Below are 99,891 nucleotides of genomic sequence, written 5' to 3'. Positions count from 1 at the left end.
CCATCAGACTCGCTCGAAACCGTATTCAACCCGCACACATCATCGCATGGTCATTCTGGCGTAGAGCTCATCAGGCGGCCGCTCAGCGCGCGCACGTCAAAACAAAAAGGCAACTGTAATGCTAGGCAAGCCTGCTTCGGCGAACCAGTAGACCCCCCACCCCTCACTTCCCCGTAAACTTCGGCGCCCGTTTCTCTACAAAACTCGCCACGCCCTCCCGGAAATCGCTGCCCTTCAGCGCGATCTGCATTTCGCGGTTGGCGTCGATGGTGGCTTCCGCGAGCGTCTGGAACGGCACGTCGTAGAGCTGCCGCTTGATCACCGAAATCGCGCTGGGCGAGACAAAATCAGCGAGATCCCGCGCATAGGCATAGGTCTGCTCGCGCAACTGGTCCGGCGGATAGAGGCGGTTGACCAGCCCGATCCGCAGCGCCTCCTCGCTGGTGACCCGCCGCGCGGACATCAGCAAATCGAGCGCATTGGCGTGACCGACGATGCGCGGCAGCATCCAGCTGATGCCGTGCTCGGCGATCAGCCCGCGGCGCGCAAACGAGGTGGTGAAGACGGTATTGTCGGCGGCAAAACGCAGGTCGCAATAGAGCGCGTGGACGAGGCCGATGCCGGCGGTGGCGCCGTTCAGCATGCCGATCACGGGCTTCGGGATCGCCGGATAATAGGCATAGCGCGTCTGCCAGTCCGCCCGGCGGTTCATGTCGAACGGCGGCGTGTTCTCGCCACGCCTGATCTCGTTGGGATCGATGCCCTGCAAGGCTTCCATGTCGGCGCCGGCGCAGAACGCGCGACCCGCGCCGGTGAGCACGATGACGCGGACGCTGTCATCACCGGCCGCCGCCTCCATCGCGTGGCGCACGTCGCGCTCCATGGTCGCGGTCCACGCATTCATGCGGTCCGGCCGATTGAGCGTGATGGTCGCGATCTTGTCGCTTACCTCGTAGAGAATATGCTGATAGGTCATCGCGACCTCCCTGTCGTTTCTGTCATTGACGTTTCGCGCCCGAGCGAATTCGTCGCCGGTCATGTCGCCTCCCATTTGCCTGCTGCTATCCGCACGCGTCAGGCGGCGACACTATCACATCCAGGTATTTTGAAAGACGCCCACAGGTGCGGATGAAATTCCGCGCGGCGGCTATTCCGCCGCTTCCAGCACGATCGAGCGCGATGGGCGCGCGAGCCAGCCGGTGATGAAATTCTTCAACCACGCCCGTTCGATCACGTCGTGCACCGCGCGGCCTTCGAAGTGAAGGTGACGCGGTTGCGCGCCCGGCGACTCCATGCGGACGCATCCGCGCGTGGTCCAGCGATGCATCATGGCGTAGGTCACATCGGGATGAAACTGGAAGCCGAACGCATGACCGTGCTGATACGCCTGCACCGGAAAGTCGCCGCCTTCGGCGAGCAGCTTTGCGCCGCGAGGCAGTTGAAATCCTTCGCCGTGCCAGTGATAGACACGCTCCGGCCAGTCCGGGCACAGCGCATGTCCGGCCTCCGTCGGTCGGATCGGATAGTAGCCGATCTCGACCCGGCCTTCATGATGCGGTGCGACCTGCGCGCCTAATTGTTTGGCAAGCATCTGCGCACCCAGGCAGATGCCGAGAAACGGTCGCTGCTCGCGCAAGGGGATTTCGATCCAGTCGATCTCGCGTCGGACATAATCGTCGGAGTCGTTGGCGCTCATCGGGCCGCCGAAGATGACCGCGCCGGCATGCTGGTCCATCGTTTCCGGCAACGGATCGCCGAACCGCGGGCGTCGGATGTCGAGGGGGTGGCCGAGCGCTCGCAGCGCATTGCCGACCCGTCCCGGCGTCGAGGTCTCCTGGTGCAGAACGATCAGGACCGGCTTGAGGAGGGCCGGGTCAGCCGCACCCAACGTGGGTCTGCCCGGAAAGGGCAGCACGTTTTCGTCATTATTGTTCGACCGGAACGACATCGACGTTGCTCTGGCACCTCAAACCGAAACCATACCTAAGTGAGTCTTAATTTCGCGTGAGTTCACGCACACATCAAAAGGTGAAAGCAAACCGCGGGCCAAACGCGGCCTCCGCGCGCGTGCTCGGCACACGCGCGCTTTTGCCCGCAAAAACCCGGGATTTTCTCAGCGCTGACGGAGTTGAAAGCGGCCGACCGCTCCGAGGATAAAGGAGCGTGGAAACAACCGGAGCAGGAACGGCACGATCTTGATGCCCAGGCCAGGCAGCACTGCCCGTTTGTTCGCCATCAACCCGCTATAGGCCTGCTGTGCGACCGCAGCCGGCGAGACGTTGAGGATCGCCGAATCAAAGCCGGGCCTGAATCCGGCCCGCGCCTGAAATTCCGACGGCACCGGGCCGGGACACAACACGGTCACACGCACGCCATGCGGCGCCAACTCCGCGCGCATGGCCTCGGTGAACGACAGCACATAGGCCTTGGACGCGTAATAGACCGCCATTCCCGGCCCCGGCAGAAAGCCGGCGATCGAGCCGACATTGAGGAGGCCGCCGCGATGGCGGATCAGGTGATCGGAGAACCGCAGCGACAGGTCGGTGAGCGCGCGGACGTTGACGGCGATGATCTCGAGTTGATTGGACCGATCTCGCTGGATCGCTCGGCCGAACACGCCGAATCCAGCGTTGTTGACGATGTATTCGACCTCTACGCCGGAGGCAGTCAACGCCTCGGCAATCCTGTCGCCGCAATCGGGTTGCGCAAGGTCGCAAGGAATGACGATCGGCGCAGCGCCGCCCGCCGTCTTGATTTCACTCGCCAGCGCTTCCAGGCGCTCTGCGCGTCGTGCCACCAGCGCCACGCGATGACCCTTTGATGCAAAAACGCGCGCCAGCTCGGTACCTATGCCCGCCGATGCACCGGTTATCAGCGTCACACGCTCAGTCACGATCGAATGCTCTTGAAATCAATTGGAGGATATGCCGCCAGCATTGGAACGAGAGCATAGGCGCGCGGTGTGGCGCAAGCTACCCCTCAAACATGGCGCCATGCAGGCCCGCGTGCCGCGCGCTGAATTCTCTATGTTTTCAGGCTTGTCGCGCGTTAGCGCAGCCGATTGCGCCGCAGATTAAAGTTTCGTCATCTGCAATGACGCGTGGCTCGCGCCGCGTATCGTCACATCGCAGCGTCTTCGGCCTTCGGCGCGTCCGCAGAAGTGGCCGACCGCCGCCCCGCCACCTGATGCTTGAGATCGATCCGGTCGCGCGATGAAATACCGAGCAGATCAGCCGCGCGCCAGACGACGTTATCCTCGAACTCGCTGACCTGGCCGTCCGCGTATACCAGCTCCCACATCATCTCGATGATGCGGAGCCGGCCCTCCTCATTGACCGAACGCATGATGACGCTGGTGAAATGATAGAGATCGACCGCCTCGCCTTCGGCCCGCGTCGCCGACGCGATCAAATGATCCGCCGTACCGGGATCGAGCTTGAAGCGGCTCTCGATCAAACTGTGCAGTTTGCGCTTCTCGATCGCGCTCGGCTCGCCATCGAGCGAGACGACGTGAACCAGCAGCGCCGTCGCCGCCAGGAGATATCCGGTATCGTCGAACGACAGATCCGAATCCGCGCTGGGCGCAACGATGTCGGCAATGAATTGGCGCAGTCCGTCGAGCATCAATCTACCTGCAAAGTCGTGAAAGCCGTTCAGTGAATATGGGTCGAGGATTTGGCCGCCGCAATCCGCGCGATGCCTCCCTGACGGTGCAGGCAGATTAATTCGACGTCACGTTGAATGGACGGAAACATCTGCGCGAAATTCAGGCAGCGCCCACAACGCCACAGCGACCCGCCGAGCCTTCGCCTCCTGTTGCGTCGCCGCCCGCGGGAATGGGTTCAACGCGCGCCGCCTTGCCGCCCTCGAAGGTCACCGCCTGTCGGTTAGCGGCTGACTGCGCGATTCGCCGCAGGCAGCAGGGCCGATATCTAATTGCAAATCATTCGCATTTGCATTAGAGCTGAACTCGTTGTTTCAACAAGCGATTTCTCAAGAGGAAACGAACATGGCCTCCTTCCGCTTCGCGCTTGGCGCCGCCGTTGTGCTTGGAATTGCCTCGGGAGCCGCGCTTGCGGCGGGCGATATGTCGCGGCAGACGCCGATCGAGGTGACGGTCGATCTCGGCTCGCCCGGAAAACACGAATTCGCGCCGAAGCAACTGAAGTTTGAAACCGGCAAGCTCTACAAGCTGATCCTGCGCAACACGAGCAGCGATCCGCATTACTTCACCTCGCATGCGTTCTCGCAGATGGTGTTCACGCGCAAGGTGCAGGTGACGCAGCAGCAGAACGGCAAGGCCGTGACGCTCGCGGAATTCAAGGGCGCGATCCGCGAGATCGAGGTCTATCCGGGACAATCCGCCGAATGGTGGCTGGTGCCGGTCGCGGCCGGCCGTGCCACCGACCTGCGCTGCGACATCAAGACCAGCGACGGCAAGACGCACGCCGAGCTCGGCATGACCGGCGAGATCGTGATCGAATAGTGATCAGGGTATCTCATACACCACCATTTTGTCGGCGATACCGCGCAGCGCCGCTTCCTTCTGGATCGGCCTGATCGCCTCTTTTTCCAGAATGGTGGCGACCGCCGGCGAGTCGATCACAGGTCCCGTGATGTGAATCTCCTGCGACGTCGACAGGCTCTGCACCCTTGAAGCGATGTTGACGGTCTGACCGAAATAGTCCTGCCGCTCGTTCAGCATCACCGCCAGGCACGGACCTTCGTGGATGCCGATCTTGACGACCAGATCCTCCCTGCCACGCTCGACATTGAGCTGAGCCATCGCCGCGCGCATGCGCAGGCCCGCCACGATCGCATGTTCCGGCCGGATGAAGGTCGCCATCACGGCGTCGCCGATTGTCTTCACGACCGCGCCCTTCTCGGACGCAATGATTTCGAGCAGTGCATGGAAATGCGCCCGCACCAGATCGAAGGCGGCGAGATCGCCGACCCGCTCATAGAGCGCCGTGGAGCCCTTGAGATCGGTAAACAGGAACGTCAGCGAGGTGATCTTCAGGCGCTGATCGACGTTGAGATTGTCCGCCTTGAAGACGTCGCGAAAAGTCTGGTTCGACAGCATCCGCTTGGCGGTCAGGATTGGCTTGCGCTTGCCGAGCAGCTCATGAAGCGTGTCGTTGGCGATCCAGACCGCGGGCAGCACCCGGTGGTCGGTCTGATTTTCGAGTGACAGCCGTAACGGCCCGGGGCGCATCACGGTGGTGCCGGTCGGCGCGTGCAGCTTGTTGAAGACGATGGAAAACTGCTGGCGCTCGCGGGTCGGTTCGCCCTGGATATCCAGAAAATGCGCCGAATGCGTCACCGGCTCGAACACGATCACGAACTGATTGGGCAGTTGCAGCGACAGCACCGCCTTTTCGCCCGCCGGCAGTTCGATGGCTTCGAGCGAGACCTCGTCGATCAGCCGCGCAATCGATTCTTCGCTCAGGTCCATCCCCGAGCTCCAGAACATCTGACGGTTATACTCCCAGATCGACAACGTATTGGGATCATGCGCCGCGATCCGCCTGACGCGGGGACTGACGGTGAAGGAAACCTCCACGCGGTCGTCGACGGATGCCTCATAACCCTGAGCGCATAACGCGCAATTGTAGTCGTCGTGCCGAAGGGATTTCAGGGTGTTGTGCGCACCGAGCACGCCACCACAGCCGGGGCACAGCACATTCCAGCTGAGATCGAACAGCCCGAGCCGCGCCGAATGCAGGAAGGCCGAAATGACCTTTTCCTCGTCGAGCCCGTTCCGCGCGGAAAAATCCAAAAGGTTGATCCGGTTGAGATCGCGATCCTCGCCCTTCGCGATCAACTGCGAAATGGCATCCACGACCGCGGGATCGGCGGTCTGCCGCAGAACGGAGAACTGGGCCTGGGTATTGCTCATGGTGGAACCCTGGATGAAATTATCGCGGCGTGATCGCAAACATCGGCGAACGGTCAGGCTGCGTCGTCACCACGCCGATCGGCATCACCGGCTCCTCGTCGACCAGCGTAACGCGAAACGCGCCGATCATCTTCGCCAGCGCCAGCGTTGCCTCGACCAGCGCGAAATGCGCGCCGATGCAGACGCGTGCGCCGACGCCGAACGGCAGATAGGCGAAGCGATCGGGCGGCGTGCCGGTCATGAAACGGGACGGGATGAAGGCGTTCGGATCGCGCCAGAGCTTTTCGTGCCGGTGCAACAGCCACGGCGCGATCAGGATGACATCCTTCTTCTTGACCGGAAGCCCCGTGATCGTATCCGGCCCGCTGGCTGCACGCGCAATCAGGAATGCCGGCGGATAGAGCCGCATGGTCTCGTCGATCACCGCACGGGTGAATTTCAGCCGCTCGATATCGAGCGTGCCGCCGACGGCTGCCCCCTCGACCTCGTTGGCGACGTCCTGCTGGACGGCAGGATCGAGCGCCAGCAAATAGAGCGCCCAGAACAGCGCGGTGGCCGTGGTCTCATGGCCGGCGAGAATCATGGTCGCGATCTGATCGCCGAGCTGCGCATCGGTGAAGGCCTGGCCGGTTTCCGGATCGCGCGCGTCACCCATCAGGTCGAACAAATCGCGCGCCGGCGCGCCCTCGTTCTTGCCGGCGGCGCGGCGCTCGGCCATCAGCGTGCCGACGAAAGCCGTCCAGCGCTTGCGGAAGCGGGCGCGGGCGAAATCCTGCGGGCTCGGCCAGCCGAGCGGCAGCAGCAGATCGAGAAAATGCGGCCGCGCCAGCCGCTCGCCATACTCCATCACGAAGTCGCGCAACGCGGCGCCGTGCCGGTCCATCCCGAACGAGAACATCGTGCGCCCGGCGATTTCGAGCGCCATCCGCTGCATCGCCTCGCGCAGGTCGACGGGCGCGTTGCTGGCCGCGCTCAGCTTGGCGACCGTCTCGTCGGTCGCCGCCAGCATGTGCGGAATAAGCGTCGACACTGCGCGCGGCGTGAAGGCCGGCGCCAGCGTTCGGCGCTGATGCTTCCACGCGCGCCCTTCTGAAATCAAGAGACCTTCGCCGAGGATCGGACGCAACACGCGGATGCCGACCGGCGTCCTTGTATAGTTTTCGTAATTGTCGACCAGCACATGCTTGATCGCATCCGGCGCGTTGAGAATGAAACTGTTGCGCCCGACAAAGCGGCCCTGGACGATATCTTGCTCATAGGCGCGCTGGCCCCAGCTCCCGATCGGGCTGATGCGGATCGCCTTCATCCGCCCAAACGCCGTCATGTCGTCGGGGGCCCGTGGCGGGCTTGGCGGCACCAGCGGTGCGCGTGCGGCTGGCATGTCGTAGGCTTCGGCTATGCTCATGGGTGCCACTTTCGTATCCCGGATGAGCGCAGCGATATCCGGGATCCTGCCAAAGCCCCGCATATCGCTTCGCTCATGCGGGGCTACTGCCAAACCATGTCTTTCGATCCGGGCGCCATAAGGGCGCATCCATCCGAAATAGCTAGTAAGTCAGTTCGGCAATCGCAATGCGGTTTTCCGAGGCCGGCCAGGCCCGCGCCACGATTCGCTCTGTATTGAATATGGTCACCACCGGGCGTCCAACCTCCTCCGCCGGAAGCCGCAAGGTCGTGACCGAATCGGTCGGCACGCCGGATTTCACGTCCTTCGGCTCCTTGCCGTCGATCAGCACCACGTCACGCGGCAAGCCGAAGTAACCCCTCGGGCGCGACATCAGAACCACGGCACCCGCGCCGGCATCGGCCGGCCCGAGCGGGCGCGCGGCGCGCAGATGCAGGACGTCGGAGGAGCGCGGAAACGGCGAGCGATAGAGATGCGTCGTGGGAGAGCCGGCCGATGTCAGCACGATCTCGAGATACCAGCTCGGCTCGACCTGCGCCGGGCCCCAGCGGCCGTCGGCGCCGGTCTGCGACGAATGGATCGGCCCGGCGATGCGTTCGCCAGTCTCGGGAGAGACGCGATAGATTTCGACCGTCGCGCCGGATACCGGACGGTTGGTTTGAACGCCGCCCGGCGTGCCCGTCACCAGCCCGCTCAGTTTGACTTCCGCTTCCGGCACGATCTCGATGCGCGACGGCTCCCTCCCTGCGATGAATTTGTAGATCTCGCGAAACGCGCGCGGATGAAACGCGACCTCGCGATGGTCGAGCGCGCCGAGCACGAGATTGGTCGCGCCCTTCAGCGCAGGTCCGTCCGACGTTACGCCGGTCGGCGTACCCGGCTTGCCGACGAAGCGCCCATCGGCTTGCGCATATTTGTCGATGCCGTCGCTGCGCAAGGTGAGAAACGCCGTGCCCGGCGTCACCTTGCTCTCGCCCTCGTTCAGGCCGCGCAGGAACGGGCCGCGGCCATTGAACTCGCCGCCGAGCCCCTCGTCCCATTCATAGATGCCATGGTTGGGAACGCCGCACAGCACCGCGTGGCTGATGTCGGCGCCGCCGCCATTCTTGATATAATTGCGGATCGAATAGCCGCCCCGCGAATTACCGACGAGGGCGATGCGCGCCGCGCCGGTGCGACGCTGCAATTCCTTGACGGCTTCGCCGAGCTGCCGGCGCTGGTCTTCGGTCGAGGAGCGGTTTGCCTGCTCCACTTTGTCATCGGTGCGCGCCAGGGGATCGGTGAAATTGACCGCCCGCATCCGCTCGCGTGGCACGCCGTTCGATTCCATGCGCCATAATGTGGTGATCCAGAGTGCCGCATGGTCGCCATTGCCGTGCACGAACAGGACCGGCGGAACCTCCGGTACGGATGGCGCCGCCGGCGCCGTCTGGGCCCGCGCCCGCACACCCGGGAGCGGGAGACCGAATGAGCCAGCCAGTAAAGGCAGGGCTCCGGCACTCTTCAGGACCATCCGCCGCGACAGCTTCATTTCCAAACCTCCCGTTGCTTTTCAATATCTTAGCTGTGCGATAGCACCGTCGACAGCGGCTCAGCGACTGGACAGGCCAGGGTTTTCGCAGGCATCACTTTAAGTTCGAATGGAATCAAGCCGGTGACAGAAGGCCAACGGAACCTATCATGACCGACCAGCCGAAACGCCGCGGTTTTGCGACTGACGGCATCGCAGCGCCGCTGCGGCATGCCGTGTTCCGGCGCATCTGGCTCGCCAGCCTCGTTTCCAATCTGGGGATCTTGATCCAGGGCGTCGGCGCTGCCTGGGCGATGACGCAGATGACGTCGTCCGCCGACAAGGTCGCGCTGGTGCAGACCGCGCTGATGCTGCCGATCATGCTGATCTCGATGCCGGCCGGGGCCATCGCCGACATGCACGACCGGCGGATCGTCGCCATGGTCTCGCTCGGTATCGCGCTTGTCGGCGCAACCGTGCTGACCGTCATGGCATGGCTCGGCCTCGTCACGCCGAATATCCTGCTGGCGCTGTGCTTCGTGGTCGGCAGCGGCATGGCGCTGTTCGGGCCGGCCTGGCAAGCCTCGGTCAGCGAGCAGGTGCCGGCGGAAACGCTGCCGGCGGCGGTCGCGCTCAACGGCATCAGCTACAACATCGCGCGCAGTTTCGGGCCGGCGGTCGGCGGCATTGTGGTTGCGACGTCGGGCGCCGTTGCCGCGTTCGCCGTAAATGCCGTGCTGTATCTGCCGCTGATGGTGGTGCTGTTTCTGTGGAACCGCACCCATGAACCGTCGCGCCTGCCGCGCGAACGCCTCAACCGCGCCATCGTCTCGGGCGTGCGCTACATCGCCAACTCGCCGTCGATCCGCATCGTCCTGATCCGCACACTGGTCACCGGCATCATCGGCGGCTCGATCTCGGCGCTGATGCCGCTGGTCGCCCGCGACCTCCTGCATGGCGGCGCGCAAACCTACGGCATCATGTTGGGGGCGTTCGGCATGGGCGCGGTGTTCGGTGCGCTGAATATCGGCGAGGTGCGCCGGCGCATGAGCGGCGAGGCCGCGGTGCGCGCCTGTGCGATATCGCTGGCCGGTGCGATCGCTTCGGTTGCCCTGAGCACGAACGCCGTCCTGACGGCGATCGCCCTGGTGCTGGCCGGCGCGGTGTGGATGCTGGCGGTCGCGCTGTTCAACATCGGCGTGCAGCTTTCGGCGCCGCGCTGGGTCGCAGGCCGCTCGCTGGCGGCGTTCCAGGCCGCAATTGCAGGCGGCATTGCGATCGGAAGCTGGGGCTGGGGCAACCTCACCGACATCGCCGGCGTCGAGGTGGCGCTGCTGGCCTCCGCCGGTCTGATGCTGCTTTCGCCGCTGCTCGGGATCTGGCTGCGCATGCCGCCGGTCGGCGCACGCAATGAGCCGCCCGCCGAGGCGCTGGCCGATCCCGAAGTGCGGCTGTCGCTCACCGGACGCAGCGGACCATTGGTGGTCGAGATCGAGTATCGCGTCGCGCAGGACAACGCCCGCGCGTTTCACAATGTGATGCAGGAAGTGCAGCTCAGCCGCCAGCGCAACGGTGCCTATGGCTGGTCGATCGCGCGCGACATCGCCGACCCCGAATTGTGGACCGAGCGCTATCACTGCCCGACCTGGCTGGACTATCTGCGCCAGCGCAGCCGCGCCACCCAGTCCGAGCGCGCGCTGCACCAGCGCGCGATCGACTTTCATCTCGGGCCCGAACCGATCCGCGTCCGCCGCATGCTGGAGCGGCCGTTCGGCTCGGTACGCTGGAAGGAAGATACCCCCGACCGCGCCGCCAACGAGGTCCTGCCGGTGGTCGCGACGGCGGCAGGCAGCACCTGACCTGAACCCTTAAGAGCATGACGCGACGCGGCTATTGGGCGCAGAATGTCGCAGGAATAAATCAGCCCAACTTGATTCAGCGTACTGCCGACATCGCGCCTCCGATTTCCTGCGACTAAAGTGCAAGACGCCGATGCGCATCCGCCCCCGCCGAACGCGAACAGCGTCCTGCTTCGCGCCTGCGAAATGGCAACGTTGCCCTGCCACCCGAGCGATTCATAAGAAGCACGCGCACTTCCCGCTTGCCAAAACGCCGCGCAAGCCTTTGACTTGTCGTTGAGACAAACAAGCCTGCGGCGACAGCGGGCGACATCTCAACCGGGAGGAACTCATGAGCAAGCGTAGCGATACAAAAACGACGCGCCGCCGTTTCCTGACGGCAGCCGCCGCTGGCGGCGCGGTGATTGCGATGCCGCAGGTCAGCCGGGCGCAGACCGTGGCCCTGAAGATGCAGGGCTCGTGGGGCAAGGCCGACGTCTTCAACGAGATGGCCGAAGATTATGTGAAGCGCGTCAACGAGATGGCCGGGGGCCGGCTGCGCATCGACTATCTGGTCGGTGGCTCGGTCGTGCATCCGTTCCAGGTATTCGACGGCGTGCACGGCGGCCAGATCGACGCGGCGCACACGGTGACGGTCTACTGGTACGGCAAGCACAAGGCGGCTTCGCTGTTCGGCACAGGTCCGGTGTTCGGCTTCAACGCCAATGAAGGTCTTGGCTGGATCCATAACGGCGGCGGCAAGGAGCTGTTCGAAGAGCTCCAGACCCAGATCATGAAGGTCAACATCAAGAGCTTCTTTGCCATGCCGATGCCGACCCAGCCGCTCGGCTGGTTCAAGAAGCCGATCACCAGCGATGCCGATCTAAAAGGGCTCAAGTACCGCACGGTGGGTCTGGCCGCCGACCTGTTCCAGGCGATGGGCGCATCCGTCGCTCAGCTCCCGGGCGGCGAAATCGTTCCGGCCATGGAGCGCGGCGTGATCGATGGGTTCGAGTTCAACAATCCAACTTCGGACCGGCGCTTCGGCGCGCAGGACGTCGCCAAGAACTACATGATGGGCAGCCACCATCAGGCGACGGAATACTTCGAGATCATGTTCAACAAGACCAAGTTCAACGCCCTGCCCGCCGAGCACAAGGCCATTCTGCAATATGCAGCTGAGGCTGTGTCCTCCGCCAACGAATGGAAGGCGATGGACTATTACTCCAAGGACCTGCAGGAACTGATCAGCAAGGACAAGGTCAACGTTCAGCGGACGCCGAAATCGGTATTCGATGCGCAGATCAAGGCATGGGACGGCCTGATCACCCAGCTCGGTTCGGACCCGTTCATGAAGAAGGTGATGGACTCGCAGAAAGCATGGGTGCGCCGCGTGGTTTTCTACAACACGTACAACACGACGGACTACCGTGGCGCCTTCGAGCATCACTTCCCGGGCGTGATCAAGCTCTGATTGCTTTCGCTGCTTAACGCTGACGCAATATGAATGAAGGGCGGCGCAGTGGGAGCGCCGCCCGACCACGAACAGGGTGGGGGAAATCCGGATGTGCTACTCACAGCGAGTTCAGCTCGCATGAAAAAATTTCTCTTCTTCATTGATGAGCTCAGCACCTGGGTCGGCAAGGCGTTCGCCTGGCTGATTCTCGTCCTGACGCTGGGTGTCAGCTACGAGGTGTTCATGCGCTACGTGCTGCGTGCGCCGACCACCTGGGCTTTCGACATCAGCTACATCACCTACGGCGCGATGTTCCTGATGGCCGGCGCTTATACGCTCTCGCGCAATGGTCATGTGCGCGCCGACGTGGTCTACCGCCTCTGGTCGCCGCGCACCCAGGCGTCGATGGACCTCGTTCTCTACATCCTGTTCTTCCTGCCGGCGATCGCGGCGCTGATGTATTCGGGCTGGAATTATGCCGATATGTCGGTGCGCTTCCGCGAAGTCAGCATCTTCAGTCCGGCCGGCGTGCCGGTGTTCCCGCTGAAAGCGCTGATCCCGGCCACCGGTGTCCTTCTGCTTTTGCAAGGGGTGGCTGAAATCATCCGCTGCATGCTGTGCATCCGCACCGGCCGATGGCCGCAACGCCTGCACGACGTGGAGGAGACCGAGAGCCTCATCATTCGCGAGCATCAGCAGGCGGCGGCTGCGCAGCAGCAGGGCGAGAAGGGAGCAGGCGCATGACCGATCCACAACTCGGCATGCTGATGCTGGGCCTGTTCATCTTCATCATCATGCTCGGCTTCCCGATCGCCTTCACGCTGATGGCGATGGGCGTCGCGTTCGGCTACTATGCCTACTACACGGCAGGCCAGGACTTCTTCGAGAATCGTATTTTCACGCTTCTGGTGCAGAAGACGTTCGAGGTCACGTCCAGCGACGTGCTGGTCGCGGTTCCGCTGTTCCTGTTCATGGGCTATCTGGTCGAGCGCGCCAACATTCTCGACCGCCTGTTTTTCTCGCTGCAACTGTCGATGAAGAACGTGCCCGGCGCGCTGGCGGTAGCCACGCTGATCACCTGTGCGATGTTCGCGACCGCCACCGGCATCGTCGGCGCCGTTGTCACGCTGATGGGCCTGCTGGCTTTGCCGGCGATGCTGCGTGCCGGTTACGACACCAAGCTGTCGGCAGGCGTCGTCTGCGCCGGCGGTTGCCTCGGCATCCTGATTCCGCCGAGCATTCTGCTGATCGTCTATGCGGCGACCGCCGGCGTTTCGGCGGTCAAGCTTTATGCGGCCGCTTTCTTTCCGGGATTCCTGCTGGCCGGGCTCTACATCCTCTATGCGATGGCGCGCGCGATCATCAATCCCGCGCTCGCGCCGAAGCTGCCGCCCGAGCAGACCAACGTGCCGCTCTCCACGGTAATCTGGGCGCTCGCAACATCGTTCCTGCCGCTGGCGCTGCTGATCGTTTCGGTGCTCGGCGCGATCCTGTTTGGCCTTGCGACGCCGTCCGAAGCGGCCGCGGTAGGCGCCCTCATGAGCATCGTTCTGGCGGCTGCCTATCGTTCGCTCAACTACACGATGATGCGCGAGTCGGTTTATCTGACCGTGCGCGCCACCGCGATGGTCTGTTACCTGTTCATCGGGTCGTGGACGTTCTCCGCGGTGTTTGCCGTCCTTGGCGGACAGACGGTAGTCGAGCAGTTCTTCACCTCGATGAACCTGTCGCCGATCGGGTTCCTGCTGTTGACCCAGGTGATCATCTTCCTGCTCGGCTGGCCGTTGGAATGGACCGAGATCATCATCATCTTCGTGCCGATCTTCCTGCCGCTGCTTCCCCAGTACGGCATCGATCCGATCTTCTTCGGCATCCTGGTCGCCCTGAACACGCAGACGGCGTTCAATACGCCGCCGGTGGCGATGGCCGCGTTCTACCTGAAGGGCGTGGCGCCACCGGAGGTGAAACTCACCGACATCTTCTCCGGCGCGCTTCCCTTCGTTGGCCTGGTCTTCTTCACCATGGCGCTGGTCTACATCTTCCCGGGAATTGCGTTGTGGTTGCCCGCCTACCTCTATGGATCGCGGTGAGCAGGTTGGGCAAGACGCTGAAGGGGTGCGCATGAGCCTCCATGCGCTCAGCCTCACGGAAGCCGCCGCCGGAATCCGCGACGGCCGGCTCAGTTCGGTGGAGCTTGTCGGCGACTGCCTCAAGCGCATCGATGAGGTCGATCGCAATATCGACGCGTGGGCATTTCTCGACCGCGACCACGCGATGCTGCAAGCCGAGGTTGCCGACGATCGTCGCAAGCAGGGCAAAGCCATAGGACCGCTGCATGGCGTGCCGGTCGGCATCAAGGACATCTTCGACACCGGCGACATGCCGACGGAGTTCGGATCAAAACTGTGGGCCGGACGCACGCCGCGCCGCGATGCAGCGGCTGTGGCGCGGCTGCGGGCGGCAGGCGCCGTGATCCTCGGCAAGACGGTGACCACCGAGTACGCCTACTTCAATCCGGGCAAGACCCGAAATCCGCACAACCCGGATCACACGCCGGGCGGATCGTCTTCCGGTTCGGCTGCGGCCGTTGCGGCGCTGATGGTACCGGGCGCGATCGGCTCGCAGACCAACGGCTCGGTAATCCGCCCGGCCGCCTTCTGCGGAGTGGTCGGCTTCAAGCCGACACACGGCCTGATTCCGCGGAGCGGCGCGCTGCTGCTGTCGCGGGCGCTCGATCACGTCGGCGTATTTGCGCGCTCGGTCGACGATGCGGCGCTGCTTGCTGAGATGCTCGCCGGCTTCGATGAAGAGGATCCGGATACGCAGCCCCTAGCCCGTCCGCCCTTTGTCGAGGCGGCGGCAAGCGAGCCGCCATTGCCGCCGCGCTTCGCCTTCGTCCGTTCGCCGGCCTGGACGCATGCCGAGAAGGTGACCACGGAGGCATTTGCCGAACTGGTGGAAACGCTGGGCGAGCAAATTTCCGAGGTCGAGATCGGGCAGAGTTTCGACCGTGCCATCGACATGCACCGCACCGTCATGGAAGTGGACATGGCGCACAACCTGCATCGCGATTTCGAGCAGGGCGGCGATTCCCTGAGCAAGGTGCTGCGCGCATTGATCGAGCGTGGGCGCAAGGCTCTCGCCGTCGACTATACGCGGGCGCTGGCCGGCAGCGCGACGCTCAACGCGGCGCTCGACGGTGTGTTCGACGAATACGATGCGATTTTAACTCCGGCGGCGCCCGGCCCGGCGCCGCGCGGCCTCGACAGTACCGGAAACCCGGCGTTCTGCTCGATCTGGACTTATCTCGGCACGCCGGCGGTGACGCTGCCGCTGCTGCAGTCGGAAAGCGGCCTGCCCATCGGCGTGCAGCTGGTCGGACGCCGCGGCAACGATGCGCGGCTGTTGCGGACGGCCAACTGGCTTGTCAAAACACTCGGAAAACGCGGCGGCGCCGCGCCCGCGAAGACCAATGCGCGTCGCGCTAAAACAAGGAGCGGCAGATGACGAATTTCATCACCGGATTGATCGGCATTGCCGGCGTCTGCACGTTTCTCGGCATCATGCTCTGGTGGATCAAGGCGGTGCCGCTGATCATCATCTGCGCGCTGGTGATGGCGCTGCTGATCTACGATTTCTACCAGTCGCTGCGCGCCAACGGCAACGGGGCGGGATAAGTCGGGACGGCGGGTTCTACTGCCCGGCGCTCGTCAGCTTCTGCTGGCAGGCCTTGCTGATCTTCGACCGGTTCTGCTTCAGGCAGGCCAGAATGATCTGATCGCCAGCCTGCATCTGCGCCCGGCAATACCGCGAAACGTCGCGCGCGCACTCGTCATGCCCCTCTTTTTTTTGTGTCTGCGCCGACGCGCTGGAGGCCATCAGGATCAGGGGAATGACGAAAAGGATCTTGGTCATTTGCTATGCCTTTACACGAGAACGCAATCCGCGCGTTCTATAGCGTTTTCGAGCGAAAGCCAGCCCCGGACTTGATCCGGCTGGACACACGGTTCGCGTCAAGAAAACGTGTCAGAACGGGAATCCGGGCATCGGAATTCGGCCGGCAACGCATTTGTGAACGGCGAAATCGCGCAACCGTTCGTTTTGTGCCCCCCTGAAACGGAAAAAACGCCTGCGTCGCATCGACGCAAGCGTTTCCGAGCCGTCAGAGACCGCGAAGACCGTGCCGTCATTGCGCGGCGAGCTTGCCGGATTTCTGGGCAGCGAACTCGCGATCCATGACGCCGCGGCAGCCAGCGCTCAGGTCGGCGCGATGCTTGACCATGCAGGCCGTGATCTTCGGAATGTTGGGAATTTCCGAACTGCAGAGGCGGAACGCGTCGCCCGTGCACTGCTGCTGCGCTTCCGAACTGAAAGCGAAACTCGCGGTCGAGGAAACGGCGGCGAAAGAGGTGGTCAAGGCCAGCACTAAACTCACCTTGCGAACGGTATTGAAGAATACTGCGGTCATTTTCGGCTCCTGTTGGCCCGGCGAAGCGAGCCCGTTGTTGATGGCAGGAGCATGCGCCCGGGACCGCGGGCACGACTGTGACTGACGTCACTCAGGCATAAAGCCCTCATTTTCTTTGTCTAACCGGCGCGTGTTCGGGAGACGTTAAGACATTGTTGGCATTAATGCCCCGTTGCGTGTGTACCCCGAGTATCTGGAAAGAGTAGCGATGCGTAATGCGTTGGGCCTGATGCTGGCCAGTGTAGTGGCGGCGGTTCTGATCACCGGCGTTTGGTTCTGGACCTCCGCACCGCGCGCCGACGCGGCCGCACCTCAAACCGTCGCTGCCCGCAAGGCAGAGCCGCTGCCGGCGCCCGCCGCGGCCAGGCCCGCGCTGAAGGACGATGTCGAGATCACGGCTTCTCTCTCGAAGCCGGCCCCTGCCCCCGCGCCAGTTCCCGCAGCCCAGCCGGTGCGATCGGCTTGCGCCAATCCCGATGCGCTCGGCGTCAGCCGCACCGTCGTGATCGACACCACGGGCGGTCCCGGTTTCGGCTTCCTGCAATACAAGCAGTTCGACTTCCTTACCGACAAAGAGGTCGTGCTGACGTTCGACGACGGTCCGTGGCCGACCACGCCGGCGGTGCTCAAGGCGCTTTCGGATGAATGCACGAAAGCCCTGTTCTTCCCGGTCGGCAAGCACACCACCTATCATCCGGAGATTCTCAAACAGGTCGCGGCAGCCGGCCACACGATCGGCTCGCACACCTGGTCGCACGCCCATCTCGACAGCAAGAAGCTGACCGAAGCGCAGGTCAGGGAAGAAATCGAGAAGGGCTTTAGCGCCGTGAAGATGGCGCTGGGGACTGCGCCCGCGCCGTTCTTCCGCTTCCCGGGCCTCGCGCACACGCAAGGAGCCCTCGGCTATCTCGCCTCGCGCAACATCTCGATGTTTTCAGTTGATGTCGATTCTAACGACTTCAAATCGTCGGGTGCCGATCAGGTCATCCAGAACGTCATGACCAAGCTCGACAAGCAGGGCAAGGGCGTAATTCTGATGCACGATCTGCAGAAGAGCACGGCGCAGGCCTTGCCGGCGCTGCTGCGTCGCCTCAAAGCCGGCGGCTACAAGGTCGTGCAGATGAAGGCCAAGGAGCAACTCGAAACCCTGCCGGAATATGATGCGATGCTGGTGAAGGACCAGAAGGTGCCGGCGGTTGCCAGCCGCCCGATCAGCAGCGTGGTGCAGACGGTTTCGCAGTAAGGATTGGCGGAAGCCGGTCGACGGCTCCAGCCTTATGCAATGAAAAACGCGCCCTTCGGATTTGAACCCGAGAGGCGCGTTTTGCTTTGGCAATGTTACCAATAGATGCCGTGCCGGTGCAGTGCGCCGATGATGCGAGCCCGGATCCCGTAGCGCATGCGGTGCGATCCCGCTCTCCCCGACATGTACGCCGTTCTCCGGGCCACGGGCCTTCCGGGTCCGGCGCTCATGCGTCCGGCAGCGGGCCGATACGCCCTGGCCGCTCTGGCCGCCCTGGGCCTGGCCGTCTCGGTCCTGGCCGTCTCGGCGTTGGTCGTCTCAGCCTTGCTTTCGGGCTTGGGCTCGACGACCGCGGGCCGCTCGACATATTTCGGTGCTTCCGCAGCCTGCGGGGCTTCGGCGCTTTTCGATGCATCCGTAGCTTTGGCCGGCGCCGGAGCTGCCTTCGTCTCGACGCCTCCAAGCGACAAGCTTCGATCACCAGCCTGCGCGGCCGCGGAGGCCAAAACAAATCCTGCAATGAGAATGTATTTACGCATGTTTGTGTCTCCCCTTGAGGTCGAGGCGGAGACTACGGTGGGCTGACGGTTCTTGATGTGAGACAGGTCACGCACCGCTGCCGAAGCAGCGGAAGGTCGGCGGATATCAGGACCGCGCCTGATCGGCTCGCCGCAAAATTTCGATACCGTTGATATTGTTGACGGGAATATAGGGTTTGAGCAGCGCGGAAAGTTCGGGATCGGCAGCCACCCAATTGCCCCAGTCGCTGTTCTCATTGTCGATCACAACAACGTCCGGCGGCTGCTTCTTGAAATCCTCGACGATGCCGGCGCGCTCACGCGCTACGTAGCCTGCAAGCCGGGCCGCCATCTCCGAATCGATGGTGCCATCCATCTGGGCCCGGCGAACGATTTCCCGCACCCAAAACGCCTCCTGGCGCGACACCCATGTGCCCTCGAGCTCGCGCACCATCGGATGACCGATGACGGCCGCAGCGCTCAGCACCAGGATCTTCGGCCGCGGCCCTAATCGCGCCACCTGATCCTGGACTTGCCGCATGTCGACGCTGGCATTGAACCACAGGCATGCGTTGGCAAAGATCAGCGCGACGACGAACATCGCGCCCGCGCGAAGCCTTCGCGATCCGGCTCGCTCATCGTCCCCGGCCGAGATCGCCCAGCCTGCCGCGAGCAAACTGAGCGCGACCATGGGATAGGCGTGATAGTCCCAGCCCTTGCCCTGAACGAAAAACGAGACCGTAAAGCCGAGCGATCCGGCCATCATCACCAGCGACGCGGCGTCGGGTTTTCGGTGCCGGCCGTGCAGCGCCAGCACGACCATGATCGCCACGATCCACAGCGCGGTCGCAGAAGTCAGCAGTATGGCGAGCAGCGGCGCTTTCAGCAGCAGATAGACGTCGCGGACCAGGGGATAGATGAGCGTAAGATACTCCGGATAGAACACGACGATGCAGATGCCGTGGATCACGACCAGCGCCGCCGCAATCCAGTTCTCCGGCGCGAACAGAACCCGCCAGTCCCGCGCCTGGGCGGCAGCCGTCAGAATGCAGAAGCCGACCGCGAAGACGAAGTACGGCTTGAAGTTCATCGTTGCCGCGGCGCACAGGCCGGCGATCAGCATGGCTGATGGTGCAACGCGCTCGCGATTGGCGCGCAGAATGTAGACCGCAAGCGCCGGCAATAGCGCCACCAGCGCCAGATGCTCGCGCTGCCCGAAAACATACATCGGCAGAATGGCCAGCAGCGCGGCTGCCCATACGGCAGGTGCGCCAGCGACGGAATCGCGCAACGAGGAGATGCGCAGGATACGCCACGTCAGCGCCAGCGATGCCGCGACCAAAGCGAAGATCAGCGCATCAGCCACAACTTCCGGCCGCAGGTGGACCAGGCGCGCCAATGCAACGGCGAGAAAATAGACCGATCCCGCCATCGGCGGATTGGTCTCGAGGATGTCGACGTACAGCCGCTGGCCGTCGAGCATGCGTTCGCTGACGATCAGCCACCAACTGACATCGACGTTGAAGGGCAGCACCTGCCGCAGCAAGATCGCCGCCACGAACACGGCAGCGATGGCGAGCAGGGACGTCACGGTCCAGCTGCCCCGATGGGCGGCCTTGTCCCCGGGGAGGCTCAGGCCGACATCGAGCGACATGCTAAATCCTGCGGCAAATGTGCAGGCAAGCTAGAGGGGGCCGGTTAACAAGACATTTCAGTGGGTGAACATGCGCGCCAGGCGCTGGCAAAGCATCGCAAACAAAGGGTCATTGTAGAGTGTGTGCGCGTCTATCCGGATGGCCAGACCATCATTGCGGGCCTCACCCCAGGGGTTGGCTCTCTTCTGAAATCCTTGCACCCCATCGACCAGGGCGGCCCAATGCCCACTAATTTAGTGGCTAGAGCTAGCCAACGGTTCCGCAAGAGGTGCAGGCGTGCGCTTTCGCAGCACTTTTTTTCCTGGCACCTCAATCAGGTGATACGTGATCGATGCCGCTCCCACTGTTGCGAGGATGAAACCTGCCAGAAAAAAGGCGTTGCCGTAAGGCATCTGAATGTTGAACACGACCGATGCTAAATGCACTGCCAGTTGAAGCGGAAAGTGCATGAGATAGATGGAGTAGGAAATGGTGCCGAGATAGACCAGCGGGCGAAGTGTCAAAAACCATTTAACTACCCGGCCATAGATCGCACCGATGATCAGGGCGGGAAAGCACATGATCACGATCGCGAGGTTACCCAGCCAGTTCAGCTCACCTTTTGCGCAGTAGTAGAGAAATCCGGAAACGGCCGCGATGGCAAGTCCGTCAGCAAAGCCGCGCTTTAGGCCGATCTGCGACAGCCAGCGCGAATCCATCTTGCATAGCGCTACTCCGCAGCCGAAGCCGAAGATAGTCCGGAAGATGTCGTTGTCGATTCCAAGCACCACTGCTTTACTGATCAGACCATTTTTCAGGATTGCCGCAAGTGACACTGCGAACAGCCCAAACAATGCCACACGAGCAATCTTGCGCGGGAGAGCGATGGCCGCCAGGAACAGAACGTTGACGATGAATTCTGTCGAGATCGACCACGAGGGCCCGTTGAATGAAAATCCACTCTCAAGCCCCGTTCGATTTAGCAGGGCAAGATTCAGCGCGAAATGATAGTTGTCGTTGAAAACGTAGACAAACGGCGGTGAAGCCAGATGGTTGACCAGTATCCATTGCATGATAGCCACGGCGCATAGCGTCGCGACGTGCAACGGATACATTCGAGCAATCCGATCTCGAACATTGTTCGCGAGTGTTACGCTGCGTTGGTCGTTCCAATAGGCGCGGGCCAGCACGAAGCCGGACAGCACGAAAAAGAAGTCAACGAGAAGCATTCCGTATCGATAGAAGGGCGCCATGAGATACGGAATCGGAGAAGCGCCAAAATGGCCTGTGTAGTGCCATCCGATAACGCCGATCGCGGCAAGGGCTCGTAGACTATCCAACTCATGCAGGCGATTCGGTTCGCGGCTCCTGGAGACCCTTGGCTTGTCGTCGAGATGCTCAACCATCCCGGCTGGCCTCCAGTAAGTGAATCGGCCAGCTAGGCCGCGGGGCGTGCCATGTCGACTTGCAATAGTGGGCCGGCCTCCGCGCCGAAGCGCCGGCCGCCGCACTTCCAATGCGGCTCGCGCGCCCCCGAGACGCCATTGAAATTGCCGAATTCTCGAAGTGTTGCATCGGGCCCCGCGCATCCGCTGATACAGCGATTCGTCGCGGTGCCATAGCCGCCCTTCGAAAACAGTGCGTCCGGATCGGGGGGCGCGGTGCCAGGGACGGCAGCGAAAATCGATCAGGTAAATATCTCAATGTCTTAAATGGTGCCGCAAACAGGACTCGAACCTGTGACCCCGTCATTACGAATGACGTGCTCTACCAACTGAGCTATTGCGGCGGACCAAACGCAGCGTCCGGGCGTGACCCGGAAAACGCCCGCACCTGATATCGGGGACGGCCCCGATTGGCAAGAAAAACGCTGGCCACGGATCCCTAGTTGCCGCCCCAGCGTGACAAAAATCCCCGCCAGCCGCCCGCCTGGGCCTTGGGCGGGCCGATTTGTTCCGCGAATTCGTCCGCTGGGCCCTCGTCGTCGACCCCGGGATCGTCGGGCGCCCGGATGAGGGGAATGATCGCCGGGATGGGGGCTGGAACAGTCTTCGGAATGTCCTGCCGTGACCGGAACAAGGGGGCCGGCCGGCTTGGGGCCGATTCGGCCGGCGCGGGTGACGCAGCGGGCGCTGCGGCAGTGGCGGCTTCGGCGGGGGCCGCCTCGGCAGGGGTCGCCTCGGCGGCGGCAGCCGGCGGGGGCGCATTGTCCTGCTCGGCGGCCGGCGCAGGCGCTGAAGCAGCAGGCGCGGCAGGAGGTGCCGGGGCGACGGGCGACGGAGCCGGCTCCTCCGCGTCGACGTCCTTTGGCGGCTCAAGCACGACGGCCCGGCGCGGGGTCGCCAGCATGGCCTCCTCGAACGGCGAAGATTCGATCGCGCCGCCCTTGTCGGACGGCAGCGCCGCGACCGGTGTCTGCCACTGGAAAGCATCGAGCCTGCCGGTGACCGGCGAGACCGGCCGCCATCGATCGCTGACATAGCCGTCCGCGGTCCAGGCCGGATCGTGCAGCGCACGCACCGCGCGCAAGGTCCATGCACGCGCCCGGCCGCTGTCGCCATGTTCGGTGCGCTCGATCTCCGCCATCAACAGCGCGACGCGTTGCGTCGGCGCGGCGATGAAGGGCGCCAGCGCCTCGCGCGCTTTTGTAAATTCGGACGCGTCGATCGCGGCGCGCGCAATCGCCAGCGCGCCCTCGATGTGACCGGGCGCTTTCGCCGCGAGCGTCTCGACCCGCACCAGCCGCTGCCGCGCGGAATCGCCGAGCTTCACATGCGAATAGGCGTCCGCAAGATCGGGATGCGGCTGCGCCAGCCACGCGGTCTCGACCAGGCGCATAGAGCGCCGCACCTGATGCGCCTCGCTCTCGAACTTGCTCGCCAGCACCGCGGCCGGCACCAGCGTCGGCGCCAGCTTGACCGCCTCCATCACGCTGTCGCGCGCCAGATCGCGATCGACCTTTTCGAGTTCGAGCGCGCGCGCCGTCAGCAGCACGCCGCGCTGCCGGCGATAGGTCGCCTTGTCGATCAGTCCGGCCGATTGATTGTTGTCGAGGATTTTCAGCGCGCCGGCCCAGTCGCCCTTGGCGCAACAGAAGCCGAGCACCGCATGCGACGCCCATGACGAGGACGGCGACAGCTTTAGCGCTTCCTCGGCGACCATCACCGCCGCGACCGGATCGTCGGCGCGCTGCGCCTCGATGAACAGCCCACGCAGACCCAACAGCCGCGTGTCCTCGCGCTCGGCCATGGCGCGGAAGGCGCGCTGCGCGCCTTCGCGGTCGCCGTCGAGCTGCGCCGACTGCGCATGCAAGAGTAGCGACAGCGGATCGTGCGCCGCATGTTTCCGCGCCGCCTCGGCATGGACGCGGGCAGCGGAAGAATCGCCGTGGCCGATCGCCAGCAGCCCTTGCGTGATCGCATGCCGGCCGCGGGCCTGACGCCGCTCGCGCCGGCTGCGCCGCATACGCGCCGGCGCGCTCCACACACCACGCAGGATCGCCCACATCATCATCGCCGCAACGACGACGATGCCCAACGCCAGCACGAAGACCGGCAGCGTGGTCTGGGCGCGATAGCCGCCCCATGACAGCACGACATCGCCGGTCTGCTCGGCAATCCAGGCCGCGCCGGCCGCTCCCAGCGCGATCAACAACAGAAACAGAATGATCCGGACCATTGAAATCCTTACTGCGAAATCCTTATTGCGCCGGTTTGGCGAGCGCAGCCATGGCGTCGGTCGCAAACTGACGGGAGGCGGCCAGCGCGGCGTCGCGCGCGTCGGCCCGTTCAATCCAGGACTGCGCCGCGGCGCGATCGGCCGGCTCCAGCGTCTTCAATTCCCGTCGCGCCTCGTTGAAATCATTTCGCAACGCCGCCGCGGTGATCCGCGCCACCACGGCGCCGCGATCATTGCCGGCGGTATCGGTGCGTTCGATCTTGACCAGTTTGGCAGCGCCCGCCTGCAGGCGCTCCACAATGCCTGTACCGGTCGTCGTGGCATTGCTCTGTTGCGCGGCCGGCAACAGTTTTGGCACCAATGCCAACAGTTCGCTGCTCAGCCTGCCGGCATTTGGCACGCCCTTTTCCGCAAACTGATCGAGCGGCTTCAAGGCATCCGGATTGGGCGCCAGCGCCTTGGTCGCGGCGAGCGCAGCCGGATAGGGATCGCCGATCCGGACCAGCACATCGAGCAGCGCCGCCGACACCAGCCGGCGCAGCGGCATGTCGTCGGCAGGTTTGGCGTCGGCCTTGGTATCGGCAAGCTTGCTGCCTTGCTGCGCGAGCTCGGCGCCCTGCGTCCGCATCTGGCTTTCGATCTTCGCGATGCGTTGATCGATCCCGGAGAGATCGGGCGAGACGGTGCCGTCGCCGCGCGGGGCGGACTTCACATCGTTGATGGCGGACGCCAGCTTCTCGCCCTGTGCGCGCGTCGCGGCGAGTTCAGTGCGCAGCGCCGCGACGGTTTTTTCCAAGGCCTCGGCACGCGCGGCAGCGGCGGGATCGGCCACGGGCTTGCCCGCTTTCGACTCCAGGCCCGCGATGCGCGTGGTCAGACCGTCGATGGCGGCCGTGTTGATCTGCGCTGCCGACGGCGCTGACGCGGGCTGAATCGCAGGCCAACCCAGCATCCAGCCGACGCCAATCACCAGCGCCGCGGCGGCGGCGCCGGCCACCGGCGCAACGATCCAGGGCGAAACCGGTCGGGATGGCAGTTCCGCAACCGGAGGTTCTGCCGTTGAAGCCGCGGCGACCTCGGGCGTTGGCTCAGCCGCAGGCTCAGGCGGCGCTTCGCCGGAACCCTTGGTCTCGCTCGACACTTCGGTCGCCTCAAGGTCGATGGTCGGCGGCTCACGCTTCGGCCGACCCTCGCCGGACAGCGATCCAGTGTCTTCGGGCCTGTCATCGACCATCACGGCGGTTCCCTTGAATGGTTAGGTTCCGGAACTTAGCAGAATCGGGACGTCTTAGAGCATGATCCGGCAGTGGCGGCACCGGTTTTCCGATTAGACCATGCTCAGACTTAAAGATTAGGGCTCGACCGCGGTTGCAACGCCCGGCCCAGCGCCACGAACAGGGCATTTTCGTCGGGCGAAGCCGCCGCCGTGACCTGGGTCGCGCCGGCGTCCCGCAGGACCGCGGCGACGGCCGCTGAAATGCAGCATTGCGGCAGCGCCAATGCCGAGATTTCGACGCCGCCGGCGCGCGCCGCCTCCAGAAATGCCCGCGCGCTGCGCCGGGAGTAATGCAGCACGGCCTCGATCTCATGCGCCACGAAAGCGTCATATATGTCCCGTGGCAGGCTGGGCGCGGGCACCATCCGGTAGGTGGTCTGCGTCACCACCGTAAAACCGCTCTCGCCGAGGTCGCCGGCAAGGTCGCGCGCGAGATCGGCGCCGGCAAGGTACAGGATCCGGCTCGTTTTCTTCAGTTGCTTCGACTTCGCACGCGCCAGCACCAGATCGCGCAATGCGCCGGCATCGCCCTGTGACGCGATCACCTCGCCAAACCCGGCGTCGCGCGCCGCGGCCGCGGTGTTTTCGCCGACTGCGAACAAAGGCAGTTTCAGGAGCCGGCTTTCGGCCAGATGGGGCGCGATGGCACGCAGGGCGTTGGCGCTGGTGACGATGATGGCGCCATAATTTGCGTCCGCATCGTCCTGGAACGGCACCGGCTCGAACCGCAGCATCGGCGCGCGCAGGACATCGAACCCCCGCGCGCGCAGCGCCTTGGCCGTCGTCTCATCATCCGGATGCGGGCGCGTGACGAGAACGGCCATATTTCAGATCTCCGCCAACATGATTTCGGTGCACCAGCGCGATTGCACGCCGTCACCTCGTAATGCTACCGGGTTACGGAAGCGTTGTTTTTGGCGATAGCGCAAGGGTTCAAAGGGTTCAAATTGGACAACGACACGCCGATGCTGGTGCTGGGTATCGAGACGACCTGCGATGAAACCGCGGCCGCCGTGGTGGAACGCCAGCGCGACGGCAGCGGCAAGATTCTGTCCAATATCGTGCGCTCGCAGACCTCCGAGCATGCCCGTTTCGGCGGCGTAGTTCCGGAAATCGCGGCGCGCGCCCATGTCGACCTGCTTGACGGCATCGTTGGACAAGCGATGAAGGACGCCAACACCGGCTTTGCGCAATTGTCGGCGGTGGCTGCTGCCGCCGGGCCCGGCCTGATCGGCGGCGTGATCGTCGGCCTCACCACGGCCAAAGCGATCGCCATGGTGCACGATACGCCATTGGTTGCGGTCAATCATCTCGAAGCCCACGCGCTGACGCCGCGGCTCACCTGCGCGCTCGCCTTTCCCTATTGCCTGTTCCTGGCGTCCGGCGGGCACACCCAGATCGTCGCCGTGGTCGGCGTCGGCCAGTATGTCCGGCTCGGCACCACCGTCGACGACGCGATGGGCGAAGCCTTCGACAAGGTCGCAAAGATGCTGTCGCTGCCCTACCCCGGCGGACCGGAGGTCGAACGATCCGCGGCGAGCGGCGATGCCAAACGGTTCGCCTTTCCGCGGCCGATGCTCGGGCGGCCGGATGCGAATTTCTCGCTGTCGGGATTGAAGACGGCGGTTCGCAACGAAGCCAGCCGCTTGATGCCGCTGGAACCGCAGGACGTCAGCGACCTCTGCGCCAGTTTTCAGGCCGCGGTGCTGGAATCGACGGCGGACCGGCTGAGCGTCGGCCTGCGCCTGTTTCACGAACAGTTCGGCCCGCCGCGCGCGCTGGTCGCTGCCGGCGGCGTCGCCGCCAATCACGCCATCCGCGGCGCGTTGCAGGACGTTGCCGCAAAGGCGGAGACCACGCTGATCATTCCGCCGCCCGCGCTGTGCACTGACAATGGCGCGATGATCGCCTGGGCCGGCGCGGAACGGATGGCGCTGGGGCTAACCGATACGATGGACGCGCCGCCCCGCGCGCGCTGGCTGCTCGACGCCAACGCGACCGCGCCAGCCGGCTACACCAACACGCGCGCGGGATTTTGATATGGCGTCCTTTAATTCCGTCGCAGTGATCGGCGCCGGCGCATATGGCAGCGCGCTGGCCTGCGCCGCGGTGCGCGCCGGCCGTGACGTCGTGCTGTATGCGCGAAGCGTCGAAAACGCCGCGCAGATGCAGACGACGCGAAGGAATCCAAAGCTGCCCGGCGTGAGTCTTGATGTGGACATCGGCGTCACGGCTGACATCGTTGCCGCGGCGCGCGCGGACATCATCCTGCTGGCGACGCCCGCGCAGAATTTGCGCGAAGCCGCGACGACGCTTGCGCCGCATCTCGAACCTGCGACACCCGTCGTCGCCTGCGCCAAGGGCATCGAGCGCGGCACGCATCGCTTCATGACCGAGGTGATCGCTGACACCATCCCGGATGCCATCCCTGCGATCCTGTCGGGACCGAATTTCGCCGACGATTTGGCGCGAGGCCTTCCGACCGCCGTAACGCTGGCCGCAAGGGATGAAAGGCTGGCGAGCGACCTGGTGCAGGCGCTGGGCTCGGCCACGTTCCGGCCCTATCACACCACGGATGTCCGCGGCGTCGAGATCGGCGGCGCGGCCAAGAACGTGCTGGCGATCGCCGCCGGCATCGTCGTCGGCCGGCAACTCGGCGCCTCGGCGTTGGCGGCGCTCACCACGCGAGGTTTTAGCGAACTGGCAAGGCTTGGGCGGGCCTGCGGCGCGCGCAGCGAGACGCTCGCGGGTCTTTCCGGCCTCGGCGACCTGATCCTGAGCTGCTCGAGCCTGCAATCGCGCAACTTTGCGTTCGGCATCGCGCTCGGCCGCGGCGAACAGCCGAACCGCGACAAGCTCGCGGAAGGCGAATTCACCGCGCCGGTCCTGATCGAACTGGCCGCTTCGCAGAACGTCGATATGCCGGTATCAACTGCGGTCGCGGCGATCCTGAGCGGCAAGGTTACGATCGACGCGGCGATCGAAGGCCTGCTGACACGGCCGTTCAAGGCGGAGGAATAATGATGGCGTACTGGCTGGTGAAATCCGAACCTTCAACCTGGTCGTGGGACCAGCAGGTTGCAAAGGGAGCAAAAGGCGAAGCCTGGACCGGCGTGCGCAATTTCACCGCGCGCCAAAACCTCGTCGCCATGAAGAAAGGCGACAAGGCATTCTTCTATCATTCCAACGAGGGCAAGGAGATCGTCGGCATCGCTGAGGTGATCAAGGAGGCCTATCCCGATCCCTCCGACAAAACCGGAAAGTTCGTCTGCGTCGACATCAAGGCGGACAAGCCCTTGAAGACGCCGGTGACGATGGCCGCGATCAAGGCCGACAAGAAGCTCGCCGACATGGCGCTGGTGAAATATTCGCGGCTGTCGGTGCAGCCGGTGACGGCGGAAGAGTGGAAGATGGTCTGCAAGATGGGCGGGCTGTAGCTTCTTCTTCCTTTCTCCCCTTGTGGGAGAAGAAAGGTCAAGCGGCCGCTGCCGTTACCACCTGTGCCAGCAGCGCCTCGCGCTTGGCTTGCGTGCGATAACCCTTCATCGTCGCCGCGAAACGTTCGAGGATGCCGTCCTCGAACGCGGTGACGATGGTGTCGTGGACATAGCTCTTGCGGCAGATCGCGGGCGTGTTCGACAGCTCATCCGCGGCGGCGCGCACGGCTTCCAGCACCTGCTTCTTGCGGCCGCGCTCGCTTGCTGCCGGCGTAATCCGCGACAGCGATTCCAGCACCACGGCTGATGCCATCAGGGTGCGGAAGTCCTTCAGCGAAATCTTGATGCCGGCGATCTCGCGCAGGAACGCATTCACGGTGGTGGTCGAGACCGTGCGAACGGTGCCGGAATTGTCGCGATACTGGAACATGCGCTTGCCCGGCACGGTGCGCAGGATGCCGATGGCGCGCACCAGCTTGGCGGCGTCGCATTCCTTGCGCACGGCCTTGCCGCCCTTGGCCTTGAAGGTCAGGACGAAGCAGTCGTTTTCCAGCGCGACGTTGGACTTCAACATCGTGGTGGCGCCGCGGGTGCCGTTGAGGCGGGCATAGGATTCGTTGCCCGGCCGGATCGCGGTGCGGGCGATCAGTTCGATCACCGCCGAGAGCGCGAACTCGCGCGTCGGCTCGTCGCCGGACAGATAGGCCGAGACCTTGCGACGGATCTTCGGCAAAGCCGCCACCAGCCGCGCCAGGCGATGCGCCTTGCGCTGCTCGCGGACCTTTTCCCAATCGACATGGTAGCGGTACTGCAGCCGGCCGGCCGCATCGATGCCGACGGCCTGCAGATGTGAGCTCGGATCGGCCGAATAGCGCACGTCGCGATAGGCCGGCGGCACCGCCATCGAATGCAGGCGGCGGATGGTGCCGGCGTGACGGATCTGCGTGCCGTTGGCGCGATGGAATGAATAACCCTTGCCGCGCTTGACGCGGCGGATGGTCAGCCCGTTCTGGTCGCCGAGCCTGAGGCCAAGTTCCTCGGCCAGATCTGCGACGGAGGTTTTGACAACGATGTGCGGCTTTGCCGCGGGCGCTTTCAGCGTCGGCTTGGGCAGTTGCCCGAGCGCTTCGGCCAATGCAACGGCGGGATCGGCGGAAACGGGCCGCGTAGCCTCGAAACTCTGCTGATCCATCATGACCGTTATCGCCTTGCTCCACCTGTCTGCCGGCAATGCCCGTTGTTGTGACTTGGTTCCGGAGGGCCGTCCGGCCCCGGGGACGCCATTTAGGGGGTAATGAACCGCTTTGCGAGTCCCGATTCCGTCATTAACGGTTATTAGATACCGGTCATGGGTGCCATTCCGGCGATAACGTTGATTTTGGGCTCCCCCAAAACCTGAAAATGTCGGCGATCTTGATCAGGAACGAGGCCAATGGCCGCCCAGCCGACCAAGGTCGCAGACGTTTGCGCCTTGTCCGGGCATCGTCCCGCGACGCATAATCGTTGCAACAATCAGGACGGCTTGCGGCCCCCAGCATGTGCGGCGCCGCAACGAATGGGAGGGTAAAAATGTCCGAGAAAATTTACGACGTGTCCGCGGATTGGGCCAAGCGCGCCTTTATCGACGACGCCAAGTACCGCGAAATGTATGCCCGCTCGGTCTCGGACCCCAACGGATTCTGGGCCGAACAGGCCAAGCGCATCGACTGGATCAAGCCCTTCCACAAGGTCGAGAACGCCTCCTTCGCTCCCGGCAACATCTCGATCAAATGGTTCGAGGACGGCGTCCTGAACGCGGCCTGGAACTGCATCGACCGCCATCTCGACAAGCGCGGTCACCAGACCGCGATCATCTGGGAGGGCGACGACCCCTCGCAGTCCAAGCACATCACCTACCGCCAGCTGCACGACGAGGTCTGCAAGATGGCCAACATCCTGCGCACGCGGAACGTCAAGAAGGGCGATCGCGTCACGATCTACCTGCCGATGATCCCGGAAGCGGCCTATGCGATGCTGGCCTGCGCGCGGATCGGCGCGATTCATTCGGTAGTGTTCGCCGGCTTCTCTCCGGACAGCCTCGCCCAGCGCATTACCGACTGCCAGTCCAAGTTCATCATCACCGCCGACGAGGGACTGCGCGGCGGCAAGAAGGTGCCGCTGAAGGCCAATGTCGATGCCGCGATTGCGAAAGCCGGCGGCGTCGATTGGGTCGTCGTGGTCAAGCGCACCGGTGCTGCCGTCGACATGAGTCCTTCGCGCGATTTCTGGTACCACGAAGCAGCCGCGATGGTGACGACGGAATGCCCGGTCGAGCATATGCACGCGGAAGATCCGCTGTTCATCCTCTATACGTCGGGCTCCACCGGCCAGCCCAAGGGCGTGCTGCACACCACCGGCGGCTATCTCGTGTACGCCGCGATGACGCATCAATACGTGTTCGATTATCACGACGGCGACATCTACTGGTGCACCGCCGACGTCGGCTGGGTCACCGGCCACAGCTACATCGTCTACGGGCCGCTCGCCAACGGCGCGACCACGCTGATGTTCGAAGGCGTCCCGAACTATCCGGACAACTCGCGCTTCTGGAATGTCATCGATAAGCACAACGTCAACATCTTCTACACCGCGCCGACCGCGATCCGCGCGCTGATGCAGAGCGGCGACGGACCGGTGCAGAAGACCTCGCGGAAAAGCCTCAAGCTGCTCGGTACGGTCGGCGAGCCGATCAATCCGGAAGCCTGGGAATGGTATCACCGCGTGGTCGGCGACGGCCGCTGCCCGATCGTCGATACCTGGTGGCAGACCGAGACCGGTGGCATCCTGATCACGCCGCTGCCCGGCGCAACCAAACTCAAGCCGGGTTCGGCGACGCGGCCGTTCTTCGGCGTGGTGCCCGAAATGGTCGATGCCGACGGCAAGGTGCTGGACGGCGAAGCCACAGGCAATCTCTGCCTCATCAAGTCCTGGCCGGGAATGATGCGCACGGTCTATGGCGACCACGCCCGGTTCGAGCAGACCTATTTCTCGACGTACAAGGGCAAGTATTTCACCGGCGACGGCTGCCGCAGGGATGCAGACGGCTACTACTGGATCACCGGCCGCGTCGACGACGTCATCAACGTGTCAGGCCATCGCATGGGCACCGCCGAAGTCGAGAGCTCGCTCGTCGCACATGCAAAAGTGTCGGAAGCCGCCGTGGTCGGCTATCCTCACGACATCAAGGGCCAGGGCATCTATGCCTATGTGACGCTGATGGCCGGTACCGAACCGACCGAGGAGTTGCGGAAAGAGCTGGTCGCCTGGGTGCGCAAGGACATCGGCCCGATCGCTTCCCCCGACCAGATCCAGTTCGCGCCGGGCCTGCCGAAAACCCGCTCCGGCAAGATCATGCGCCGCATCCTGCGCAAGATCGCCGAGGACGAACCCTCCAGCCTCGGCGACACCTCGACGCTGGCCGATCCACACGTGGTCGAAGATCTCGTGCAGAACCGGCAGAACAAGAAGGGAGCGCCGGCGTAAGGCCGCCGCCGGCACAGGCTTCTCGCCCCGGGCCTCCGGGCGAGGGCCGGAAATCCGAAACGCAATCCGGGATGCAAATCCCGGACGTGGCGCCAATCCCGTCGCGCTCACGCGGTTGTTAGTGGCGAGCTCGCCTCAGGCGGCTTTTCGCTGCCATGTGCTGTTTTCAAATCATTTACTTTATTTCGAACATTTTCCTTGTTTCCCCCGTCGAAAACAGTTTTGCGGGCCGGCGTCGAAACCAGCCGGTCAATTCGCGCGACTAAACTAAAAATGCGTGGGCGAGACGGTGAGACGCCAAGGTTTAGGTCGAGGCGTGAGCCAAGATTTGAGCCAAGGCTTGAAAGGACATTTGAGGGCCCTGATTGGCCGGGCGGATTGGAGCTGGGCATGTTGATGAGAATTGCGGTGGCGCTGGCCGCCACCATTGGTATGAGCGTTGTGATGATGTCGTCAGCCGCGCAAGCGCGGCCGGAACTGGTCGGTATCAACGGCGACTACGCGCCGGGCACGATCGTGGTGAAGACCCATGAGCGGCGTCTCTATCTCGTTCTCGAATCCGGCCGCGCCATGCGCTATCCGGTCGGCGTCGGCAAGGCCGGCAAGCAGTGGGCGGGCACCACCCGGATCGACGGCAAGTACCTCAACCCGGCGTGGTCGCCACCGAGCGAAGTCAGGCGCGACAAGCCCGAGATGCCCGACGTCATTCCCGGCGGCTCGCCGCGCAACCCGATGGGCGTGGCAGCGATGACGCTGGCCGGCGGCGAATACGCCATTCACGGCACCAACGTGCCGGGTTCGGTCGGTGGCTTCGTGTCCTACGGTTGCATCCGCATGCTCAACGACGACATCTCCGACCTCTACCAACGCGTACCGATCGGAACGATGGTGACTGTCACGCGCTGATTGCTCACGGATCTGAATGCAAAGAGCCGCGCAGTTCGCGCGGCTCTTTTATTTCGCAAACGGTTGACTTGCGTTCGCGCACCAACTGTTGCGATGGCCACCATTGTAGCTGCGCGCATGGCCTGACGCGATCATCGCTGTCGAAAGGCTTGCGGTTCGCCTCGTCGCGACATCAGCCACGACACGGCCCGCGTATTTGTCAGGCCCGATATTGAAGATCGCGACATCGCCCTGCCCGAGCAGCGAGCGAAGAGCGCCGGTCGCAGCCTCCGCCATCTGCAACTCCTGCGCACAGGACGCCTTTAATTCAGGCGCGTCGATGCCGCGCAGACGCACCCGTGTGTTGAGATCGAGACCCGGCTCCAAGTGAACCCGCGCCTCGAACGTGTCTCCATCAATCGTGCGGATGACGTCGACGGCGCGACGCGTGTCCGCCCTTCCAGCCCGCTTCCACACCATCTCGGCATCGCGCGCCGCCTGGCTGTCGGCTGAGCTCGGCAACGACCGCCGCACCCAGTCCCGTACCGGCAGCATCGTCCCCGCCGCGACGCCGAGGACGAATAGCCACGGCAGGGCCGCCGAAAACCAGCGGCGCCAGGAACCCCGGCGCGTGGGCCGATATGCATTTATTCTCTCGTATGGGGACATATTCCCCGACTAAGGGCTGAGTCGGGCAATCCGGCAAGAGCCCATTGCGGTCCCTTGGACCTCAAAAATCCGACGCGATCCCTTTGTGCTCCCAATCGCCATAGCGGGTCGGTTCCGGGCCCTTCGGACCCTGAAACTCCTTCTGCTGCGGCATGGCGCTGGCCGCGGCGGCCTTGCGGCGGGCTTCGGCCTCGGCGAGCGCGCGCTCGGCGGCGGGCGTCAGCTTGTTGCGTTCCGCGGTTTGCGCGGGAAATGAGGGACTGTCGGTCATCGCAATTCTCCCTTAGCACAGGGATGGGCGCACAGATGACATCACATTCGCGAAATTGTCTGTGGCGATTCTTACATTTGGCATATTCGCATGCCAAACAGGCTTTCATTCCAATGGCATGAGCCAGAACCTTTCCGCTTTCCGAGACATTGCTGATTCATGCCACCTTCCCGATTCGCAGTACCTGCCGAAGTGCCCGGTCTCGCGGCACGCCGGATCGCAGCTGACATACTCGACGGCGTACTGCACAAGCATCGCACCCTCGACGACCAGCTCGACGGGGCCGGCGCGCATCCCGGCCTGAAGACGCTGGCCGATCGCGATCGTGCCCTGATGCGGCGGCTGGTGGCGACGATCCTGCGGCGGCTCGGCACGCTCGGCCATTTGCTTTCGCGCCTGCTCGATCGCGGCATCCCGACGGATGCGCCGCGCGCGCAAAGCGCGCTGCTGATCGGTGCTGCACAAATTCTCTGGATGGATGTGCCCGATCATGCCGCCGTCGATCTCTCGGTGCGGCTGGTGCAATCGGACCGACGCGCCGCGAAATATGCCGGCCTCGTCAACGCGGTGCTGCGCCGCTGCGCCCGCGAGGGGCAGCCGCTGATCGACGAAGTCAAGTCGCAGAACCTGGATATTCCGCCGTGGCTGCTGGCGCGCTGGATCGGCGCCTATGGCGAGACCACGGCGCGGCAGATGGCGCTCGCCATCGGCTATGAGCCGTCGCTCGACATCACCGTGAAATCAGACGCGGCGCAATGGGCGAGCCGCCTGCACGGCGAGACGTTGCCGACCGGCACCGTGCGCACCTTGCTGCAGGGTTCGGTGACCATGCTGCCCGGCTTCACCGAGGGGCAGTGGTGGGTGCAGGACGCCGCCGCCGCGCTGCCGGCCCGGTTGTTCGGCGACGTCGGCGGCAAGACCATTGTCGACCTCTGCGCCGCGCCCGGCGGTAAAACCGCGCAACTGGCGCAGGCCGGCGCGCGCGTCACCGCGGTCGACCGCTCGCCGGCGCGCATGGCGCGGCTGCGCGACAATCTGGCGCGGCTTTCGTTGCAGGCCGACGACGTCGTGACCGATGGTGCCGAGTGGCCCGGTGGCGGCAATGGCGGGTTCGACGGCGTGCTGGTGGACGCGCCCTGCACCTCCACCGGCACCATCCGGCGTCACCCCGACGTGGCCTGGCTGCGTCAGGAAGCCGACATTGCCGCATTGACGGCTTTGCAGAAGCGACTGCTGCAAAGGGCGGTCACCCTGCTCAAGCCGGGCGGAACGCTGGTCTATTGCACCTGTTCGCTGGAGCCGGAGGAAGGTGAACAGGCGATCGCGTCCCTTTTGGCCGCCGAATCCGGCGTGCGCCGGGCCCCGGTCGAGGCGAGCGAGGTCGCGGGGCTGAGCGAAATCGTGACCGCAAACGGCGATTTACGGACCCTGCCCTGCCATTTGCCCCATGCCGACCCCCGGCTCGGCGGGTTCGATGGATTTTACGCGGCGCGCCTGGTCAAATCCTGATTTTAAGCTGGAATTTCCTCGCCCTTCGGGGTGATTCGCCGGTTTTCAAGATGGTGTCATCCCGGCGTTTCCGGATTAAAAGGATTCGCCAGAATACCCCTCCCTCCCGAACCAAGGCACGGCGTGTCGGTCGCTCAACGCAGACGCATCTCGACGCTTATCATGAGCCGCTCGGCGCGGACCGTGATCGCGCGTGCGACCGGCGCTACGGTGGCGGTGTCGCGGCTGTGGCCCGGCCGCGCCGACCGGCTGACCATCGCGCCGCACGACCTGCGCACCGCCGACGCCACCCGCGCCGCCGAGATCTATGCCGGCCGCTTCGTGTTCGCCGGCAAGATCGTGACCTGCCATGGCCGCTCGATCTTCGATCTCGAACCGCCCTCGGAAGATTGGGAAGTGGCGCTACTCGGCTTCGGCTGGCTGCGCCATCTGCGCGCCGCCGATACCGCGCTGACCCGCGCCAATGCCCGCTCGCTGGTCGACGACTGGATCTCGAACCCGGGGCGCAAGCGGCCGCTCGAACGTCGCCCCGACGTGCTGGCACGCCGCGTGATCTCGCTGTTGTCGCAGGCGCCGCTGGTGCTCGGCGACACCGACGGAAAATTCTATCGCAAATATCTGCGCGGGCTGACCCGCGAGATTCGCTATTTGCGCTACGCGATGCTCGACATCGCCGACGGCGTGCCGCGGCTGCAGGTGCTGATCGCGCTGTGCTATGCCTCGCTGTGCCTGGCTAATCAGGCGCGTCACATCCGTTCCGCCACGCGACGGCTTTCCGACGAGTTGCAGCGGCAGATCCTGCCCGACGGCGGGCACATCTCGCGCAACCCCGGCGCGCTGGTCGAACTGCTCAGCGACTTGCTGCCGCTGCGGCAGACCTTTGCCGCCCGCAACATTGCGCCGCCGCCGGCACTTTTGAATGCGATCGACCGCATGATGCCGATGCTGCGCTTCTTCCGTCACGGCGACGGCAGCTTTGCGCTGTTCAACGGCATGAGCAACGCGCCCTCGGATCTGGTGGCCACCCTGCTCGCCTATGACGACACCCACGGCGTACCGATGGCGAACATGCCGTATACCGGCTTCCAGCGCCTCGATGCCGGCGCGACGACCGTCATCGTGGACACCGGCCCGCCGCCGGCGCCGAATGTCAGCCAGGAAGCGCATGCCGGTTGCCTCGCGTTCGAATTGTCTTCCGGACCGAGCCGCATCGTCGTCAATTGCGGCATGCCCTCGACCGGCCGCGATAATTGGCGCAGCTTTGCGCGCAGCACCGCGGCGCATTCGACCCTGACTTATCACGACACGTCCTCGTGCCAGTTCATCGAACTGTCGGCGATGAAGCGCCTGCTGCAGGGCGCGCCCGTCGTTAGCGGCCCGGCCAATGTGGAAAGCTACCGCGAGGCGAGGGCCGACGGCGATCTGCTGACCACGTCGCATGACGGGTATCTTGCAAAATTCGGCGTCGTGCACCGCCGCGTGCTGATGATCTCTCAGGACGGCGGCAGGCTCGACGGCGAGGACACCATCTCGCCGGCGCCGGGCGCGCGCATCAAGGGCGCCGAAACCGATTTTGCCCTGCGGTTTCATCTGCATCCCGCAGTGAAGGCAAGCCGCCTCAGCGATGCGCGCGGCGTCATGCTGGTATTGGCCAACCGCGACGTCTGGACCTTCGAGGCACTCGACGACAAGGTCGACCTCGAGGACAGCGTGTTTCTGGCCGGCAACGACGGCCCCCGCCGCACCGCCCAGATCGTGATCCGCCAGGATTCCCGCCATGCCTCCTCGGTCCGCTGGAGTTTTGTCCGCTCGGCGACGACGGCGGCCGGGGCGAACGCCCGCCGCAATGCGCGGCGCGAGCCGGAACTGCCGCTCTAAGGCTGCTGTCGGCCGCGAGATTTCCACACGTGGATTTGGTGGGTTTTTTGCCCGGTTTCACGACCGGCAAAACCGTGCTACCGGGCTGGCTTACAGCCCAGGAACCTCCTTATGACCGACCATCCGCGCCGTGTAACCCGCGCTTTGTTGTCCGTTTCCGACAAGACCGGCCTGATCGAATTTGCCAAGGCGCTGGCCGGCCATGGCGTCGAGCTCGTCTCCACGGGCGGCACCGCCAAGGCGATCGCGGCGGCCGGGCTCCCGGTCAAGGACGTCTCGGACCTCACCGGCTTCCCCGAAATGATGGACGGGCGGGTCAAGACCCTGCACCCCAAGGTGCATGGCGGCCTGCTCGCGATCCGAGACAACAAGGAACATGCCGATGCGATGAAGGCGCATGGCATCGCGCCGATCGACCTGCTGGTGGTCAACCTCTACCCGTTCGAGGAAACCGTCGACAAAGGCGCTGCTTTCGAAGACTGCATCGAGAACATCGATATCGGCGGTCCCGCGATGATCCGCGCGGCCGCGAAGAACCACGACGATGTCGCCGTCGTTGTCGAGGCGCAGGATTACCAGGCCGTGCTCGACGAACTCTCCGCCAACAAGGGCGCAACGACGCTTACGCTGCGCCGCCGCCTTGCCGCAAAAGCCTATGCGCGCACCGCCGCCTATGACGCCGCGATCTCGAACTGGTTCGCCCTTCAGCTCAAGAACGACGCGCCGGATTTCCGCGCGTTCGGCGGCCGGCTGATCCAGTCGTTGCGCTATGGCGAGAATCCGCACCAGACGGCCGCGTTCTATCGCACGCCCGACAAGCGGCCCGGCGTCGCCACCGCACGGCAATTGCAGGGCAAGGAACTGTCCTACAACAACATCAACGATACCGATGCAGCTTACGAATGCATCGGCGAGTTCGACCCGGCGCGCACCGCGGCCTGCGTCATCGTCAAGCACGCTAACCCTTGCGGCGTCGCCGAAGGTCCCGATCTGGTCAGCGCCTACCGCAAGGCGTTCGCCTGCGATACGCAGTCGCCCTATGGCGGCATCATCGCCGTCAATCGGACGCTCGACGCCGAAGCCGCGCGCGTCATCACGGAAATCCTGACCGAGGTGATCATCGCGCCTGATGCGACGGAAGAAGCCGTCGCGATCATCGCGAAGCGGAAGAACCTCCGGCTCCTCCTCGCCGGCAGCCTGCCCGATCCGCGAGCGATGGGCTTGACCGCGAAAACCGTCGCCGGCGGCCTGCTGGTGCAGAGCCGTGACAATGCTGTTGTCGATGACCTCACGCTGAAGACGGTGACCAAACGCGCGCCGACCGACGCCGAGCTGCGCGACCTCAAATTCGCGTTCCGCGTCGCCAAGCACGTCAAGTCCAACACCATCATCTATGCCAGGGATCTCGCCACCGTTGGCATCGGCGCCGGCCAGATGAGCCGGGTCGATTCCGCGCGCATCGCCGCCCGCAAGGCGCTTGATGCCGCGGCCGATGCAAAACTCGCCGAGCCGCTCACCAAGGGCTCGGTCGTCGCTTCCGATGCATTCTTCCCGTTCGCCGATGGCATGCTGGCCTGCATCGAAGCCGGCGCCACCGCCGTGATCCAGCCCGGCGGCTCGATCCGCGATGACGAAGTCATCAAGGCCGCCGACGAGCACGGCATCGCCATGGTGTTCACGGGCGTGCGGCATTTCAGGCATTGAGCTGCGGCGTCAATCCGGGGCGCGCGTAGCGCGAAGCAATCCACATCTCAGCATGCGGCGCTATGGATTGCTTCGCTTCGCTCGCAATGACGATGTACGACACGCGTAGCCCGGATGGAGCGCAGCGCAATCCGGGAATATCAGCCGCGAGCACCGGGTCCCGGATTTCGCGGAGCCTGTCATCGGGCGCGCGTTCGCGCGACCCGCTGGCTCCATCCGGGCTACGAATTCTCCCTCACTTGCGTCAGCAGCGCCAGCCCCGCCACGAAGAACACCACCAGCAGCGCCATGCCGGCCTTCTGGCTCGCGGTGACTGCCGTGATCACACCGATCAGCAGCGGGCCGATGAACGACGTCACCTTGCCGGTCAGCGCGAACAATCCGAAATACTGCGCGATGCGATCCTTTGGCGCGAGGCGGATCAGAAGCGTTCGCGACGCCGCCTGCAGCGGACCGCCGGCGGCGCCGATCAAGCATCCGAGCACGAGATATGCGCGCTCGGCGGCGCCGGAGAACAGCGCGCCGCCTGGCGCCGGTGGCGCGACCTTCACGAACAGGATCGAGTCCTTGTCGACCAGCAGGATCGCACCGAGCGCGAACAGAAGGATCAGCAGGCTGCCGGCAATGACGCGCTTGGGTCCGAGCTTGTCGTCGAGCTTGCCGCCGAGCCACGCCCCGAACGTGCCGGCGATGGCCAGCAGAATTCCAAAACTTCCAATCTGGATCGTATGCCAGCCAAAAGTGCCGGCGGCGTAGATGCCCCCGAACGCAAACAACGACACCAGTCCGTCAGTATAGATCATGTTGGCGAGCAAAAATGTCGCCACCGATTTCTGCTTCGGCAATTCGCCGAGCGTCCGCTTCAGCCCGCTCAGTCCTGCGCGCAACGCCTCGCGGATCGGAAGCTTTGCCGGGTAATCCGGCGTGAACAGGAACATCGGGGTCACGAAAATGACGAACCAGATGCCGGTCAAAGGACCGGTGATCCGATCGCCCTGGTGGCTGACCGGGTCGAGGCCGAACAGCGGCGCCAGGCCGAAAAGCGTGCGCCCCGTTTCGGGGTTCGCAGCCAGAAAGCCGAGCACCAGGATCAGGCTGAGGATGCCGCCGATATAGCCGGTGGCCCACCCGGTGCCGGACAATCGCCCGATTCGATCCGGCGGCACCAGCGTCGGCATCATCGCGTTGTTGAAGACGGTGGCGAATTCGACGCCGACGCTCGCGATCGCATAGGCGAGCAACAGCGCGGGGATGACACTGGGGTCGCCAGGCTTTCCGAACCACATCAGCGAGGCGCCGATCACCAGCAGCGAACCGAAGCCGGCGATCCACGGCTTGCGGCGTCCGCTGGCATCGGCAATCGCGCCCAGAACCGGCGACAACAGCGCGATCATCAGGCCGGCGGCCGCGGTGGCAAATCCCCACAGCGCCTGCCCCTGCGCCGGATCCGGCGCAACAAAACCCGCGAAATAAGGCGCAAATACAAAAGTGGTGATCAGCGTGAAATAAGGCTGCGCGGCCCAATCGAAGAATATCCAGCTGATGACGGCGGCGCGGCGCGGATATTCCCGCGGTATCTCGGCGCCGGCTGCCTCGGAAGCGATCACCGTCATGTGAGAAATTTCCTTCAAAAGTCTCGCGGGCCGTTTTGCCCGTTGAATACGAACCCATATAGCATGCGTCACCGGCGCTGGGGGCTGTTGCCAAGCGTCACACAGGCTCCAACTGCGGCGGATTTTCGATGGCGGTCTTTTCAATCCGGTGGCGCCGAGTAGCTGCCACATTCGTACTTGCGTTTGCCTTCGGGGCGACAGCCTTTGCCCAGGAACGCCGCTCTTACGCGCCCCCCGATCTCTCCACCGTTCGCGCCATCACGGTCGAGCATGGTCTGGTGGTGGCGCAGGAAAGGCTCGCCGCGCAAGTCGGCGCCGACATCCTCAAGCAGGGCGGCAACGCGGTCGATGCCGCGGTCGCCACCGGCTTTGCGCTTGCCGTCACCTATCCGCGCGCCGGAAACATCGGCGGCGGCGGCTTCATGGTGATTCATTCTGCCGGGCGCAACGAAGATGTCGCCATCGATTATCGCGAGACCGCACCGGCTGCGATCACGCGCGATATTTTTCTGGGACCGGACGGCAAACCCGATACCGACAAGTCGCGCAATTCCGCGCTTGGTATCGGTGTGCCCGGCACGGTAGCCGGGCTGGCAGTAGCGCTGGAGAAATACGGCTCCGGCCGTTTCACACTCGCGCAAATCCTCATACCCGCCATCGAACTGGCGCGCGACGGTTTTGTGGTCGCCGACGACATGGCCGACACGCTGTCAGACATGTACCGCCGAATGGGACGCTGGCCGAATTCAGCGAAGGCGTTCTCCCGCAGCGACGGCACGCGGCTGCAAGAGGGCGACCGGTTGATCCAGTCCGATCTCGCGGCAACGCTGTCTGCGATTGCCGAACAGGGGCCGCGGGGATTTTATGAGGGGCCGGTCGCCGAACGGCTGGCAAAGGCCGTCCGCGACGGCGGCGGCCTCATGACAGTGGACGATCTCAAATCCTATCAGGCTGTTATCCGCAGCCCGGTGCGCGGCAACTACCGTGGCTACGACGTCGTATCGATGCCGCTGCCCTCCTCCGGCGGCACGGTATTGCTGCAGTCGCTGAACATTCTCGAAGGGTTTCCGATGGCAGACATGAAGCAGGGCTCCGCGCCTTCGCTGCACGTCATGATCGAAGCCATGAAGCGCGCCTACGCCGATCGTGCGCGCTATCTCGGCGATCCAGCCTTCGTCAACGCGCCCGTTAATCTGCTGATCACCAAGGATTACGCGGCGAAGCAGCGCGCTGGCATCGACCTTGCGCGCGCAACGCCGGCGGCCGACGTGCTGGCAGTGAGCCCGCGCGAGGGCAGCAACACCACGCATTATTCGGTCGTCGATTCCAGCGGCAACGCGGTCAGCAATACCTACACGCTGAACTTTCCCTATGGTGTTGGCCTGGTCGCCGAGGGTACCGGCGTGCTGCTCAACAATGAGCTCGACGATTTCACCGCGGCACCCGGCGCATCGAACGCCTTTGGCCTGGTCGGTTTCGAAGCCAATCTGCCCGGCCCGGGAAAGCGGCCATTATCGTCGATGTCGCCGACCATCGTGCTGAAGGACGGCAAGCCGGTGCTGGTCACGGGCTCGCCGGGCGGCAGCCGTATCATATCGGCGGTGCTGCAGGTCGTGATCGACGTGCTCGACTACAAGATGGATGTCGCCGCCGCCGTGGCGGCCCCCCGGGTCCATCACCAATGGATGCCCGATGAGGTGCGTGTGGAACGCGGCTTTTCCGACGAGGTATTGGTCGAGTTGAGGGCGAAAGGCCACAAGGTGATCGAGCCTCTCGGCCAGACCTCGGTCAATTCGATCGCCGTCACACCGTACGGCCTGCTCGGCGCACCCGATCCGCGCACAAGGGGCGCGGCGGCGGTGGGACAATGAGGACGTGCACTTGTGAGGGACACGCCGTAGTATGCGTCCCCTCTCACAGGAGAGTTTCAGATGACATCCCTCAAAGGCAAGACGCTGTTCGTATCCGGCGCCAGCCGCGGCATTGGACTGGCCATTGCGTTGCGCGCAGCGCGTGACGGCGCCAATGTTGCTATTGCGGCGAAGACCGCGGAGCCGCATCCGAAACTGAAGGGCACCATCTACACCGCGGCGGAGGAAATTCGCGCCGCCGGCGGCAAGGCGCTGCCGGTGCTGTGCGATATCCGCGACGAGGCGCAGGTGATCGCGGCGATCGAGCAGACCGTCGCCGAATTCGGCGGCATCGATATCTGCGTCAATAACGCCAGCGCCATCAGCCTGACCAACTCGCAAGCAACCGACATGAAGCGGTTCGATCTGATGATGGGTATCAACACCCGCGGCACCTTCATGGTATCGAAATATTGCATCCCGCATCTGAAGAAGGCGGCCAATCCACACATCTTGATGCTGTCGCCGCCGCTCGACATGAAGGCAAAATGGTTCGAGCATTCCACCGCCTACACGATGGCGAAGTTCGGCATGAGCATGTGCGTGCTGGGGCTGTCAGGCGAATTGAAATCCGCAGGCGTCGCCGTCAACGCGCTGTGGCCGCGCACCACCATCGCGACCGCTGCGGTCGGCAACCTGCTCGGCGGCGAGGCCATGATGCGCGCCAGCCGCATGCCCGAGATCATGGGCGATGCCGCGCACGCCATTCTGACAAAACCGTCGCGGGAATTCACCGGGCAGTTCTGCATCGACGACAAGGTGCTGTATGCCTCCGGAGTCAGGGACTTCGAGCACTACCGTGTCGATCGCTCGGTGCCGCTGATGTCGGATTTCTTCGTGCCAGATGACGACGTGCCGCCACCCGGCGTCACCGTGCAGGCGCTGCCCTCGGTGGGTGCGGCGCAGACGTCGCGATAGCAACGAAAGCGGCCGCCGCGCAACGCCGGAGAACTGCGTGACTTCGTGGAAGTGGATCCTCGTCGCCACCGTCGCCGTCGTGTTGGCTGCGCTCACCGGGCTGGGCGTGCACTTCCGGCCCGACCGCACTGTTCGCCTCGCCACGGGCTCTGTCGCGCACGTGGTTTGCACGAAGGCCTTTGTTTCCGGCCTCGATCCACAGGCCGTATTCGCCGAAACGATGGATCGGCCGGGCTTCCGCCGCTTGCGTCATGTCATGAAGTAATCGCGGCGGTGCAGCCGTGATTCGATATTGCGGGCGATTGACGAGATCAGCCTTAGCCGGGCTCGATATGATAGTCGAAGTACAATGCTCCGCCAGTCGATCGCGTTTGAAACGCCGCCCACGGGCGCTTACTGGTTCCGTCAAGCGGCACCATCTTCGTAAAATCGGTATCGGTTTGAAAGACTCGGCCTGAACACTTGTCCAGCAGGGCCTCCCTGATCGATTTCAGCGGATGGTCCCAGCCCACAGTCGGCTGGGTGGCCCAAGCTCTCACAGCAGTTATCATGGCGGTAAACTCACTCGAGTGGTCGCCGCGTCCCAGCCAGCTCAAGTTTGGAGTGGCCGAAGATGCGTCTCCGCTCAGCGTCGCATTGTGACTTCCGTGATGACCGGTCTTGTAAAGTACCGTTCGGCTGAGAAGATCGCGTACCTCGACCGTTTCGTTGCCATCCTTGAATGACCCGTCGGCCCATGACGCCCAGTTTCCACGTTGTGCATCGGCCGCGAATAGCAGCACCTTGCCGCCCTTTCCAAGTTCGAACGCCAGGACAAGACTCGCATTGTTGGTGTCATTGCCCATAGCAAGGGCAAGGGTCTCCGCCGATTGCAGCCAGTCATGGTCAATCCTGCGAAAATCCGCATTTGCTGGAACTTCATCCTGCTCGGGAGTAAAATGGTCCGACGCCGTTCTTTTGAGACCGTAGTTCTTGTCGAACCAGGACTGCAACTCCAACTCTTTCGAAAGCTTGTCGATCGAAACCGCGTGGCGAGCTGAGAACGGTCCCGCTACGACGGAGCCGGGGGCCGCATTGACTGCAGCGCCGAACGACGCCAATGATGCAGCCATGTGTCGACCTTGCTGCGGAAAACCTTCACCATCATGAGGGTCGAGATCCTTGAGTGCGGTTTCGTCGTAGGGTGGTCCCAGCGCGAACACCCGCACCGATTCCGCCCCCGGCAATTTTATGATCTCTTTGTGAGGATAGAGGCACTTTACTTCGGATTGCGATAAATCGCGGAAAAGCTTCATCGCGTCCTTGTTGGTCCACGAGCCGGCCGCCGAGAAAGCATTTGTAATACCGGAGCCTGCGGGCTGCTCGCCGCCAACTGCCAGGGCGATGTGCTCGTTCATCTTAAGTGCGAGCGACGGGTTGGTCGCAGCAAGCCTGATGCTGGCGGCAACCAACGTCTTGAGGCGATCACCATAATTTTTTCGCAAACGTTTCGCCAGCTTGTCGTCTTCGCTTTCGGTCCACGCGAACCAGGTCTGGCCTATCGTAAAGCCGTCAAACCTCGACTTTGTGATCGCATTGACGTGGTCTTGATGCTCATGGGTAATAACCGCAACATCGATATGGCCACCAGTGACGGCCTTGATATCTGCGACAACTTTATCGGGCGTGGTGATATCGTTGATGAACTTGGGAGAGCCGGGCTTGTATCCGCAATCGATCAGCACAAAGATCGGTTTTTCTTTGCCGCTGAAGGCCAGCAAAAAGCAGTCGCCATGACCAATCCGGTACATTCTAATCGCCACGCCTCCTTTCGGCGGCATCAAGTTTACTTCCGGCCTGTTGCTTGTCGCTGTTTTCTTGGTTGACCGTTTCGGGGATTTTTTTCCAGCAGGCTTCTTCGATTGACGGGCCATGTTAGCCTCCGTGCCTGTGCAGGATGGCAAAAGGCTCTTTTGAACGCAGCACGCTCACCGCTGGCGAGTAGGCATTGTTGGGCTCCAGTCCTCCATCCACCAAAAACCGCCGTTGCCGTTCGAGTTCGTCATTATCCTTGATCGTTCCGGCTGTCCTGATGACCCGCCGGACGGTCATGCTCGCGGGATCAATCAGCAAAGTGCAGCCGGCCCGGTATCGGAAGTCGCCTTCCTCATCCTTGGGAATGCTGCGGCGACTATCCATTTCCTTTTGTTTTTGAGGATCGAAGTATCCGCGACGTCGCTGCGTTATCTCGACGACCAGGACATTTGCCGTCGCTCCCTTCGCGGTACGCCGAAGGGCAGTCCGGACCGAATGCACCTCCACCTGAACGGGCCCTTCGGATGCTTCGACGGGACGAAACACTGTGGCGGGAACAGGACCATCTCTATTATCAAGGATGATGCCGGCCGCCTTCGCAAAACTTTTGCCTTTGCCCTTGACCAGCCATGCCCACAGCACCCGGGCATTCTCGTCGATGCCCTGCCAAGTCTTGAAACGATCGCCGTCCAGATGCCAGGGCTTGAGGTGGACCTCGGGGGATCGGACCTTCCTCCTTCCAGGAGAGTCTGGCGCATCGGTCTCCTGGGGTTGTTCGAAGAGTGATTTCAATTCCGCGGGATCTATCGGGACATCCTCGTCCTGCATCGCTTCCTCGCCTGTCGGCCACATCAAGCTTTCAATTGACATGCTCCGCATACCGCGCGGATGGATTCCCCATTGCCGAAAGCTTTCCACGAACGCCAGCCGATACCCGAATTCGTCGTCTGGATTCAGGTCGTAGTCAGCCGTAATGATGCCCCGCAGATAATCGCCGAATGTGATGTCGACCGGTGGGCAGTAGTCGATTGCCCGGATGCACATCTGCAGTATGTACGATGCAATTCGGGCCGCCTCTTCGGCGAGGCGTTTCGCCAGATCCGGATGAATATCACCCTCGCGCAACACGCCGGTGCCTTCTGTCGCGATTCTGAAGAGATCCAGCGTGCGCGCCCGATAGACCTTCGAGAAGGCGCCGAATACTGCGGCCACGAGCACCGCTCCGCGATCGTGCGGTTCGGAGATTCTTTCCAGTGCGCTGGCATCGGGCGGTAGCGGCTCCCATTTGCCGGTTTTTTCATTCTTTCTGCCGAGCGCGTCACGCAACGCGCCCCCGCGACCTGCGGCGCGTCCGAATTGCTGGGCCAGTTGGGCGAGCATATTCTCATTGGCAAGATTGCCGCGGGTGCGGGATATCTGGTCGCGCAGCACTCCGGGATAAGCGAAATGCTGGAATAGTGCCACGATATCGGCAAATGCTTCGTGGAAGGCAAGCACGTCCACGTTGACGGGTTCGTTGAAGCGCGGGTGGACTCCGTCGAGCAACGCATGGGTCGTCTCATGCGCAATGATATCGTGCGAGAGGCACGTGAAGATCATGGTGCCCGGTGCGTTGAATTCGTCTTTGATCTCCACTGGAAAATAACCGAACAACAACGCTTTCTTCTCGGGACTGTAGTAGGCGTTCCGGTCGCGTAGCGCATGCGGATATATGCGCAGTCTCCGGACGAAGTATTCGTCGTAGCCGCCGTCTGGATAGCGCTTGCGGTGAGCGGACCAGAGGGCGACCCTGCCAAGCGCGCGCTCGAAATGTCCGATGGTGGTCATCGCAACTGCGTAGACCATCTGTTGATGAAATTGGGGATTAGACTCGGAGGGCGCTAAGCCATCCTGTGCAAGCAGCTTGGGATTACTGAGATCGACGGGCCGGTACAAAACTCCGCTGGCGTGATCAACGTCGATAACCTCGATGTACTCCCCGATCGGACCGCGCTGCAGTTCTTCCCACGGCACTTTGATCGTAATTTCCCCGATTCCGGCCATATCGTATTGGCTGGCCAGACCGGGATCGAATGAAAAAATTCTAATGCGTCTTGAAATTGGATCTGGAATGAAATTGGGCGCAGTCACTGGACCCCCCGCTATGTAGTTCCTTCGATTATGTCTTCAGACAGTCGCACCAGCCAGACGCGCTCTTCAACCGGTTGCGCGTCACACAACTTGGAATAGCATATCTCCAGTTCAAACAATTTGGCCAGCATTCTTCGCAAGCAGTTCTTGGGCCATAACGACGCAGAATTGGCGAACGCTTCGGGGAACGCGGCCCGTTTAGATGACCAACCCGGTTCAACCGTCGACGGTCATTGATCGCGCTCCTTCACCAGCGCGCCTCTGACGTAGCGCAATTCCAGGTGGTTACCGCCCGATCACATACGGCCCGCCCTTTTCCAGCGCGCGCGCATAGGCCGGCCGCGCGTGAATGCGTTCGAGAAACGCCATCGCCTTGGGGTGACCCACCTCCAGCCCGCCACGTGCCGCGGCGGCCTCCAGCGGAAAGCTCATCTGGATGTCGGCGCCGGTGAATTCATTGCCGGCGAACCATTCGCTTTTTGCCAATTCGCCTTCCCAGTAATCCATATGCTGCTTGAGCTGCGGATTGACCAGCGTGGTCAGCGCCGTGTTGGAGACCTTGCGCACCAGCGGCCGCAGCAAGGCCGGCGCGCGCTTCGGCATCAGCGTGAACAGAAGCTTCAGCAGCAGCGGCGACATCGCCGAGCCTTCGGCATAGTGCAGCCAATAGGTGTAGCGCAGCCGCTCCGGCGTGTTCGGCGGCGGGATCAGGCGGCCATTGCCATAGGCGCCGATGATGTATTCGCAGATCGCGCCGGACTCGGCGATGGTGTTGCCATTGTCGGTAATGACGGGCGATTTGCCGAGCGGATGAATGGCGCGCAGCTCCTTCGGCGCCCGCATGTCCGGCTGGCGCTGATAGCGGACGATCTCATAGGGAACGCCGAGCTCTTCGAGCAGCCACAGCACGCGCTGCGAGCGGGAATTGTTGAGATGATGAACCGTCAGCATGGCGTTCCCTTCAATTGGCCGCCGTTGGTGCCAGCCGGGGGACGGAAAGTCGAGACGGCCATTGGGGCGCGATATATTTACCCGGGCGATATTGACAGACAAAATTATCCGGGTAAATATAAGCTACAGAAAATCCAGAGTTACTCCAATGGCTGACAAGACCCGCCCCCATTTCACGGCCTTCATGGGCCCGCAACGCCTTGCGGCGGGCCCGCTCGCCGAGGTCGCCATTGCGGTCATGCAGGCGTCCCGCCGGCCCGCCGCGCCGCCGATTATCATATTCAGCGACGCGACCGGCTCCCCGATCGATCTCGATCTTCGCGGCACCGAACGCGAGATCATTGCCCGCCTGCCGCAACCCGCCGCGCCTGTGGATGTCGAAACCGAAGAGGCGGCGTCAGCGGAGCCGCGTGGGCGCGGACGGCCGAAGCTCGGCGTCGTCGCGCGCGAGGTGACGTTGTTGCCGCGCCATTGGGAGTGGCTCGGCACGCAGCCCGGCGGCGCGTCGGTGGCGTTGCGAAAGCTGGTGGAAGAAGCGCGCCGCGCCAATGGCGATGCGGATCGCGCCCGCGCGGCAAGGGATGCCGCCTATCGCTTCATGTCTGTCATGGCCGGCAATCTCGCAGGCTTCGAGGAAGCCTCGCGGGCGTTGTTCGCCGATGACCGGCGGCGATTCGTCGGTCTGGTCGCCGGCTGGCCCGACGATATCCGCGACCACGTCGTCAAGCTCGCCTTCAGCGATCGCGCCGAGCCATAGGCGCGACCGCCCTCTCGCCGAATTTCCAAAAGCCTTTCATCCACCACCGCTCCGGTGTGCGGCAACGATCCGTCACGTCTACAATGGGAATAAACGCCGTGCCGAAAACTCCCTCTCTCTGGAAGACATTCCTCGTCTTCCTCGCGCCCCTGATGCTGAGCAACGCGCTGCAATCGCTGTTCGGCACCGTGAGCAACGCATTGCTCGGCCAGATGATCGGGGTCGACGCGCTGGCGGCCGTCTCGGTGTGCTTTCCCGTGATGTTCTTCCTGTTCGCCTTCGTCATGGGCCTCAGCACGGGCGCGACCGTCCTGATCGGACAGGCCTGGGGCGCGGGCGAACGTGACACGGTGAAGGCGGTCGCCGGCGCGACGCTGGCGGTCGCCCTCCTCCTCGCCGCGTCAGTGGCGCTGTTCGGCGGCCTGTTCAGCCGGCAATTGATGGCCGCGCTCGCCACGCCGCCCGATATCCTCGACCTGGCCAGCACTTACGCACGCGTCATGCTGCTGACGATGCCGCTCGGCTTCGTCTTCCTGCTGACGACCGCGATGCTGCGGGGCGTCGGTGACACGCTGACGCCCCTGCTGGCGCTGGCCGTATCGACCGCGATCGGCCTGATTCTGACGCCACTCCTCATCCGCGGCTGGTTCGGATTTCCCGCCACCGGCGTGACGGCGCCGGCGTGGGCATCGGCTATTTCCACCGCGCTGACGCTGTTCGTGCTCGGCCTATATCTCCGTCACAAGAAGAGTCCGCTGGCGCCGGACGCCGAATTTCTGCGCAGGCTTCGGCTGGATGGCGCGCTGCTCGGTAAAATCCTCGGCATCGGCATCCCGAGCGCGGTCGGGATGGTGGTGATGGCGATCGCCGAGCTGGTGCTGCTCGGCCTCGTCAACGGCTTCGGTTCTGATGCCACCGCGGCCTATGGCGCCGTCAACCAGATCATGGGCTATGCGCAGTTCACCGCGATATCGATTTCGATATCGGTTTCGATCCTCGGCGCGCAGGCGATCGGCGGCGGCCACGCCGGCCGGCTGGACGCCATCGTCCGGACCGGCCTGCTCCTCAATCTCGTCCTGACCGGCGGCCTGGTGGCGTTGATCTATCTGTTTCCCCGTGCGGTGCTGGGCGTCTTCATTACCGACACAGCCGCGCTCGAACTCGCGAGAGGACTGCTCATCATCGCTTTGTGGAGTTCGGTGCCGTTCGGCATGGCGACCGTGTTCTCAGGCGCGATGCGCGCAGGCGGCGTGGCCTTGACCCCCATGCTGCTGTCGATCTTCGCCATCGTCGCCATCGAAATACCATCTGCCGTGATCCTTAGCCGGACCATCGGGCTGGAAGGGGTCTGGGCCGCCTATCCGATCGTGTTCTGCGCCATGTTCGTCCTGCAACTCGGCTATTACGCATTGGTCTGGCGTCGCCGTCCACTTCGGCGGCTAGTCTGAGCCACAGGCAGGTCGTGCGTTCCACAATATTACGCTCGTCATAATACTGTGGACGCACCGCCAGCCTTGCGCCACAATGCGCCAAAACATCCAAGGAGACTGCCGTGAGTTCAAATCCACAATTCCTGTTCGATTTCGGCAGCCCCAACGCCTTCCTCAGCCACGAAGCTATACCGGCGATCGAAAAGCGCGCGAACGTGAAGTTCGAATATGTGCCGATCCTGCTCGGCGGCATCTTCAAGGCCACCAACAACAAGTCGCCCGCCGAAACGCTCGCCGGCATCAAGAACAAGCGCGAATTCCACGCGCTGGAAACCGAGCGATTCCTGAAGCGGTTTGGGGTCAAGCCTTATGTCTGGAATCCATTTTTTCCAGTCAACACGCTGAACCTGATGCGTGCGGCGGTTGCGGCGCAGTTCGAGGGCGTGTTCGAGAAATATGTCGAGGCCGCCTTTCATCACATGTGGGTCGAGCCGAAGAAAATGGATGACCCTGAAGTGGCGGCCAAGGCGCTGGCCTCGTCCGGCCTCGATGCAGCAAAACTGCTGGCGCGCTCACAAGACGCCGACGTAAAGGCGAAGCTGATCGAGAACACCCAATCCGCCGTCGAGCGCGGTGCGTTCGGCTCGCCGACTTTCTTCGTCGGCAAGGAAATGTTTTTCGGCAAGGAGCAACTTCGCGAAGTCGAAGAGATGGTCTCGGGGAAATAGCCACCCGCCACAAGCCGTTCGGCGGGACATGGTAGGCAGGCGAATAGCGAGTGGCAAATAGCTGACAGTCAGTGGTAATGGTGGCCGGGAGTTTTCCGGCTCGTCATCCGCCAACCTCGCTATTGGGCTCCCGCCAAGACCAACAATAAGGCCGACAACAAAGCCAACAATAAAGGAAGTTGATCCATGCGTATTCTCGTGGTCGGCGCCGGCGCCATCGGCGGCTATTTCGGCGGTAGGCTGCTGCAGGCAGGCAATGACGTGACGTTCCTGGTGCGGCCGAAGCGCGCTTCCGAGCTCGCAAACGCAGGCCTCGTCATCAGGAGTCCCGCCGGCGACGTGACGCTCAAGAGCCCGCCGACGGTGCAGGCCGACAAGCTCGCCGAAAAATTCGACGTCGTGCTGCTGAGCTGCAAGGCGTTCGACCTGGAAGACGCGATCAAGTCGTTTGCCCCCGCCGTCGGGCCGAAAACGGCGATCATCCCGCTGCTCAACGGCATGCTGCACCTCAGCGTGCTGGACGAGAAATTCGGAGCCGACCGCGTGCTCGGCGGCCTCTGCGCGATCGCGGTGACGCTCAACGAGGCCCGCGAGGTGGTCCAGCTCGCGCCGATGCAGTCGCTCAATTTCGGCGAACGCGACGGCGCCATGTCGGAGCGGGTGCGCGCGATCGCGAAAGTGTTTGACAGCGGCAAGGTCGGCGCGGTGGCCAGCGAACACATCATGCAGGACATGTGGGAGAAGTGGGTTTTCCTCGCTTCGCTCGCCGCGTCGACCTGCCTGATGCGCACTTCGGTGGGCAACATCCTGGCGGTCGCCGGCGGCAAGGATTTTCTGCTCGGCATGCTCGACGAATGCAGCGCGATTGCAAAGGCGTCGGGCCACGCGCCGACCGGCCCATTCTTCCAGCGCACCAGCGGCTTGTTGACGACCGAAGGCTCGCCGATGACCGCCTCGATGTTCCGCGACATCACAGCAGGCCTGCCGGTCGAGGCCGACCACGTGATCGGCGATCTCGTTGCGCGCGCCGACGCCGCCAAGATCCCGGTGCCGAAGCTGCGCATCGCCTATACGCATCTCAAGGCGTATGAGAAGCAGCGGAGTTAGTTGGACCCGTAGTCCGGATGAAGCCAACGGGTCGCGCGAATGCGCGCCCGATGACAGGCTCCGCGTAATCCGGGGACATTCGTTCGCGCTGGGCGGGTTATCCCGGGTTGCGCTTCGCTCCACCCGGGCTACGTCGCACCGTCAGAGATGCGCGAGATAATGCGCGAGCGCTTCGATCTCTTCCTCGCTGAGGGGAAAGGCGACATCGGCCATCGCCGCCATGGCGCCGCCGGCCCGCACGCCCGATTTGTAGTCGCGCAGCGCCTTCACGAGATACTCCTCGCGCTGGCCGGCGACGCGGGCGACCGCCTTGGTGCCGGCGTAGCTATCCATGTGGCATGACGCGCAGCGCCGTCCGGCCGCCGCCTGCGCGCCCTTGCTTGAAAGGTCCGGGTTATCGTCGGGCTTGGGCGTCTTCGGCGGCGGAAGCGAGGCGTAATAGGCGCCGAGGTTGCGGATGTCCTCATTGTTGAGCTGCTCGACGATCGGCTGCATCTGTTCGTTCTTGCGGGTGCCGGCGCGGAAGAACACGAGCTGCCATTGGATGAAGAGATCGGGCTGGGCGGCGAGCGAGGGGGTGTTCTCCATCTGCGAAATGCCACCATCGCCGTGGCATCCGACGCACAGCTCGGCCTTCTCCTTGCCGGCCGCGATATCGGCGGCGCAGACAGGCGAACCGCAGGCGATTGCCGACGCCAGCACGATCCCGACCAGTGCATTTCGCATGCGAACTCCTCTGCCCACGCCCCAAACAACAGGGGCTGCGGCCACCCGTTCCCGGATAACCGCAGCCCCTGATCGTTGACGTCCTACTTCTTGTAGCTGATGCGATAGATCGCGCCGGCCCAGTCGTCGGCCACCAGGATCGAACCGTCCTTGGCGAGGATGATATCGTTAGGACGGCCGAGGTAACCCGTGTCGCCTTCAAGCCAGCCGGAAGCCAAGATCTCCGACTTGGCGTTCTTGCCATCGGCATCGACGATCACGCGCTTGATCCGGGCGCCCTGGTACTTGTATCGGTTCCAGGAGCCGTGCTCGGCGATCAGGATGTTGTTCTTGTACTCAGGCGGAAATTGATCGCCGGTATAGAACTTCATGCCGAGCGGCGCCACGTGCGCGCCGAGCTTGACCACGGGCGGCGTGAACTCCGAGCACTTGTGACCCATCGCGAATTTCGGGTCCGGCATATCGCCCTGATGGCAGTAGGGATAGCCGAAATGCTCGCCGATCTTCGAGATCATGTTGAGCTTGTCGCTCGGCATGTCGTCGCTGATCCAGTCGCGCGCATTCTCGGTGAACCAGTATCGCCCCGAGCGCGGATCGACGTCGCCGCCGACGCTGTTGCGGACGCCGAGCGCCCAGATCTCGGCATTGCCGGTCTTGGGATCGACGCGGCGGATCTGCGAGAGGCCGGTGGGCGGGATGCCGATGTTGAAGGGAGGTCCGAACGGCATGTAGAACCAGCCATCCTTGTCGACGGCGATGTATTTCCAACCATGCGCGACGTAGGACGGCATGTCGTCATACACCACCTTGCCGGCGCCGAGATTGTCGAGATTGGCTTCGGCGTTCTCGTATTTGATCAGCTTGTTGATCGCGACGACGTAGAGCGCGCCATCGAGAAAGGCGAGGCCGGTCGGCATGTTGAGGCCCTTGAGGACAGTCTTGACCTCTCTCTTTCCGCCATTGTCCTTGATCGCATAGACGTTGCCGAGGCTGAAGGAGCCGACGAACAGCGTGCCCTTGTCGCCCCAGGCCATCTGCCGCGCCTCCAGCACGTTGGAGGCATAGACTTCGATACTGAAGCCCTCCGGCAGCTTGATCTTCTTCATCATCGCCGCAAGTTCGGCGTCCGAGGCGCCGGTCGGCGGACCGGATGGTGGCGCCTGGCCCTTCTGCGCCTCGGTCTCGTCGCCGAGGAACCAGTCCGGCGGCGGGTTGGTCCAGAAATCCTTGGTGCCGGACTCGTATTTTTTCAGAGGCTTCTGCTGCGCGTTGGCCTGACTGGCCCCTGCGACAACGAGGATGGCTGCGAGCGCAAGAATAGATCGATTGAAGGCCGATTTCATCGCGTCACTCCCTGTGCAGCCTGGCGGCTGCGCCTGTTTTATTTTGAAAACGTTTGAGAGGCGAACTTGGTCTGGTGAGGAGAAACAGACCGCAAACCCGTAGCACATCCGCTGCGGGAGATACGCGGCTCCGTCAGACAAAAACAGACTGAAGGGAAAATTCCTCGTCCGGTTTGGTTCTGAGACGTTTTTGCGATGGACACGCTGCATCGCAATATTTGCGCAGAGCGAGCGCGCGTCGCGAATGAGACGCGCCCACTGCGTGGGCAAGCTTCCACAGATAAGGTGGATCCACCCAGGCCTGTTCCATTCGATGGGACAGACCCGTCACGCGCCCGCTATCTCGTTCGCTTTACGGTAAGGTATGCAGTGCCGCGATTGTTGCGGTAGAGCAGGTCATAGAGACCTGGAACACCGATCACGGCGTCGTTGACGAAGACGAACAGTTCTTGTTTGCGATTGGGCGCAATCGTGGGCGCGATATTGAACTGGATGATGTCGTCGTAAGGATCAGGCTCGTAGGAGCTCTCTTCGCCGCCGACATGCCCAAAACGCAGCACGATGCGGAACCAATCCTTGTATAATTCCCGCCGCAAAGGCAGAAACAGGGAGAGATATACACGCTCGTACCAGGCCGGCTGGTCTTTGGCGGAGAAGCCTCCGACCGGAGTGCCGATGCGGGTGACGCCATTGAACCATGGCTCACCCGGCTGGATGGTCACATAGTAGCGCGCGCGATGTTCGAGCAGGATGCCTGTTGCCTTGCACAGTTCCGACGTTTTGAATTCGACACGCTTGCTCTGGTTGATTTCAAGCACTGCGGGCTTTGAATCGGCATCGCCGTGAACGCAGGTGTATCCGGCCACGTCCAGTCCATCGTAGGCGAGATGATTCACCGCTGCAAATCCGAGATAGAAGAACACCACCGCGAAGAACGCCGGCGCGATTGTGCGCTTCAGATGGTCCTGGAAGCCGATGTAAAGCGGGCTGCTGCGGAGACCGTAGATCCAGTTGTCGGGCAGGCCTGACGGCGCTTCCGGCGTCTTTCGCCAGATCGAAGCCATCAGGTTTGACGTACGACCTGCAATTCGCGAGGACACATATAGCAAGCCGGAAACCAGGCCAGCCAGAACAAGGAACCAGCCCGGCGCGCGTGCATAGCCGTCGATCCACGTCGATGCAAAGCCTGGAAGAAATCCGCCGACAAAGCGCACAAAGTCCGACACCCAGCGAATCGGGCTTGTATATTCATCATAGCGTTGCGCGCCGCTCACCAGCGGAAACAGCACCAGCCACAACGTCGCGCCGACGGTGGCGAAATAGGCGATGCGGCGCTTCCAGACCTCGTTCCAAACATGCTCCTGCGCCAGCGCACGCTGCGCCGCAGCCGTGCTGGCTTCAAACGGTTCTGTGGCCGACGCGATCCTGAACTTGTCGGGCGATACGATCTCGCCGTCTTCCTTGACGACGCGATAATAGGGCGGAAGGCCAACCGGCGCGTAAGCATGCGCGTGGTTTTCGATGCGCCTGAAGACGCTTTCGTGAATTTTTGCGATTCCGACGCCGACCTCGTCGTCTTCCTGTTTCCTGGTCTCCGGATACAGGAATGGGACCAGTTTGCGCGGCCCGTAGCGGTAGTAGCCGCCGAGACCCTTGCGCGGGTCGTAGAGCCGTCCGTCCTTGTCCCGCTTGGAAATCGCGTTCTTGAACGTGTCGGGATCGGATATCATCAGATCAGGATTGGGCGGCTCGTTTGCATGATCCGATTTGAATTTGAGCCCGCATCGTCTGGCCTCGGTAATCATCCAGACGAAAGGGATGTAGGCGAGAGCATCGTCGGGATACCCGCCGCCGACATTGGTGTGCACGCCGGCAAACCAGACCTGGCTGATACGTTCGTCCTTGATGAAGCGCCGCCCGTCGACATCGGGCGCAGCGGCGTTGCCGTTGATGCCGGCGGTTTCGTCCCAAAGCTGCGGGTGGAACGTGGTCCGCTCCTCGTCGAGCGCCAGCGCCTGACAGGCGCGCATGACACGAGGGGAGAGACGGTTATTCGGCAGTTCAATCGGCCAGATATACTGATGAATGCCGCGGGTCATCTCGTCGACCGGCATGCCATAGGCGGCAACCGTGTCCCAGACGCCGACGAACCTGATCTTGACGTTCCTGCGAACCTCTTTCGGAGGATAATGTGGCCCGAACTTGTTGCGGATCCATTGATAGGGCGCTTCAAACTTCAGATGATGGTAGCGGTCCCTGCGATAGGCGCGGTAGGCCGCACTCGCCAGGCTGTGGAGTTCGGCTTCATTGTCGGCTTTGACGAGACCCTGGCTGTCGATCAACCCCATCACGATCCGGATCGTGAAGGCGCCGCGGCTGAATCCGAAACCGAACAGCTCGTCGTCGGCATCGCGATAGTTGCGGCAGGCGAATTTGTAGAGGGCGATGACGTTGCGCCGCAGGCCGAGACCGAACGCGCCGCCGAGGATCGCCATCGGCTTGAACGACGAGGTGCCGACGCCGTCGTCATAGAACGCGATCTGGTCGTTGCCGGAAAGATCCAGCGCCTCGAAGGTGCGCCAGACATTGGTTCGCCAGACTTTTGCTGAAGAATTGCCGGTGCCGTCGGACAGCAGAATGATTTTCCGGCCCATGAAATTGCCCCGCCGAGTGATGAAGAGACCCCACAACCTCTTGCCCGGGAGAATTACACGCGCCGCTCGAGCCAAGGGAGAGCTGAATCACAACGCGGCACCAAAAACGACCCGACCCAAAACGACAAGGCCGCCAAAAGGCGGCCTGTCGATGATCCGGTATGCCATAGAAGAAAATCTGGAGCGGGCGAAGGGGCTCGAACCCTCGACCCCGACCTTGGCAAGGTCGTGCTCTACCACTGAGCTACACCCGCATCCGAGATGGCGGCGATCACTCGCCGTCAACGGCAGACCTATGCCAAATGCGGACCGTGAATGCAACAGTCCGCGTGCGATCTGTTGGCGCGCGGATCATCCGATTTCATTAACAAATGGGAGCGAATCGGTCCGAAACAACGCCTAAACGGGGTTTGTCGGCCCGTAAGCCCATGCCGGGAACCCAAGGCCAGGCCACGGGCGCGATGCAGAGCGATTCGAGCCATTTTTTTTCCGAACGAGCCTCCCAACGCCGTCCAATCGTACCGCACGTCGCAATCGAAGGTATTTGGCTTGCCTCGACGGGGCGTCGATGTTCCGGCAGGGTTCCGACCCCCATGACGCGGCCGGCGCCTGCCGATTGAATTTTGTGACCAAGCCGCCATCTACCGGATGAGGAACTTCGCCCCTAGCCGTGCTAGAACGGGTCCGAAATTCCAAGACATCTTCTAACTCCAAGATTCTGACTCCAAGATTCTGACTCCAAGATTCTGACTCCAAGACATCTTCTCAAGACATCAGGCGAGGATACCGTGACGATAGTTGAGCAGGGCGGCGGCCCGGCGCCGCAGGCAGCACCCGATCTGATCAAGGAGACGACCACCCAGACCTTCGTGAAGGATGTCATCGAGGAATCGAAGCGTCAGCCGGTGCTGATTGACTTCTGGGCGCCCTGGTGCGGCCCGTGCCGTCAGCTCACGCCCGTTCTCGAAAAGGCAGTCCGCGCGGCCAAGGGCAAGGTCAAGCTGGTCAAGATGAATATCGACGAGCATCCGGCCATCCCCGGCCAGATGGGCATTCAGTCGATCCCGGCCGTGATCGCGTTCGTGGGCGGCCAGCCCGCCGACGGCTTCATGGGCGCGGTACCGGAGAGCCAGATCAACGCCTTCATCGACAAGCTCACCAAGGGCATGACGGCGCCGGGCGAGCCGAATATCGCAGAGATCCTGCAGGAAGCCGAGGCCGTGCTGGCGGAAGGCGACCCTGCCGCGGCAGCACAGATCTATGCCGAGATACTGGGTTTCGATGCCACCAATATCGCAGCCATGGCAGGGCTGGCAAAATGCTATGTGACGACGGGCGCCGTCGAACAGGCCAAGCAGACGTTAGCGATGGTGCCGGAATCGAAGCGCAACGACGCGGCCGTCAAGGCGGTGCAGGCCTCGATCGACCTCGCCGAGCAGGCCCAGTCGGTCGGTCCGGTGACCGAGCTCGAACAGAAGGTCGCCGCAAATCCGCTCGACCATCAGGCGAGATTCGACCTGGCGACCGCGCTCAACGCCCTCGGCAAGCGCACCGAGGCGACCAACCAGTTGCTGGAAATCGTCAGGCGCGATCGCAAGTGGAACGAGGACGGCGCGCGCAGGCAACTGGTGCAGTTCTTCGAGGCGTGGGGAGGCGCCGACGAAGCGACCGTCGAGGGACGAAAGCGGCTGTCGACGATTCTGTTCTCGTAGGACGTATTCCACCGAACCAACGAACTGACCGGGACTGCAAATGCCGATCAATGCCGAATACCGCGGACCCGGCGAGCTTCCCGAAATCATTCCGGTGTTTCCGTTGCCGGGCGCGCTGCTGCTGCCGCGCGGCCAGATGCCGCTCAATATTTTCGAGCCGCGCTATCTGGCGATGGTGGATGACGCGCTACGCGACGGTCACCGGCTGATCGGGATGATCCAGCCGGATAGTTCCCGCAGCAGGGACGAGGTAAGGCCGGAGCTGTTCCGGGTCGGCTGCGTCGGCCGCATCACGCAACTCGCCGAATCCGGTGACGGCCGCTACATTCTGGAACTGACCGGCGTCGCGCGCTTCAGGGTGGTCGAGGAAATCTCGGCACTGACCGCGTACCGGCAATGCAAGGTGGATTTCTTTCCCTACGCCGACGATTTCGTTGCACGCAAGGGCGAAGAAGCGGTCGACCGCACGGCCTTGCTCGACGTGCTGACCGATTTTCTCGAAGCCAACAATCTGAAGGTGGATTGGGAAGGCATCGAGAGCGCGCCGAACGAGGCGCTGGTCAACGCGCTCGCCATGATGTCGCCCTATGGCCCGGCGGAGAAGCAGGCGATGCTGGAGGCGCCCGACCTGAAAACCCGCGCCGAGATCCTGATCGCGGTGACCGAAATGGACCTCGCCAAGAAGCGCACCAGCGGCGACACCGGTCTGCAGTAGCCGCTAAGCCTCTGCCTGAGCAGTTTGGTTAGACGCCTTGCGATGGTCCAAGCACAGCTACCATCCGCTTGACGGCTCGTTCAGCGCGCCACGCTCCTGACAGGCCTACGCCGTCTGCCAGTTTGAGGGTGCGCGCGCAGCATTGTAAGAACTTTGGCGCCATCCATCGGTCTGCCAAGGTAATAGCCCTGCATTTCAGTGCACGCGTCCGCACGAAGGATTTCCAGCTGCTCCTTCGTTTCGACCCCTTCAGCCGTCGTCGTCCTGCCGAGACTGACAGCGAAGCGGACCACCGCGCGTGCGATCAGGCGTGATTCCTCTTTTGCATCCGACAATGCGCTGACGAAGCTTCGATCGACCTTGATTTTGTCGAACGGAAACTTCTGAAGAAGGCTTAGTGATGAATAGCCGGTACCAAAATCGTCCAGGGCTACTCGCACTCCCAGTCTATGCAGCTGATCGAGCGCAGCGAGCACCGCCTCGCTGTCATGCATGGTGACCGTCTCGGTGACCTCGAGTTCGAGTCTTTGTGGCGCAATTCCCGAATTCGCCAGAGCGCCCACGATGGTCGAGACCAGCTCCTTGCTTCTGAACTGAGCGGGCGACAGATTTACTGCGATCTTGAGGTCGGCGGGCCATTTTGCCGCCTCGGTACAGGCGGTCCTCAACACCCATTCCCCAATCGGCACGATCAGGCCTGTTTCTTCCGCCAGCGGAATAAATTCGGCCGGCATGATCAAACCGCGCTGCGGATGATGCCAGCGCAAGAGCGCCTCGAAGCCGCTAGGTTCGCCGCTCGCCGCGTTGATGATCGGCTGGTAGTGGAGTTCGAATTCACCCTTGGCAAGCGCTTCACGCATGTCGCGCTCCAGGTTGCGCCGCGCACGCATGAGTTGGTCCAGCTCGGGTTCGAAGAAGCGGAATGAGCCGCGTCCGCCGCTCTTGGCGGAATAGAGCGCGAGATCCGCGCTCTTCATGATCTCGTCGGGATTGGTTCCGTCGCGTGGCGCAATGGCAATGCCGATGCTGGTGCCGATGGTCACCTGATGGTCGCCAAGGTCGAAAGGCTCGCAAAGCGCGTGGCTGATTTTCTCGGCGAGGGCCGTGGCTTCGACGACAGGATTGGTCACGTAGTCGATAACGGCGAACTCGTCGCCGCCCAGCCGTGCAATCAGGGCCGTCTCGCGGACGCATTCGAGCAGCCGCGCGGCGACGGCTTGCAGCAGCTTGTCGCCAGTCGGATGACCGAGCGTGTCGTTGACTTCCTTGAAGCGATCGAGATCGAGCATCAACACGGCAAGGCCGGACCCGCCCTCGCGGGTGATTGCAAGGGCGTGATCCATGCGCACTCTCAGCCGCACTCGATTTGGCAGCTCTGTCAGCGCGTCATGCTGGGCCATATGGATGATCCTGGCTTCGGAGCGCCGCTGCTCGGTGACGTCGACGTGCGTTGCCACCCACCCGCCGCCTGGCATTGGTTGTCGGGTAACGCAAATCAGTCGGCCATCCGCAAGTTCGTCGACCCTGCTCGTGGTTGCGTCCGGCGGCAACGCATTCAATGTCGAGATCAACCGCTTCGCGGCGCTGTCGTTCGTTTCGCCCTTGAGGATGCCGCTCGCAATCCGGTGCTTGATGATTTCGTGATGCGGCGTTCCCGCCTTCAACAGTTCCGGCGACAGCTGGTACATTTTGGCATAGCGATCGTTGCATACGACAAGCTGCTTCTCTGCATCGAACATGCAGAGGCCCTCACCCATGTTGTTGATGGCCGTATCCAGTCGGAGTTTCTGTTCCTGCAATTCTCTTTGTGATGCTTCAACCTCCAGCCGGGCGAGCGACAACTGGCTGATGATTTCTTCGAATTTGCGCGTCCTGTTGGCAAGACGGCGATCAGCCAGCACGCCAACAAGGCTCATCCCGAGCACCGACAAGGCCACGCCGGCAATCATCAGCGCGAGGAAGGCGGGAGAAAGCGATAACGCGTCGGTCGCTCGCGTCGGGTCGGGAGCGATCTGCACCGCACCCATCGCCGTGAAATGATGCGAGACGATGGCCAGCGTGAGCAAGAGAGCAGCAGCAACCGTTCCCCCTCTGTTGTTGTATCGTGTTGCGATTGTCAGCGCCGCATAGCCGAAGAACATGCCGAGAGCGATGGATGCCAACACGAGATCCAGTGACCAACTCACGCGGCCGGGCACTTCGAGTGCCCACATGCCAAGATAGTGCATGCTCGCAATGCCCGCTCCGATAATCATGCCGCCGACCGGGGCGCGCCACCGGCCGGGATCGCTGGCGGCAAAGCCAAGTCCGCTGGAAGTCAAGATCATCGCCGCGGCGAGCGACGACGCCGTCAAGGCAATGCCGTACCCGGTTGAAACGCCAGGCTCATAAGCGAGCATGGCGATGAAATGTGTCGCCCAGATCCCGTATCCGATCGCCGCGCCGGCAATTGCGATCCAGATCAGGCGCGTCCTTGCTTGGGATGCGACGGCGCGATGAAAAATGGTGACGGCAACAATGCTTGCAACGAAGCAAACCAGACCAGCGAGCAAAACAAGCCGCCAATCGTGCTCACCCGTAAGGCACGTAAAAATACGGAACATGGCGTTGGTCCATCGTCATATCCGTCCACGGTTGTCTGGTTAGAACTTTCATCGCGTTAATTTCATGCAGTGCCCGGTTGCATGCCTACCGGGACGTAAAGGCCATTTGCGTAATGACTCCAAAGGCAAAGAGTGTTGCGCAGCGCGCCGGCAACACGACCCCCGTATTCGTACGGGAGCTTGGGGGCCATCCCCCCGTTCCGGAGAGCCGGCGAGTCCACGGAAAGATACCGGCAACCGACATTTGCGCCTCGGTGAGGCCGGGGGGCCGCGCCGGCTAATATCCCGCGACCGCCATCGCTACCACCGCGCTCAGCGCCATCCAGCCAAAATGTTTGCCGCGCGTCGCCCAGGCATTGGCGAACGCGGCGAAGCCGAACACGCAAGCGACCGTGACGATGATCCAGTGCCGCGCCGGCTCCGATTCCATCCAGGGCGCGGCGAGCAGCAGCACGCCGCCACCGATCCACGCCACGGTGCCGGCGTGCCAGACCAAGTGGATCAGCGTGCGCAGCCGCGCCGGCTCGATGGTCGCCCGCGCGAATACCTTGGTTTCGCCGAGCACGCTGTGGATCAGCGCCACCGCGATTGCGGCGAGGCCGGAACATTGCAGCAAGAGATCGCGCATCGGACCCTCCATACAGCACTGTATGGTTATGCCAGCATGCGCTGGTCCTTGTCAATACAGCAGTGTATGGTGCGGTATTGCGGGAACGACCATGAGCGATCAACTCTCGGCCAAGGACTGGCTCGATCAGGGCCTCAAGACGCTGGCGCAGAAGGGTTTCACGGCCCTGAAGGCGGAACCTCTGGCGAAGGCGATGGGGGTCTCGCGCGGCAGCTTTTACTGGCATTTCGCCGATATCAACGCGTTCCATGCCGCCGTCCTCGCGCATTGGCGCGAGGTGGCCGCCGAGCAGATCATCGCCAATGTCGAAGCCGCCGCGAAAGATGAAGACCCGCTGGCGGTGCTGCTGGGGCGGGTATTTAGCGAAAAGCTGACGCTGGAGAAGGCGGTCCGCACCTGGGCCAGCGTCGATCCCGCCGCGCGCGCCGCCGTCCAGGCGATTGACCGGCGGCGGCTGAGCTATGTCGAAAACCTTTTGTTGCAGTCCGGCTTGCCGGCGGAAGTGGCCCGCGCCCGCACCCAACTCCTCTATTGGGCGTTTCTCGGCTACGCGCTATCGGACCAGGCCTTGCCGAAGGCGCGGCAACAGGCCGTGCTCGACGAAATGTTGCAAATGGCCCAGCGCTAGAGCCTTTTGTTTTGACGCGCTTTCTTTACGCGAACCGGAATCCGCTTCGCTCGAAAACGCTATAGTCCGCACAGTTGCAGGCCCGGTCCGGTATGCTAAGGACCACCGCCTAGCCGGAGACAGCAAATGAACGCCACGCCCGAACGCCTCGACAGCACCGTCGATCCGAAGCTGCTTGAGATCCTGGTCTGCCCGGTCACCAAGGGTCCGCTCGAGTTCGATTCGACCCGGCAGGAACTGATCTCGCGCTCGGCCAAGCTCGCCTACCCGATCCGCGACGGCATCCCGATCATGCTGCCGGAAGAGGCGCGGAAGATCGATTGAGGGAAAGACGTCACGCGTAGCCCGGATGGAGCGTAGCGCAATCCGGGTCTTTCATCCCGCTTGCTCCCGGATTTCGCTTCGCTCCATCCGGGCTACGAGAAACTACAGCGCCTCGCCCTTCAGCAGCCGCGGCACTTCGCCCGACAGCCCCGCGGCCTGGCGGATGAACAGGCTCTTCAGCGGCGGCGCGCGATCGACGAGGCCAAGCCCGATATCACGTACGGTGCGCAGCAGCGTCGATTCGTTCGAGAACAGGAAGTTCAGCGAATTGGTGGCAATCCCCATCGCCATGGTGTCGAAGCGCCGCCAGCGCTGGTAGCGGTCGAGCACGTCGGCCTGCCCGGGATCGATGCCGAGCCGCGCCGCATCGACCACGACTTCGGCCAGCGCCGCGATGTCCTTCAGGCCCATGTTGAGGCCCTGCCCCGCGATCGGATGAATGACGTGCGCGGCGTCGCCGACCAGCGCCAGCCGCTCGGCAATGAATGAGCGCGCAACGAAATAGCCGAGCGGAAACGCGCGCGGCTTGTCGAGCGCCTTGATCTCGCCGAGGTGCAGCCCGAAGCGCTTCTCGAGTTCATCGTGGAATTCGGCTTCGCCGAGCGCGGTGATGCGTGCGGCCTCGGCGCGATCCTCGGTCCACACCAGCGACGAGCGCTTTCCAGTCAGCGGCAGGATCGCGAATGGCCCCGCCGGGAGAAAATGCTCTTCGGCGCGGCCGTGATGATCCCGCTCGTGGCCGACGGTGACGACGATGCCGGATTGATCGTAGTCCCAGCCATGGGTGGCGATGCCGGCGCGCTCGCGCAGTTTTGAGCGCGCGCCGTCTGCGGCAACCAGCAGGCTTGCTTCGATGATCTGGCCATCGGCAAGCGTCACGGTGACGCCATCGGAACGCGAATCGTAGCCAGAGACCGCCGTGGCGCGGAGATCGACGCCTTCAGCCTCGGCGCGGGCCACCAGCGCATCGATCAGCCGGCGGTTTTCGACCATGTGGGCGAAGGGTTCGCCGGGTTCGACATGGCCGGCAAAGGTCAGGAACACCGGACGGGTGGCATCCTCCAGTTTGGAATCGGTGACGACCATGTCGAGGATGGCTTGCGAATCGGCCGCCACCTGGTCCCAGACGCCGAGCGCCTCGAACAACCGCCGGCACGCGGCCACAATGGCGGTCGCTCGCGGATCGCGGCTCGGCCGCACCGCCAGGGCCGGATCGGCCACGATCACGGGAATATCCTTGCCAAGGCCCTGGCGGAACGCCAGCGCCAGCGCCAGCCCGACAAAGGCGCCGCCGCAGATGACAATACTTCGCTGTGCCGCCATGCGGTCCTTGCCCGGTTACTTCGTCAGACTACGCTTGCTACCTGATATTAGCTGGGCGAAACAGGGCCGAGAAACAAGGTACTTAAGCTGACCGTCATTCCGGGGCGCGCGCCGGCGCGAACCCGGAATCCAGAGGTTTTGGCACGAGATTCCGGGTTCGCCTCTTCGAGGCGCCGCCCCGGAATGACCCCGAAATTGAAAGCGCCACCATCATGTCCAAGGGCCTGATTGACCTGATTTCCATCCTCGATCTCGAACAGCTCGAGGTGAACCTGTTCCGAGGCAACAGCCCGAAGACGAGCTGGCAGCGGGTGTTCGGCGGCCAGGTGATCGGACAGGCGATGGTCGCGGCCTGCCGCACCGTCGAGGGCCGCCTGCCGCATTCGATCCATTGCTATTTCATCCTGCCCGGCGATCCACAGATCCCGATCATCTATCAGGTCGAACGCCTGCGCGACGGCAAGAGCTATTCGACCCGTCGCGTCACCGCGATCCAGCACGGCAACGCGATCTTCTCGATCATGGTGTCGTTCCATGCGGAAGAGGAAGGCGCGTTCAACCATCAGGAAAAGATGCCGGATGTCCCGCCGCCGGAAAAACTCACGGCGGAAGAAGTGTCGAAGCAGCCGATGTTCAAGGAGATGCCGGAATTCATCCGCCGCTATTACGAATCCGACCGGCCGATCGAACTGCGCCCGGTCGAGCTCGGCCGCTATTTCGGCCAGAAGATCGACGACGGGCGCATCCATGTATGGATTCGCACCGCAGCCAAGCTGCCCGACGATCCCGCGCTGCATTTGTGCGCGCTGGCCTATGCATCGGATTTCTCGCTGCTCGATGCGGTGATGGCGCGCTACGGCCGCACCCTGTTCGACAAGCGGATGATGCCGGCGAGCCTCGATCACGCGATGTGGTTTCACCGGCCGTTCCGCGCCGACGAATGGCTGCTCTACGCGCAGGACTCGCCGAGCGCGCAAGACGGCCGCGGATTGACCCGCGGCCTGATCTTCAAGCCCGACGGCACGCTGGTAGCATCGGTGGCCCAGGAAGGCTCGGTGCGCCAGCGCAAGTGAAGCTTACGCGGTCGCGCCGTGCTCCGCCAAAACAGTCTGTGACGCCAGCCACTGCGACATCCATCGATATACCCAAGGTATCGGGATGATGAAGAAGAAGCCGATCACAGCCACGATCGCGCGCCACAGAAACTCCAGCCCGCTGCCGATGAAGAGGACTTCACGCCGCGTGCCCTCGATGTTCCGACAAAACCATCGCAGCCAGGCGACGTAAACCCACGCCCAGCCGACGATCGTGATGACGGAGATCACGGCCAGAATGGACCATCCGATATAAGCCCACACCGAACCGGAGAAGCTGAGCCCGAGCGGCTGCCCATTGGACGAAAGGTTTGCGATAGACCATTTCAGGAAAAGCCAGTAGAGAACCAGCTGGCCGATGTTCACCAGATTGCCGAGCCACTCGATGCCGGTCAGGGCAACCCCGATAATGATGACGGCGGCTCCGAAATACCAGGGAACGATCGTCATCGGCTCGCCTGCGAAGCCGAGGTTCGGCCGTCCCGGCACTTGGACGCACGGAACGAACCATTTTGCGTACCACACCACGACCCATGGTCCCGGGATGATGAAGATGAGGCCGATCACGAGTACGAGGCTGCGCCAGACAAACTCCAGAATTCCGAAATCAATCGACAGCGGGCCCCCGCTATAGCTTCCGGCCATTTGTGGCGGGCCACCGGGCTGCGCGAAAGCGGGCGGGCCGGATCCGCCGGGTACCAGGCCGGGAATGTCTCCTGCCCGCTGCCAGCCCGACATCCCCTCGGTCCAGACCAACGTATCCGCGCTGACCGTGCCCCGGGTAATGAGGTCGCGAAGCTGGGCTTCCGGATAAGGGCCCTGTTGCTGGCCGCTGGATGCATAAAACCACGATCGGTTCGACATTATTATTTCCTTGAGCCGTGGAAATGGGGGAGCCGGCGGAGTGGCTGGCGGTGAAACCGTATTTTGGCGGACGATCCTACCGCCTGTACAGTGATTGACGTCACCAGCTGGAAATGTTTTCCCCTTCTACCTGCAACTTTTTTGTGCCATTTGCCCAGAAAGATGCCAGATTTGCGTCGGCAGCGAACCGTCGAGCGGTCAGTCTGCCGAGTGCTCAAGAAATATCCAGGGAAATAAAGGCCTGACCATGAAACTCGTCGTCGCGATCATCAAACCCTTCAAGCTTGACGAGGTGCGCCAGGCGCTGACGGCCATCGGCGTCCACGGCATGACGGTGACCGAGGTCAAGGGCTACGGCCGCCAGAAGGGCCACACCGAAATCTATCGCGGCGCCGAATATGTCGTGAACTTCCTGCCCAAGCTCCGAATCGAAATCGCGGTCGCCTCCGACGTCGCCGAAAAAGCGGTCGAGGTCATTACCGCGAACGCGCGTACCGGGCAGATCGGCGACGGCAAGATCTTTGTCACGCCGATCGACCACGCCTTACGCATCCGCACCGGCGAGACCGATAGCGACGCACTCTAAGGCTTCACTGAGTTAAAGGCGCGGTGGCAACGACGCCGATCGCGAGAAGCCAAGAAACGACAACAAAACGACAACAGGCCGGGGGAATTCCATGGGGGCACCATCGTATCGTGCAGCGGGGAATGCTGCGCTCATCGCGCTTGCGGCGAGCTCGCTCGCGACGCCGGCCCTGGCCGAGACGTCCACGATCAACGCCGCCGACACCGCGTGGATGATCGTTGCCACCGCGCTGGTATTGATGATGACGATACCGGGCCTGGCGCTGTTCTATTCCGGCATGGTGCGCAAGAAGAACGTGCTGGCGACAATGGCGCAGAGCCTCGCTGCCGTTGCGATCATCTCGATCCTCTGGGTGGCGTTCGGCTATTCGCTGGCCTTTGTCGGCGACGGTCCCTGGATCGGCACGCTCGACCGCTGGTTTTTGATCGGAATGACGATGGAGAGCGTCAACCCGGCGGCGAAGACGATACCGGAAGCGCTCTTCATGCTGTACCAGATGACGTTTGCGATCATCACGGTAGCGCTGGTGGCAGGCGCGGTGGCGGACCGGATGCGATTCTCGGCATATCTGCTTTTTTCCGTCGGCTGGTTCATGTTCGTCTATGTGCCGCTCGCGCACTGGGTGTGGGGTGGCGGATTCCTTGCCACCTGGGGCGTGCTGGATTTCGCCGGCGGCCTCGTCGTGCATCTTTCCGCCGGCATCGGCGGACTGGTTGCGGCGAAGGTGATGGGCCCGCGTCACGGCTATGGCAGCGAGAACCTCGCGCCGTTCGACCTGTCACTTGCCGTGATCGGCACCGGATTGTTGTGGGTCGGCTGGTTCGGCTTCAATGGCGGATCGGCGCTGGGCGCGAACTCGCGCGCGGTGATGGCGATCACCGCGACCCATCTGGCCGCCTGCGCCGGCGCGCTGACCTGGGCCGCGATCGAATGGGGGACACGGCGCAAACCGTCGGTGCTCGGCATGATATCGGGCGCCGTCGCGGGGCTTGGCACCATCACGCCGGCCTCCGGATTCGTTGCGCCGTGGCACGGCGTCCTGATCGGCGTCGTCGCGGGAACGCTCTGTTTCTGGGCCTGCACCTGGCTCAAGCAGCGCCTCAAATATGACGACTCGCTCGACGTGTTCGGCGTCCATGGCGTTGGCGGATTGACCGGCACATTGCTCGCCGGCGTGTTCGCGGTGAACGCGATCGGCGGCACCCCAGGTCTGATCGAGGGCAATGCGCAACAGGTCCTGATCCAGCTCTATGGGATCGCCGCGACGCTGGTGTGGTCCGGCGGCGTTACCTTTGTGCTGCTCAAGTTCGTTGGCGTGTTCGCCCCGCTGCGGGTGTCGATGCAGCAGGAGCTGGAAGGCCTCGATATCTCGCAGCACGGCGAAGCGCTGCAATAGATCCCCACCCCATTACCGTTTTCTTGCCCGGCCGCTGAGCAGGATTGTGATGCCTGCCAGATGCGCCCACGATTTAGGCAGGCCTGACTACGCTTTGAGCGCGACGGAATGGCGCAGGAACGTGCAATTCCCGCAGAGGGCGAAAAGGGCCGGATTCATAGTCTGTTAGGGAACGGTCCCGATCTGGCACGGCATTTGATTCTAAGGGTCATGGCTGTGCCCGCGTAGTGAACATCTCCGCGTGGTGAACCTCAGTCGAGAACGCCCGGTCGGTCTGAACCGGGCCCAAGCGGGGACAATACCCATGAAAATTGTTATGGCGATCATCAAGCCATTCAAGCTCGAAGAAGTCCGGGATGCCCTGACCGCCATCGGCGTTCATGGTCTCACGGTGACGGAAGTCAAAGGGTATGGCCGCCAGAAGGGCCATACGGAAATCTATCGCGGCGCCGAATATGCCGTGAGCTTCCTGCCCAAGATCAAGATCGAGGTCGCTGTCGCCTCGGATCAGGTCGACAAGACCATCGACGCCATCACCTCCGCTGCCAAGACCGGCCAGATCGGCGACGGCAAGATCTTCGTCATCAACCTCGACCATGCGGTGCGCATCCGCACGGGTGAGGCGGATGCTGCGGCCCTCTGATTTCGCGCTCAAACCTTACCACTCAGGAGTAAAACCAAATGACGTTTAAACGTCCCTATAGCGCGGGACTGGCGGCCCTCGCAGTCGGCCTGTTCGCCGCGACCGCGGCCTACGCCGAACCAACCGTCAACAAGGGCGACAACGCCTGGATGCTGACGTCGACAGTGCTGGTGCTGTTGATGACCATTCCCGGCCTGGCGCTGTTCTACGGCGGTCTCGTCCGTTCCAAGAACATGCTCTCGGTCCTGATGCAGGTGTTCTACACCGTCTGCATCGTCGTCCTGCTCTGGTCGCTCTACGGCTACAGCCTCGCCTTCACCGGCGGTTCCGACTTCATCGGCGGCTTCTCCAAGGCCTTCCTGATGGGCGTAACCCTGGAATCGAAGGCCGCAACCTTCAGCGTCGATGCCAACATCACCGAGCTCATCTATATCTGCTTCCAGATGACCTTCGCGGCGATCACGCCTGCCCTCATCGTCGGCGCCTTCGCCGAACGCATGAAGTTCGCGGCGGTTGCCTTGTTCGTTCCGCTCTGGGTGACCCTGATCTATCTGCCGATCGCGCATATGGTCTGGTACTGGCCCGGTCCGGATCTGATCACGGATGCAGCCAAGGCGCTCGCCGCGGCGGCTGACGGTGCGGCGAAGACCGCGGCGCAGGCCAAGCTCGACGAGATCAACGCCGATGCCGGCTGGATCTTCAAGAAGGGCGCAATCGACTTCGCCGGCGGCACCGTGGTGCATATCAACGCCGGTATCGCCGGCCTTGTTGGTGCGCTCCTGATCGGCAAGCGCGTCGGCTACGGCAAGGAGCTGATGGCTCCGCACTCGCTGACCATGACCATGATCGGCGCTTCGCTGCTCTGGGTCGGCTGGTTCGGCTTCAACGCCGGATCGAACCTCGAAGCCTCCGGCGGCGCCGCGCTCGCCATGACCAACTCCTTCGTTGCAACCGCAGCGGCGGCGATGGCCTGGATGTTCGCGGAATGGATCGTCAAGGGTCATCCCTCGGTGCTCGGCGCGTTGTCGGGCGCGGTGGCGGGCCTCGTGGCAGTTACGCCTGCGGCCGGCTATTCTGGTCCGATGGGCGCGATCGTGCTTGGTCTCGTGGTCGGCGTCGTCTGCCTGTTCTTCTGCACCGTGGTGAAGAACTCGCTCGGCTATGACGACTCTCTCGACGTGTTCGGCGTCCACTGCATCGGCGGCATCATCGGCGCGCTCGGCACCGGCATCCTGGTGAATCCGGCGCTCGGCGGCACCGGCGTCATGGACTACGCCGCCGGCAAGATCGCCGACTACGACTTCGTTGCGCAGATGACCTCGCAGCTCTGGGGCGTCTGCACCACGCTGGTGTGGTCGGGCATCGGTTCGGCGATCCTCTACAAGGTGGTCGATGTCATCGTCGGCCTGCGCGTCAACGTCGAAACCGAGCGTGAAGGCCTCGACGTCACCGAGCACACGGAGCGCGCTTACAACATGTAAGTTCTCCCGGGGTGCGATCCCCAAGGGGCAACGTAGTCGTTGCCCCGGGGTCGCATCCACAACTCCGGTTCGGGCACATACCCGGCAATGCCCTGACCGTTGAGGGGCTCCAGCGCAAGTTGGAGCCCCTTCTTTTTGGCGAAAAGGGTTTGCCAAACCGGGCGCGATCCGACGAAATGCCGGCAACAGCACAGGGAGAACGTCATGAAACTCGAAGGCGGATGCTATTGCGGTAAAGTGCGCTACGTGGCCGAGGGCGAGCCGATGATGAAGGCGCAGTGCCACTGCCGCGAATGTCAGTATATCACCGGCGGCTCGACCAACCTGTTCCTGGTGATGCCGGCCGCCGGCTTCAAATACACCGGGCAAGCCCCGAAGCAATTCACCCGCACCGACCTGGAACGCGCGGTGACGCGGGAATTCTGCGCCGAATGCGGCACCCACGTCGTGACGCGCCCGCCGGGCCGGCCCGCCGTAGTAGTCAAGGTCGGTACGCTCGACGATCCCAGCCTGTTCGGCGGCCCGCAGATCGCTATCTACACCGTCGACAAACAGCCCTACCACCACGTGCCCGAGGGCATGCCCGCCTTCGAGCGGATGCCGGCGCGGTAGCAACAGGAACCGCCACCTCCAGGAATTTGGCTGCGATGGCTTGCGCCGCGGTCGAGTCCTGGACCGCCGTGTGGCCCGCTTGGAGGATCGTCACTTGGCGATCCCCGATCGCTTTTGGCACCGTTTTTCAAGAAATATCGTCCAAGGGTGAAAAGGCCGTAAAATCGCTGCGGGCGCCGATGGTTAATCGCGTCTTAACCTCGCCGTATCTATGGTGGTTTGATGTGTTTCCGGTCGGAGGTTTGGTCCCTCGACCGCTATTGAAAGTGCTGGCGTTTCAGACATGGCGATGACTGCCTCTTCCGGCGTGGCGCAGGGCGCCGGCAGCGTACCTGCCGGTCAGGCCGAGCGTTCGCCCTTTCTGCGGACCACCGAGCTGCTGGCGCCGTACCAACCGGCCAAGCCGTTGATTACGCTGTCATTAGGCGAGCCGCAGCACCCGGTGCCGGATTTTGTCGGGCCGGTCCTGGCGAAGCACATTGCCGAGTTCGGCCGCTATCCCCTGGCCAAGGGCATCGAGCCGTTCCGGCGGGCAGCAGCCAATTGGCTTTCGACTCGGTTCCAGCTCCCCCGGCCGATCGATCCCGAGAGCGAAATTCTGGTGCTGAGCGGCAGCCGCGAGGGGCTGTTTTTCGCGGCGATCACCGCCGCCCGTTATGTTGGCCCGCGCAAGGGCAGGCCCGCGATCCTGATGCCCAACCCGTTTTATCCGGCCTATGGCGCGGGCGCCCGCGCCGCCGGTTGCGAACTGATTTACCTGCCGACCACTCTCGCCAACGGATTTTTGCCGGATCTCGACGCGCTCGACGAGGCGACGCTGGCCCGAACCGTGGCGATGTACATCGCCTCGCCCGCCAATCCGCAAGGTTCGGTCGCTTCGCGCGACTACTTCATCCGCTTGAAGAAACTCGCCGACCGCCATGGCTTCATGATCCTGAGCGACGAGTGCTATTCGGAAATCTACACAAGGCAGGCGCCGGGCAGCGCGCTGGAATGCGCCGGGCCCGATTTTGCCAACGTGGTTGCGTTCCAGTCGCTGTCGAAGCGCTCGAACCTGCCCGGCATGCGCGTCGGTTTTGCCGCCGGCGACCGCAAATTTCTCGCGGCCTTTCATGAATTGCGCAATGTCGCGGCACCCCAGGTGCCGGTGCCGCTGCAGCACGTCGCGGTCGCCGCCTATAGCGACGAAATGCACGTCGAAGAAAACCGCAGACTTTACCGCATCAAGTTCGATCTCGCCGACCAGATTCTCGGCAGCCGCTACGGCTATGTGCGGCCCGCCGGCGGCTTCTGCGTCTGGCTCGACGTCTCCGAGCGCGGCGGCGATGAAGCTGTGGCGGTCAAACTCTATCGGGATGCGGGCGTCCGCGTGATCCCGGGAAGTTATCTGTCGCGACCGCAGAACGACGGCTTCAATCCCGGCGCAGGCTACATCCGCCTCGCGCTGGTCTCAGACAGTGAATCAACGGCCGAGGCATTGCACCGGCTGGTCGAAATTCTGGATTAATCGCAGGGCCCCCATGAGCATGCCAGCGATCGAACGTGTCATTCCCCTGGTCGGCCATCTGCCGGTCTCGATCCGCGACGCCCTCGCGCGACGGCTGCGCGAGCTTGCAGGCCTCGGCCTGATCGGGCTGTCCGGCGTGGCGGCGGCGGCGTTGATGACGTGGTCGGTACAGGACCCGAGCCTGAGCCACGCGACGTCGCGTCCGATCCGCAACGTTCTCGGTTATCCCGGCGCGATCGGCGCCGATCTCCTGATGCAGATTCTCGGCCTCGGCGCGATCATGCTGATCCTCCCCGTCGCGGTGTGGGGCTGGCGCATGCTGACCCATCGCACCTTCGACCGCGAAGCGCTGCGCCTTGGATGCTGGATTCTCTGCACGGTGATCGCGGCGGGCTTTGCAAGCTGCTGGCCGCATGGCGGAACGTGGGCGCTGCCGACCGGCCTTGGCGGCGTCGTCGGCGATGCGCTGGTGCGGGCGCCGGCCGTGGTATTCGGTCCGGCCGGCTTCACCTATCGTCTCGTTCTCGGCATCATCCTGTTCGTGGCGATGTGCGCGGCCTTTCTGTTTGCCAGCGGCTGGGGCTCGCGTCCGAGAGATGAAGAGCTGACACCGATCGAGGACGATGACGCGCCCTTCGAGGAAGAAGGGGATCGCAGTTCGGTTTCGCTCGGATGGGTGTATCACGCGCTGATGAGCGCAAAGGCGCGGCTCGCTTGGCTGATGAGCGCGGCCTATCGATCGCTGGTGTCGAGTTCGCCGCCGCCTCGCACCGCCTCGTTCGAACGTCAGGAACCGAGCCTCAAAGGCCGCGCTGCACCGGCACTGGCCCCGCGGGAAGAGGAATTCGAGGACGAGGAAGAAGAGGAAGACGAGGACGAGGAAGTCCCGGCCGCTCGCGCTCCGCGCAAGAAGGCCGCGCCGCGCGCGGCGGCACGCAAATCCGACAAATTCGAACTGCCTTCGGTCTCGGTGCTGACGGCACCCAAGGCATCGGACCGGCAACCGCTCAGCAAGGCCGAGCTGGAGGCCAATTCGCGCGCGCTGGAAGGCGTGCTCGGCGATTTCGGCGTCCGCGGCGAGATCGTCAAGGCCAACCCCGGCCCGGTCGTGACGCTGTACGAGCTCGAACCGGCACCCGGCATCAAATCCTCGCGCGTGATCGGCCTTGCCGACGATATCGCCCGCTCGATGAGCGCGCTCTCGGCCCGCGTCGCCGTGGTCGCCGGCCGCAACGCCATCGGCATCGAACTGCCGAATATGCATCGCGAAAAGGTTTACCTGCGCGAATTGCTGACCACGAAGGACGAGTCGCACGCGAAACTTCCGCTCTGCCTCGGCAAGAATATCGGCGGCGAATCCATCATCATCGATCTGGCGCGCACGCCGCATATGCTGATCGCCGGCACCACCGGCTCCGGCAAATCGGTCGCGATCAACACCATGATCCTGAGCCTGGTCTACCGCTTGCGGCCGGATCAGTGCCGCCTGATCATGGTCGATCCAAAAATGCTCGAACTCTCCGTCTATGACGGCATCCCGCATCTGCTGACGCCGGTCGTGACCGACCCGAAGAAGGCGGTGGTGGCGCTGAAATGGGCCGTGCGCGAGATGGAAGAGCGCTACAAGAAAATGGCCAAGCTCGGCGTGCGCAACATCGACGGTTACAACCAGCGCCTCGTCGAAGCCAAGGGCAAGGGCGAAGAACTGACGCGCACGGTGCATACCGGCTTCGACAAGGAAACCGGCAAGGCGATCTACGAGGACGAAAAGCTCGACCTCGAACCGCTGCCCTATATCGTCATCATCGTCGACGAAATGGCCGACCTGATGATGGTGGCCGGCAAGGATATCGAAGGCGCGGTGCAACGTCTCGCCCAGATGGCGCGCGCCGCCGGCCTGCACGTGATCCTCGCAACCCAGCGTCCCTCGGTCGACGTCATCACCGGCACCATCAAGGCGAACTTCCCGACCCGTATCTCGTTTCAGGTCACCTCGAAAATCGACAGTCGCACCATCCTCGGCGAAATGGGCGCCGAGCAACTGCTCGGCCAGGGCGACATGCTCTATATGGCCGGCGGCGGACGCATCAGCCGCGTACACGGGCCATTCGTCTCCGACGAGGAAGTCGAGAAGGTCGTGCGTCATCTCAAGACGCAGGGCCAGCCGGAATATCTGGAGGCGGTCACCGCGGAAGAGCCGACCGACGAGGACGGCGCGGTGTTCGATTCCACCGGCATGGGCGGCGATGGCGGCGGCGACCTGTTCTCGCAGGCGGTTGCGATCGTCAAGCGCGACCGCAAGGCCTCGACCTCCTATATTCAGCGCCGGCTGCAGATCGGCTACAACCGCGCCGCGTCGTTGATGGAGCGGATGGAACTCGAAGGCATCGTCGGGCAGGCGAATCACGCCGGCAAACGCGAAATTCTGGTCGCGGAAGAAGAGGGCGGATTCTAGATACCGGCGCCAAACGGGGTTTCGGCGCAACGATTTTCACGGAAAAACGATACCTCCTTTGGTCGAAAGCACGATAAAATGGCCGGCAGCGGGGTGCCTCGTTGAATAGAGATCCGAAATACCTGATGACACAACAACCGACCCATCGCGGGCTGCGCTCCGGACTGGCCCTTTTGATCGCCATATCCATCGCAGGCTTCGCGACGCCTGCGCTCTCGCAGACCGTGCCGGTTCCGAAGCCCGCGCCGAAGGCCAAGGCCCGCGACGGCAGCGTGCAGATGAGTGCGCAGGAGAAGGGGCCGACGACCACCGGCGCCACCCAGACGCCGCCCAACCCGGTGATTCCCGACCCGAACCGCAATGTTCCGGCTAATATTTTTGCAACCTTCGACTCCAATCAGAAGGCGCAGGCTGCCCGGGTCAGTTCCTATCTCTCTTCGCTGCAGACGCTGGTCGGAAATTTCGTCCAGGTCGGCCCCGACGGCAGCAAGACCAAGGGCGATTTCTACATCCAGAAGCCGGGCAAGGTGCGTTTCGAGTACGACGCGCCCAGCCCGATCGCGATCATCGCCGACGGCTCGTCGCTGGCGGTGCGGGATACGAAGCTTGCGACCCAGGACATCTATCCGCTGTCGCAAACGCCGCTGCGCTTCCTGCTGTCGGACCGGATCGATCTGCTGAAGGACACCAACGTCGTCAACGTCACGGCCGATGACATCTACATCAGCGTCACCATCGAGGAGAAGCAGGCCCTGATCGGCACCAGCCGGCTGATGCTGATGGTCGGCGTCAAGGACGGCCAGCTCAAGCAATGGACGGTAACCGACCCGCAGGGTTACGACACCACGATTGCGGTCTACAATCTGGACTCGTCCAAGAAGGTCGATCCCGGCCTCTTCAAGATCGACTTCACCAACTACACTACACCCGCGAACTGAACGGCGCGCCTTCTCCATTTCCTTCCGTAAGGTGGGCAAAGCCACCGGGTCGCGCAAATGCGCGCCCGATGACAGGCTCCGCGTGCCCACCGGCAGGGTCACGGTTCGATAGATGGTGGGCACGGCGCAGATGCGCCTTTGCCGACCCTACGAAATTCCAGCTGTGGACAAGCAGGCGACGTCATCACGAACCGTGTTAAGACACGGCCCTCATGCGGTTTTCCCTGACAACGTGGAATATCAATTCGGTGCGCCTGCGCATCGACATCGTCGCCAAATTCCTCAAATCGGCGCGGCCGGACGTGTTGTGCCTGCAGGAAACAAAATGCATCGACGACGCTTTCCCGCTGAAGCGATTCAAGCGTCTCGGCTACGAGCATGTCGCGCTGAACGGGCAGAAGGGCTATCACGGCGTCGCCATCGTCTCGAAACTGCCGTTCGAAACCACCGATATCCGAACCTTCTGCGACAACATCGATTCGCGTCACATCTCGGTGGCGTTCGGCGAGAAGGCGCAGCTCGCAAAGCCGCTGGTGCTGCATAATTTCTACGTGCCGGCCGGCGGCGACATTCCCGATCCCGCGCTCAATCCGAAGTTCGATCACAAGCTGAAATTTCTCGACGAGATGAAGGCGTGCGAACCGCTGCATCCGCGCGGCGACGACCGGCATATCCTGGTCGGCGACCTCAATGTCGCGCCCCATGAGAACGACGTGTGGTCGCACAAGCAGCTTTTGAAGGTCGTCTCGCACACGCCGATCGAATGCGAGAAGCTCTTGGCCGCGCAGGCCCATGGCGAATGGTTCGATGTCGCGCGCGAACGGATCCCGCTTTCGGAAAAGGTCTATACGTGGTGGAGCTACCGCGCCGCCGACTGGACGGTGGGCGACCGCGGCCGGCGGCTCGACCACATCTGGGTTTCGCGCGCGCTGAAAGACGGTGTCACCGATTTCAAGATTACGCGAGACGCCCGCAGCTGGGAGCGACCGTCCGACCACGTGCCGGTGACGGTGACGCTGGACGTGTAGCTTCGCCTTCCCTGCCTGGAGCGACCGATGCCCAGGCAGGGAAGGCGAAAACAACCCCATGCAAAGTAGAATGAGCACCGGCTCGCGGTACTCATGCCGCGCGCGTCCGGGACACGAGGCGGTCCGTCGTCGCGGCCCAACCTGATCTCATCCTGCGCTAAATACTCAGCTTGGCGCCGGCCATCAAAATATCGCTGGCGAGCTGGCTGGTGCGGGTGGCGAGCTCGTCGCGCAGGCGGCGCGCCGCGCCCGGATCGCTTTCGAGCACGCGTTGAAACAGGCTGCGCGCCACCCGGATGACCGAGGAATGATCAAGCGCGACCGCACTCGACGGCCGCTTCATCGCGACGATGAGCGCCAACTCGCCGATCAGGGCACCGGGGCCCGCAACGACTTCGGCGCCGCCGTCCTCGACGCGGATCGCGCCGCGTTGAACGATGTAGCCCGCATCCGCCTCGTCGCCGGCGTTGAACAAATAATCGCCGGGCGAGAAATCGCGCTGCTCCGAGCCGATCGCCAGCATGCGCAAGGCCGCCGTTCCCAACAGGCGCAATGTCGGGACCCGCTCGAGCAGGGCTACATCATCTTCGATCGACATGGACCTGTGACCGGGATGCGCGAAAATTACGAAACGTAGCTGCGAATCGTATCACGGCACCAGCTTGTAGCCACCGGCTTCCGTCACCAGGATTTCCGGATTGGCAGCATCCTTCTCGATCTTCTGCCTGAGACGGTAGATGTGGGTTTCCAGCGTGTGCGTGGTGACGCCCGAATTGTAGCCCCAGACTTCCTGCAGCAACGTCTCGCGCGAAACCGGCAACTGGCCGGCGCGATACAGGAAACGCAGGATCGCGGTTTCCTTCTCGGTCAGTCGAACTTTTCTGGCATTGGCGGCGGTCAGCATCTTGGAGCCGGGCCGAAAGCTGTAGGGACCGACGGAAAACACCGCGTCCTCGCTGGCCTCGTGCTGGCGGAGCTGCGCCCTGATCCGGGCAAGCAGGACCGCGAACCGGAACGGCTTTGCGACGTAATCATTGGCGCCGGATTCGAGCCCCAGGATGGTGTCTGAGTCAGTGTCGTGGCCGGTCAGCATGATGATCGGCGCCTTGAAGCCCCCCTTGCGGAGGCTGCGCACGACTTCCCGCCCATCGGTATCCGGCAAGCCGACATCCATCAGCACCAGATCGGGGGAATTGGCCTTGGCGGCGCTGGCGCCCTTGGCGCCGGTGTCGACCGCGGAAGCTTCGAACTCCTCGTGCAGCGATAGTTGCTCGACCAGTGTGTCGCGCAGATCGGTGTCGTCATCCACGATCAGGATCTTGCGGGCATTGGGCATAGGATACGATCCTCTTGAGGGCAGGCGGCGGACACAAGTGGAAGCGTCTCAAGCCGGGTCTTGGTCGGTGACAACCTGATTCGCAGGCAAACTTCACAAGCAAGCCGGGTCATCAGGGTACTGATTCGTATTGAGGTAAGGAATTGTTACAGATTCTCAAGCCGGGCCGCAGTCTACCCCAAATTTGAGCCGCGTTTGGATGAATGTCCTGTAATGGCGTCCATAGGACAATTGTGGCCGGACAGGCAACCCCAAGATTCGGGCATCGGCATGGAAAGCAACGCTATTACAATCACTTATAAGACAGTCGCGCGTGATCGGCCGCTGACGGCAATCAGGGTCCACCGGGCGGCCGGCGATCCGCGCCGGGGCTGGCTGACGGCCGACGGTTGGACTGTGCCGGTGGCACTTGGCCGCGGCGGCATCCTCGCCAACAAACGGGAGGGCGACGGCGGCACCCCGAAGGGCACGTACCGCCCGCTGCAATTGTGGTGGCGCGCCGACCGCCATCCTCGGCCGCGGACCTATCTTCCGGTGCGGCCGATCCGGCCCGAAGACGCCTGGTGCGAGGACCCGCAGGACCGCCGTTACAATCAGCCGATCCGTCTGGTCCGCGACCAGCCCGGCGACCGGCTGACGCGCGAGGACCACCTCTACGATTTCATCGTCGAAATCGATCACAACGCCGGCCCACGGATAGCCGGCCGCGGCAGCGCCGTGTTCCTGCATCTGGCACGCCCCAATTTCTCGCCGACGGCCGGGTGCGTTTCGATGACGAAATCCGCCATGCTGCGGCTGTTGCGGCGGATGGGACCGCAGACCAAGATCATGATCGGCTGATGGGGAATCAAAACAATGCTCGATAAGAACGCGATAGCAGCCGCATCAAAGACGCTGCATGACCACTGGCGCGCCGGCACCAAATTTGCCGGCCTCGACGAAAAGCTGCGGCCACGCGACCGCATCGAAGGCTATGCAATCCAGGCGGGAATCGAGCAATATTCATCCGATAGTTTGTTCGGCTGGAAGATCGCTGCCACCAGCGAGGCCGGACAAAAGCACATCAACGTCGACGGCCCGATGGCCGGGCGTATCCTGGCCGAGACGGTGATATCAGATGGCGGAACGGCTTCGATGGCGGGCAACGAAATGCGCGTCGCCGAACCCGAATTCGCCTTTCGCATGCGCGTGGATCTGCCGACGCGTCCCACGCCCTATACCGTGCAGCAGGTGCTCGACGCGGTCGACACGCTGCATCCCGCTATCGAGATTCCGGATTCGCGGTTTGCCGATTTCGTCAGCGCCGGTGCCGCACAGATCATTGCCGACAACGCCTGCGCGCATCTGTTCGTGCTCGGCCCGCCGGCAGTTGCGGACTGGCGCTCGCTCGATCTTGTCGAGGAACGGCCGGTCATCACGATGCGCGGCCAGCAATTCACCGGTCACGGCAAGAATGTGCTCGGCGATCCCAGGATTGCACTGACCTGGCTCGCCAATGAACTGCGCCAGCTTGGCGTGACGTTGAAGGCCGGCCGTGTCGTCACGACCGGCACCTGCCACCCACCGCTGCCGATACAGTCGGGCGATTTTTGCGCGGTTGATTTCGGCGCGCTCGGAAAGGTGTCGGTGGGGTTCAAGTAGACACCGCTGTCGTCCCTGCGAACGCAGGGACCCATACGCCGCGGCCTCTCGATTTATAACGGCTGGTCGACGGCCTCGCGCAATAACAAACGCCTGTGGTTATGGGTCCCTGCGTTCGCAGGGACGACGAGTTACCGCGTCCCGAAAATCGCCGACCCCACGCGCACATGCGTGGCACCGAGCTGGATCGCTACCGCGAAATCGGCGCTCATGCCCATCGACAGATTTTTCAGCCCGTTGCGCGCGGCGATCTTGGCCGTCAACGCGAAATGCGGCGCCGGCGCTTCGTCGACCGGCGGGATGCACATCAAGCCGGAGATCACCAGGCCGTATTTGTCGCGACAGTTCGCGATGAAGGCATCCGCCTCGCCCGGCGCGACGCCGGCCTTTTGCGGCTCTTCACCAGTGTTCACTTGAATGAACAATTCCGGCCGCTTGTTCTGGGAATTAATTTCCTTGGCTAACGCTTCGCAAATACTGGGACGGTCGATCGAATGGATGGCGTCGAACAGCGCCACCGCCTCCTTCGCCTTGTTGGATTGCAACGGCCCGATCAGATGCAGCGCAATTCCGGGACAGGCCGACACCAGCGCCGGCCATTTCGCCTTGGCTTCCTGCACGCGATTTTCGCCGAACACGCGCTGCCCGGCATCGATGACACGCGAAATCGCTGTTGCTTCAAATGTCTTCGACACCGCGATCAGCGTCACCGACGCGCGCTCGCGGCGCGCTTCCTTGCACGCGCGCGCGATGTCCTGCTCCACCTGGGCCAGGCCGTTTGGTAAAGACTTGGTTAGCGGTGTCGCCATCTCTCTCGCTTCATGTCCTGATTTCGGCCGGAAATTTTACGGCATTTCCTCGAATTTTACCAAGTTCGGGAAAGGCTTTTTGAAACCTTCGCTTTACCCTCCGCTGTGGGGGGACAGGATGTCTGGCGTTACTTTCAACCGCAATCGGATCAAACTCAAGAAGCTTCTGGGAATCCGGGCGCGGCTTGCCATGCTGGCCTTGATGCTGGTGGCGCCCTTGATGCTGGAGCGCGTCCGCTCGCTCGAAGGCACCCGCGCCAAGCAGATCGCGATCGCTTCGGAAGAATACGCCAACATCACCCACCACAGCGCAGAGACCCAGCGCGAGGTGATCTCCTCCGTCGAGACGATGCTGAAATCCGCCGCCTATATCCGCGCCTCCAGCGGCATCGGGCGCAGTTGCGAAATCCTGCGTGCCAGCCTGCCCGCCAACCTGCCCTGGATCCGCAGCATCATGCTCGTGAGCAAGGACGGCGTGGTGCAGTGTTCCACCCTGAACATTCAGGTCGGCCTCAACATCGGCGATCGCGACTATTTCAGGAAGGCGCAGGAAACCCGCGATTTCGTCGTCAGCGACTACCTGTTCGGCAAGACCAACAACCGGCCGATCATGATGGCCGCCTATCCGGTCTCCGCGATCAACCCGGACGAAGATTCGGTAGCGGTCGCCGGCATCAATCTCGACTGGCTGTCGAAGATCATGGCCAACCTCGGCGGACGGCCGGGCATTTCATCTCTCCTGATCGATAGCACCGGCGTGGTGCTGGCGGCGCCACCGGACCAGGCCAGCATGATCGGCCGGCCGCTCGACAACGTGCCGCTGCTGTCGGCCATCACCTACAAGGCGCTCAGCTCCAACTCCGATACGGGCTCGCTTTCCTTCACCGCTAACGACGGCTCCAAGCGCGCCATCAGTTTCGCGCGCATTCCCGGGACGCAATCGCGCCTGATCGTCAGCGTCGACGAGGCCAAGGTCACGGCCGCGATCAATCGCGACATCCGCACCGCCTATCTTCAGTTGGGATTCGTCTGCCTGTTCGTGCTGCTCGGCGCGCTGATCGGGGCAGAGAAGCTCATCATCAATCCGATCGAAGTCATGACCGGAATGGCCAAGCGATTCGGCGAGGGCGATTCGTCGGCCCGCGTCTCGCGCAGCCGCCTGCCTGCGGAGTTCATGCCGCTCGCCCGCGCCTTCAATGCGATGGCCGCCCAACTCAGCCAGCGCGAGCGCGAACTGGTCGCCACCAACGACCGGCTCACCGTGATGGCCTCGATCGATATGCTGTCGGGTCTCGCCAACCGCCGCGGCTTCCAGAGCCGACTCGATTTCGAATGGCTGAAGGCGCAGCAGCATAACAGCGAGCTGTCGCTGTTGATGATCGATGTCGATCACTTCAAGCTTTACAACGACACCTATGGCCACCCCGAGGGCGACGCCTGCCTCACCCGGCTCGGCGAAGCGCTGGCCGGCATCGCCGCCGACACAATGGGCTTTGCCGGCCGCTATGGCGGCGAGGAATTCTGCCTGCTGCTGCCGAACACGAGCCCGCAGAAGGCGCTGGAGATCGGCGAAACCGTGCGCGCGACCATTCAGGGCCTCGGCCTGCCGCATATCACCTCCAGCCACTGCATCGTCACCGTCAGCGTCGGCGTGGCCGCGACGCTGCCGAGCGACGCCCAAACTCCCGGCGACCTGATCGAGGCGGCGGATGCCGCCCTCTACGCCGCCAAACACCGCGGCCGTAACACCGTGGTCGAGCACGGCTTTGCCAAGCTGGTGGATGAGGCCGGCTTGGCGATGACGGGGTGAGCGCCACCACCCTCACCCGTCGACCAAATGGCTGTTCCCACTGCCCCAACCCGTTGACCCCGCAGCCGCTTTTGTGGCCTAGTCCGCCGTCCTCTGGACGGACCCGAATCCACAAAAGCCCTGCGATTCCATGACCTCCGAACGTTACAACGCCCGTGATTCCGAGCCGCGCTGGCAACGCCAGTGGGACGAAAAGGCGATCTTCGCCTCGAAAAATGACGATCCGCGGCCGAAATACTATGTGCTCGAGATGTTCCCCTACCCGTCCGGGCGCATCCATATCGGGCATGTCCGCAATTATACGCTGGGCGACGTGCTGGCGCGGTTCATGCGCGCCAAGGGTTTTAACGTCTTGCACCCGATGGGCTGGGATGCGTTCGGGCTGCCGGCGGAGAACGCCGCGATCGAGCGCAAGGTCGCGCCAAAAGCCTGGACCTACGACAACATCGCCGCGATGAAGAAGCAGCTGCGGTCGATCGGGCTGTCGCTGGACTGGTCACGCGAATTCGCGACCTGCGATCCCGGCTATTACAAGCATCAGCAGAAGATGTTCCTGGACATGCTGCGCGCGGGGCTGGCCGAGCGCGAGAAACGCAAGCTCAACTGGGACCCGGTCGACATGACCGTGCTCGCCAACGAGCAGGTGATCGACGGCCGCGGCTGGCGCTCCGGCGCCGTCGTCGAGCAGCGCGAGATGAGCCAGTGGGTCTTCAAGATCACAAAGTACTCGCAGGAACTGCTGGACGCGCTGGACGGGCTGGATCGCTGGCCCGACAAGGTCCGGCTGATGCAGCGCAACTGGATCGGCCGCTCCGAGGGCCTGCTGCTGCGCTTCGCGCTCGATCAGGCCACGACGCCGGCGGGCGAGTCGGAGCTGAAGATTTTCACGACGCGGCCCGACACGCTGTTCGGCGCAAAATTCATGGCGATCGCGGCCGACCATCCGCTGGCGCAGGCCGCGGCTGCGAAGGACCCGAAACTGGCGGAGTTCATCGCCGAAGTAAAGCGCATCGGCACGGCGCAGGAAATCATCGATACCGCCGAGAAGCAGGGCTTTGACACCGGCATCCGCGCCGTTCACCCGTTCGATCCGAACTGGAAGCTGCCGGTTTACGTGGCGAACTTCGTGCTGATGGAATACGGCACGGGCGCGATCTTCGGCTGCCCGGGGCACGACCAGCGCGACCTCGATTTCGTCAACAAATATGCGCTGGGCGTGACGCCGGTGGTCTGCCCCGAGGGCCAGGATCCCAAGACGTTCGTCATCACGGACACCGCTTACGACGGTGAAGGCCGCATGATCAATTCCCGCTTCCTCGATGGCATGACCATCGAGCAGGCCAAGGAAGAGGTCGCAAAACGGCTGGAGAAGGAAATTCGCGGCAACGCGCCCGTTGGCGAGCGGCAGGTAAACTTCCGACTCCGCGACTGGGGCATTTCACGCCAGCGCTATTGGGGCTGCCCGATCCCGGTGATCCACTGCCCGAAATGCGACGTGGTGCCGGTGCCGGACGATCAGTTGCCGGTGGTGCTGCCGGAGGATGCGACCTTCGACAAGCCGGGCAACGCGCTCGACCATCACCCGACCTGGCGGCACGTCACCTGCCCGAAATGCGGCGGCAAAGCCCAGCGCGAAACCGACACCATGGACACCTTCGTGGATTCGTCCTGGTATTTTGCGCGCTTCACCGATCCCTGGAACGAGAAAGCGCCGACCACGCCTGATGTGGCGAACCGGATGATGCCGGTCGACCAGTATATCGGCGGCGTCGAGCACGCGATTCTGCACCTGCTCTACAGCCGCTTCTTCACCCGCGCGATGAAGGCGACCGGCCATATCGGCATGGACGAGCCGTTCGCGGGCATGTTCACGCAAGGCATGGTGGTGCATGAGACCTATCAGAAGGCCGATGGCTCCTACGTCACGCCGGCGGAAGTGAAGATCGAAGCCGGCGGCAATGGCAAGCGCGCCATCCTGCTGGAAACCGGCGAAGATATCTCGATCGGCGCGATCGAGAAGATGTCGAAGTCGAAAAAGAACACCGTCGACCCCGACGACATCATCGCGACCTACGGCGCCGACGTCGCGCGCTGGTTCATGCTGTCGGACTCGCCGCCCGACCGCGACGTGATCTGGAGCGACGAGCGCGTGCAGGGTGCCTCGCGCTTCGTGCAGCGGCTGTGGCGGCTGGTCAACGAATCGGCCGAGATCGCCAAAATGGCTCCGGCCGACCGACCAGCCTCGTTCGGCGCCGATGCGCTCGGCTTGCGCAAGGCGGCCCATGGTGCGCTGGACAGGGTGTCGTCCGGAATCGAGCGGCTGCATTTCAACGTCTGCCTCGCCCATATCCGTGAATTCACCAACGCGCTGGCCGAGGTGCTGGGTAAGGGCGGAACACCGTCGCCGGACACCGCCTGGGTGGTTCGGGAGGCCGCAATCATCCTGGTTCAACTTTTCGCGCCGATGATGCCGCATCTGGCCGAGGAATGCTGGCAGGTGCTGGGGCAGTCCGGGTTGATTTCGGAGGCCGATTGGCCCCAAATCGAACGCGATTTGCTGGTTGAAGACACCGTGACGCTGGTGGTCCAGGTCAACGGCAAGAAACGGGGTGATGTTACCGTGCCACGGGTCGCCCAAAATCCGGAAATTGAGGCTGCCGTTTTGTCGCTCGATGCGGTAAAACTCGCTCTCGGCGGCAAGGCCGTCCGCAAGGTAATCGTAGTTCCCATGAGGATCGTGAATGTCGTTGGCTAGGACCCGGATCGCCGTTCGGCTCATCGCCGTCGCCGCTCTGGCGGCGCTCACGGCCGGCTGTTTCCAGCCGATGTATGCCGAACGCAATGACGGCAAGCCCGGCTTGCGGGAAAAGCTGATGGGCGTGGAAGTCCCGCCGGTGGACAAGCCCAATGCCTCCCGCGAGGCCCGGATCCAGGTTGAGATCCGCAACGCGCTCGCGTTCAAGCTCTACGGCAACGCCACCGGCATGCCGCCGACCCATCGGCTGGTGCTGCGCTTTAACACCTCACGCTCCTCGCTGATGCTCGATCCCGCTACCGCGCTGCCGTCGAGCGAAAACTACGGCATCGATGCGCAGTACAATCTGATCGACCTCGCCACCAACAAGTCGGTCATGACGGGCACGACCTTCTCCCGCGTGTCCTATGACATTCCCGGCCAGCTGCAGCGCTTCGCCCGCCAGCGTGCCTTCCGCGACGCCGAGGATCGCGCCGCCAACGAGATCGCCGAAAACATCCAGACCCGGCTGGCGTCGTTCTTCTACGCCGGCACCTGATCCCGTTGGTCGCGCTCCGCGGAAAAGACATCGACGCTTTTCTCGCCCGGCCTGATGCCGGCCGCCCGATCATTCTGCTCTACGGCCCCGATGCCGGTCTGGTCCGCGAGCGTGCTGACGCGCTGATAGCCTCCGCCGTCGACGACCCCAATGATCCCTTCTCGCTGGTGCGGCTGGACGGCGACGAACTGTCGGCCGAACCCTCGCGGCTGGTCGACGAGGCCATGACGATCCCGATGTTCGGCGGCCGCCGGGCCATTCGTGTGCGCGCCGGCTCCCGCAGTTTTGCCAGCGGCGTCGATACGCTGGCCGATTCTCCGATAAAGGATTGCCGCATCGTGATCGAGGCCGGCGAGCTGCGGCCGGAATCGCCGCTGCGCAAAGCCTGCGAGCGCGCCAAGACCGCGGTCGCCATCGCCTGCTATCCCGACACCGAGCGCGACCTTGCAAGATTGATCGACGAGGAATTGCGCTCCTCCAATTTACGGATCGCCGCTGACGCGCGCGCCGTGCTGATGTCACTGCTCGGCGGCGACCGCCAGGCCTCGCGCAACGAGCTGCGCAAGCTGGCGCTCTATGCCCACGGCAAGGGCGAGATCGCGCTCGACGATGTCATGACCGTCGTCTCCGATGCGTCCGAGCTGAAGCTGGACCCGATTGTGGACGGCGCCTTTGCCGGCAAGCCGGACCTGGTCGAAAGCGAATTTGCCAAAGCGATGGTCGCCGGCACCTATCCCGGCGTGATCATCTCCGCCGCGCAGCGCCAGGCGGCGTGGCTGCACAAATCGGCGCTTGCGCTAGCCGAAGGCACGCCGGTCTCGACCTTGCTCGAAAGCGGTTATCCGCGCCTGCATTTCTCGCGCAAGGGCGCCGTCGAAATCGCGCTGCGCAATTTCAACGTGACGCGGCTGGCCGCCATCATCGATCAGCTCGGAACGGCCGCGCTCGACATGCGCAAGCAGGCATCGCTGGCGTCAGCGATCGCCCAGCGCACGCTGCTCTCGATTGCGGCGAATGCGAAGCGACGGGGGTGAGCTACTGGGCGATAAGCCGCGGCGTCGTCCCTGTGATTGTGTTGTCCAGGAAGCCGTCGAGGCAGTTCGCCTAATTTAATACCGCCGCGGCGTATGGGTCCCCCGATGTGCAAGTGCACATCTGAGGTCGCGCTTCGCTTGCCCGGGACGACCGAGATTTATCAAGCCCCCTTCGCCAGCCGGCGCATCACCTCGTCGAGCTGTTCGAGGTTGCGATAGCTGATCTGGACGGTGCCGCCGGGGTCGCGGTGGTTGACGGTCACGGCAAGACCGAGTGCATCGCTGACGCGCTTCTCCAGCGCGATCGTGTCGGGATCTTTTGTCTTGCCGCCGCCAGCCCGCGCCTTTTGCGGCTTGCGTTCCGGCACGCCTTCTTCATGCGCCAGCGCCTCGGTCTGGCGTACGTTCAGCCCCTCCTCGACAATACGTTTCGCCGCGGCCAGCGGATCGGGCACGCCGATCAGGGCGCGGGCGTGCCCCGCCGACAATTGGCCGCTGGCGATAAAGGCCTGCACCTCCGCGGGCAGCTTCGTCAGCCGCATCATGTTGGCGACGTGGCTGCGGCTCTTGCCGACGTCCTTTGCGATCTCTTCCTGGCTGCGTTTGAACTCGTCGGCGAGAGCGTGATAGCCCTGCGCCTCTTCCATCGCGTTGAGGTCTTCACGCTGCACGTTCTCGATAATCATGATTTCGAGCGCGTCAGAGTCGCTGACATCCACGGGAACGATCGGGACTTCGTGCAGGCTGGCGAGCTGCGCGGCGCGCCAGCGGCGCTCGCCGGCGATGATCTCGTAGCGATCCTGCGAACCCTTCACCGGCCGCACCACGATCGGCTGGATCACGCCATGCTGCCTGACCGAATCGGCGAGTTCGCCGAGCTCGGCATCGGAAAAGGTCCGGCGCGGGTTGCGCGGATTCGGCTTCAGGAACTCGATCGGCACCTTGCGCTGGTTGCGCGGCCGGTCGACATGCGCGGCCTCGCCGCCGACATCCCCAATCAGACTTGCGAGACCACGACCCAGTCGCGAACGCGTTTCGTCGGCCATCGCCGCCAACTCCCTAGGATTCACTTACGCCACTCCGGAACAAAATTCGGTTGATCTTGCCGTCATTCCGGGGCGCGTCGTCAGACGCGAACCCGGAATCTCGAAGTTAGAGTTGCTTCGTCACATCAGGATTCCGGATCAATCCGCTCGCGCGGATTGTCCGGAATGACGTCATAGGTACTAGTGCGTCCTCAGCTCGCGCTCGCGCTGGATCACTTCGGTCGCCAGCTTCAGATAGGCTTCGCTGCCAACGCATTTGAGGTCGTAGACCAGCACCGGCTTGCCATAGGACGGCGCCTCGGAGATGCGCACGTTGCGCGGGATCATGGTGTCGTAGACCTTGCCGCCCATGAACTGCCTGACGTCAGCGACCACCTGGTTCGACAAATTGTTGCGGGAGTCGAACATGGTCAGCACGATGCCGTGGATCGACAGGTTCGGATTGAGCGTCGAGCGCACCTGCTCCACCGTCTGCAACAATTGCGACAGACCTTCGAGCGCGAAGAACTCGCATTGCAGCGGCACCAGGATCGCGTCCGAGGCCGCCATCGCGTTGACGGTGAGGAGGTTGAGCGACGGCGGGCAATCGATCAGCACATAGGTGTACTCGGTGTCCGGCGCTGCGTTCTTGTTCAGCGCAGCGATCGCATCGCGCAGGCGGAAGGCGCGGCCGGGCGTCGTGCCGAGTTCGAGCTCGAGGCCCGACAGATCCATGGTCGAGGAGGCGATGTGCAGCCGCGGCACCGCGGTGGCAACCACCGCTTCGCGCAGCGGCGCTTCGCCGATCAGCACGTCATAGGTCGAGCAGTTGCGGTTGCGGCGATCGATGCCGAGACCGGTCGAGGCGTTGCCCTGCGGATCGAGATCGACGATCAGGACGCGCTCGCCAATTGCAGCGAGTGCGGTACCAAGATTGATCGCCGTGGTGGTCTTGCCGACGCCGCCCTTCTGATTGGCCAGCGACAGGATGCGTGGATGGGGGGGTGGAGTGGGCTCTCTATCTTCTTGATATAACTCGTCTAATTCGCTCATGCCCGATCGCCATATGTGATCGCGGAGGGGTTGCGCCGCTCGATTCGATCGAGTTCGACGATCCAGCCGTGCCCGCCCGTGCGGCTGGAATGGAGTCGCGGTTCGATAATCCAATATTTAGTAGCTTCGGTCAATTCAGCCTCTACATCTTGGCCCTTGAGAAACAAAGCTTTTGCGCCTTCTTTCACAAACGGTTCCGCAAAACCGACAAGCTGATGTAACGGAGCCAGCGCCCGCGCAGTGACGCAATCGACGCGACTGCCGATTCTATCCACACTATCCCCGATGCCCGCCAAATGCACGGTCGCAGCCGCAGAAGTTACGCGCACCGCCTCACGCAGGAAGGCCGCCTTTTTGGCGTTGCGCTCGACCAAGTGAACATTGGCCCCGGGAGTCTCTGCCAGGGCGCAGGCCAACACCACGCCAGGGAAACCGCCGCCGCTGCCAAAATCGACCCAGGCCTTCGCTGTCGGAGCCAGACTCAGAAGCTGGAGCGAATCGGCGATGTGTCGGGTCCAGAGATTGGGAAGCGTCGATGGCGCGACGAGATTGGTTTTGGCCTGCCACTCCACGAGGAGGTCAACATAGCGATCGAGCCGCGCCTCTGTTTCACGTGAAACGGGGGTGAGGGCGAGAGCTGCGGTTTTGTCGGATGGCAGGATCAGCATGGTGGCTTGGCCGGCGGCTTTCGCCATGGGCGGTCTCGCTGGTGCATCGTCTTCGAATCGTAGGATGGATGGAGCGAAGCGATACCCATCAGATGCCCCGCGCATTGGACGATGGGTATCGCTTCGCTCCACCCATCCTACATCAACGTTTCACGTGAAACAGATTTTACGCACTCGCCTTCGAGGTCTTCCGCCGCGCTTCCCTTCGGAGATAGGCCGCAAGGATTCCCAGCGCCGCCGGCGTTAAACCATCGAGCCGGCCCGCCTGCCCCACTGTCCGCGGCCGCGCCACCTCAAGCTTGGAGCGCGCCTCATTGGAAAGCCCGGGCACATCGGCGTAGTCGATATCGGTCAGGACCAGTCCCTCGTCCCGCCGGAAGGCATCGACGTCGGCGGTCTGGCGCTTGAGATAGACATCATACTTGGCGTCAATCTCGAGATGGACCGCGATGGAGGGATCGACGGCCGACAGCTCCGGCCAGATGCCGCGAAGCATCTCCCACTCGATCTCCGGATAGGCCAGCAACTCAAACGCCGAACGCCGATGGCCATCCCGGTTGAGAGCCAGGCCATGTCTCGCCGCTTCGTTGGGAGTCATCGTCAGGGACTTCGCCAACGCCTTGGCCGCCGCCAGCGCGGCCATCTTGTCGCGATGGCGCTCTGAGCGCGCCTGCCCCACGCAGCCCAAGGCGATGCCCTTGTCGGTCAGGCGCTGGTCGGCATTGTCGGCCCGCAGAGTGAGACGGTACTCGGCCCGTGAGGTGAACATCCGATACGGCTCAGTGATCCCGCGGGTTACGAGATCGTCGATCATCACACCGAGATAGCCATCCGCCCGATCGAACACGATTGGGTTGGCACCGCCGGCTGCCAATGCCGCGTTCAGACCCGCGACTATTCCCTGAGCCGCCGCCTCCTCATATCCGGTCGTCCCGTTGATCTGTCCGGCCAGGAAGAGACCCGGCAGGCGCCTGGTCTGCAGCGTCGGCTCGAGCTCGCGAGGATCGACATGATCGTATTCGATGGCATAGCCCGGCCGGACCATCTTTACCCGCTCAAGTCCGGGAATGGTCGCGAGGATCGCGAGCTGAACCTCCTCCGGCAGCGAGGTCGAGATGCCGTTGGGATAGACCGTGGGGTCATCGAGTCCCTCCGGCTCCAGGAAGATCTGATGGCCATCGCGATCGCCGAACCGGACGATCTTGTCCTCGATCGAGGGACAATAGCGAGGACCGCTGCTCTTGATCTGTCCGGAGTACATTGGCGAACGATGTACATCGGCCCGGATCACCTCATGGGTCGCCGGCGTCGTCCGGGTGATCCCGCACTGGATCTGCGGCGTCGTGATCCGATCGGTCATGACCGAGAACGGCTCCGGCGGATCGTCACCGGGCTGCATTTCAATGGCGGACCAGTCGATCGTCGTGCCATCGAGCCGCGGCGGCGTGCCGGTCTTCAATCGTCCGAGCGTAAAGCCGACCCTCTCGAAGGAAGCCGAGAGCCCCATCGCCGGCGCCTCCCCGACCCGTCCAGCGGGCCAGTTCTTTTCACCGAGGTGGATCAGACCACGCAAAAAGGTACCTGTGGTGATGACCACGGCACCGGCACTCAACTCGCGGCCGTCGCCCAAGCGAATTCCAGTCACCCGGCCATCCGAGACGATCAGCTCATCCGCCTCGCCTTCGACCACGCTGAGATTGGCGGTCTCCCGGATCGCGGCCTGCATGGCGGTGGCGTAAAGCTTGCGGTCCGCCTGGGCCCGCGGTCCACGGACTGCCGGACCCTTGCGGCGGTTCAACATCCGAAACTGGATCCCACCAGCATCGGCCACCCGACCCATCAAACCATCCAGAGCATCGACCTCACGGACTAGATGGCCCTTGCCGAGACCTCCGATGGCGGGGTTGCAGGACATCGCCCCGACCGTCGCGAAACGATGGGTCACCAAGGCAGTGTTGGCGCCCATCCGCGCAGCGGCGCCCGCGGCTTCGCAACCGGCGTGACCACCGCCAATAATGATGACGTCGAAGGAGTCCGCTTGGGAGATCATGCCGGGACTTCTATCGCGAAGGCGCAAGACCCGGAAGCAGAAGTTTAGGGGAAAGTGTTTCACGTGAAACACGGGACCGGGGAGCCATCTTGTTTCACGTGAAACATGGTTAGCGAAAGGTAAGCAAACGTCACTTACCCACGCAGAACTCCCGGAAGATGACGTCGAGTATGTCCTCGACGTCCACACGGCCCAGCAGCCTTCCCAGGGAGAGTGCCGCCATCCGGAGTTCTTCCGCCGCCAGCTCCTCGCCCTCCCCGACCACCGCGAGACAGCGCTGTAACGAAGTCGCCGTCTCCTGCAAGAGTTTCCGTTGCCGGGTTCGGCTGATCAGTCCGCCCTCGGTGCCGCCAAAGTAGCGCTGGGCGAAATCAACCAATGCCGCGATCAGCTCCGGCACGCCATCGCCGCGGCTCGCCGAAATATCAAAACTCCTTAGGCCCGGCGCGCCAGCCTCGGCCAATGGCCGAGCTGCTTCGAGATCGATCTTATTTCGCACTCTCCATATTGGCGCGGCTCCATCGTGATCGAACGCCGTCTGCAGAGAGTCGGCCAGCCACAGCACGAGGTCCGCATCCGCCGCACGCGCCCGGGCACGACGGACGCCCTCCTGCTCGACTGGATCGTCCGTCTCACGAATGCCCGCGGTGTCGATCACCGTCACCGGATAGCCGTCGAGATCGAGCTGCACCTCGATGACATCGCGCGTGGTGCCGGCATGCGGCGACACGATCGCGACCTCACGGCGCGCGAGCTGATTCATCAGCGTCGACTTGCCAACATTCGGCGGCCCCGCGATCGCAACGACGAGGCCATCGCGAAGCTGCTCGCTCCGCCCCTGCCCGGCCAGGACTTCCTCGATCTCGACCAGCAGCGCTTTGACCTTCGCGAGCGCCGGCGCGATCAATTCCGCTGGCACGTCGCCCTCGTCCGAAAAATCAATCCCGGCCTCGATCAAAGCAGCCGCTTCGATGATCCGCGCGCGCCAATCGCGCGCCCTGTCGCCGAGCAGTCCCTTCAACTGGCGCAGCGCCTGGCGCCGCTGCCGATCTGTGTCAGCATGGATGAGATCGTCGAGACCTTCGGCCTCCGTCAGATCGAGCTTGCCATTCTCGAAAGCGCGCCGGGTAAATTCGCCGGGCTCGGCCGGGCGAACATCTTCGAATCCGGACAGCGCCGCGAACAAAGCCGCCAGCACCGCGCGTCCGCCATGAACATGAAATTCCGCGACGTCTTCTCCTGTCGCGCTGGCCGGACCCGGAAACCACAACACCACCGCATCGTCGATCGGCCGCTGGCCGACATCCCCAAGCAGCGCACGGGTGGCCACTCGCGGCGACGGCAATTTGCCGGCAAGCGCCGTCACGATCTTTCCGGCCTGCGAACCCGAGACGCGCACCAACGCGATCGCGCTCGGTGGCCGGCCCGACGACAATGCAAAAATGGTCTGATCCCGCGGATGCATGGCCTATTTGTGCGGGAGGTTTTGAAAAGGCAACGCGATTCGATTCGGGGCCTGAACGCACAGGCCATACCGCCGGCGTATTGCGAGACAGGTGCGGCAAGGATGCTGCAAAATCCGGCGGGGCGCCCTCCCCTGGCAGCCGGATCAATATAAAATTCAACAGCTTAGATGGTTAACCGATTCCTAACGCCGATTTTCCGATCCTGCATTCGCGTCGCAACGGCGACCGCAGCATGAAAAAGGGCGCCCAGCTTCCCGCGAGGCGCCCTCATCCAAACTGGCCTGACGGATCAGGTGTTCATGGAATCGAAGAACTCCGAGTTGTTCTTGGTGTTGCGGAGCTTGTCGAGCAGGAAGTCGATGGCGTCCATGGTGCCCATCGGATTGAGGATCCGGCGCAGCACGTACATTTTCTTCAGGAGCTGCGGATCGGTGATCAGCTCTTCCTTGCGGGTGCCGGAGCGCGAGATGTCGATCGCCGGGAAGGTCCGCTTGTCCGAGACCTTGCGGTCGAGGATCAATTCGGAGTTACCGGTACCCTTGAATTCTTCGAAGATGACTTCGTCCATGCGGCTGCCGGTATCGACCAGCGCGGTCGCGATGATCGTGAGCGAACCGCCCTCCTCGATGTTGCGCGCGGCGCCGAAGAATCGCTTCGGCCGTTGCAGCGCGTTGGCGTCGACACCGCCGGTCAGCACCTTGCCGGATGACGGCACCACGGTGTTGTAGGCGCGACCGAGGCGCGTGATCGAGTCCAGGAGAATCACGACGTCGCGGCCGTGTTCGACCAAGCGCTTCGCTTTCTCGATCACCATCTCGGCAACCTGGACGTGACGCACAGCGGGTTCGTCAAACGTGGACGACACCACCTCGCCCTTCACCGAGCGCTGCATGTCCGTGACTTCTTCCGGACGCTCGTCGATCAGCAGAACGATCAGATAGCATTCCGGATGATTGGCGGTGATGGAGTGCGCGATGTTCTGCATCAGCACCGTCTTGCCGGTGCGCGGCGGCGCCACGATCAAAGCACGCTGGCCTTTGCCAATCGGCGCGACGATGTCGATCACCCTTGCAGAAAGGTCTTTTCGCGTCGGGTCTTCGAGTTCGAGGCGGAAGCGCTGGTCGGGAAACAGCGGGGTCAGATTGTCGAAATTGACCTTGTGCTTGGACTTTTCCGGATCCTCGAAATTGAGGGTGTTGACCTTCAGCAGCGCGAAATAGCGTTCGCCTTCTTTCGGGCTGCGGATGTGGCCTTCGATAGTGTCGCCGGTGCGAAGGCCGAAGCGGCGGATCTGCGACGGAGAGACGTAGATGTCGTCGGGGCCGGGCAGGTAGTTGGCATCTGGCGAGCGCAGAAAGCCGAAGCCGTCGGAGAGAACCTCAACGACGCCTTCGCCGATAATATCGATTTCCTGGATCGCGAGCTGCTTGAGAATAGCGAACATCAGCTCCTGCTTGCGCATAGTGCTGGCATTTTCGACCCCGTTCTCTTCCGCGAACGAGACGAGCTCGGCCGGCGTTTTCGATTTGAGGTCCTGGAGTTTCATTTCCCGCATTGGGGTGGTCCTGTGGAGTGTTCTTTAGGGAAGGGGTGCGAGGTGGCTTAAGGAAAAAGCGGACACGAAAAAGGGAAGGTCCGCAGGTCTAAGCAAGGAAAGCGCCGGTGAGGCTTCAAACCTGATGCGGCGGCCGGTCCAATGAAGAAACCGGAACGCAGCCACATCCGCCTGCGTGGGGTGGGATTTCAACAATATAGAAAATCGGCCGGCGCTTCGCAAGCAGGGGAGAAACCGCCGGATCGACGAAAGCTGTGGCTAGAACGGCTTCACGACCACCAGGACGACGATAAAGATCATTAGGACCGTCGGCACCTCATTGATAATACGATAGAATTTCTGACTTCTGGTATTCCGGTCCGCGGCAAAATCCTTGACCCAGCGGGAAAAAAAGCCGTGGACTGCAGACAGGACCAGCACCAGCGTCAGTTTGGCGTGAAACCAGCCGGACGTGTACCAATGCCCGCTCCAGGCCAGATATAGCCCGGCCAGCCAAGTGACGATCATCGCCGGATTGATGATCACCTTCAGCAATCGCCTTTCCATCACCTTGAAGGTCTCGGACTGCTTCGATCCGACCTCGGCCTCGCAGTGATAGACGAACAGCCGCGGCAGATAGAGCATGCCGGCCATCCAGGAGATGACCGCAATTACATGCAGCGCTTTGATCCACGGATACGCGGTGATCGTGATCCACTCGTACATTGCAGCCGCCCGACCTTGCTCGTCCCGACCATCTTGGCGTTGCGAAGAAGCGCTGCCAGCCAGGGGACGCAAGACATATCCGCAAAGCACCGCTTCTCTAAACTAATAATTTTAGAATCTTAGGTTTGAGTCTAAGTGACCGTGATTATGACTCACACAAAACGATCCCGCATGTTTGCGAGGCTTGTTCACAGTCCTCCCCAATTTCGGCCGGACACTGCGTCATCCTGATAACGCCACGTGCATCAATTGCTTGCGCCGTTTCGTGGCCAGCTTATGAAGAGACAAATCCACACCTTCCCACTATCATGGTGATGAGCCCGTGGACTTGTCCTCGCATGAGGCCCTGTGAAGAAATGTCCGGGTTATCCCTGACGTGGCGACCCAGGGCCAAATATCTTGGTTAAGCTCCACAGAGATTCACAGGATACACAGGGGTTCTGGTGCCCACGACCGGCAATTATTTTCATCTTCATCTGGTGTCCGATTCGACCGGCGAGACGCTGATCACGGTGGCCCGCGCGGTGGCCGCGCAATACGCCAATGTGACCGCGGTCGAACATGTCTATCCGCTGGTGCGCAGCCAGAAGCAGCTCGACCGCGTGCTCGACGAGATCGAGGAGGCGCCGGGCATCGTGCTGTTCACACTGTTGGAAAAGGATCTGGTCGGCCGGCTGGAGGCCAAGTGCAGGGACATCAACATTCCGAGCTTGTCGATCATCGGCCCGGTGATGCAATTGTTCGAGGCCTATCTCGGCGCGGCGACGACGGGGAGGGTGGGCGCCCAGCACGTTCTGAACGCGGAATATTTCAAGCGCATCGATGCCTTGAACTACACCATGATTCATGACGACGGCCAGCACGTCGAAGGTCTGGAAGATGCCGACGTGGTTCTGGTCGGCGTGTCCCGCACGTCGAAGACGCCGACCTCGATCTATCTTGCCAACCGTGGGGTCCGCACCGCGAATGTGCCGCTGGTGCCGGGCATTCCGCTGCCGCACCAGCTCGAGACATTGAAAAAGCCGTTGGTCGTCAGCCTTCATGCGACGCCGGAGCGGTTGATCCAGGTCCGGCAAAACCGGTTGCTGAGCATGGGCGCCGATACCCCCAATGATGATTACATCGATCGGCAGGCGGTGGCCGATGAAGTCGCCTACGCCCGGAAACTGAGTGCCAAATTCAGTTGGGCGCAGCTCGACGTGACGCGCCGCTCGATCGAGGAAACCGCCGCGGCCGTGCTGAAACTGTTCACCGATCGCCAGCGGCAGCGGCTTCCGGAATGACGCGGATACGATGACCATCTGGCTCGGAAAAGATCCATTGATCCTGGCCTCGCAGAGCCGCGCGCGGCAGATGCTGCTCGCCAATGCCGGCATTTCCTTCGATGCCGTTCCCGCCGATATCGACGAACGCGCGTTGCAGAAGAATTCCGGCCTTTCCGCGCCCGGCGAAATCGCAGGGTTACTGGCGCGCGAGAAGGCGTGCTTCGTATCGTCAAAAAATCCCGGCCGTCATGTCGTAGGCGCCGATCAGACGCTGGCTTTGGGAAACCGCCTGTTCAGCAAGCCGGCCGGCCGCGCGCAGGCGGAGGATCAATTGCGCCTGCTTGCCGGCGGAACGCACGAACTGCATTCCGCTGTTGCGGTCGCTCGTGACGGCAAGGTAATGTTTTCCGATGTTTCGGTTGCGCGTCTGACCATGCGCGCTTTGACCGGGTCGGAGATCAGGGCGTATCTGGACGAGGCTGGCGAGGCTGTGACATCCAGCGTCGGGGCCTATCAGCTCGAGGGGCTCGGTGTACATCTCTTCGATTACTTCGAAGGCGATCACTTCACGATCCTCGGCCTGCCACTGCTGCCACTGCTTGCATTCCTGCGCCGCGAGCAATTGCTGGGAATTTGAGACCATCCCTAAAGAGCAACGAACAATATGCGGATACTTGGACTGACCGGCTCGATCGGGATGGGAAAATCCACCACCGCAAAGCTGTTCACGGAGGCGGGCGTGCCGGTTTACGACGCCGATGCGGCCGTCCACAAAATCTATGAGGGGGAGGCGGCGCCCGCGATCGAGGCGGCATTTCCCGGCACGACCGTCGATGGCAGGGTCGATCGCGCAAAGCTGTCCGCGAAGGTGGTGCATGATCAGGCCGCGATCAAACAGCTCGAGCAGATCGTTCATCCGATGCTCGGCGCCTCCCGCAAGAAATTCCTCGATGATGCCGAGGCATCCGGCGCACACGTTGTGGTGATGGATATCCCGTTGTTGTTCGAAACCGGCGGTGAGAAACGCGTCGACGCTGTCGTCGTGGTCTCAACCGATCCGGCGACGCAGCGCGAGCGGATTCTGGCGCGCGGCACCATGACATCAGAGGCGCTCGACGGCATTCTGGCGCGGCAATTGCCCGATGCCGAAAAGCGCAAGCGTGCGGATTTCGTGGTGGATACGTCGCACGGATTGGACCCGGTACGCGCAGCAATCCGCGACATTCTGGCCGAGGTCGTTAAGATGCCGCAGCGGCGAGCCTGATTCGCCTTAAGCTCCGGTCCCCGAAATCCATGCGCGAAATCGTTCTCGATACCGAAACCACTGGCCTCGACCCGCTACGCGGCGACCGGCTGGTCGAAATCGGCTGCATCGAAATCTATAACCGCATGCCGACGGGCCAGACCTTTCACCGCTATATCAATCCCGAGCGCGACATGCCGGCGGAAGCCTTTAACGTGCATGGCCTGTCCAGCGAGTTCCTTTCCACCAAGCCGCTGTTCACGGAAGTGGTCGAGGAGTTCCTGGAATTCATCGGCGACGCGCCGCTGGTGATTCACAACGCCTCGTTCGACATCAGCTTCATCAACGCCGAGCTCGACCGCATCAAGCGGCAGCCGGTTTCGCGCGATCGCCTGGTCGATACGCTGTTGCTGGCCCGCCGCAAGCATCCGGGCGTGTCGAACCGGCTGGACGATCTCTGCTCGCGTTATGCGATCGACAATTCCCGCCGCACCAAGCACGGCGCGCTGCTCGACGCCGAGCTGTTGGCCGAAGTCTATATCGACCTGATCGGGGCGCGGCAGTCGCAACTGATCCTGGCGTCGGAAACCCGCGTCACGATGAGCAGCGGCGTTGGCGAAACGCCGCGCCGGCAGCGCGAGGTGCCACTGGCGCCGCGAATCACCGACGCCGACCGCGAGGCCCATCGCGCCTTCATCGCCACTTTGGGCGACAAACCGATCTGGAATGATTTTCTGCCGGCAGCGGTCTAGCGGCTTTTGGCCGCTAGGCTGCTCGAATGCGGCTTTAGCTTGGCTTTGCGCCGGAAGCGGCCTGTGCCGCAGCCTGCCGCTCCATATTCTGGCGATACAGGCCGACGAAATCGACGGGATCGAGCATCAGCGGCGGGAAACCGCCGTCGCGGACCGCGGTGGCAATGATCTCGCGGGCGAACGGGAACAACAACCGCGGGCATTCGATCATGACCAGCGGATGCAGGTTCTCCTTCGGCACATTGACGATGCGGAACACGCCGGCATAGGCGAGTTCGAAGCTGAACATCACCTTTCCGGCGTTTTCAGCTTTGCCCTCGATCGAAAGCGTCACTTCGAACTCGTTTTCCGAGAGATTGTTCGCGGAAACGTTGATCTGGATGTTGATGGCCGGCTGCTGCTGTTGCGGCGCCAGCGAGGAGGGGGCGTTCGGATTCTCGAACGACAGGTCCTTGGTATACTGCGCCAGTACGTTGAGCTGGGGAGGGGCCTGCTCTTGGGGCGCGCCATTACCGTTGGTCATGAAACTTTCTCCTGAAGCGCTGCCGAGCGGAGACCGGTTGTCGTCTGAATTTCGCTCGATGGGGTGGAAATGCCTTTTCCGGGCGAGTGGCTATCATAGCCCCGCCTCGTTCCACAAGGATGACGGGCCGGTCGCGGACCCGTGAGGCCGGCGAATTGTGGCGCATATGTCTAATACAACCCGGTCAATTGCCCAATACGTGTCCTAAATAATTGAATATGCGTGATTTCCGGACACGATCGGGTTTCCCCTGGCCCCCAAACGC

The 99,891-nt window shown here is 63.0% G+C and carries 87 protein-coding genes and 2 tRNA genes; 47 read left to right on the top strand and 42 right to left on the bottom strand.

The window, feature by feature from the left end:
- Window positions 1-163 precede the first annotated feature (163 nt).
- From C7G61_RS29180 to C7G61_RS29165, 4 genes are all read right to left on the bottom strand, one after another.
- Window positions 164-976 carry an enoyl-CoA hydratase gene (locus tag C7G61_RS29180; RefSeq protein ID WP_108520259.1) on the bottom strand — a complete coding sequence of 271 codons (813 nt, stop codon included), beginning with the start codon at window positions 974-976 and terminating at the stop codon, window positions 164-166.
- 171 nt (window positions 977-1,147) lie between these two features.
- On the bottom strand, window positions 1,148-1,948 hold the full coding sequence (locus C7G61_RS29175; protein WP_108520237.1) for a glutamine amidotransferase: 801 nt from the start codon (window positions 1,946-1,948) through the stop codon (window positions 1,148-1,150).
- 165 nt (window positions 1,949-2,113) lie between these two features.
- Window positions 2,114-2,893, bottom strand: coding sequence for an SDR family NAD(P)-dependent oxidoreductase (locus tag C7G61_RS29170; RefSeq protein WP_108520235.1), 780 nt, complete (start codon window positions 2,891-2,893; stop codon window positions 2,114-2,116).
- Window positions 2,894-3,120: 227 nt separating this feature from the next.
- Window positions 3,121-3,624: a tellurite resistance TerB family protein gene (locus tag C7G61_RS29165; protein ID WP_108520233.1), complete on the bottom strand. Its 504-nt coding sequence runs from the start codon at window positions 3,622-3,624 to the stop codon at window positions 3,121-3,123.
- Window positions 3,625-4,009: 385 nt separating this feature from the next.
- Between C7G61_RS29165 and C7G61_RS29160 the strand changes: the two genes are divergently transcribed.
- Window positions 4,010-4,486: a cupredoxin domain-containing protein gene (locus tag C7G61_RS29160; protein WP_108520231.1), complete on the top strand. Its 477-nt coding sequence runs from the start codon at window positions 4,010-4,012 to the stop codon at window positions 4,484-4,486.
- A gap of 3 nt (window positions 4,487-4,489) precedes the next feature.
- Here the strand turns inward: C7G61_RS29160 and C7G61_RS29155 are convergent, their stop codons facing one another.
- The 3 genes from C7G61_RS29155 to C7G61_RS29145 form a co-directional block, all read right to left on the bottom strand.
- Entirely contained in the window at window positions 4,490-5,899 is a 1,410-nt protein-coding gene (locus tag C7G61_RS29155; RefSeq protein ID WP_108520229.1) for an adenylate/guanylate cyclase domain-containing protein, read from the bottom strand.
- A gap of 19 nt (window positions 5,900-5,918) precedes the next feature.
- Window positions 5,919-7,304 carry a cytochrome P450 gene (locus tag C7G61_RS29150; protein ID WP_108520227.1) on the bottom strand — a complete coding sequence of 462 codons (1,386 nt, stop codon included), beginning with the start codon at window positions 7,302-7,304 and terminating at the stop codon, window positions 5,919-5,921.
- Between the two features lie 142 nt (window positions 7,305-7,446).
- Window positions 7,447-8,835, bottom strand: coding sequence for a hydrolase (locus C7G61_RS29145; protein ID WP_108520225.1), 1,389 nt, complete (start codon window positions 8,833-8,835; stop codon window positions 7,447-7,449).
- A 149-nt stretch (window positions 8,836-8,984) separates the two neighbouring features.
- On the opposite strand from C7G61_RS29145, the gene C7G61_RS29140 reads away from it, so the two are divergent.
- The 6 genes from C7G61_RS29140 to C7G61_RS44915 all read left to right on the top strand — a co-directional run bounded on the left by C7G61_RS29140 (window position 8,985) and on the right by C7G61_RS44915 (window position 15,785).
- Window positions 8,985-10,673 (top strand): MFS transporter, encoded by a 1,689-nt coding sequence (locus C7G61_RS29140; protein WP_108520223.1) that lies wholly within the window; start codon window positions 8,985-8,987, stop codon window positions 10,671-10,673.
- Between the two features lie 331 nt (window positions 10,674-11,004).
- Window positions 11,005-12,126, top strand: a complete 1,122-nt coding sequence (locus C7G61_RS29135) for a TRAP transporter substrate-binding protein (RefSeq protein WP_108520221.1) — start codon at window positions 11,005-11,007, stop codon at window positions 12,124-12,126.
- Window positions 12,127-12,246: 120 nt separating this feature from the next.
- Window positions 12,247-12,852: a TRAP transporter small permease subunit gene (locus tag C7G61_RS29130; protein WP_108520219.1), complete on the top strand. Its 606-nt coding sequence runs from the start codon at window positions 12,247-12,249 to the stop codon at window positions 12,850-12,852.
- On the top strand, window positions 12,849-14,198 hold the full coding sequence (locus C7G61_RS29125; RefSeq protein ID WP_108520217.1) for a TRAP transporter large permease: 1,350 nt from the start codon (window positions 12,849-12,851) through the stop codon (window positions 14,196-14,198). The genes C7G61_RS29130 and C7G61_RS29125 overlap by 4 nt, the downstream gene beginning before the upstream one ends.
- 31 nt (window positions 14,199-14,229) lie before the next feature.
- The gene (locus tag C7G61_RS29120) at window positions 14,230-15,615 is read left to right on the top strand and encodes an amidase (protein ID WP_108520257.1); all 1,386 of its coding nucleotides are present in this window, start codon (window positions 14,230-14,232) and stop codon (window positions 15,613-15,615) included.
- On the top strand, window positions 15,612-15,785 hold the full coding sequence (locus tag C7G61_RS44915; protein WP_190242017.1) for a hypothetical protein: 174 nt from the start codon (window positions 15,612-15,614) through the stop codon (window positions 15,783-15,785). The genes C7G61_RS29120 and C7G61_RS44915 overlap by 4 nt, the downstream gene beginning before the upstream one ends.
- 16 nt (window positions 15,786-15,801) lie before the next feature.
- Here the strand turns inward: C7G61_RS44915 and C7G61_RS29115 are convergent, their stop codons facing one another.
- Window positions 15,802-16,023, bottom strand: coding sequence for a hypothetical protein (locus tag C7G61_RS29115; protein WP_108520215.1), 222 nt, complete (start codon window positions 16,021-16,023; stop codon window positions 15,802-15,804).
- Between the two features lie 271 nt (window positions 16,024-16,294).
- Window positions 16,295-16,576 (bottom strand): hypothetical protein, encoded by a 282-nt coding sequence (locus C7G61_RS29110; protein ID WP_108520213.1) that lies wholly within the window; start codon window positions 16,574-16,576, stop codon window positions 16,295-16,297.
- 208 nt (window positions 16,577-16,784) lie between these two features.
- Between C7G61_RS29110 and C7G61_RS29105 the strand changes: the two genes are divergently transcribed.
- A complete protein-coding gene (locus C7G61_RS29105; protein ID WP_108520211.1) occupies window positions 16,785-17,819 on the top strand; it encodes a polysaccharide deacetylase family protein in 1,035 nt (344 codons plus the stop codon).
- 95 nt (window positions 17,820-17,914) lie between these two features.
- Here the strand turns inward: C7G61_RS29105 and C7G61_RS29100 are convergent, their stop codons facing one another.
- The 7 genes from C7G61_RS29100 to C7G61_RS29070 form a co-directional block, all read right to left on the bottom strand.
- On the bottom strand, window positions 17,915-18,358 hold the full coding sequence (locus C7G61_RS29100) for a hypothetical protein (RefSeq protein ID WP_108520209.1): 444 nt from the start codon (window positions 18,356-18,358) through the stop codon (window positions 17,915-17,917).
- 106 nt (window positions 18,359-18,464) lie between these two features.
- Window positions 18,465-19,991 (bottom strand): hypothetical protein, encoded by a 1,527-nt coding sequence (locus tag C7G61_RS29095; RefSeq protein WP_108520207.1) that lies wholly within the window; start codon window positions 19,989-19,991, stop codon window positions 18,465-18,467.
- Window positions 19,992-20,225: 234 nt separating this feature from the next.
- Complete coding sequence (locus C7G61_RS29090; protein WP_190242016.1) at window positions 20,226-21,377, bottom strand: acyltransferase family protein; 1,152 nt, start codon at window positions 21,375-21,377, stop codon at window positions 20,226-20,228.
- Between the two features lie 307 nt (window positions 21,378-21,684).
- Window positions 21,685-21,760, bottom strand: a tRNA-Thr gene (locus C7G61_RS29085).
- A 95-nt stretch (window positions 21,761-21,855) separates the two neighbouring features.
- Window positions 21,856-23,649, bottom strand: coding sequence for a heme biosynthesis protein HemY (locus tag C7G61_RS29080; protein WP_108520203.1), 1,794 nt, complete (start codon window positions 23,647-23,649; stop codon window positions 21,856-21,858).
- Window positions 23,650-23,671: 22 nt separating this feature from the next.
- Window positions 23,672-24,883: a COG4223 family protein gene (locus tag C7G61_RS29075; RefSeq protein ID WP_108520201.1), complete on the bottom strand. Its 1,212-nt coding sequence runs from the start codon at window positions 24,881-24,883 to the stop codon at window positions 23,672-23,674.
- A 110-nt stretch (window positions 24,884-24,993) separates the two neighbouring features.
- Window positions 24,994-25,749 (bottom strand): uroporphyrinogen-III synthase, encoded by a 756-nt coding sequence (locus tag C7G61_RS29070; protein WP_108520199.1) that lies wholly within the window; start codon window positions 25,747-25,749, stop codon window positions 24,994-24,996.
- Between the two features lie 141 nt (window positions 25,750-25,890).
- Between C7G61_RS29070 and tsaD the strand changes: the two genes are divergently transcribed.
- The 3 genes from tsaD to C7G61_RS29055 are packed head-to-tail and all read left to right on the top strand — an operon-like array spanning window position 25,891 to window position 28,362.
- Entirely contained in the window at window positions 25,891-26,964 is a 1,074-nt protein-coding gene (gene tsaD / locus C7G61_RS29065; protein ID WP_108520255.1) for a tRNA (adenosine(37)-N6)-threonylcarbamoyltransferase complex transferase subunit TsaD, read from the top strand.
- A gap of 1 nt (window position 26,965) precedes the next feature.
- Complete coding sequence (locus C7G61_RS29060) at window positions 26,966-27,946, top strand: NAD(P)H-dependent glycerol-3-phosphate dehydrogenase (RefSeq protein ID WP_108520197.1); 981 nt, start codon at window positions 26,966-26,968, stop codon at window positions 27,944-27,946.
- Between the two features lie 2 nt (window positions 27,947-27,948).
- On the top strand, window positions 27,949-28,362 hold the full coding sequence (locus tag C7G61_RS29055; protein ID WP_108520195.1) for an EVE domain-containing protein: 414 nt from the start codon (window positions 27,949-27,951) through the stop codon (window positions 28,360-28,362).
- Window positions 28,363-28,399: 37 nt separating this feature from the next.
- Here C7G61_RS29055 and C7G61_RS29050 read toward each other — a convergent pair whose 3' ends face one another.
- Window positions 28,400-29,557 carry a DNA topoisomerase IB gene (locus C7G61_RS29050; protein ID WP_108520193.1) on the bottom strand — a complete coding sequence of 386 codons (1,158 nt, stop codon included), beginning with the start codon at window positions 29,555-29,557 and terminating at the stop codon, window positions 28,400-28,402.
- A gap of 374 nt (window positions 29,558-29,931) precedes the next feature.
- Between C7G61_RS29050 and acs the strand changes: the two genes are divergently transcribed.
- Entirely contained in the window at window positions 29,932-31,884 is a 1,953-nt protein-coding gene (gene acs, locus C7G61_RS29045) for an acetate--CoA ligase (RefSeq protein ID WP_108520191.1), read from the top strand.
- A gap of 390 nt (window positions 31,885-32,274) precedes the next feature.
- Window positions 32,275-32,790 (top strand): L,D-transpeptidase, encoded by a 516-nt coding sequence (locus C7G61_RS29040; protein ID WP_108520189.1) that lies wholly within the window; start codon window positions 32,275-32,277, stop codon window positions 32,788-32,790.
- Between the two features lie 48 nt (window positions 32,791-32,838).
- Here the strand turns inward: C7G61_RS29040 and C7G61_RS29035 are convergent, their stop codons facing one another.
- Together C7G61_RS29035 and C7G61_RS29030 are read right to left on the bottom strand one after the other, a co-directional pair.
- Window positions 32,839-33,438 (bottom strand): thermonuclease family protein, encoded by a 600-nt coding sequence (locus tag C7G61_RS29035; protein ID WP_108520187.1) that lies wholly within the window; start codon window positions 33,436-33,438, stop codon window positions 32,839-32,841.
- A gap of 61 nt (window positions 33,439-33,499) precedes the next feature.
- On the bottom strand, window positions 33,500-33,709 hold the full coding sequence (locus tag C7G61_RS29030; protein ID WP_108520185.1) for a DUF1674 domain-containing protein: 210 nt from the start codon (window positions 33,707-33,709) through the stop codon (window positions 33,500-33,502).
- A gap of 159 nt (window positions 33,710-33,868) precedes the next feature.
- On the opposite strand from C7G61_RS29030, the gene C7G61_RS29025 reads away from it, so the two are divergent.
- The 3 genes from C7G61_RS29025 to purH all read left to right on the top strand — a co-directional run bounded on the left by C7G61_RS29025 (window position 33,869) and on the right by purH (window position 38,800).
- On the top strand, window positions 33,869-35,218 hold the full coding sequence (locus C7G61_RS29025) for an RsmB/NOP family class I SAM-dependent RNA methyltransferase (protein WP_108520183.1): 1,350 nt from the start codon (window positions 33,869-33,871) through the stop codon (window positions 35,216-35,218).
- A gap of 162 nt (window positions 35,219-35,380) precedes the next feature.
- Window positions 35,381-37,096 carry a heparinase II/III family protein gene (locus tag C7G61_RS29020; RefSeq protein ID WP_190242015.1) on the top strand — a complete coding sequence of 572 codons (1,716 nt, stop codon included), beginning with the start codon at window positions 35,381-35,383 and terminating at the stop codon, window positions 37,094-37,096.
- 111 nt (window positions 37,097-37,207) lie between these two features.
- Complete coding sequence (purH, locus tag C7G61_RS29015) at window positions 37,208-38,800, top strand: bifunctional phosphoribosylaminoimidazolecarboxamide formyltransferase/IMP cyclohydrolase (RefSeq protein WP_108520178.1); 1,593 nt, start codon at window positions 37,208-37,210, stop codon at window positions 38,798-38,800.
- Between the two features lie 221 nt (window positions 38,801-39,021).
- Here the strand turns inward: purH and C7G61_RS29010 are convergent, their stop codons facing one another.
- Complete coding sequence (locus tag C7G61_RS29010; protein WP_108520176.1) at window positions 39,022-40,413, bottom strand: MFS transporter; 1,392 nt, start codon at window positions 40,411-40,413, stop codon at window positions 39,022-39,024.
- Between the two features lie 128 nt (window positions 40,414-40,541).
- On the opposite strand from C7G61_RS29010, the gene ggt reads away from it, so the two are divergent.
- The 3 genes from ggt to C7G61_RS28995 are packed head-to-tail and all read left to right on the top strand — an operon-like array spanning window position 40,542 to window position 43,506.
- Window positions 40,542-42,284, top strand: coding sequence for a gamma-glutamyltransferase (gene ggt, locus C7G61_RS29005; RefSeq protein ID WP_108520174.1), 1,743 nt, complete (start codon window positions 40,542-40,544; stop codon window positions 42,282-42,284).
- Between the two features lie 60 nt (window positions 42,285-42,344).
- Window positions 42,345-43,241 carry an SDR family oxidoreductase gene (locus C7G61_RS29000; protein WP_108520173.1) on the top strand — a complete coding sequence of 299 codons (897 nt, stop codon included), beginning with the start codon at window positions 42,345-42,347 and terminating at the stop codon, window positions 43,239-43,241.
- A 37-nt stretch (window positions 43,242-43,278) separates the two neighbouring features.
- Window positions 43,279-43,506, top strand: coding sequence for a hypothetical protein (locus C7G61_RS28995; protein ID WP_108520170.1), 228 nt, complete (start codon window positions 43,279-43,281; stop codon window positions 43,504-43,506).
- 52 nt (window positions 43,507-43,558) lie between these two features.
- Here the strand turns inward: C7G61_RS28995 and C7G61_RS28990 are convergent, their stop codons facing one another.
- The 3 genes from C7G61_RS28990 to C7G61_RS28980 all read right to left on the bottom strand — a co-directional run bounded on the left by C7G61_RS28990 (window position 43,559) and on the right by C7G61_RS28980 (window position 48,116).
- Window positions 43,559-45,154 carry a ComEC/Rec2 family competence protein gene (locus C7G61_RS28990; protein WP_108520168.1) on the bottom strand — a complete coding sequence of 532 codons (1,596 nt, stop codon included), beginning with the start codon at window positions 45,152-45,154 and terminating at the stop codon, window positions 43,559-43,561.
- Window position 45,155: 1 nt separating this feature from the next.
- Window positions 45,156-47,165: a gluzincin family metallopeptidase gene (locus C7G61_RS28985; RefSeq protein WP_244608517.1), complete on the bottom strand. Its 2,010-nt coding sequence runs from the start codon at window positions 47,163-47,165 to the stop codon at window positions 45,156-45,158.
- 285 nt (window positions 47,166-47,450) lie between these two features.
- Entirely contained in the window at window positions 47,451-48,116 is a 666-nt protein-coding gene (locus C7G61_RS28980) for a glutathione S-transferase family protein (protein WP_108520166.1), read from the bottom strand.
- 148 nt (window positions 48,117-48,264) lie between these two features.
- Here C7G61_RS28980 and C7G61_RS28975 point away from each other — a divergent pair, with 148 nt between their 5' ends.
- The 4 genes from C7G61_RS28975 to panE all read left to right on the top strand — a co-directional run bounded on the left by C7G61_RS28975 (window position 48,265) and on the right by panE (window position 52,138).
- Entirely contained in the window at window positions 48,265-48,873 is a 609-nt protein-coding gene (locus C7G61_RS28975; RefSeq protein ID WP_108520164.1) for a DUF2239 family protein, read from the top strand.
- Between the two features lie 83 nt (window positions 48,874-48,956).
- Window positions 48,957-50,321 carry an MATE family efflux transporter gene (locus C7G61_RS28970; protein WP_108520162.1) on the top strand — a complete coding sequence of 455 codons (1,365 nt, stop codon included), beginning with the start codon at window positions 48,957-48,959 and terminating at the stop codon, window positions 50,319-50,321.
- Window positions 50,322-50,425: 104 nt separating this feature from the next.
- Window positions 50,426-51,031: a 2-hydroxychromene-2-carboxylate isomerase gene (locus C7G61_RS28965; RefSeq protein WP_108520161.1), complete on the top strand. Its 606-nt coding sequence runs from the start codon at window positions 50,426-50,428 to the stop codon at window positions 51,029-51,031.
- Window positions 51,032-51,217: 186 nt separating this feature from the next.
- A complete protein-coding gene (gene panE / locus C7G61_RS28960; protein ID WP_108520159.1) occupies window positions 51,218-52,138 on the top strand; it encodes a 2-dehydropantoate 2-reductase in 921 nt (306 codons plus the stop codon).
- A 141-nt stretch (window positions 52,139-52,279) separates the two neighbouring features.
- Here panE and C7G61_RS28955 read toward each other — a convergent pair whose 3' ends face one another.
- The 4 genes from C7G61_RS28955 to C7G61_RS28940 form a co-directional block, all read right to left on the bottom strand.
- Window positions 52,280-52,864, bottom strand: coding sequence for a c-type cytochrome (locus C7G61_RS28955; protein ID WP_108520157.1), 585 nt, complete (start codon window positions 52,862-52,864; stop codon window positions 52,280-52,282).
- Window positions 52,865-52,947: 83 nt separating this feature from the next.
- On the bottom strand, window positions 52,948-54,207 hold the full coding sequence (locus C7G61_RS28950) for a PQQ-dependent sugar dehydrogenase (RefSeq protein ID WP_108520155.1): 1,260 nt from the start codon (window positions 54,205-54,207) through the stop codon (window positions 52,948-52,950).
- 338 nt (window positions 54,208-54,545) lie between these two features.
- On the bottom strand, window positions 54,546-56,861 hold the full coding sequence (locus C7G61_RS28945; protein ID WP_108520153.1) for a DUF2235 domain-containing protein: 2,316 nt from the start codon (window positions 56,859-56,861) through the stop codon (window positions 54,546-54,548).
- Between the two features lie 179 nt (window positions 56,862-57,040).
- Window positions 57,041-57,115: transfer RNA gene (locus C7G61_RS28940), tRNA-Gly, on the bottom strand.
- A 534-nt stretch (window positions 57,116-57,649) separates the two neighbouring features.
- Here C7G61_RS28940 and trxA point away from each other — a divergent pair.
- Together trxA and C7G61_RS28930 are read left to right on the top strand one after the other, a co-directional pair.
- Entirely contained in the window at window positions 57,650-58,573 is a 924-nt protein-coding gene (gene trxA, locus C7G61_RS28935; RefSeq protein WP_108520151.1) for a thioredoxin, read from the top strand.
- A gap of 40 nt (window positions 58,574-58,613) precedes the next feature.
- A complete protein-coding gene (locus C7G61_RS28930; RefSeq protein WP_108520149.1) occupies window positions 58,614-59,288 on the top strand; it encodes an LON peptidase substrate-binding domain-containing protein in 675 nt (224 codons plus the stop codon).
- A gap of 80 nt (window positions 59,289-59,368) precedes the next feature.
- Here C7G61_RS28930 and C7G61_RS28925 read toward each other — a convergent pair whose 3' ends face one another.
- Together C7G61_RS28925 and C7G61_RS28920 are read right to left on the bottom strand one after the other, a co-directional pair.
- A complete protein-coding gene (locus tag C7G61_RS28925) occupies window positions 59,369-61,891 on the bottom strand; it encodes a bifunctional diguanylate cyclase/phosphodiesterase (RefSeq protein ID WP_108520147.1) in 2,523 nt (840 codons plus the stop codon).
- 277 nt (window positions 61,892-62,168) lie between these two features.
- Window positions 62,169-62,519 carry a hypothetical protein gene (locus tag C7G61_RS28920; RefSeq protein ID WP_108520145.1) on the bottom strand — a complete coding sequence of 117 codons (351 nt, stop codon included), beginning with the start codon at window positions 62,517-62,519 and terminating at the stop codon, window positions 62,169-62,171.
- Between the two features lie 91 nt (window positions 62,520-62,610).
- On the opposite strand from C7G61_RS28920, the gene C7G61_RS28915 reads away from it, so the two are divergent.
- Together C7G61_RS28915 and C7G61_RS28910 are read left to right on the top strand one after the other, a co-directional pair.
- Window positions 62,611-63,147 (top strand): TetR/AcrR family transcriptional regulator, encoded by a 537-nt coding sequence (locus tag C7G61_RS28915; protein WP_108520143.1) that lies wholly within the window; start codon window positions 62,611-62,613, stop codon window positions 63,145-63,147.
- A gap of 126 nt (window positions 63,148-63,273) precedes the next feature.
- Complete coding sequence (locus C7G61_RS28910) at window positions 63,274-63,471, top strand: Trm112 family protein (protein WP_108520141.1); 198 nt, start codon at window positions 63,274-63,276, stop codon at window positions 63,469-63,471.
- Between the two features lie 102 nt (window positions 63,472-63,573).
- Here the strand turns inward: C7G61_RS28910 and C7G61_RS28905 are convergent, their stop codons facing one another.
- Complete coding sequence (locus tag C7G61_RS28905) at window positions 63,574-64,794, bottom strand: ubiquinone biosynthesis hydroxylase (protein WP_108520139.1); 1,221 nt, start codon at window positions 64,792-64,794, stop codon at window positions 63,574-63,576.
- Between the two features lie 212 nt (window positions 64,795-65,006).
- On the opposite strand from C7G61_RS28905, the gene tesB reads away from it, so the two are divergent.
- A complete protein-coding gene (tesB, locus tag C7G61_RS28900; protein WP_108520136.1) occupies window positions 65,007-65,867 on the top strand; it encodes an acyl-CoA thioesterase II in 861 nt (286 codons plus the stop codon).
- A 3-nt stretch (window positions 65,868-65,870) separates the two neighbouring features.
- Here tesB and C7G61_RS28895 read toward each other — a convergent pair whose 3' ends face one another.
- Window positions 65,871-66,752: a DUF4339 domain-containing protein gene (locus C7G61_RS28895; protein ID WP_108520134.1), complete on the bottom strand. Its 882-nt coding sequence runs from the start codon at window positions 66,750-66,752 to the stop codon at window positions 65,871-65,873.
- A 247-nt stretch (window positions 66,753-66,999) separates the two neighbouring features.
- On the opposite strand from C7G61_RS28895, the gene C7G61_RS28890 reads away from it, so the two are divergent.
- The 9 genes from C7G61_RS28890 to C7G61_RS28850 all read left to right on the top strand — a co-directional run bounded on the left by C7G61_RS28890 (window position 67,000) and on the right by C7G61_RS28850 (window position 77,398).
- Window positions 67,000-67,338 carry a P-II family nitrogen regulator gene (locus C7G61_RS28890; RefSeq protein ID WP_108520132.1) on the top strand — a complete coding sequence of 113 codons (339 nt, stop codon included), beginning with the start codon at window positions 67,000-67,002 and terminating at the stop codon, window positions 67,336-67,338.
- A gap of 91 nt (window positions 67,339-67,429) precedes the next feature.
- Window positions 67,430-68,734 (top strand): ammonium transporter, encoded by a 1,305-nt coding sequence (locus C7G61_RS28885; protein ID WP_108520129.1) that lies wholly within the window; start codon window positions 67,430-67,432, stop codon window positions 68,732-68,734.
- Between the two features lie 304 nt (window positions 68,735-69,038).
- Window positions 69,039-69,377 carry a P-II family nitrogen regulator gene (locus C7G61_RS28880; RefSeq protein WP_008142813.1) on the top strand — a complete coding sequence of 113 codons (339 nt, stop codon included), beginning with the start codon at window positions 69,039-69,041 and terminating at the stop codon, window positions 69,375-69,377.
- 38 nt (window positions 69,378-69,415) lie between these two features.
- The gene (locus C7G61_RS28875; RefSeq protein ID WP_108520127.1) at window positions 69,416-70,858 is read left to right on the top strand and encodes an ammonium transporter; all 1,443 of its coding nucleotides are present in this window, start codon (window positions 69,416-69,418) and stop codon (window positions 70,856-70,858) included.
- 204 nt (window positions 70,859-71,062) lie between these two features.
- Window positions 71,063-71,470 carry a GFA family protein gene (locus C7G61_RS28870; protein WP_108520125.1) on the top strand — a complete coding sequence of 136 codons (408 nt, stop codon included), beginning with the start codon at window positions 71,063-71,065 and terminating at the stop codon, window positions 71,468-71,470.
- Window positions 71,471-71,753: 283 nt separating this feature from the next.
- Window positions 71,754-72,977, top strand: a complete 1,224-nt coding sequence (locus tag C7G61_RS28865) for an aminotransferase class I/II-fold pyridoxal phosphate-dependent enzyme (protein ID WP_108520122.1) — start codon at window positions 71,754-71,756, stop codon at window positions 72,975-72,977.
- A gap of 13 nt (window positions 72,978-72,990) precedes the next feature.
- Window positions 72,991-75,432 carry a DNA translocase FtsK gene (locus tag C7G61_RS28860; protein WP_108520120.1) on the top strand — a complete coding sequence of 814 codons (2,442 nt, stop codon included), beginning with the start codon at window positions 72,991-72,993 and terminating at the stop codon, window positions 75,430-75,432.
- Between the two features lie 125 nt (window positions 75,433-75,557).
- The gene (locus tag C7G61_RS28855; RefSeq protein ID WP_108520118.1) at window positions 75,558-76,370 is read left to right on the top strand and encodes an outer membrane lipoprotein carrier protein LolA; all 813 of its coding nucleotides are present in this window, start codon (window positions 75,558-75,560) and stop codon (window positions 76,368-76,370) included.
- Window positions 76,371-76,582: 212 nt separating this feature from the next.
- On the top strand, window positions 76,583-77,398 hold the full coding sequence (locus C7G61_RS28850; protein ID WP_108520116.1) for an exodeoxyribonuclease III: 816 nt from the start codon (window positions 76,583-76,585) through the stop codon (window positions 77,396-77,398).
- A gap of 157 nt (window positions 77,399-77,555) precedes the next feature.
- Here C7G61_RS28850 and C7G61_RS28845 read toward each other — a convergent pair whose 3' ends face one another.
- Together C7G61_RS28845 and C7G61_RS28840 are read right to left on the bottom strand one after the other, a co-directional pair.
- A complete protein-coding gene (locus C7G61_RS28845) occupies window positions 77,556-77,996 on the bottom strand; it encodes a cyclic nucleotide-binding domain-containing protein (protein WP_108520114.1) in 441 nt (146 codons plus the stop codon).
- A 51-nt stretch (window positions 77,997-78,047) separates the two neighbouring features.
- A complete protein-coding gene (locus C7G61_RS28840) occupies window positions 78,048-78,734 on the bottom strand; it encodes a response regulator transcription factor (RefSeq protein WP_028348340.1) in 687 nt (228 codons plus the stop codon).
- Window positions 78,735-79,004: 270 nt separating this feature from the next.
- Here C7G61_RS28840 and C7G61_RS28835 point away from each other — a divergent pair, with 270 nt between their 5' ends.
- Window positions 79,005-79,574, top strand: coding sequence for a L,D-transpeptidase family protein (locus C7G61_RS28835; RefSeq protein ID WP_108520112.1), 570 nt, complete (start codon window positions 79,005-79,007; stop codon window positions 79,572-79,574).
- Window positions 79,575-79,589: 15 nt separating this feature from the next.
- The gene (locus C7G61_RS28830; protein ID WP_108520110.1) at window positions 79,590-80,375 is read left to right on the top strand and encodes a 2-keto-4-pentenoate hydratase; all 786 of its coding nucleotides are present in this window, start codon (window positions 79,590-79,592) and stop codon (window positions 80,373-80,375) included.
- Window positions 80,376-80,506: 131 nt separating this feature from the next.
- Here the strand turns inward: C7G61_RS28830 and C7G61_RS28825 are convergent, their stop codons facing one another.
- Window positions 80,507-81,184, bottom strand: a complete 678-nt coding sequence (locus tag C7G61_RS28825) for a YggS family pyridoxal phosphate-dependent enzyme (RefSeq protein WP_108520108.1) — start codon at window positions 81,182-81,184, stop codon at window positions 80,507-80,509.
- A 118-nt stretch (window positions 81,185-81,302) separates the two neighbouring features.
- On the opposite strand from C7G61_RS28825, the gene C7G61_RS28820 reads away from it, so the two are divergent.
- From C7G61_RS28820 to holA, 4 genes are all read left to right on the top strand, one after another.
- The gene (locus tag C7G61_RS28820; protein WP_108520105.1) at window positions 81,303-82,994 is read left to right on the top strand and encodes a diguanylate cyclase domain-containing protein; all 1,692 of its coding nucleotides are present in this window, start codon (window positions 81,303-81,305) and stop codon (window positions 82,992-82,994) included.
- 130 nt (window positions 82,995-83,124) lie between these two features.
- Window positions 83,125-85,749, top strand: a complete 2,625-nt coding sequence (gene leuS, locus C7G61_RS28815) for a leucine--tRNA ligase (RefSeq protein WP_108520103.1) — start codon at window positions 83,125-83,127, stop codon at window positions 85,747-85,749.
- A complete protein-coding gene (gene lptE, locus C7G61_RS28810; RefSeq protein ID WP_108520101.1) occupies window positions 85,736-86,287 on the top strand; it encodes an LPS assembly lipoprotein LptE in 552 nt (183 codons plus the stop codon). The genes leuS and lptE overlap by 14 nt, the downstream gene beginning before the upstream one ends.
- A 5-nt stretch (window positions 86,288-86,292) precedes the next feature.
- Complete coding sequence (gene holA, locus C7G61_RS28805; protein ID WP_108520099.1) at window positions 86,293-87,321, top strand: DNA polymerase III subunit delta; 1,029 nt, start codon at window positions 86,293-86,295, stop codon at window positions 87,319-87,321.
- Window positions 87,322-87,482: 161 nt separating this feature from the next.
- Here the strand turns inward: holA and C7G61_RS28800 are convergent, their stop codons facing one another.
- From C7G61_RS28800 to hemJ, 7 genes are all read right to left on the bottom strand, one after another.
- Complete coding sequence (locus C7G61_RS28800) at window positions 87,483-88,367, bottom strand: ParB/RepB/Spo0J family partition protein (protein ID WP_190242014.1); 885 nt, start codon at window positions 88,365-88,367, stop codon at window positions 87,483-87,485.
- 180 nt (window positions 88,368-88,547) lie between these two features.
- Window positions 88,548-89,399 carry a ParA family protein gene (locus C7G61_RS28795; RefSeq protein WP_108520095.1) on the bottom strand — a complete coding sequence of 284 codons (852 nt, stop codon included), beginning with the start codon at window positions 89,397-89,399 and terminating at the stop codon, window positions 88,548-88,550.
- Window positions 89,396-90,094 (bottom strand): 16S rRNA (guanine(527)-N(7))-methyltransferase RsmG, encoded by a 699-nt coding sequence (gene rsmG, locus C7G61_RS28790; protein ID WP_190242013.1) that lies wholly within the window; start codon window positions 90,092-90,094, stop codon window positions 89,396-89,398. The genes C7G61_RS28795 and rsmG overlap by 4 nt, the downstream gene beginning before the upstream one ends.
- 139 nt (window positions 90,095-90,233) lie before the next feature.
- The gene (gene mnmG / locus C7G61_RS28785; protein WP_108520093.1) at window positions 90,234-92,117 is read right to left on the bottom strand and encodes a tRNA uridine-5-carboxymethylaminomethyl(34) synthesis enzyme MnmG; all 1,884 of its coding nucleotides are present in this window, start codon (window positions 92,115-92,117) and stop codon (window positions 90,234-90,236) included.
- A 130-nt stretch (window positions 92,118-92,247) separates the two neighbouring features.
- Window positions 92,248-93,582 (bottom strand): tRNA uridine-5-carboxymethylaminomethyl(34) synthesis GTPase MnmE, encoded by a 1,335-nt coding sequence (gene mnmE / locus C7G61_RS28780; RefSeq protein WP_108520091.1) that lies wholly within the window; start codon window positions 93,580-93,582, stop codon window positions 92,248-92,250.
- A 290-nt stretch (window positions 93,583-93,872) separates the two neighbouring features.
- Entirely contained in the window at window positions 93,873-95,138 is a 1,266-nt protein-coding gene (gene rho, locus C7G61_RS28775; protein ID WP_108520089.1) for a transcription termination factor Rho, read from the bottom strand.
- 258 nt (window positions 95,139-95,396) lie between these two features.
- Window positions 95,397-95,843: a protoporphyrinogen oxidase HemJ gene (gene hemJ, locus C7G61_RS28770; protein ID WP_108520086.1), complete on the bottom strand. Its 447-nt coding sequence runs from the start codon at window positions 95,841-95,843 to the stop codon at window positions 95,397-95,399.
- A gap of 443 nt (window positions 95,844-96,286) precedes the next feature.
- On the opposite strand from hemJ, the gene C7G61_RS28765 reads away from it, so the two are divergent.
- From C7G61_RS28765 to dnaQ, 4 genes are read left to right on the top strand one after another with little or no spacing between them, the layout of a single operon-like run.
- The gene (locus C7G61_RS28765) at window positions 96,287-97,126 is read left to right on the top strand and encodes a pyruvate, water dikinase regulatory protein (protein WP_108520084.1); all 840 of its coding nucleotides are present in this window, start codon (window positions 96,287-96,289) and stop codon (window positions 97,124-97,126) included.
- Window positions 97,127-97,136: 10 nt separating this feature from the next.
- Window positions 97,137-97,745, top strand: a complete 609-nt coding sequence (locus C7G61_RS28760) for a Maf family protein (RefSeq protein ID WP_108520082.1) — start codon at window positions 97,137-97,139, stop codon at window positions 97,743-97,745.
- A 27-nt stretch (window positions 97,746-97,772) separates the two neighbouring features.
- Entirely contained in the window at window positions 97,773-98,372 is a 600-nt protein-coding gene (gene coaE, locus C7G61_RS28755; RefSeq protein WP_108520080.1) for a dephospho-CoA kinase, read from the top strand.
- Between the two features lie 29 nt (window positions 98,373-98,401).
- Complete coding sequence (gene dnaQ, locus C7G61_RS28750) at window positions 98,402-99,103, top strand: DNA polymerase III subunit epsilon (protein ID WP_108520078.1); 702 nt, start codon at window positions 98,402-98,404, stop codon at window positions 99,101-99,103.
- 34 nt (window positions 99,104-99,137) lie between these two features.
- On the opposite strand, the gene secB is transcribed toward dnaQ, so the two are convergent.
- On the bottom strand, window positions 99,138-99,626 hold the full coding sequence (gene secB, locus C7G61_RS28745) for a protein-export chaperone SecB (protein WP_108520075.1): 489 nt from the start codon (window positions 99,624-99,626) through the stop codon (window positions 99,138-99,140).
- Between the last annotated feature and the right edge of the window lie 265 nt (window positions 99,627-99,891).

Origin of the sequence: Bradyrhizobium algeriense (genome assembly GCF_003062295.1) — a bacterium.
Lineage (GTDB): Bacteria > Pseudomonadota > Alphaproteobacteria > Rhizobiales > Xanthobacteraceae > Bradyrhizobium > Bradyrhizobium algeriense.
The sequence above is the reverse complement of the archived record's forward strand: the minus strand, read 5'-3'. Positions and strand labels throughout refer to the sequence as shown.

Coding starts and splice junctions, on each gene's coding strand:
- C7G61_RS29180 (WP_108520259.1), bottom strand. CDS start 976: ATGACCTATCAGCATATTCTCTACGAGGTAAGCGACAAGATCGCGACC.
- C7G61_RS29175 (WP_108520237.1), bottom strand. CDS start 1,948: ATGTCGTTCCGGTCGAACAATAATGACGAAAACGTGCTGCCCTTTCCG.
- C7G61_RS29165 (WP_108520233.1), bottom strand. CDS start 3,624: ATGCTCGACGGACTGCGCCAATTCATTGCCGACATCGTTGCGCCCAGC.
- C7G61_RS29160 (WP_108520231.1), top strand. CDS start 4,010: ATGGCCTCCTTCCGCTTCGCGCTTGGCGCCGCCGTTGTGCTTGGAATT.
- C7G61_RS29155 (WP_108520229.1), bottom strand. CDS start 5,899: ATGAGCAATACCCAGGCCCAGTTCTCCGTTCTGCGGCAGACCGCCGAT.
- C7G61_RS29150 (WP_108520227.1), bottom strand. CDS start 7,304: ATGAGCATAGCCGAAGCCTACGACATGCCAGCCGCACGCGCACCGCTG.
- C7G61_RS29145 (WP_108520225.1), bottom strand. CDS start 8,835: ATGAAGCTGTCGCGGCGGATGGTCCTGAAGAGTGCCGGAGCCCTGCCT.
- C7G61_RS29140 (WP_108520223.1), top strand. CDS start 8,985: ATGACCGACCAGCCGAAACGCCGCGGTTTTGCGACTGACGGCATCGCA.
- C7G61_RS29135 (WP_108520221.1), top strand. CDS start 11,005: ATGAGCAAGCGTAGCGATACAAAAACGACGCGCCGCCGTTTCCTGACG.
- C7G61_RS29130 (WP_108520219.1), top strand. CDS start 12,247: ATGAAAAAATTTCTCTTCTTCATTGATGAGCTCAGCACCTGGGTCGGC.
- C7G61_RS29125 (WP_108520217.1), top strand. CDS start 12,849: ATGACCGATCCACAACTCGGCATGCTGATGCTGGGCCTGTTCATCTTC.
- C7G61_RS29120 (WP_108520257.1), top strand. CDS start 14,230: ATGAGCCTCCATGCGCTCAGCCTCACGGAAGCCGCCGCCGGAATCCGC.
- C7G61_RS44915 (WP_190242017.1), top strand. CDS start 15,612: ATGACGAATTTCATCACCGGATTGATCGGCATTGCCGGCGTCTGCACG.
- C7G61_RS29115 (WP_108520215.1), bottom strand. CDS start 16,023: ATGACCAAGATCCTTTTCGTCATTCCCCTGATCCTGATGGCCTCCAGC.
- C7G61_RS29110 (WP_108520213.1), bottom strand. CDS start 16,576: ATGACCGCAGTATTCTTCAATACCGTTCGCAAGGTGAGTTTAGTGCTG.
- C7G61_RS29105 (WP_108520211.1), top strand. CDS start 16,785: ATGCGTAATGCGTTGGGCCTGATGCTGGCCAGTGTAGTGGCGGCGGTT.
- C7G61_RS29100 (WP_108520209.1), bottom strand. CDS start 18,358: ATGCGTAAATACATTCTCATTGCAGGATTTGTTTTGGCCTCCGCGGCC.
- C7G61_RS29095 (WP_108520207.1), bottom strand. CDS start 19,991: ATGTCGCTCGATGTCGGCCTGAGCCTCCCCGGGGACAAGGCCGCCCAT.
- C7G61_RS29090 (WP_190242016.1), bottom strand. CDS start 21,377: ATGGTTGAGCATCTCGACGACAAGCCAAGGGTCTCCAGGAGCCGCGAA.
- C7G61_RS29080 (WP_108520203.1), bottom strand. CDS start 23,649: ATGGTCCGGATCATTCTGTTTCTGTTGTTGATCGCGCTGGGAGCGGCC.
- C7G61_RS29075 (WP_108520201.1), bottom strand. CDS start 24,883: ATGGTCGATGACAGGCCCGAAGACACTGGATCGCTGTCCGGCGAGGGT.
- C7G61_RS29070 (WP_108520199.1), bottom strand. CDS start 25,749: ATGGCCGTTCTCGTCACGCGCCCGCATCCGGATGATGAGACGACGGCC.
- tsaD (WP_108520255.1), top strand. CDS start 25,891: ATGCTGGTGCTGGGTATCGAGACGACCTGCGATGAAACCGCGGCCGCC.
- C7G61_RS29060 (WP_108520197.1), top strand. CDS start 26,966: ATGGCGTCCTTTAATTCCGTCGCAGTGATCGGCGCCGGCGCATATGGC.
- C7G61_RS29055 (WP_108520195.1), top strand. CDS start 27,949: ATGGCGTACTGGCTGGTGAAATCCGAACCTTCAACCTGGTCGTGGGAC.
- C7G61_RS29050 (WP_108520193.1), bottom strand. CDS start 29,557: ATGATGGATCAGCAGAGTTTCGAGGCTACGCGGCCCGTTTCCGCCGAT.
- acs (WP_108520191.1), top strand. CDS start 29,932: ATGTCCGAGAAAATTTACGACGTGTCCGCGGATTGGGCCAAGCGCGCC.
- C7G61_RS29040 (WP_108520189.1), top strand. CDS start 32,275: ATGTTGATGAGAATTGCGGTGGCGCTGGCCGCCACCATTGGTATGAGC.
- C7G61_RS29035 (WP_108520187.1), bottom strand. CDS start 33,438: ATGTCCCCATACGAGAGAATAAATGCATATCGGCCCACGCGCCGGGGT.
- C7G61_RS29030 (WP_108520185.1), bottom strand. CDS start 33,709: ATGACCGACAGTCCCTCATTTCCCGCGCAAACCGCGGAACGCAACAAG.
- C7G61_RS29025 (WP_108520183.1), top strand. CDS start 33,869: ATGCCACCTTCCCGATTCGCAGTACCTGCCGAAGTGCCCGGTCTCGCG.
- C7G61_RS29020 (WP_190242015.1), top strand. CDS start 35,381: ATGAGCCGCTCGGCGCGGACCGTGATCGCGCGTGCGACCGGCGCTACG.
- purH (WP_108520178.1), top strand. CDS start 37,208: ATGACCGACCATCCGCGCCGTGTAACCCGCGCTTTGTTGTCCGTTTCC.
- C7G61_RS29010 (WP_108520176.1), bottom strand. CDS start 40,413: ATGACGGTGATCGCTTCCGAGGCAGCCGGCGCCGAGATACCGCGGGAA.
- ggt (WP_108520174.1), top strand. CDS start 40,542: ATGGCGGTCTTTTCAATCCGGTGGCGCCGAGTAGCTGCCACATTCGTA.
- C7G61_RS29000 (WP_108520173.1), top strand. CDS start 42,345: ATGACATCCCTCAAAGGCAAGACGCTGTTCGTATCCGGCGCCAGCCGC.
- C7G61_RS28990 (WP_108520168.1), bottom strand. CDS start 45,154: ATGGCCCGTCAATCGAAGAAGCCTGCTGGAAAAAAATCCCCGAAACGG.
- C7G61_RS28980 (WP_108520166.1), bottom strand. CDS start 48,116: ATGCTGACGGTTCATCATCTCAACAATTCCCGCTCGCAGCGCGTGCTG.
- C7G61_RS28975 (WP_108520164.1), top strand. CDS start 48,265: ATGGCTGACAAGACCCGCCCCCATTTCACGGCCTTCATGGGCCCGCAA.
- C7G61_RS28970 (WP_108520162.1), top strand. CDS start 48,957: ATGGGAATAAACGCCGTGCCGAAAACTCCCTCTCTCTGGAAGACATTC.
- panE (WP_108520159.1), top strand. CDS start 51,218: ATGCGTATTCTCGTGGTCGGCGCCGGCGCCATCGGCGGCTATTTCGGC.
- C7G61_RS28955 (WP_108520157.1), bottom strand. CDS start 52,864: ATGCGAAATGCACTGGTCGGGATCGTGCTGGCGTCGGCAATCGCCTGC.
- C7G61_RS28950 (WP_108520155.1), bottom strand. CDS start 54,207: ATGAAATCGGCCTTCAATCGATCTATTCTTGCGCTCGCAGCCATCCTC.
- C7G61_RS28945 (WP_108520153.1), bottom strand. CDS start 56,861: ATGGGCCGGAAAATCATTCTGCTGTCCGACGGCACCGGCAATTCTTCA.
- C7G61_RS28930 (WP_108520149.1), top strand. CDS start 58,614: ATGCCGATCAATGCCGAATACCGCGGACCCGGCGAGCTTCCCGAAATC.
- C7G61_RS28925 (WP_108520147.1), bottom strand. CDS start 61,891: ATGTTCCGTATTTTTACGTGCCTTACGGGTGAGCACGATTGGCGGCTT.
- C7G61_RS28920 (WP_108520145.1), bottom strand. CDS start 62,519: ATGCGCGATCTCTTGCTGCAATGTTCCGGCCTCGCCGCAATCGCGGTG.
- C7G61_RS28915 (WP_108520143.1), top strand. CDS start 62,611: ATGAGCGATCAACTCTCGGCCAAGGACTGGCTCGATCAGGGCCTCAAG.
- C7G61_RS28910 (WP_108520141.1), top strand. CDS start 63,274: ATGAACGCCACGCCCGAACGCCTCGACAGCACCGTCGATCCGAAGCTG.
- C7G61_RS28905 (WP_108520139.1), bottom strand. CDS start 64,794: ATGGCGGCACAGCGAAGTATTGTCATCTGCGGCGGCGCCTTTGTCGGG.
- tesB (WP_108520136.1), top strand. CDS start 65,007: ATGTCCAAGGGCCTGATTGACCTGATTTCCATCCTCGATCTCGAACAG.
- C7G61_RS28895 (WP_108520134.1), bottom strand. CDS start 66,752: ATGTCGAACCGATCGTGGTTTTATGCATCCAGCGGCCAGCAACAGGGC.
- C7G61_RS28890 (WP_108520132.1), top strand. CDS start 67,000: ATGAAACTCGTCGTCGCGATCATCAAACCCTTCAAGCTTGACGAGGTG.
- C7G61_RS28885 (WP_108520129.1), top strand. CDS start 67,430: ATGGGGGCACCATCGTATCGTGCAGCGGGGAATGCTGCGCTCATCGCG.
- C7G61_RS28880 (WP_008142813.1), top strand. CDS start 69,039: ATGAAAATTGTTATGGCGATCATCAAGCCATTCAAGCTCGAAGAAGTC.
- C7G61_RS28875 (WP_108520127.1), top strand. CDS start 69,416: ATGACGTTTAAACGTCCCTATAGCGCGGGACTGGCGGCCCTCGCAGTC.
- C7G61_RS28870 (WP_108520125.1), top strand. CDS start 71,063: ATGAAACTCGAAGGCGGATGCTATTGCGGTAAAGTGCGCTACGTGGCC.
- C7G61_RS28865 (WP_108520122.1), top strand. CDS start 71,754: ATGGCGATGACTGCCTCTTCCGGCGTGGCGCAGGGCGCCGGCAGCGTA.
- C7G61_RS28860 (WP_108520120.1), top strand. CDS start 72,991: ATGAGCATGCCAGCGATCGAACGTGTCATTCCCCTGGTCGGCCATCTG.
- C7G61_RS28855 (WP_108520118.1), top strand. CDS start 75,558: ATGACACAACAACCGACCCATCGCGGGCTGCGCTCCGGACTGGCCCTT.
- C7G61_RS28850 (WP_108520116.1), top strand. CDS start 76,583: ATGCGGTTTTCCCTGACAACGTGGAATATCAATTCGGTGCGCCTGCGC.
- C7G61_RS28845 (WP_108520114.1), bottom strand. CDS start 77,996: ATGTCGATCGAAGATGATGTAGCCCTGCTCGAGCGGGTCCCGACATTG.
- C7G61_RS28840 (WP_028348340.1), bottom strand. CDS start 78,734: ATGCCCAATGCCCGCAAGATCCTGATCGTGGATGACGACACCGATCTG.
- C7G61_RS28835 (WP_108520112.1), top strand. CDS start 79,005: ATGGAAAGCAACGCTATTACAATCACTTATAAGACAGTCGCGCGTGAT.
- C7G61_RS28830 (WP_108520110.1), top strand. CDS start 79,590: ATGCTCGATAAGAACGCGATAGCAGCCGCATCAAAGACGCTGCATGAC.
- C7G61_RS28825 (WP_108520108.1), bottom strand. CDS start 81,184: ATGGCGACACCGCTAACCAAGTCTTTACCAAACGGCCTGGCCCAGGTG.
- C7G61_RS28820 (WP_108520105.1), top strand. CDS start 81,303: ATGTCTGGCGTTACTTTCAACCGCAATCGGATCAAACTCAAGAAGCTT.
- leuS (WP_108520103.1), top strand. CDS start 83,125: ATGACCTCCGAACGTTACAACGCCCGTGATTCCGAGCCGCGCTGGCAA.
- lptE (WP_108520101.1), top strand. CDS start 85,736: ATGTCGTTGGCTAGGACCCGGATCGCCGTTCGGCTCATCGCCGTCGCC.
- C7G61_RS28800 (WP_190242014.1), bottom strand. CDS start 88,367: ATGGCCGACGAAACGCGTTCGCGACTGGGTCGTGGTCTCGCAAGTCTG.
- C7G61_RS28795 (WP_108520095.1), bottom strand. CDS start 89,399: ATGAGCGAATTAGACGAGTTATATCAAGAAGATAGAGAGCCCACTCCA.
- rsmG (WP_190242013.1), bottom strand. CDS start 90,094: ATGGCGAAAGCCGCCGGCCAAGCCACCATGCTGATCCTGCCATCCGAC.
- mnmG (WP_108520093.1), bottom strand. CDS start 92,117: ATGATCTCCCAAGCGGACTCCTTCGACGTCATCATTATTGGCGGTGGT.
- mnmE (WP_108520091.1), bottom strand. CDS start 93,582: ATGCATCCGCGGGATCAGACCATTTTTGCATTGTCGTCGGGCCGGCCA.
- rho (WP_108520089.1), bottom strand. CDS start 95,138: ATGCGGGAAATGAAACTCCAGGACCTCAAATCGAAAACGCCGGCCGAG.
- hemJ (WP_108520086.1), bottom strand. CDS start 95,843: ATGTACGAGTGGATCACGATCACCGCGTATCCGTGGATCAAAGCGCTG.
- C7G61_RS28760 (WP_108520082.1), top strand. CDS start 97,137: ATGACCATCTGGCTCGGAAAAGATCCATTGATCCTGGCCTCGCAGAGC.
- coaE (WP_108520080.1), top strand. CDS start 97,773: ATGCGGATACTTGGACTGACCGGCTCGATCGGGATGGGAAAATCCACC.
- dnaQ (WP_108520078.1), top strand. CDS start 98,402: ATGCGCGAAATCGTTCTCGATACCGAAACCACTGGCCTCGACCCGCTA.
- secB (WP_108520075.1), bottom strand. CDS start 99,626: ATGACCAACGGTAATGGCGCGCCCCAAGAGCAGGCCCCTCCCCAGCTC.